This is a genomic window from Parafrankia irregularis (assembly GCF_001536285.1).
GTDB lineage: Bacteria > Actinomycetota > Actinomycetes > Frankiales > Frankiaceae > Parafrankia > Parafrankia irregularis.
This window is the reverse complement of record NZ_FAOZ01000004.1, coordinates 345,539-460,881: the sequence shown is the minus strand read 5'-3', so window position 1 is coordinate 460,881 and position 115,343 is coordinate 345,539. Positions and strand designations below refer to the sequence as shown.

General features: G+C 69.8%; 92 protein-coding genes and 1 pseudogene (2 of these 93 running past the window's edge). 31 read left to right on the top strand and 62 right to left on the bottom strand.

Annotated features, from left to right (window positions below):
* Positions 1-314, top strand: the 3' portion of a protein-coding gene (locus AWX74_RS08990) for a TetR/AcrR family transcriptional regulator (RefSeq protein ID WP_397312041.1). It extends 253 nt beyond the left edge of the window; 314 of the gene's 567 nt are visible here — the last part of the coding sequence; its start codon lies beyond the left edge, outside the window; the stop codon is at positions 312-314.
* A gap of 135 nt (positions 315-449) precedes the next feature.
* Here the strand turns inward: AWX74_RS08990 and AWX74_RS08985 are convergent, their stop codons facing one another.
* The 3 genes from AWX74_RS08985 to AWX74_RS08975 form a co-directional block, all read right to left on the bottom strand.
* Complete coding sequence (locus AWX74_RS08985) at positions 450-1,874, bottom strand: DHA2 family efflux MFS transporter permease subunit (RefSeq protein ID WP_091273579.1); 1,425 nt, start codon at positions 1,872-1,874, stop codon at positions 450-452.
* A gap of 208 nt (positions 1,875-2,082) precedes the next feature.
* Positions 2,083-3,291 carry an ABC transporter substrate-binding protein gene (locus tag AWX74_RS08980; protein WP_091273577.1) on the bottom strand — a complete coding sequence of 403 codons (1,209 nt, stop codon included), beginning with the start codon at positions 3,289-3,291 and terminating at the stop codon, positions 2,083-2,085.
* Between the two features lie 532 nt (positions 3,292-3,823).
* Positions 3,824-4,864: an XdhC family protein gene (locus tag AWX74_RS08975; protein WP_207550290.1), complete on the bottom strand. Its 1,041-nt coding sequence runs from the start codon at positions 4,862-4,864 to the stop codon at positions 3,824-3,826.
* A gap of 311 nt (positions 4,865-5,175) precedes the next feature.
* Between AWX74_RS08975 and AWX74_RS08970 the strand changes: the two genes are divergently transcribed.
* The 4 genes from AWX74_RS08970 to AWX74_RS08955 all read left to right on the top strand — a co-directional run bounded on the left by AWX74_RS08970 (position 5,176) and on the right by AWX74_RS08955 (position 10,844).
* A complete protein-coding gene (locus AWX74_RS08970; protein ID WP_091273574.1) occupies positions 5,176-6,285 on the top strand; it encodes an ABC transporter substrate-binding protein in 1,110 nt (369 codons plus the stop codon).
* A gap of 281 nt (positions 6,286-6,566) precedes the next feature.
* Positions 6,567-8,186: an MFS transporter gene (locus AWX74_RS08965; protein ID WP_091273572.1), complete on the top strand. Its 1,620-nt coding sequence runs from the start codon at positions 6,567-6,569 to the stop codon at positions 8,184-8,186.
* Between the two features lie 325 nt (positions 8,187-8,511).
* Positions 8,512-9,765 (top strand): CoA transferase, encoded by a 1,254-nt coding sequence (locus AWX74_RS08960; RefSeq protein ID WP_054571007.1) that lies wholly within the window; start codon positions 8,512-8,514, stop codon positions 9,763-9,765.
* The gene (locus AWX74_RS08955) at positions 9,762-10,844 is read left to right on the top strand and encodes a MaoC family dehydratase (protein WP_091273570.1); all 1,083 of its coding nucleotides are present in this window, start codon (positions 9,762-9,764) and stop codon (positions 10,842-10,844) included. Before AWX74_RS08960 ends, AWX74_RS08955 begins: the two co-directional genes overlap by 4 nt.
* A 171-nt stretch (positions 10,845-11,015) precedes the next feature.
* Here AWX74_RS08955 and AWX74_RS08950 read toward each other — a convergent pair whose 3' ends face one another.
* Positions 11,016-12,101, bottom strand: a complete 1,086-nt coding sequence (locus AWX74_RS08950) for a hypothetical protein (RefSeq protein WP_091273568.1) — start codon at positions 12,099-12,101, stop codon at positions 11,016-11,018.
* A complete protein-coding gene (locus tag AWX74_RS08945; protein WP_091273566.1) occupies positions 12,098-12,616 on the bottom strand; it encodes a SigE family RNA polymerase sigma factor in 519 nt (172 codons plus the stop codon). The genes AWX74_RS08950 and AWX74_RS08945 overlap by 4 nt, the downstream gene beginning before the upstream one ends.
* A gap of 640 nt (positions 12,617-13,256) precedes the next feature.
* Here AWX74_RS08945 and AWX74_RS08940 point away from each other — a divergent pair.
* Positions 13,257-13,922, top strand: coding sequence for a cutinase family protein (locus AWX74_RS08940; RefSeq protein ID WP_091273565.1), 666 nt, complete (start codon positions 13,257-13,259; stop codon positions 13,920-13,922).
* Positions 13,923-14,073: 151 nt separating this feature from the next.
* Here AWX74_RS08940 and AWX74_RS08935 read toward each other — a convergent pair whose 3' ends face one another.
* The 3 genes from AWX74_RS08935 to AWX74_RS08925 form a co-directional block, all read right to left on the bottom strand.
* A complete protein-coding gene (locus AWX74_RS08935) occupies positions 14,074-14,907 on the bottom strand; it encodes an SDR family NAD(P)-dependent oxidoreductase (RefSeq protein WP_091273563.1) in 834 nt (277 codons plus the stop codon).
* Between the two features lie 138 nt (positions 14,908-15,045).
* Positions 15,046-16,233: a thiolase family protein gene (locus tag AWX74_RS08930; RefSeq protein ID WP_091273561.1), complete on the bottom strand. Its 1,188-nt coding sequence runs from the start codon at positions 16,231-16,233 to the stop codon at positions 15,046-15,048.
* Positions 16,230-16,736 (bottom strand): Zn-ribbon domain-containing OB-fold protein, encoded by a 507-nt coding sequence (locus tag AWX74_RS08925; RefSeq protein ID WP_091273559.1) that lies wholly within the window; start codon positions 16,734-16,736, stop codon positions 16,230-16,232. Before AWX74_RS08925 ends, AWX74_RS08930 begins: the two co-directional genes overlap by 4 nt.
* Positions 16,737-17,096: 360 nt before the next feature.
* On the opposite strand from AWX74_RS08925, the gene AWX74_RS08920 reads away from it, so the two are divergent.
* The 3 genes from AWX74_RS08920 to AWX74_RS08910 are packed head-to-tail and all read left to right on the top strand — an operon-like array spanning position 17,097 to position 21,835.
* A complete protein-coding gene (locus tag AWX74_RS08920; RefSeq protein ID WP_091273781.1) occupies positions 17,097-18,152 on the top strand; it encodes an LLM class flavin-dependent oxidoreductase in 1,056 nt (351 codons plus the stop codon).
* Complete coding sequence (locus AWX74_RS08915; protein ID WP_091273557.1) at positions 18,149-20,578, top strand: CoA transferase; 2,430 nt, start codon at positions 18,149-18,151, stop codon at positions 20,576-20,578. The genes AWX74_RS08920 and AWX74_RS08915 overlap by 4 nt, the downstream gene beginning before the upstream one ends.
* Before the next feature lie 36 nt (positions 20,579-20,614).
* On the top strand, positions 20,615-21,835 hold the full coding sequence (locus AWX74_RS08910) for an amidohydrolase family protein (RefSeq protein ID WP_091273555.1): 1,221 nt from the start codon (positions 20,615-20,617) through the stop codon (positions 21,833-21,835).
* 224 nt (positions 21,836-22,059) lie between these two features.
* On the opposite strand, the gene AWX74_RS08905 is transcribed toward AWX74_RS08910, so the two are convergent.
* The 7 genes from AWX74_RS08905 to AWX74_RS08870 form a co-directional block, all read right to left on the bottom strand.
* Positions 22,060-22,752, bottom strand: a complete 693-nt coding sequence (locus tag AWX74_RS08905) for a hypothetical protein (protein ID WP_207550283.1) — start codon at positions 22,750-22,752, stop codon at positions 22,060-22,062.
* Positions 22,753-23,121: 369 nt separating this feature from the next.
* Positions 23,122-24,132, bottom strand: a complete 1,011-nt coding sequence (locus AWX74_RS08900) for a septum formation family protein (RefSeq protein ID WP_091273551.1) — start codon at positions 24,130-24,132, stop codon at positions 23,122-23,124.
* A gap of 874 nt (positions 24,133-25,006) precedes the next feature.
* On the bottom strand, positions 25,007-26,428 hold the full coding sequence (locus AWX74_RS08890) for a septum formation family protein (protein WP_091273549.1): 1,422 nt from the start codon (positions 26,426-26,428) through the stop codon (positions 25,007-25,009).
* 216 nt (positions 26,429-26,644) lie between these two features.
* Positions 26,645-28,297 (bottom strand): N-acyl-D-amino-acid deacylase family protein, encoded by a 1,653-nt coding sequence (locus tag AWX74_RS08885; RefSeq protein WP_091273547.1) that lies wholly within the window; start codon positions 28,295-28,297, stop codon positions 26,645-26,647.
* A gap of 428 nt (positions 28,298-28,725) precedes the next feature.
* A complete protein-coding gene (locus AWX74_RS08880) occupies positions 28,726-32,571 on the bottom strand; it encodes an indolepyruvate ferredoxin oxidoreductase family protein (RefSeq protein WP_091273546.1) in 3,846 nt (1,281 codons plus the stop codon).
* The gene (locus tag AWX74_RS08875; protein WP_091273544.1) at positions 32,568-33,818 is read right to left on the bottom strand and encodes an amidohydrolase family protein; all 1,251 of its coding nucleotides are present in this window, start codon (positions 33,816-33,818) and stop codon (positions 32,568-32,570) included. Before AWX74_RS08875 ends, AWX74_RS08880 begins: the two co-directional genes overlap by 4 nt.
* Before the next feature lie 139 nt (positions 33,819-33,957).
* A complete protein-coding gene (locus AWX74_RS08870; RefSeq protein WP_091273541.1) occupies positions 33,958-35,034 on the bottom strand; it encodes a zinc-binding dehydrogenase in 1,077 nt (358 codons plus the stop codon).
* A 186-nt stretch (positions 35,035-35,220) separates the two neighbouring features.
* Here AWX74_RS08870 and AWX74_RS08865 point away from each other — a divergent pair, with 186 nt between their 5' ends.
* Positions 35,221-36,036 carry an SDR family NAD(P)-dependent oxidoreductase gene (locus tag AWX74_RS08865; protein WP_091273538.1) on the top strand — a complete coding sequence of 272 codons (816 nt, stop codon included), beginning with the start codon at positions 35,221-35,223 and terminating at the stop codon, positions 36,034-36,036.
* Between the two features lie 269 nt (positions 36,037-36,305).
* On the opposite strand, the gene AWX74_RS08860 is transcribed toward AWX74_RS08865, so the two are convergent.
* From AWX74_RS08860 to AWX74_RS08850, 3 genes are read right to left on the bottom strand one after another with little or no spacing between them, the layout of a single operon-like run.
* The gene (locus AWX74_RS08860; protein ID WP_091273536.1) at positions 36,306-36,833 is read right to left on the bottom strand and encodes a nuclear transport factor 2 family protein; all 528 of its coding nucleotides are present in this window, start codon (positions 36,831-36,833) and stop codon (positions 36,306-36,308) included.
* Positions 36,830-38,008, bottom strand: coding sequence for an aromatic ring-hydroxylating oxygenase subunit alpha (locus tag AWX74_RS08855; protein ID WP_091273534.1), 1,179 nt, complete (start codon positions 38,006-38,008; stop codon positions 36,830-36,832). Before AWX74_RS08855 ends, AWX74_RS08860 begins: the two co-directional genes overlap by 4 nt.
* A 3-nt stretch (positions 38,009-38,011) precedes the next feature.
* Positions 38,012-39,217, bottom strand: a complete 1,206-nt coding sequence (locus AWX74_RS08850; RefSeq protein WP_091273531.1) for an amidohydrolase family protein — start codon at positions 39,215-39,217, stop codon at positions 38,012-38,014.
* A gap of 616 nt (positions 39,218-39,833) precedes the next feature.
* Here AWX74_RS08850 and AWX74_RS08845 point away from each other — a divergent pair.
* Complete coding sequence (locus tag AWX74_RS08845; RefSeq protein ID WP_091273528.1) at positions 39,834-40,832, top strand: hypothetical protein; 999 nt, start codon at positions 39,834-39,836, stop codon at positions 40,830-40,832.
* Between the two features lie 220 nt (positions 40,833-41,052).
* Complete coding sequence (locus AWX74_RS08840) at positions 41,053-41,601, top strand: excalibur calcium-binding domain-containing protein (RefSeq protein WP_207550282.1); 549 nt, start codon at positions 41,053-41,055, stop codon at positions 41,599-41,601.
* A 250-nt stretch (positions 41,602-41,851) separates the two neighbouring features.
* On the opposite strand, the gene AWX74_RS08830 is transcribed toward AWX74_RS08840, so the two are convergent.
* From AWX74_RS08830 to AWX74_RS08815, 4 genes are read right to left on the bottom strand one after another with little or no spacing between them, the layout of a single operon-like run.
* A complete protein-coding gene (locus tag AWX74_RS08830; protein ID WP_091273523.1) occupies positions 41,852-42,997 on the bottom strand; it encodes an acyl-CoA dehydrogenase family protein in 1,146 nt (381 codons plus the stop codon).
* The gene (locus AWX74_RS08825; RefSeq protein WP_091273520.1) at positions 42,994-44,223 is read right to left on the bottom strand and encodes an acyl-CoA dehydrogenase family protein; all 1,230 of its coding nucleotides are present in this window, start codon (positions 44,221-44,223) and stop codon (positions 42,994-42,996) included. Before AWX74_RS08825 ends, AWX74_RS08830 begins: the two co-directional genes overlap by 4 nt.
* A complete protein-coding gene (locus AWX74_RS08820; RefSeq protein WP_242666142.1) occupies positions 44,220-45,302 on the bottom strand; it encodes an acyl-CoA dehydrogenase family protein in 1,083 nt (360 codons plus the stop codon). The genes AWX74_RS08825 and AWX74_RS08820 overlap by 4 nt, the downstream gene beginning before the upstream one ends.
* Positions 45,299-46,441, bottom strand: a complete 1,143-nt coding sequence (locus tag AWX74_RS08815) for an acyl-CoA dehydrogenase family protein (protein ID WP_242666141.1) — start codon at positions 46,439-46,441, stop codon at positions 45,299-45,301. Before AWX74_RS08815 ends, AWX74_RS08820 begins: the two co-directional genes overlap by 4 nt.
* Positions 46,442-46,525: 84 nt before the next feature.
* On the opposite strand from AWX74_RS08815, the gene AWX74_RS08810 reads away from it, so the two are divergent.
* From AWX74_RS08810 to AWX74_RS08800, 3 genes are all read left to right on the top strand, one after another.
* Complete coding sequence (locus tag AWX74_RS08810) at positions 46,526-47,341, top strand: FadR/GntR family transcriptional regulator (RefSeq protein WP_091273514.1); 816 nt, start codon at positions 46,526-46,528, stop codon at positions 47,339-47,341.
* A 322-nt stretch (positions 47,342-47,663) separates the two neighbouring features.
* Positions 47,664-48,851, top strand: a complete 1,188-nt coding sequence (locus AWX74_RS08805) for an LCP family protein (protein ID WP_242666140.1) — start codon at positions 47,664-47,666, stop codon at positions 48,849-48,851.
* Between the two features lie 790 nt (positions 48,852-49,641).
* On the top strand, positions 49,642-51,363 hold the full coding sequence (locus AWX74_RS08800; RefSeq protein WP_091273510.1) for a glutamate--tRNA ligase: 1,722 nt from the start codon (positions 49,642-49,644) through the stop codon (positions 51,361-51,363).
* A gap of 271 nt (positions 51,364-51,634) precedes the next feature.
* Here the strand turns inward: AWX74_RS08800 and AWX74_RS08795 are convergent, their stop codons facing one another.
* Complete coding sequence (locus AWX74_RS08795; protein WP_091273507.1) at positions 51,635-53,350, bottom strand: N-acyl-D-amino-acid deacylase family protein; 1,716 nt, start codon at positions 53,348-53,350, stop codon at positions 51,635-51,637.
* 280 nt (positions 53,351-53,630) lie between these two features.
* On the opposite strand from AWX74_RS08795, the gene AWX74_RS08790 reads away from it, so the two are divergent.
* The 6 genes from AWX74_RS08790 (at position 53,631) to AWX74_RS08765 (ending at position 61,657) form a co-directional block, all read left to right on the top strand.
* Complete coding sequence (locus AWX74_RS08790; protein ID WP_006540864.1) at positions 53,631-54,305, top strand: TetR/AcrR family transcriptional regulator; 675 nt, start codon at positions 53,631-53,633, stop codon at positions 54,303-54,305.
* Between the two features lie 270 nt (positions 54,306-54,575).
* Complete coding sequence (locus tag AWX74_RS08785) at positions 54,576-56,063, top strand: aldehyde dehydrogenase (RefSeq protein ID WP_091273505.1); 1,488 nt, start codon at positions 54,576-54,578, stop codon at positions 56,061-56,063.
* Positions 56,064-56,169: 106 nt separating this feature from the next.
* Positions 56,170-56,502, top strand: coding sequence for a DUF4286 family protein (locus tag AWX74_RS08780; protein ID WP_006540866.1), 333 nt, complete (start codon positions 56,170-56,172; stop codon positions 56,500-56,502).
* Between the two features lie 25 nt (positions 56,503-56,527).
* Entirely contained in the window at positions 56,528-58,027 is a 1,500-nt protein-coding gene (locus AWX74_RS08775; protein ID WP_091273502.1) for an aldehyde dehydrogenase family protein, read from the top strand.
* Between the two features lie 50 nt (positions 58,028-58,077).
* The gene (locus AWX74_RS08770) at positions 58,078-59,322 is read left to right on the top strand and encodes a cytochrome P450 (protein ID WP_091273500.1); all 1,245 of its coding nucleotides are present in this window, start codon (positions 58,078-58,080) and stop codon (positions 59,320-59,322) included.
* A gap of 775 nt (positions 59,323-60,097) precedes the next feature.
* On the top strand, positions 60,098-61,657 hold the full coding sequence (locus AWX74_RS08765; protein WP_242666139.1) for a glycoside hydrolase family 26 protein: 1,560 nt from the start codon (positions 60,098-60,100) through the stop codon (positions 61,655-61,657).
* A 10-nt stretch (positions 61,658-61,667) separates the two neighbouring features.
* On the opposite strand, the gene AWX74_RS08760 is transcribed toward AWX74_RS08765, so the two are convergent.
* The 24 genes from AWX74_RS08760 to nifH all read right to left on the bottom strand — a co-directional run bounded on the left by AWX74_RS08760 (position 61,668) and on the right by nifH (position 86,884).
* Complete coding sequence (locus AWX74_RS08760) at positions 61,668-62,336, bottom strand: hypothetical protein (protein WP_091273495.1); 669 nt, start codon at positions 62,334-62,336, stop codon at positions 61,668-61,670.
* Positions 62,329-63,543, bottom strand: a complete 1,215-nt coding sequence (locus AWX74_RS08755) for a hypothetical protein (RefSeq protein ID WP_091273493.1) — start codon at positions 63,541-63,543, stop codon at positions 62,329-62,331. The genes AWX74_RS08760 and AWX74_RS08755 overlap by 8 nt, the downstream gene beginning before the upstream one ends.
* An 82-nt stretch (positions 63,544-63,625) precedes the next feature.
* Entirely contained in the window at positions 63,626-64,306 is a 681-nt protein-coding gene (locus AWX74_RS08750) for an ABC transporter ATP-binding protein (protein ID WP_207550281.1), read from the bottom strand.
* A 282-nt stretch (positions 64,307-64,588) separates the two neighbouring features.
* Positions 64,589-65,065 (bottom strand): hypothetical protein, encoded by a 477-nt coding sequence (locus AWX74_RS08745; protein WP_091273489.1) that lies wholly within the window; start codon positions 65,063-65,065, stop codon positions 64,589-64,591.
* A gap of 152 nt (positions 65,066-65,217) precedes the next feature.
* Positions 65,218-65,736 (bottom strand): nuclear transport factor 2 family protein, encoded by a 519-nt coding sequence (locus AWX74_RS08740; RefSeq protein ID WP_091273487.1) that lies wholly within the window; start codon positions 65,734-65,736, stop codon positions 65,218-65,220.
* Positions 65,733-67,466 carry a long-chain-fatty-acid--CoA ligase gene (locus AWX74_RS08735; RefSeq protein ID WP_091273485.1) on the bottom strand — a complete coding sequence of 578 codons (1,734 nt, stop codon included), beginning with the start codon at positions 67,464-67,466 and terminating at the stop codon, positions 65,733-65,735. Before AWX74_RS08735 ends, AWX74_RS08740 begins: the two co-directional genes overlap by 4 nt.
* Before the next feature lie 72 nt (positions 67,467-67,538).
* Positions 67,539-68,453, bottom strand: a complete 915-nt coding sequence (locus AWX74_RS08730; RefSeq protein WP_091273483.1) for a phosphopantetheine-binding protein — start codon at positions 68,451-68,453, stop codon at positions 67,539-67,541.
* Positions 68,454-69,249: 796 nt separating this feature from the next.
* Positions 69,250-69,591, bottom strand: coding sequence for a ferredoxin (gene fdxA / locus AWX74_RS08725; protein ID WP_006540872.1), 342 nt, complete (start codon positions 69,589-69,591; stop codon positions 69,250-69,252).
* Positions 69,592-69,789: 198 nt separating this feature from the next.
* Complete coding sequence (locus AWX74_RS08720; RefSeq protein WP_091273481.1) at positions 69,790-70,821, bottom strand: 2-oxoacid:ferredoxin oxidoreductase subunit beta; 1,032 nt, start codon at positions 70,819-70,821, stop codon at positions 69,790-69,792.
* Entirely contained in the window at positions 70,818-72,806 is a 1,989-nt protein-coding gene (locus tag AWX74_RS08715) for a 2-oxoacid:acceptor oxidoreductase subunit alpha (RefSeq protein ID WP_091273479.1), read from the bottom strand. Before AWX74_RS08715 ends, AWX74_RS08720 begins: the two co-directional genes overlap by 4 nt.
* Positions 72,760-74,013, bottom strand: coding sequence for a cysteine desulfurase family protein (locus AWX74_RS08710; protein ID WP_091273773.1), 1,254 nt, complete (start codon positions 74,011-74,013; stop codon positions 72,760-72,762). The genes AWX74_RS08715 and AWX74_RS08710 overlap by 47 nt, the downstream gene beginning before the upstream one ends.
* Positions 74,010-74,978 (bottom strand): HesA/MoeB/ThiF family protein, encoded by a 969-nt coding sequence (locus AWX74_RS08705; RefSeq protein WP_397312061.1) that lies wholly within the window; start codon positions 74,976-74,978, stop codon positions 74,010-74,012. The genes AWX74_RS08710 and AWX74_RS08705 overlap by 4 nt, the downstream gene beginning before the upstream one ends.
* A gap of 55 nt (positions 74,979-75,033) precedes the next feature.
* A complete protein-coding gene (locus tag AWX74_RS08700; RefSeq protein WP_091273478.1) occupies positions 75,034-75,654 on the bottom strand; it encodes an iron-sulfur cluster assembly accessory protein in 621 nt (206 codons plus the stop codon).
* Positions 75,651-77,630: a nitrogenase cofactor biosynthesis protein NifB gene (gene nifB / locus AWX74_RS08695; RefSeq protein ID WP_091273476.1), complete on the bottom strand. Its 1,980-nt coding sequence runs from the start codon at positions 77,628-77,630 to the stop codon at positions 75,651-75,653. The genes AWX74_RS08700 and nifB overlap by 4 nt, the downstream gene beginning before the upstream one ends.
* A complete protein-coding gene (locus tag AWX74_RS08690) occupies positions 77,627-77,995 on the bottom strand; it encodes a nitrogen fixation protein NifZ (RefSeq protein WP_091273474.1) in 369 nt (122 codons plus the stop codon). The genes nifB and AWX74_RS08690 overlap by 4 nt, the downstream gene beginning before the upstream one ends.
* Positions 77,995-78,381: a nitrogenase-stabilizing/protective protein NifW gene (nifW, locus tag AWX74_RS08685; protein WP_091273472.1), complete on the bottom strand. Its 387-nt coding sequence runs from the start codon at positions 78,379-78,381 to the stop codon at positions 77,995-77,997. Before nifW ends, AWX74_RS08690 begins: the two co-directional genes overlap by 1 nt.
* Entirely contained in the window at positions 78,378-78,605 is a 228-nt protein-coding gene (locus tag AWX74_RS08680; protein ID WP_006540882.1) for a CCE_0567 family metalloprotein, read from the bottom strand. Before AWX74_RS08680 ends, nifW begins: the two co-directional genes overlap by 4 nt.
* The gene (locus tag AWX74_RS08675) at positions 78,595-79,062 is read right to left on the bottom strand and encodes a NifX-associated nitrogen fixation protein (protein ID WP_091273470.1); all 468 of its coding nucleotides are present in this window, start codon (positions 79,060-79,062) and stop codon (positions 78,595-78,597) included. The genes AWX74_RS08680 and AWX74_RS08675 overlap by 11 nt, the downstream gene beginning before the upstream one ends.
* Complete coding sequence (gene nifX, locus AWX74_RS08670) at positions 79,059-79,520, bottom strand: nitrogen fixation protein NifX (RefSeq protein ID WP_006540884.1); 462 nt, start codon at positions 79,518-79,520, stop codon at positions 79,059-79,061. Before nifX ends, AWX74_RS08675 begins: the two co-directional genes overlap by 4 nt.
* A complete protein-coding gene (nifN, locus tag AWX74_RS08665; protein ID WP_091273469.1) occupies positions 79,514-81,058 on the bottom strand; it encodes a nitrogenase iron-molybdenum cofactor biosynthesis protein NifN in 1,545 nt (514 codons plus the stop codon). Before nifN ends, nifX begins: the two co-directional genes overlap by 7 nt.
* Positions 81,058-82,443, bottom strand: coding sequence for a nitrogenase iron-molybdenum cofactor biosynthesis protein NifE (nifE, locus tag AWX74_RS08660; protein ID WP_091273468.1), 1,386 nt, complete (start codon positions 82,441-82,443; stop codon positions 81,058-81,060). The genes nifN and nifE overlap by 1 nt, the downstream gene beginning before the upstream one ends.
* 329 nt (positions 82,444-82,772) lie before the next feature.
* Complete coding sequence (gene nifK / locus AWX74_RS08655; protein WP_091273466.1) at positions 82,773-84,332, bottom strand: nitrogenase molybdenum-iron protein subunit beta; 1,560 nt, start codon at positions 84,330-84,332, stop codon at positions 82,773-82,775.
* A gap of 166 nt (positions 84,333-84,498) precedes the next feature.
* Positions 84,499-85,959, bottom strand: coding sequence for a nitrogenase molybdenum-iron protein alpha chain (gene nifD / locus AWX74_RS08650; protein WP_091273464.1), 1,461 nt, complete (start codon positions 85,957-85,959; stop codon positions 84,499-84,501).
* Positions 85,960-86,011: 52 nt separating this feature from the next.
* On the bottom strand, positions 86,012-86,884 hold the full coding sequence (gene nifH, locus AWX74_RS08645) for a nitrogenase iron protein (RefSeq protein ID WP_091273463.1): 873 nt from the start codon (positions 86,882-86,884) through the stop codon (positions 86,012-86,014).
* A gap of 916 nt (positions 86,885-87,800) precedes the next feature.
* Between nifH and AWX74_RS08640 the strand changes: the two genes are divergently transcribed.
* The gene (locus AWX74_RS08640; protein ID WP_054570877.1) at positions 87,801-88,238 is read left to right on the top strand and encodes a hypothetical protein; all 438 of its coding nucleotides are present in this window, start codon (positions 87,801-87,803) and stop codon (positions 88,236-88,238) included.
* On the opposite strand, the gene AWX74_RS08635 is transcribed toward AWX74_RS08640, so the two are convergent.
* The 4 genes from AWX74_RS08635 to AWX74_RS08620 all read right to left on the bottom strand — a co-directional run bounded on the left by AWX74_RS08635 (position 88,198) and on the right by AWX74_RS08620 (position 93,295).
* Complete coding sequence (locus AWX74_RS08635; protein ID WP_242666138.1) at positions 88,198-89,742, bottom strand: adenylosuccinate synthetase; 1,545 nt, start codon at positions 89,740-89,742, stop codon at positions 88,198-88,200. The two genes, AWX74_RS08640 and AWX74_RS08635, sit on opposite strands and share 41 nt — an antisense overlap.
* Positions 89,743-89,759: 17 nt before the next feature.
* Positions 89,760-90,779, bottom strand: coding sequence for a hypothetical protein (locus AWX74_RS08630; protein WP_091273461.1), 1,020 nt, complete (start codon positions 90,777-90,779; stop codon positions 89,760-89,762).
* 120 nt (positions 90,780-90,899) lie between these two features.
* On the bottom strand, positions 90,900-92,291 hold the full coding sequence (locus tag AWX74_RS08625) for a hypothetical protein (RefSeq protein ID WP_091273459.1): 1,392 nt from the start codon (positions 92,289-92,291) through the stop codon (positions 90,900-90,902).
* The gene (locus AWX74_RS08620; protein ID WP_091273457.1) at positions 92,288-93,295 is read right to left on the bottom strand and encodes an NUDIX hydrolase; all 1,008 of its coding nucleotides are present in this window, start codon (positions 93,293-93,295) and stop codon (positions 92,288-92,290) included. Before AWX74_RS08620 ends, AWX74_RS08625 begins: the two co-directional genes overlap by 4 nt.
* 194 nt (positions 93,296-93,489) lie before the next feature.
* Between AWX74_RS08620 and AWX74_RS08615 the strand changes: the two genes are divergently transcribed.
* Positions 93,490-93,837 (top strand): metallopeptidase family protein, encoded by a 348-nt coding sequence (locus tag AWX74_RS08615; protein WP_054570873.1) that lies wholly within the window; start codon positions 93,490-93,492, stop codon positions 93,835-93,837.
* A gap of 233 nt (positions 93,838-94,070) precedes the next feature.
* Positions 94,071-94,655, top strand: coding sequence for a GNAT family N-acetyltransferase (locus tag AWX74_RS08610; RefSeq protein WP_091273455.1), 585 nt, complete (start codon positions 94,071-94,073; stop codon positions 94,653-94,655).
* An 86-nt stretch (positions 94,656-94,741) separates the two neighbouring features.
* Here AWX74_RS08610 and AWX74_RS08605 read toward each other — a convergent pair whose 3' ends face one another.
* Positions 94,742-95,683: a pentapeptide repeat-containing protein gene (locus tag AWX74_RS08605; protein WP_091273453.1), complete on the bottom strand. Its 942-nt coding sequence runs from the start codon at positions 95,681-95,683 to the stop codon at positions 94,742-94,744.
* Positions 95,684-95,896: 213 nt separating this feature from the next.
* Here AWX74_RS08605 and AWX74_RS39900 point away from each other — a divergent pair, with 213 nt between their 5' ends.
* Positions 95,897-96,070: a hypothetical protein gene (locus AWX74_RS39900; RefSeq protein ID WP_165615530.1), complete on the top strand. Its 174-nt coding sequence runs from the start codon at positions 95,897-95,899 to the stop codon at positions 96,068-96,070.
* A gap of 643 nt (positions 96,071-96,713) precedes the next feature.
* Here the strand turns inward: AWX74_RS39900 and AWX74_RS39445 are convergent.
* From AWX74_RS39445 to AWX74_RS08570, 9 genes and pseudogenes are all read right to left on the bottom strand, one after another.
* Entirely contained in the window at positions 96,714-98,018 is a 1,305-nt protein-coding gene (locus AWX74_RS39445; RefSeq protein WP_131799432.1) for an NsdA family TPR-like regulatory protein, read from the bottom strand.
* A gap of 192 nt (positions 98,019-98,210) precedes the next feature.
* Positions 98,211-99,284 (bottom strand): SCO2521 family protein, encoded by a 1,074-nt coding sequence (locus AWX74_RS41190; RefSeq protein ID WP_091273768.1) that lies wholly within the window; start codon positions 99,282-99,284, stop codon positions 98,211-98,213.
* Entirely contained in the window at positions 99,284-100,315 is a 1,032-nt protein-coding gene (locus AWX74_RS08595; RefSeq protein WP_226931135.1) for an SCO2522 family protein, read from the bottom strand. Before AWX74_RS08595 ends, AWX74_RS41190 begins: the two co-directional genes overlap by 1 nt.
* Complete coding sequence (locus AWX74_RS08590) at positions 100,290-101,210, bottom strand: SCO2523 family variant P-loop protein (RefSeq protein WP_091273448.1); 921 nt, start codon at positions 101,208-101,210, stop codon at positions 100,290-100,292. The genes AWX74_RS08595 and AWX74_RS08590 overlap by 26 nt, the downstream gene beginning before the upstream one ends.
* Positions 101,211-101,224: 14 nt before the next feature.
* Positions 101,225-103,225, bottom strand: a complete 2,001-nt coding sequence (locus AWX74_RS08585; RefSeq protein ID WP_242666137.1) for an SCO2524 family protein — start codon at positions 103,223-103,225, stop codon at positions 101,225-101,227.
* A gap of 401 nt (positions 103,226-103,626) precedes the next feature.
* Positions 103,627-104,145: a transposase gene (locus AWX74_RS42460; protein WP_114476370.1), complete on the bottom strand. Its 519-nt coding sequence runs from the start codon at positions 104,143-104,145 to the stop codon at positions 103,627-103,629.
* Positions 104,146-104,380, bottom strand: a pseudogene (locus AWX74_RS42825) (transposase); the annotation flags it as partial.
* 159 nt (positions 104,381-104,539) lie between these two features.
* Complete coding sequence (locus AWX74_RS08575; protein ID WP_193209771.1) at positions 104,540-104,845, bottom strand: GlsB/YeaQ/YmgE family stress response membrane protein; 306 nt, start codon at positions 104,843-104,845, stop codon at positions 104,540-104,542.
* A gap of 164 nt (positions 104,846-105,009) precedes the next feature.
* Positions 105,010-105,528 (bottom strand): hypothetical protein, encoded by a 519-nt coding sequence (locus AWX74_RS08570; protein WP_193209772.1) that lies wholly within the window; start codon positions 105,526-105,528, stop codon positions 105,010-105,012.
* A 409-nt stretch (positions 105,529-105,937) separates the two neighbouring features.
* Between AWX74_RS08570 and AWX74_RS08565 the strand changes: the two genes are divergently transcribed.
* From AWX74_RS08565 to AWX74_RS08550, 4 genes are all read left to right on the top strand, one after another.
* The gene (locus tag AWX74_RS08565; RefSeq protein ID WP_091273441.1) at positions 105,938-107,392 is read left to right on the top strand and encodes an amidase; all 1,455 of its coding nucleotides are present in this window, start codon (positions 105,938-105,940) and stop codon (positions 107,390-107,392) included.
* Positions 107,393-107,517: 125 nt separating this feature from the next.
* The gene (locus tag AWX74_RS08560; protein ID WP_091273438.1) at positions 107,518-108,699 is read left to right on the top strand and encodes a PP2C family protein-serine/threonine phosphatase; all 1,182 of its coding nucleotides are present in this window, start codon (positions 107,518-107,520) and stop codon (positions 108,697-108,699) included.
* A 107-nt stretch (positions 108,700-108,806) separates the two neighbouring features.
* Positions 108,807-110,198 carry a glutamate decarboxylase gene (gene gad, locus AWX74_RS08555; protein ID WP_091273436.1) on the top strand — a complete coding sequence of 464 codons (1,392 nt, stop codon included), beginning with the start codon at positions 108,807-108,809 and terminating at the stop codon, positions 110,196-110,198.
* Between the two features lie 578 nt (positions 110,199-110,776).
* Positions 110,777-111,139, top strand: coding sequence for a hypothetical protein (locus AWX74_RS08550; RefSeq protein ID WP_006541685.1), 363 nt, complete (start codon positions 110,777-110,779; stop codon positions 111,137-111,139).
* 242 nt (positions 111,140-111,381) lie between these two features.
* Here the strand turns inward: AWX74_RS08550 and AWX74_RS08545 are convergent, their stop codons facing one another.
* Complete coding sequence (locus AWX74_RS08545; RefSeq protein ID WP_091273433.1) at positions 111,382-112,839, bottom strand: aldehyde dehydrogenase; 1,458 nt, start codon at positions 112,837-112,839, stop codon at positions 111,382-111,384.
* Between the two features lie 719 nt (positions 112,840-113,558).
* Between AWX74_RS08545 and AWX74_RS08540 the strand changes: the two genes are divergently transcribed.
* Together AWX74_RS08540 and AWX74_RS08535 are read left to right on the top strand one after the other, a co-directional pair.
* Positions 113,559-114,437, top strand: coding sequence for an HpcH/HpaI aldolase/citrate lyase family protein (locus AWX74_RS08540; RefSeq protein ID WP_165615540.1), 879 nt, complete (start codon positions 113,559-113,561; stop codon positions 114,435-114,437).
* A gap of 212 nt (positions 114,438-114,649) precedes the next feature.
* A protein-coding gene (locus AWX74_RS08535; RefSeq protein WP_193209773.1) for an SDR family NAD(P)-dependent oxidoreductase crosses the window boundary here: on the top strand, positions 114,650-115,343 show its 5' portion. The gene runs 77 nt beyond the window's last position; the window shows 694 of its 771 coding nt (coding positions 1-694); it begins with the start codon at positions 114,650-114,652; its stop codon lies off the right edge, out of view.

Here is a 115,343-nt window from a genome sequence, read left to right as displayed (position 1 = left end):
CTGGCGCTTCACCCGCCGACGCGATGCGCTCCTACCTCGACGCGCTGCTGGATTTCGTGGTGGCCAATCGTTCCCTCATCCGGGCGCTCGAGCACCGTGGCCCCAACGCCTACTACGCCAACGCCTCCAGCCGGTACTGGATCGCCGAGCTGACCAGGCGGATCGCCGCCGCCCGTCCCGAGGAGGACGCGGACTACCTGGCCCACGTCCTGTTCACCGCGCTGCGCGCCGACGTCGTCGACTATCTGATGACGGCCCGCGAGATGTCGCTGCAGCGCGTCCGGGCCGGCCTGCACCAGATCGCCGGAGTCTGAGCCACCGCCGCCCGGGCGCTCAGGTGCCCAGCCGCCCAGGTAGTCAGCCGCCCAGGTAGCCGCCCAGGTAGTCAGCCGCCCAGGTAGTCAGGCGCCCAGGTGGTCAGGCGCCCAGGTGGTCAGGCGCCCAGGTGGTCAGGCCGCGGGGCGGCCCATGGTGGCGACGGCGTCGGCGTCGCGGACGCGGGCGGCGACCGCGATCCCGAGCGCGGCGACCGCCGCGGCGACGTAGAACCCCCACTGGAAGATGCCGCCGAGGTCACCCGCGGCCGCGCCGCCACCCGTCTCGCCGGGCCTGGCGAGGCTGAGCGCGGTCGTGACCAACGCGACGCCCACCGCGGCGGCCAACTGGCGCAGTGCGTTGAACAGTGCCGAGGCCTGCGCGTTGTCCGCGCGGGAGATCGTGGCGAAGGCAGCCGCCTGCGCCGGCGTCATCACGAGGCCGGCCCCGAAACCGAACACGAACAGGACCGCGCGGAACGCCCAGAGCGAGGCGTCGACGCCCAGCAGCCCGAGGCCCAGGGTCGACAGGGCGATGACGGCCAGGCCACCCATCATCAGCCGGCGCGGGCCCACCGTCGGATAGAGACGCCCGGAGATCTGGCTCGCGACCAGCACTCCGATGGCCTCGGGGAAGATGACGAGCCCGGACGTCGTCGCGCTGGCGCCCCGCACCGTCTGCATGAGCAGCGGGATCAGGAACAGCACGGCCATGAACGCCATGAACATCGCGCCCAGGGTGAGACTGACGTTGCGGAACAGCGCGTTGCCGAACAGGCGGAGCACCAGCAGCGGATGGGTACGTCGCAGCTCCCACCACACGGTGGCAGCGGTCGCGACGACCCCGACTCCGGCGGTGGTGAGGATCAGCGGCGAGGTCCAGCCCCTGGTGGGCCCGACCGACAGCGCGTAGAGGATCAGCGCGAACCCGCTGGCGGAGAGCACGAAGCCAACCACGTCGAAGCCGCCGGTGGACGGCCGCCGATGATCGGCGAGGAAGAGGGCGCCGAAGACGAACGCGACGATCCCGATCGGAATGTTGACCAGGAACACCCAGTGCCAGGAGGCCTGATCGGTCAGCACCCCGCCCAGGATCGGCCCGACCGCGGGCGCGATGACCGTGGGCACGACGAGAATGCGCGCGGCACGCGCCCGCTCCGCCGGCGGGAACACGCCGAAGAGCATGGCCATGCCGACCGGGGTGAGCAGCCCGCCGCCGACTCCCTGCAGGATGCGGAACCCGACCAGCTCGGGGACGCTCTCGGCCAGGCCGCACAGTGCGGAGGCCGCGGTGAAGATCGCGAGCGCGGCGAGGAACACCGGCCGGGTCCCGAACCTGTCCGCCAGCCAGCCCGAGGCGGGGATCACCACCGCCAGGCTGACCAGGTAGCTGACCACGATCTCGTCGATCGAGTCGGGCGCGACACCGAGATCACGCGCGATCGACGGAAGCGCCACGTTCACGATCGTGGTGTCCATGATCGTGATGAACATCGTTGCGACGAAGAGTGCGGCGACGACCACCCGCTGGTCGGGTCCACGGCGGCGCGTATCGCCCATACGGGCTCCTTCCGGCTCGCCACCCACCACGAGCAGGCTCGGGCGGCAGCGTCGATAGCTGGGCCCAGCGTTGACCGGACCCACATAGTGAGGACTCCTCACTATGTGGGCACCCACCCAGTTCCGTCAACCGTGGACCGCAGCCCGACGCAGCCCGACGCGGCCCGACCCCGACCCCGCCCCCGCCCTGGGGCCCGGGGTCAGCCGGTCAGGTCGTTCCGTCCACGCACAGCCGCGGCTGGACGACCTGGAACGCCGCGCCGGTCGGGTCGATCTGCACGAACGCGTTGCACCGCAGCGGAGTCGTCTGGTTTGTGCTGAGATCGACCGGCTCGATCAGGCCGCTCGCGTCGAAGTCCTTCACCTCGCGCAACGCGCTGATGAAGCCTTCCCGGGTCGGGCACTCGCCGGCAAGCTCCAGCCCGCGCAGGAACATATCGGCATAGATGTATGCGTACACGGCGAACTGCTGTTCGGGTTGTGCGGTTTCGGGCGCGTACTGGCTCATCGCCTGGTGGTATCGGTCGATCGCCTCGCCGCCGCCCTCGAAGGGGTGGAAATAGACCGGGAAGGACACGCCGACGAGCTGCTGCCCCAGCCGGCTGAGCGTGCTGCGGTCATATCCACTCAGGGACACGCTGACCTTCAGCGACACATCGGCTGCCTTCACCGCCGCCGAGATCTGCGCGAAGTCGTCCAGGGTGGTGAAGCCGATCAGTGCGTCCGCGCCGCTCGCGGCGATCCGCTTCGCGATGCGGCTCGGGCTGTCAGTGCTTGCCTCGAACGGAATCACCTCGACCGTGGGAAGCCCGACCTGCTGGAATTCCGCTCCGTACTTGTGGGCGAATCCCATGACGTAGTCCGAGGAGCCGGTCGTCACGATCGCGAGCTTCGTCCCACCGCGGGCCAGCATGTAGCGGGCCACGGTCGCCGGCGAGGGGTCGTAGAGGTCCGTGAACCAGTTCGAGTACTTCCCGTAGTCCGGCTGCGCCAGGCCGACGACCGGCACGCCTTCCTTCTGCAGGGTCTCCGGTGACTGGCCGTTCGACGACGTCACCATCACCAGCCCGAAGACGGACTCCTGGTGGACGAGGTCGGCGGTGGCCTGCTCGTTCACCGCACCGGTGCTCTCGTCATCCCGCCAGACGTAGGTGACCTCGCGCCCGTGGATACCACCGTTCGCGTTGGCTAGCCCGATCCTGGCGTCGAACCCGGAGCGGGCCGAGGCGAGCGCCTCGCTCCCGGTGCCCGTGCTGGAGAAGACGAGGCCGAGTTTGACCTGGTCGGCGCTGATGCCCGGGGTGTCGCAGGCGCCGTTCGCCTCCGCTGCGGACCCGGATGTGGAGCAGCTGGTCGCGGCAGCCGCGATGATTGCGGCCGCCAGGCCTAACCGTCCGACAATTCGGTGCCTGCGCACGAGATCCCCCTTTGGGTACACGGACGACGCCGTCCTGGACGCCGCGGGCTGAATCGAGCCCCGCACCGCACCCGGGACCCCACAGCACGAACCGTAATACTTCAAATACTTCGGTTGTTTCGGGAGATAGTAGTGCGTCCGATCCAGGGCTGCACATGGTGCTCTACCTGCGACGACGCGATGACACGATCCTCGCCTGCGGCCGGGCGGCGCACCCCCCGGAACCTCCTGGGCGGCCCTTAGCCGCGCCGGAACGGATAGTTCCCCGTACTCCCGGCGACGAACGACAACCTTACTCGGCAGTACACGATCTAGGGCAATCGCCAAAATTCAGGCCGAGGGATCTATGGCAATCGCCAAAATTCGGGCCGAGGCCAGCATGCGCACCAATTCGGGCAGTCGTGAACGCCCATGCGGCCGTCCCGGCCGACCATGAATTCGGTATCCGGACCAGCACAGTTCCGGATCACGACAGTTCCGTTTCCCTGCGGAACCGCCACCCCACCCGGCTCCGCGGAACCACGGCTCCGCGTCACCGGTGGATGGGGCCAGCTCCGTCCCGCAGCGGCGTCGGAGTGCGCCGGGTAAGGACCGCAAGTGCCTCGGCGCTGATCGCGAGGGCTATCTCCGTCACGGTGCGGGCGCCGAGGTCGAGCCCGACCGGGCCGTGGATCCGCGCCAGGTCGCCGTCGTCGACGCCAGCCGCGCGCAGCCGCTCCAGACGCAGGGCATGCGTCCGGCGGCTGCCGAGGGCGCCCACATAGCCGACGCCCGCCCGCAGCGCCGCGATCAGCACCGGATCGTCCACCGCGGCGTCGTGCGCGAACGCCACCAGGCCACCGGAGGGGCCCAGCCGCTCCACCGCGCCGACCCCGGTGGCGGCCACCCCGACCGTCGTCGCCCGCCACCCCAGCAGCCGTGCCTGCGCGGCGATGGCCTCGGCCAGCGCGCCGGCGCCGAGCAGCACTAGGTGGGTGGTCGGGACGAACAGCTCGACCACGGTCGCCCCCTCGACGGCCGCCGCCGTCCGGCCGGCGAGGAGAAGGCGGCGCACCGTGTCGGCGAACCCGCCCTCCTCGTCCGGTGGCTGCGCCTGCGCCGGCACAGACGCCGACACGGACGCCGGCACAGAGACGGACACCGACGCAGGCGCCCGAACGGGCTTGCCCGGTTCGACGGCACGCGACCGCCCGCTGGCGAGGTCCGTCACGAGAGCGACCAGACATCCCGCCCGCAGCCGCTCGACCGCGGCGGCGGGAAGGGCCGAGGCGCGTTGCAACAGCACGTCGACGTGCCCGCCGCAGCTGAGCCCCGCCTCGCGTGCGTCGCCGTGGGGAAGGTGCATCGGCACCACTCGAGCGGTGTCCGACGAGGCGATCAGGCTGGCGGCCGCGCCACGGACCGGACCGTCGATCGCGCCGCCCAGCAGCTCCCCGAGAACACTTCCGTCGGCTGTGACGGCCAGCGTCTCGCCCTCGCTGCGGACGCCGATCCCGCGAGCGGCGACGGGGCGGGCAAGGACGACGTCGCTCGCCTCGCAGTCCGCGGCCAGCACCTGGACCAGATCATGCATCAGCACGACAACCCTCCATGTCACAACGAAGGCGCAGATCTGAAGCAAACAGTGAGTCTAGTACCGCATATTCGGTCTATATTCGCGCTGTCGATCCGTATCTGCGGACGCGGCGTCTCGACGGAGCCCTGGTCAGGCCGGGTCGAGGTGCCCAGCGGCAGTGTCGCCGCCGACGGCGGTCGAACCATCCGCAGCGCGGAGGTCCCTAGCCACGGCCTGCGCTCCGGCGGCTCGCGGTGGACGTCCCCGGCCTACCGCGGGCCAGTTGAAGAACCCACTCGAAGAACCAATCCGAGGACTGCGATCACCAGATGTCAGAAATTCGCTTCCAACAACGCCGCCTGACCGCTCTCCTGGCGGCGGTGCTGCTGGCCCTTCTCACCACCCTGACCGCCTGTGGCGACGACACCACCGGCAGCACCAAGGACGCCCCGGCGGCGACCCAGGCCGCGCCGACGACCCGCACCGTCACCGACATGTCGGGCAACAAGGTCGAGGTGCCGTCGCGCCCGATGCGGGTCGTGACGAACTACCCGGCCGTCACGCAGATCATCTTCCTGCTCGGCGCGATCGAGCGGCAGGTCGGCGTGACCCAGACCAACCTGACGACCCTCCCGCTGTTCAAGAAGATCTACCCGCCGCTCGCGCAGAAGACCGCGGTCTTCGGCACGGACACCACCACCGTGAACACCGAGGTCCTGCTCGCGCAGAAGCCGGACCTGGTGCTGCTGACCGCAGGCAACGACACGCTCCGCAAGACGATCACCGACCTGGGCATCCCGGCCGTGGACGTCGCCAGCTTCCCGAACTCCGACAAGCTCTCCGAAGGCGTCACCTTCATCGCCGACGTGCTCGGCGGGGACGCGCCGGCCCGGGCGAAGAAGTTCACCGAGTTCTACGACGGCACGATCTCGCGCGCCGCGGAGGGCACGAAGGGCCTCACCGACGCGGAGCGGCCGAAGATCTACTACACCGCGGACAACCCGCTGAGCACCGACGGCAGCAAGACGATCGCCGAGGTCTGGGCGCGGCAGGGCGGCGGCGTGGCCGTCACCGAGGGCGGTTCGGTCTCCGGCACCGCGAAGCCCGTGACGCTCGAGGCCGTGGTCGCCTGGAACCCGGACTACATCTTCTGCCGAGACCACACGACCTGCGAGGAGATCCTCAAGGACGACCGCTTCGCGGAGGTCGCCGCGGTCAGGAACCACCACGTGATCACCAACCCGCGCGGTGTGTTCGTCTGGTCGGCACGCAGCGCCGAGTCCGCGCTGCAGCCGCTGTGGGTCGCCAAGACCCTGCACCCCGACAAGTTCGCCGACGTGGACATCGAGAAGGAGGTCAAGGAGTTCTACACCACCTTCTACAACTACAAGCTCACGGACGCCGAGGTCGACGGGATCCTCGCCCCGACCGAGCCGTGATCCGAACCCTGATCCCAGGCACCGCCTGAGGGCGATGTGCAAGGCCGGGCGGTGGTTTGACCAGCCGCCGCCCGGCCGACCAGGTGCCAGGCACCAAGCCAGCACCGATCATTTTCGGCCTCGCCGGACCGCGCCGGACCGCGCCGCGCCACACCGCGGCGGCGCCCGTCCGTCCCGTCCAGGCGCCGAAGTGTGACCAAGAACCCCCATGTCGTATACGGACATTCGTTCGATGTGCGTGATACACATAGTTGTACGGTACAGCTATCTGTGGGGTGCATATGGTGTCCAACGAAGTCTCCGGCCGGTCCGGGCCGGTTCCCCCGAAGGGCTCCGGGGTCGCCGAGGACCCATCCCGCGCCAACGCGATCGTCGCCGTCCTCGCCGTCAGCGGCGTGATCGTCGCCCTGATGCAGACGCTCATGGTGCCGCTGCTCCCGGTGATGCCACGCCTGCTGGGCACCAGCGCGGCGGACGCCTCCTGGACCATCACGGCCACCCTGCTGACCGGCGCCATCGCCAACCCCGTGTACGGGCGGCTGGGCGACCTGTTCGGCAAGCGGCGCATGCTGCTCGTCTCCGGCTACTTCCTGGCCGGCGGCTCGCTGATCTGTGCGCTGAGCAGCTCCCTGGTGCCCGTCATCGCCGGGCGTGCCCTGCAGGGCCTGGGCCTGGCGATCATCCCGCTGGGCATCAGCATCATGCGCGACCTGCTGCCCGCGAAGCGGCTCATCCCCGCCATGGCGCTGATGAGCTCGTCCCTGGGCATCGGTGGCGCGCTGGGGCTTCCGATCGCGGCGATCGTCGCGCAGAACTTCGACTGGCACGTGCTGTTCTGGGGCTCGCTGGTGGCGACCGCACTGATCATCACGCTCGTCGCGGTCGTGGTCCCCGAATCCCCGGTGCGGGGTGAGGGCAGCTTCGACGTGCCGGGCGCGGTGGCACTCTCCGCCGGCTTGGCCGCCCTCCTGCTCGCGGTGTCGAAGGGCTCCGCGTGGGGCTGGTCGAGCGCCACCACGCTGGGGCTGTTCGGCGGCGCCGTCATCGTCCTGCTGGCCTGGGGCTGGTGGGAGACCCGCATCCCGGCCCCGCTGGTGGACCTGCGGACGTCCAGCAAGCGGCCGGTGCTGCTCACGAACATCGCCTCCATGGTGCTCGGCTTCGCGATGTACGCCATGTCGCTGATCGTGCCGCAGCTGCTGCAGCTGCCGAAGGAGACCGGGCACGGCCTCGGGCAGTCGCTGATCGCGACCGGGCTGTGGATGGCCCCCGGCGGCCTGGTCATGATGGTCGCCTCGCCCTTCGCGGGGCGGCTGATCGCGGCTCGCGGACCCAAGGTCTCCCTGGTCACCGGCGCGGGCATCATGACCGCCGGGTACGTCATGGCGCAGGGCCTGATGAGCACTCCGTGGGGGCTCCTCATCGTCTCCGCCGTGATCAGCCTGGGCGTCGGGTTCGCCTACGCGGCGATGCCGGCACTCATCATGAGCTCGGTTCCGGCGTCCGAGGGTGCCGCGGCGAACGGCCTCAACACCCTGATGCGGTCGATCGGGACGTCCACCGCGAGCGCGGTGATCGGCGTGGTGCTGGCCAACATGACCGTCGCCTTCGGGTCGAGCGCGGTGCCCTCGCTCACCGGCATGCGAGTCGGCTTCGTCATCGGCGCGGGTGCCGCGCTGGCCGCGTGCCTGCTCGCCCTCACCATCCCCGTCCGCAGGCCCCAGGCCGCCGGGGCCGTCGAGGCCACCGGGCCGGTCGGGGTCACCGGGCCGGTCGGGGTCACCGGGCCGGTCGGGGTCACCGCGGCTGTCGCGACCACCGAGAACGCGGTCCCCAGCCAGCGCCGGGTCGGTGTGTCGGCCACGACCGAGCCGAGCCGCGCCGCCGCCGCCTCCTCCTGACCGCAGACCTACGGCACGAAGCCGCGGCTCCTCCCGGGCCGCGGCTTCGTGCGTTTCGGCTTCGAAGCGGACGATCCAGCCCACGCCAAAGGGATCACTCGAAAAGAATTATTCCGAGAGATGAATTCTGATACAAAGCTCCCGTGCTACAAAGCTGCCGCTCTGTCCCATCCGTCACCGCAGGCAACGTGCCTCGACCGGGCCGGGCCGGCAGTTCCCTCGAACAGGACGGCGGTGCCCGCATGCACGTGGAAGCCAGCCCAGGCACGACCCCGCTCGTGCCCGACAACTCGTGGACACACCTGGTGACCCGCGGGTGGTCCGCATGATCAGGCAGCCACTCGCCGGCCTGCGGGTCGTGGAATGCGCGAGCTTCGTAGCCGGGCCGACCGGCGGGATGACCCTGGCCCAGCTCGGCGCAGACGTGATCAGGATCGACCCGATCGGCGGCGGCAGCGACTTCCAGCGCTGGCCGGTGGCCCCGACCGGCGAGAGCTACTACTGGACGTCCCTCAACAAGGCCAAGCGCTCGGCTGCCATCAACCTGCGCGCTGCCGAGGGCAAGGAGCTGGTCACGGCGCTGATCACGGCGCCCGGGCCGGAGCAGGGCATCCTCGTCGACAACGTGGTCGGGCGCCGCTGGATGGCCAACGACGTCCTCGCCGCCCGCCGGGCGGACCTGATCCACGTTCGGGTCCAGGGCTACCCCGACGGCCGGCCGGCCGTCGACTACACCGTCAACGCCGAGGTCGGCCTGCCCGGCATCACCGGGCGGGAGGAGGGCGGCGCGCCGGTCAACCACGTGTTGCCCGCCTGGGACTACATCACCGGCCTGAGCGTGTCGACTGCCGTCCTCGCCGCGCTGCGCGACCGCGACCGCACCGGCGCCGGGGCGTTCATCGAGCTCGCGCTCTCCGACGTGGCGCTGGCGGGCGTCGCGAACATGGGCTGGCTGTCCGAGGCCGCCGCCCGCGGCGGGGAGCGGCCACGGCACGGCAACCACGTGTACGGCAGTTTCGGCGTCGACTTCACCTGCAGTGACGGCATCCGGGTGATGGTCGTCGCGCTCACCGAGGGCCAGTGGGCGGCGCTGTGCTCGGTCACCAAGACCGGCGAGGTGTTCGGCGCGCTGGAGACCGCGCTGGACGCCGACCTGAACTTCGAGGCCGACCGGTACCGCCTGCGCGAGACCATCGCCGCGGTGCTGCGCCCCTGGTTCGCCGCCCGTGAATACGCGCAGGTCGCAGGCGAGCTCGACGCCGCCCGCGTGCTGTGGAGCCGCTACCAGGGCATGTCCGACGTCGTCGCCGCGCACGCCGCGAACCCGCTCGCCGTGCTGGCGGACGTCGAGCTGCCCGCCAGTGATCCGTCCCGTGGGCCGGTCACGTCGATCACCGCGCGCTCGCCGATGCGGTGGGACGGCGAGTACGGTGCTCCCGGCGACGCGCCGCGGCTCGGCCAGCACACCGCGTCCGTGCTCAGTGACGTGCTCGGGCTCAGCGACGCGGAGATCGGCCGCCTCGTCGACAGCGGTGTGATCGCCGCCGGGGCAACAGGAACGTCAGGAGCGGCGGAATGACGATCGGCGCTGTCGGTGCGGGCGGTGCTGTCGGAACGATCGGGGAGGTCGCCGAGGGGCCGTACTTCGACGAGCTGACCGTCGGCCAGACGTTCCGCTCCGCGCCCGGGGTGACGCTCACGCCGGGCCTGGTCGACGTCCACCGCGCCATCGTCGGCGGCCGGCTCCCCCTCGCGCTCGACCACGCGCTCTACACCGAGGTGACCGGCGGCACCGCGCTCGCCCCGCCGAACGTCGTCTGGGACGTCGCCATCGGGCAGTCGACGGTCGTCACCCACCATGTGAAGGCCAACCTGTTCTACCGCGGGCTCGTCTTCCGCCGCACCCCCGAACTCGGTGACACTCTGCGGACGTCCACCGAGGTCGTCGCGCTGCGGCAGAACAGCGTGCGCCCGGGCCGGCGGCCCACCGGGCTCGCCGTCCTGCGGATCACCACCGTCGACCAGCACGGGCGCCCCGTCCTGGACTTCTGGCGGTGCGCGATGCTGCCGCTGCGTGATCCCGACCGGGCCACCGGGCATCGCGACGACGTCGACGCGGTCGGCACCCAGCCGGACCCGGCGGACCTCGCCGCCGTCGTCGACGGCTGGGACCTCACCCGCTTCGCCGCCGCGACCGAAGGCGTCCGCTTCACCGACCTCAAGGTCGGACAGAGCTGGCAGGTCGGCGGCGGCGACGTCGTGTCGAACGCCCCGGAGCTCGCCCGTCTCACCCTCAACATCGCGCAGGTCCACCACGACGCCGCGGCCGGCGGCGGACGTCGGCTGGTCTACGGCGGCCACACCATCGGCCTGGCGTTCGCGCAGGTCACCCGGGCGCTGCCGACGCTGGTCACGGTCGCCGGCTGGCACGGGTGCGATCATGTGGGCCCCGTCCACGAGGGCGACACGCTGCGCAGCGAGATCACGGTGGAGGACCTGACCCCGCTCGCCACCGGCGGCGGCCTGGTCAGCCTGCGCTCCCGGGTGCGCGCCGACACCACCCCCACCGGTGACGGTGGCGCTGCTGGCGGGGGCGGCGCTGCTGGCGGGGGCGGCCGGGACGTCCTCGACTGGCGGTTCGTGGCCGTCCTCCCCTGACACCTGGCCCGCGATCAGCCCTGGCCAGACGCCGGCGCCGCGGTGACGGCACCGCCAGCAACCGGCCCGGAGAGTGGAGGATTTCGGTCGTTCTCCCGACCAGAATCCTCCACTCTTGTCCGGTAGCAACGCCAGTCCCGGCGGCGGCCCGCAGCTGCCTGGATTTCCGGCTCAGCCGGCCGGGCACACCCCCCGGAGAAGCCCGCAGAAGCTGTCCCGGCTGACCTGCCAGCCTTTCCCGGTTCGGACCAGGGTGACCATGGCGTCGCGGGTCGTCGGCCCCTCAGGACCCCCGAGGGTGTCTGGCATCTGCACAGTCGGGTCGGTGAAGGTGAGTTTGATCGACGCCAGGCCGCGGCTGTCCCCGGTGATCACCGCGTCCACCCCGACCACCTCCACCCGCAGCGTGCGGGCCAGCCCGGGATGCTGCGACCGGTACAGCGCCAGGCCCGATGCGAGATCCGCGCCGTTCTCGACCGCCGCGAGCATCCGGTCCGGCGGAGTCGTCGCACTGAACGCCTGGGTGACGACCGCGCGGACGGCCCGGTCGTCAGCCGGATCGGTCCGCGGCGGAGACCCGACCACGAGCCCGTCCGCGACCCGACGTATGTCGTTCTCGGTGGCCGGGGCACTCGCAGTGACCTCGAGGAAAAGCCCGTCCTGTTCGATCCAGACGAGGCTGAAAATCTCCGCGGCATCCGTGTAGGTAAACAGCGCGGGCCGGCCCCTGACGGTCGCCGGTTCGAACCTGCGCTGCTCGGTACGAGCCCGGGCCGCGGCCTCGTCAAGGGTTAGTTCCGCGTTCCATTCCGTGGTGACGGAGATGAAGCCTCGGTGCCCGTCGACAGCGCTGGAGAACTCGAAACGGGACATTCTCGCCTGCACTTCACCGAACCCCCACCTCGCCCCGCGGCCGGGGATCATTCCGGCGGGCAGCCAGGTGATGTCGACACCACCGACGTCACGGCTGGAGAGCAACCCGAGGGGGTCCGCCGTCGTTACAGGGGACGGGCTGGCGGCAGGTGACGGCCCGGCCGGTCTTATCTCGATGGTGTCAGAACCTGACCGGGCCAGGGTGATGCCGGTTGAGAACACCGTCACCAACACTGCCATCGCCGCACCGAAGATGGCACGCCGGTTGCGGCGGCGTCGGCGGAACCGTTCACGGGCGGCCTGGGCCAGGTCGGGCCCGGCGGTGAGCGGCTCGGTCGCGCCCCGCATGGCCTCGCGTAGTCCCGTTTCGAGGTCGATGCTCACGAATTCCTCCCCGTCATCGGTAGCGAGCGGTCGGCGAGTTCGGTGCTGGCCCGCAGCCGGGCGAGCCCGCGCGAGGCATGGGTCTTGACCGAGCCGATGCTGCATCCCAGAGCAGCCGCGACCTCCGCCTCCGGCAGATCATCGAAATACCGCAGGACGAGCACCGTCCGCTGCCGGGCCGGCAGGGTCATGAGCGCGCGGATCAGTTCGTCGCGGGCCAGGAGATGATCCGCGTGGTCCGGCGGGCCGACCACGTCATGTGGTCCCAGTGGGACCTCTCTGATCCGGTTTCTTCGCCATCGGCTCGCGGCGGCGTTGACCAGCGCCTTACGCACATAGGCCTCCGGCTGGCCGGCCGAAACCCGCGGCCAGTGCCGATAGGTGCGCTCCAACGCCCCCTGGACGAGGTCCTCCGCCGCGGCGCGCTCCCCGACCAGCAGGAAGGCGCAGCGCAGCAGCCGGTCACCCGTACGCGCGACGAACTCCTCGAACGCACGTTCATCCCGTGCCTGCACCCGATATGTCCTCTCCGTGTCCCTGCCCCTTCTGAACACCACAGCGAGGGCACAGGTTGACAGGCACGGCCAGGTTTCCGGTTCCGGTGCAGCGTCCGAACGGATCTTCGCCACCCAGCACCTCGCGCCGGCGACCGCCAGACCGTCGGACCTCCGCGAGCCCGCCAGGCCGGTTTGGCGAGCCGCAAGAACGAACGATTTCGGTCGCTCCAACGACCGAAATCCTCACTTCTTGCGGATCGCCAAGTGAAACTTGGTCCTTTTCGCCCCTCTTGAGGCGAATTTCCGGTGCCGCGCGGCGGCACGGCCGTCCCCGATGGGTGGCCGCGCGGGTCGGGTTCGCTTTCCATCAGCACTGCTCCGCCTACGGCGTCGTCCAACGAGCAAATGGTGATCAACCACTTACCGAAGGAGATCACGCGCGGGCGCGCGGCGGGTGATGGCGGGGTCGGGTAACCGGCGCGGGCACCCGACGAACCCGCTCGGTGATGTCGCTGGCACCTAAGGGTGAACCCCTACGGGGGTGGCTTGATCCACCACCGGGCGAAAGCTAGTTTCGGGAGCGCAAGCCAATTTGTCGTGGGGGCACGACTGGGAATCTCCGGCAGAAGGTCGATGGATTCCCGAGGAAAGAGATGCCATGCAGCTCTCGCGTTCCCGGAAAAAGCGGACCCTGGCGCTGGCCGTGGCCGCGTTCGCGGCCTCGCTGGGCGTCGGAATCGCCGCGGAACCCGCAGGCGCGGCGACCTGTTCCGACGTCGACATCGTCTTCGCCCGCGGCAGCGGCGAGTTGGCCGGCCTGGGGATTACGGGCACCCCGTTCGTCAACTCCCTGAAGACGAACCTGGCCGGCAAGTCGGTCAGCTCCTACGCGGTCAACTACGCCGCCGACCTCGCCCAGACCTCCGCCGGCCCCGGCGCCACCGACATGACCCGCCACGTGAAGTCGGTGGCCGCGTCCTGCCCGAACACGAAGTTCGTGCTCGGCGGGTACTCGCAGGGTGCGAGCGTCACCGACATCTCGATCGGCATCCCGACCCTGCTCGGCTCCGGCGAGACCATCCCGACGAACCTCGCGCCGCGGGTCGCCGCGGTGGTCGTGTTCGGCAACCCGCTGGCGCTGTACGGCCAGCACATTCCGACGGCCAGCGCGCTCTACGGCTCGAAGGCCAAGGAATACTGCAACCTCGGTGACCCGGTCTGCGCGGCCGGGGTGAACACGCTGGCGCATCTCACCTACGGGTATGACGGCAGCACCACCAGCGGTGCCGCGTTCGCCGCGGCCAAGGTCCGCGCACTGGGCTGACCGCCGAGGCTGAGCAAGTGGTGAATGCCGGGGCCGAGCCCAGGCCGGTCCGACGCCAGACCGGGCTTGGAAGCCACCGGCCCCGACATTCACGAAAAACAAACTCCGCACTCGCACTGCGCGGTGTTGCGGTGTTGCGGTGTTGCGGTCTTTATTCCTGCACGCCGCGCAGGTGCGGGGCCATCATCAGCGGGGTGACGCTGAGAACACCGGAATCCACCGGCAGCGTCACCCCGGTCACCCAGCGCGCCTCGTCGGAGGCGAGGTAGCCGACCGCCCAGCCGACGTCCCAGCCGGTGCCGGGCGTGCCCAGCAGGCCCGCCTCGTTGCGCAGCCGGGTGCGGAAGTCGGCGGCCGCGTCCTGGCCCGACACCGAGTTGACCATCGGAGTGGTGATGTGACCGGGCGCGATCGCGTTCACCCGGATTCCGTCCCGGCCGTGGGAGTAGGCCATGTCGACCGTCATCGCGAGGATCGCGCCCTTGGCGGCGGAGTAGGCGATGGTGCCGTCGCCGCGCAGCGCGGAGATCGACGAGATGTTGACGATCGAACCGGCGCCTTTCGCGGCCATCACCGGCACCGCGTACTTCGACGCGAGGAAGACCGTGCGCAGGTTCAGGTTGAGGCTGCGGTCCCACGCCTGTTCGGTGGTGTCGACGACGGTCCCGACCGAGGCCAGGCCGATGTTGTTGACGAGGATGTCCACCGTGCCGAACGTGTCGACGGCGGCGTCGACCATCGCCTCGCAGTCGGCCGCGCTGGTCACGTCGGCGCCGAAGACCTTGGCCTTGCCGCCCTCGTCCTCGATCATCTGTAACGTCTCCTCGGCCCGCTCGGGGTGCAGGTCGACGAGCAGGACACTCGCGCCTTCCCGCGCGAGCACCACCGCGCTGGCCTTGCCGGTCCCCATCCCGGGACCCGGCGTGGAGCCGGCGCCCGTGACGATGGCGACCTTTCCCTCGACCCGTCCAGTTCCACGTGGCATCGCCGTCTCCTTGCTCTCGCCCGGCCTCTTACCCGGTCTGTGTCGGTACAGCTCGTTCGCCAACCGCCTGTTCGCCGGCTACCTGCCCGCCGGTTGTCCCCTCGTCAGCTGCCTCTTCGTCGGCAACCTGCTCGTCGGCTAGCGCCAGCGGGTCAGCAGGGCAGCGCCTGCCTCGAAACCGCCCACGTTGGTCACCGCCGCCACCTCGGCGCCGGCGACCTGCCGGGCTCCGGCCTCACCCCGCAGCTGGCGGACGGCCTCCGCGGTGTGCCCGAAGGACGCGTGCAGCCGACCGCCGGAAAGCTGCCCGCCCCAGGTGTTGAGCGGCAGCTCACCGCCGAGCCCGATCCGCTTCCCGCCCTCGACGAAGTCGCCGGCCTCGCCGGTGCCGCAGAACCCCATGGCCTCCAGCCACCACACCGCCTCGATCATGAAGCCGTCGTAGAGCTGGGCGACGTCGACGTCGGCCGGGCGCAGGCTCGTCCGGTTCCACATCGCCGCCGCGGTGGCGTAGCCGACCCGGCTCATGTCCTCCCACTGCTCCCAGGACGGACGTCCGTCCACCACCCCGGCCATCGCCTCGATGGCGACGGGTGCCCGCAGGTCCGCGGCGGCGTCCGCGGTGGAGATGACGATCGCGGTCGCGCCGTCGACGGGCACGTCGCAGTCGTACAGGCAGATCGGCGTGGAGATCATGCGGGAGGCCAGGTAGTCGTCCACGGTGAGCGGGTCGCGGTAGACGGCGTCCGGGTTGAGGGCCGCGTGCGCCCGCTGGGTCACCGGGATCCAGGCGAGCTGCTCGCGGGTCACTCCGTAGTCGTGCATGTAGCGGGTGGCGTACGGGGCGACCTGGCACACCGGGGAGAGCGCGCCGATCGGCAGCAGCCAGGCGAGCGGGCCCTCGGCCGCCGGATGGATCGAGCCGTAGGCGGGCCGGCCGCCGGCGTTGCGCGCCGCGCTGCCCTCCTTCACCGTCCGCCAGATGACGACATGCCTGGCCTGCCCGGTGGCGACGGCCTGCGCGGGGCCGTAGAACGGCAGACTCATGCCCTCGACCTGGCCCTGCCGCCAGGATGTCGTGATGCGCAGCGCGTCCTGGATCTCGTACAGGTTGCCGTTCGCGTAGCCGGGCAGGTTGGCCTTGCCGCCGCCGGGGAACATGGCGAGCCCGTCGATGTCGTCGACGGTCAGGCCGGCGTCGGCGATCGCGGCGAGCACCGCGTCAAGGGTGAGCTGGAAGCCGGACCGGTCGATGCGCCGCCCGACGGCGGACTGCCCGATCCCGGAGATGACCGCCCGCCGCTCGATGTGGTCGGCGCCGGTCATGACCCCGCACCGCCCGCCGCGCCGGAGAGGTCCGCGTCGCCGGGGGCGTCCGTGTCACCAGGGGCGTCGGTGTCACCAGGGGCTTTCACGGTCTCGGAGACGGCGACGAAGCTCGGGACGGCGTAGCCGCCCGGGCCCGGTTCGAAGCCGACCTCGACCTCGGCGCCGATGGCCACCTCCTCGGGGGCGCAGCCGCGCAGCCGGCCGGCGACCCGCACTCCCGGATGGCCCGGGAAGTCGACGAGGACGATCGCGTAGGGCACCTCCAGGCCGGGCAGCCAGCGCTGGTGGTTCACGGTGAAGCTGTAGACGCGGCCCCGCTCGGTGATCTCCACGAACTCGACCGGCCGGTGGCGGCAGGCCCGGCAGATCCCGTAGGGCGGGAACGACTCGGCGCCGCAGGCGCCGCAGTGCTCGACGAGGAGGCGGCCCTGCGCGGCGGCGGTCCAGAACGGTTCGGTCTCCTCCGTCACCGCCGGCGGGATGCCGACCGGCGCCGTCACGCGGCACGCCCCGCTCTGGCCGGCTCCGAACCGGGTGCCAGACCGGGGGCTGGCGCGGGCGCCAGAACCGTCGACGGGTCCGGTTGAGCTTCCCCTCGAACCACTAAAAAGTGTACGCTCACTCCGCTATTCTGCCACGCAAGCTCGGCCGTGCGTGCCGACATTCCGCGACTGACGCTGGCAAGAGCCGAGGTCACGGCCCGCACCGGTCCGAACGCGGGGCGCCGGCAGCCTGCGGCCCGCGGCCTCGGGCGGGGCCGGTGCTCTCGGCCGGGTCCGGACCCGGCCGACCGGCCAGCCGGCCAACCGGCCGGCCGGCCAGTGCACGCGCTCGACTGGTCGTCCGCGAAGGAGCCCTTGTTGCCAGACAACCACATCGTCTTCGGAGCAGCGGCAATCCCCGAGCCGGACCGGGCGTGGCTCGCCGCCGCCGAGCGCCTCCCGATCGAGTCCGTCTGGCATGGCGGGCACGTCCTGCCGCGGACGGGCACCGGTGAGGTGCTCACCCGGCTCGCGCTGATGACAGCCTGGACCGAGCGGGTCCGCGTCGGCACCGCCGTCCTGCTGGCCCCGCTCTACCAGCCGGTCGTGCTCGCCAAGCAGATCGCCGACCTCGACGTGCACAGCGGCGGGCGGCTCTCGATCGGGGTCGGGGTCGGCGGCGAGTTCCCGCACGAGTTCGACGCCGTCGGCGTGCCGGTCGCCGAGCGCGGGCCGCGCACCGACGAGACCCTGGAGATCCTGCGCGCGCTGTGGAGCGGGGGCCCGGTCAGCCATCACGGCAAGTTCTTCCATTTCGACGATGTCGAGCTGCACCCGGTGGCGTTACGGGACGCTTCCGGTGCCGCGCCCCGGTCGGCCCGGCCCGGTGGGCCACCGCTGCTGGTGTCCGGCCGCAAGGGCGCCGCGATGCGCCGTGCGGCCCGCCTCGGCAACGGCTGGATGCCCTACCTCGTCTCCCCGGACGCCTACGCCCGGACCGTCACCACCGTCCGCGAGCACGCCGAATCCGCTGGTCGTGACCTCGACGCGAGCGGCTTCGAGTGGATGATCTTCCTGTACTGCTCGATCCGCCGGGATCGCGACCGGGCCCGGGACGACGTCGCGAAGTTCCTCGGCAAGGCCTACGGGGACAAGCCGGGCGGCATGCTGGACCGCATCGCCCCCGCGGGCACGCCCGAGGACGTCGCCGCCCGCCTCCAGGAGTACGTCAACGCCGGTGTGCGCCACTTTGTGATCTCACCCGCCGCGCACGAGGACACCCTGGACGTGATCACCCTCGCGGCCGAGGAGGTGCTGCCGAGACTGGTCGCCCCACCGGCACCCGAAGCCGGGGCCGAACCCGGCGGGGCCGCCGGTGAACCGTCCGCCGCCGCGAGCGCGCTGTCCGCGCCGACCGCCGGGAGCGCCTCATGAGCGCGGCCGCCGCCCTCGGGGCGCGGCGCCCTTGCGCGGGGCTGACAGTCGTCGAGGTCGCCGTCGGCACCAGCGACCTCGGGCTGGGGCTCGCCGGCGGCGTACCCGGCATGATCTTCGCCGACCTCGGCGCTCGGGTCGTGCGCGTGGTGGGCACGGCGACACCCGAGCTCGACGAGGAGGTCGCCTGGGGCCAGGTCTGGCACCGCGACAAGCACCTGGTCGTCACCGACGACCCGGCGCACATCCGTGACCTGCTGCTCGGCGCGGACGTGGCCATCGTCTACGGCCCCGAGCAGCTCGTCGAGGAGCGCGGGCTGGGCTGCCTCGAGCTCACCACCGCCCACCCGGACCTGGTCTACCTGCGCTGCCGGCCCAGCCGGACGTCCAAGGGCACCTCGGCGGACTTCGGGCTGCTTGTGGAGGCACGCGCCGGCTTCTGCACCCAGCTGGCCGGGCACCGCCCGGGCCCGATCTTCGTCGACGCGCAGGCGTCCGGCAGCGGCACGGCGTTCCTGCTCACGACCTCGGCGCTCGCGCTGCTGCGCCGCCGGGCCGCGACGGGCCACGGCGGATGGGCCGAGACGTCCCTCTACGACGGTCTGCTGGCCACCCTCGGCTGCATGATCGGGCGCTCCGAGCGGGCCGCCACGGAGATCGAGTCGTACTGGGAGAAGGGCTCGACCTTCCCCAACTTCCTCTACCGCTGCGCGGACGGCGAGCTGCTCCAGGTCTGGTTCGGCGGCAAGGGCATGTACGCGCGCCTCATCGAGGTGCTCGGCGACACCCCCAGCGCGGAGGGCTACTACGCCGACCAGATGACCGGGGCACTGAACGAGCGCGCCCGGCGCTGGCGCTCCCCGTTCGCGCTGCGGCCGCGGGCGGACTGGCTGACCCGGCTGCGGGCCGCCGGGATCGCCTGTGAGCCGGTGCTGCGCCCCGGTGAGGCGCTCGCCGACCCACACCTGGCCGAGATCGGCCTCGCCGTGACCCGCTCCGAGGCCGGCCACGAGGACGTCGTCGTCGGCTCGCCGATCTCCGTCCAGTCAGCGGAGCCGGCCACCGGCTCCGACACCGACACCGGCGCCGGCGCCGGCGCCGCAGTGAGCAGGCGTGGCCCGCAGGCGGGAGGGGCGCCGGGGCTCGCGCTGCACGGCGTGCGGGTCCTGGACTTCTCGGCCTTCGTGGCCGGCCCGCTCGCCGCCCAGGTGCTGGCCGACCTGGGCGCGGACGTCATCAAGGTCGAGCCGCCGGGCGGTGAGGCGATGCGGGCCGCGGCCTACGCGGTCGCCGCCTGCCAGCGCGGCAAGCGCAGCCTCGCCATGGACCTGGGCGCCGCCGAGACCAGGCCGGTCGTCGAGCGGCTGATCCGCTGGGCCGACGTCGTCCTGCACAACTTCCGCGTCGGCGTGGCCGAGCGGCTGCGCATCGACGCCGACACCGTCGCCGCGCTCAACCCGAGCGCCGTCTACTGCCACGCCAGTGCCTTCGGGCCCTCCGGGCTGCGGGCGAAGCACCCTGGCAACGACGCGCTGATGCAGGCGCTGACCGGGCTGGAGCAGGCCGTCGGCGGCGCCGGGAACGACCCGGTGGCCCCGACCTGGATCCCGCTGGACATGACGGGCGGCTGGGTCGCCGCGGCCGGGATCCTCGCCGGGCTGTACGCGCGGGAGGCCACCGGGCGCGGGCAGCGGGTGGATACCAGCCTGCTCGGCGCCGGGATGCTCCTGCAGAGCGGCGTGTTCTTCCGGGACGGCGAACCCGTGGCCACCCCCACCCTGGACGCCGCCCAGACGGGCTACGGCCCGGGCTACCGCATCTACCCGGCCCGGGACGGCCGCTGGTTCGCGCTCGTCGTGCCGGACCGGGACTCCTGGCAGCGCCTGCGCACCCTGCCACCGCCCGCCGGCGTGGGCGTCAGCGACGGCACCGCCACCAGCACCGACTCCAACACCGGCACCGGCACCGGCACGCCGGTAACCGGCGGTGAATCCCTGCCCGAGGGGTACGTCCCGCTGCGCGGCGGCCCGCAGGATGCACTCGCCCGCCAGGCGGAGGCCACGCTGGAGGCCACGTTCGCGACCGCGAGCGCGGCCGAGTGGGTGGCGCACCTGCGTGCGCACGGCCTGTCGGCCGAGCTGGTCGACGAGCCCGACCGGGACGGGTTCCGCCGCGCGGTGCTGGACGATCCGGTGAACCGCCAGCTCGGGCGGGTCGCGTCCTACGACGTGGCGGACTGGGGCTGGTTCGAGCAGATCGGGCCGCTGCTGCGCTACGGCCCACGCACTCCGCAGGCCCCCCGGCCGATGCTCCCCGGTATCGGCGAGCACAGCACGGACATCCTGACCGGGCTCGGCTTCTCCGCGGAGGAGATCAACAGCCTGTTGGCCGGCAAGAGCATCCACCAGGCAGGCCACGCTCTATAATGAGCGGGTGTTCACTATCTTTGTGGAGGTGGATCGGTGGACTACGAGCTGATCGATGCCGACGGCCACTACTACGAGCCGGATGACTGCTTCTCCCGACACATCGAGTCCCGTTGGAAGAACGAGACCGTGCGGGTCGAACGCGGCACGGACGGTCTCGGCCGGGTCTTCATCGGCGACCGCCGCACCTTCATGAGCGTCATGCCCGGTGACTACGCCTCCGCACCCGGAGCGCTGCAGGGGCTGTTCGTCGGTGAGGTCGCCGACGGCTTCACCCACCGGGAGGTCCTCAACGCCAAGGACCACCCCGCTTTCATCGAGCGGCCCGCCCGGCTGCGCCTGATGGACAACCAGGGCGTCGAGGCGAGCATCATGCTGCCGACGCTCGGCGTGGCCGTCGAGCAGGACATGGTGGATGACATCGAGCTCACCTACGCAAGCCTGCGGGCGTTCAACCGCTGGCTGGAGGAGGACTGGGGCTACGCGGCGGAGAACCGGATCTTCGCCGTGCCGATGCTCTCCCTGCTCGACCTCGACCACTGCCTGGTCGAGCTACGCCGGGTGCTCGACGCCGGAGCCCGCCTGGTGCACCTGCGCCCTGGCCCGGTCGGGGGGCGCTCCCCCGCCGACCCGGTGTTCGACCCGTTCTGGGCGACGGTCGCCGAGGCCGGTGTCGGGGTCGTCTTCCACGTCTCCAACAGCGGCTACAACCTGGCCTACGGAAGCCTGTGGTCGGAGGACGCGGGCAACCCGTCCCACCGCCAGTCGCCGCTGCAGTGGGCGCTGTGCAACACCGAGCGGCCGATCGTCGACACCCTGACCGCCCTGACCCTGCACAATCTCTTCGGCCGCCACCCCGGCGTGAAGATCGTCTCGATCGAGAACGGCAGCAACTGGGTCCGGCACCTGCTCAAGACCGTCGACAAGGCCGCGGCCCTGGGCCGGCGCGGCCCGATGATCGGCGGCCCGCTCAGCGCCCGCCCGAGCGAGATGCTCACCGAGCACCTGTGGGTCTGCCCGTTCCCGGAGGACGACGTCCACGACCTGATCGACATCCTCGGCCCGGACCAGGTCCTCTTCGGCTCGGACTACCCGCACCCCGAAGGCCTGCGCCAGCCGGTCGACTACGTGGAGCGCCTGGACACCTGCGAGCCGGCGGTGGCCCGCAAGATCCTGCGCGGCAACACCGCGGAGCTGCTGCGCATCCCCGACACCGGCTCGGACCGGCCCCGCCAGGCGCAGACCGCACAGGCCTGAGCGCACCGCCGCCAGCCGGCTGCCACCGCGGTCACCATTTACCACAAAGCAAGAAGTGAGGATATTGGCTGTTCGAACAACCAATATCCTCACTTCTTGTCGATCGCCAGGCGACCCTGCGCCTCGTTTGCCGCTATTGGGGCGAATTTCTGGGTGTGCGGCGACGCGGATCCCCAGTAAGACGCCGCGCCGCGGGTGGGCACGGACCACCAGACCAGCGGACGTCAGTCGGGATAGACCGGAAGGCCGTCGCAGTGCCAGCCGGCGTGCTCTTCCCCTGAATGGTCCCCCGCGTTGTAGGCCACGTTCCGGCTGGACAGCTCACGCCAGCCGGAATCCGTCCATCCGTACAGCGTGTTGATTTCGTTGTAGGCCTCGGGGCGGGCCGGATCGTCATTTCGCTCCGAAGCACTCGCCAACAGCGTCACGGTCTCGCCCTGCTTTCCGCAGGCGTAGCCGATCCAGCCGCTGTTGGCGCTGTCGACCGGCCACCCGCTCTCCGGCTCCGGCCGTTCGCCCGGCGGATCGGACCGCACGAGTTGGCCGTTTCGGTAGGTCAGCACGGTGAACCACGTGGTATGCGCTCCCCGGTCGGTCAGCAGCACGATCTCCGCACCTGGCACGCCGTCCACCTGCGCGGTTCCGTACCAGGGCTCGTCCGGGCCGATGGCGGGCCCGTCGAACCGGAACTCGGCGACCGAGCCCCCGGCCGGTGCGACACGCAGCAGCCAGCGCTGCGGGGCGGCCCGGACCAGCGCGATGCCGTCGGCGGTCCCGTCCGCGTCGAGGTCGGCCGCACCGACACGGGTGCAGGCGGAAACGCCGTCACACACGTTCCCAGCAGGCTGGGCTGCGCCCTGGCCACCACCGCCGTTCGCGTCGCCGTCGCAGGCGGCAGCCGAGACCGACAGAATCACCAGCATCATCATGATTCGACCGGGAAGAAACAACCAGGAAGGCAGGAAGCGGCTTTTTCGCATGGCCCTGGAGAACCCCTCGAAAATCGGATTTATGCGACCTCGACCAGCATTTCCGTCAGGACGCTACCCTACGAGGTCAGGACGGGTCGGCCCCGGCGACAAATCCGCGCCCTGAAATTGCTGTCGGTGGCGCGACACGCCGGGCCAGAGCGACAGCGGCGCTCCGAAAAGGGGACATCGGCTGTCTTTTGAACGACAGGAAAAGAACCCTCGGGCATGCTTCCACGGCTGGCCCGGTGTTTCCGTGGGGCGGTTCCGCGGAACCGCCCCACGGAAACACCGGCTCGCCCAGGCGATCCGTTCGGGTCAGGCGGCCGGCACGGGCAGGGCCGCGTGGACCGGCACCGGTGCCCCGGTCTCGTCGACGAAGCCGACGTAGCATCTCGCCCGGCGGGTGCCCGCGCGCCAGCTCTCCGGTTCGATGGTGTTCCACCGCGGCGCCAGCAACGCGGACTCGAAGCGGTCCGTCCGCAGGTAGGGCGCGGCGAGATCGGCGCACCGCGAGCCCACCTGCTCGTCGAGCCAGCTGTCGGACGGCACGCCGCCTCCCGGCGGCGCCCCCGGTACCGCGACGGCACCGATGAGCTGCAGACTGTGGGGGGAGGCGCAGGACGTCTCGATCACGGTGTCCGCGCCCTCGCTGAAGCAGGTTCCGACAGCGGGCACCCAGGCCTGGTCAGCGCCACGGACGGCGCCCTCGAACGGCACGAGGCGCGCCGAGGGATCCGCCTCGGACCCGCCCGCCATGATCCCGCAGGTAACCGACCGGTCGCCCCGCTCCCATCCCAGCGGATGCGGATAAACCATGCCGGCGCCGAAGCGCCCGTGCGGGTCGAGGGGATACCCGAGATATTCGTCGATCATCTGCGAGCAGTACCGGGTGGTGATATCGGACCACTCCTCGGGCCTGGGATAGAAAGCCGAGCTCGAATACTCCTTGCCGAGATCCGTGTCGTCGACCGCCTCGAAAAGGTGGCGATCCCCGCAGGGGACGTCCTTCACATTCGACGTGCTGACTTCCTGCTGCCAGGTGTAGCAGTGCCCGGTCGCATAGATGTACTGCTCGAGCTCGACGGGCCGGTCCGCGCCGGCGGTGGTGGGCGACGACGACGGACGCGGCGTCCCGCCCGCCGCCGCGTCGATCTCCGTCACGGCAGCGGAATCATCCTGAGCGGAGTCGTCGGAGCGAACCTCCGCCAGCGCGTAGACGGCCGCGCCGACGACCGCGCCGGCGAGCACGACGTTGATCGCGACGGTCACCGCGTGGCCACGCCAGCCCCGTCGCCACCTGTTGACACGTTCTCGGTTGTCGGGCACGACAGGTTGACTCCCTGGGCACGAGGATCAGTGGGCGCCGCGAAGGTTCGAGTCGCCGACCCGGGTCCTGGTGAATCGGCCGGGTCTCGCCTCGCCCCTGCCACCGACGGCCCCCACCATCGGCAGCGCAGCAGGCCATCCTAGGACAAGCTACAAAAATGCTCGCAGCTAGCCGCAGCCGAGCTGATGGCCCCCGAGCCCACACCAGGGCCCGTCCGCACCCGCACCCGCACCCGCACCGCGAAATGTAACCGCGCCTGGTTACATTTCGCGCGCCACCTGCGTCCCAGGTGATGCCAGATGCTGCAGCAGACTTCAGTCGCCTCAGCCGAGGTCTCGGGGTGTCAAATGTAACCCGCACGCCAAATGTAACCGCGCCGTGGTTACATTTGGCGTGCCACGCGATGTGAGCCAGCTGATCGATCTCCTCGCCGCTCGGGTGGCGACACCATCGAGGTCGAGGTCAAGTCCGCCGCGGGTGGGTTGCCTGCCTCGCTGACCGCGACCCTGAGCGCGTTGGCGAACCAACCCGGCGGTGGGACTGTCGTCCTGGGCCTCGACGAGCAGGCCGGGTTCCGCCCGGTCGGGCTTCCCGATCCGCAGGTCCTCAAGCAGGGTCTGGCAGCCAAGGGCCCGGGCGTTCGCCCCGCCAGTCCGCCTGACCATCGACGACGCGGAGGTCAACGGCGCCGCGGTGGTGGTCGCCCAGGTCCACGAGTGCGACCGGCCGGCCAAACCATGTCGCGTGGCGGCGACCGGCACGGCCTACCTCCGTGGCTACGACGGTGATGAAAGAAATCCCGCCCGAACCCGGCGGATCACGGTAGCGGGCTGACACCCGGGACAGCGACGGCGGTCGGCCGACTGGCGATGCTCAGACGTTGGCCGTTCCCGTTCCGGCGGCGGGGTGCGCAGGGTCGAGCCGGCCGGTGGTCTCCACGGCATGCCCGGAGCCATCCACCAGGCCGACCAGGCAAGTGGTGGAGCGGGTGCCCGCGCGCCAGCTTTCCGGACGGATCACATGCCAGGCACCCTGAGTGATCACGCCGCCGTTGCCGCGGGAGCCGTTGTCGTGCTCCAGGTAGGGCGCGAGCCGCGGCGCGCAGGCGGCCTCGGCGAGTTCGTCGTAAAGCTCGGCCGAGGGGGGTGCGCCGTCGGCCGTGTCGGGCAGGACGGCCGTTCCGACGCTCTCGGAGTGATGGGGCTCCTCGCATGGAACCACGCGGTCATCCTCGTCGGCGGCCTGCCGGAAGCAGGTACCTGCCGGGAAGGTCATCGCCTGGTCCGCTTCCCGGACACCGCCGGAAAACGTGTGGAGGGACCACGGCCGACTCGGATCGGCCTCGCCCTTGATGACCAGCCCACAGACGACCTCGCGACCGCCACTGCGCCATTCCGGCCGCCTGGGATGGATCGTGCTGGCCGCATAACGCCCGAACGGATCCAGTGGATGCCCCAGATAGGCGGTGACCAGCGGGCCGCAGTGATGATCCGCGACATCGGACCACCGGGACGGGTACGGTGCGTCGCCGGAGTAGGCCGGGCCCAGGTCGAGCCGGCTGACCGCCTCGAACAGATGCGGAGCGGTGCACGGGACGTCGTCCACTGAGACGTCGCCGGACATCTGCGGCCACCGGTAGCAATGCCCTGATTCCCAGCTCCACCGCTGCAGTTCGGGAAGGTTCTCGTCCGAGGCATCGGCCGGTTCGTCCCGATCCAGCCCCACGGGACCGGTCGACGGGCTCGGCGCGGCGGCGGGCACCGTCGTGCGCGGTACACCCACGGAATCGAGCTCCGACCGGACGAACGCCACCAGGGTGCTGATCAGGAGGGTCAGGCTGATCACGGCGAGGATGACCCGGCCGCGGGTCCATCCACCGCCGGTCGCGGACGGCGATGACAGCCGCGACCGACCGCGGGGCGGGCGCGGGGTGCGCCCCGCGGAGCCGGCCCAGCGCGCCCGCCTGGCTCGGGCAGACCGCGCCTTCGCCAGCAGCGGCGAGCGTTCGTCCTCGGCCGCTCCGAAGCGGGCGATCGCGTCCCGGGTACGTGCCGGTGCCTCGTATCGGGTCGCGGCGGCGACGAACGCGTCGTCGAGGACCAGCCCGGCGAACGGGTCCGGTTCCGCGGCACCGGTCGGCGGTGTGCGGTCGTCCGCCGGGGCGGATGTGCCGCCGGCGCGTACGGCACCCTCCGCAGGAACAGGAACGGCCCCGTCAGGGGAAACGGCACTGCCGGGCGGAACGGCACTGCCGGGCGGAACGGCACTGTCAGGGGGCATGCCATCGGCGGGCATGTGCGGGCTCCTCGGGTCAGGGAATCATCGGCTGGCCGCGGTCAGGCGGCGGACAGCACCATGAATCAACTGACACCGAATCAACTGACACCCAATGCGCTGATCTGGCTACCGTCGGCTGCGCAGCAGGCCATAGTAGGACAGAACGCAAAGAAGATCGCAATCGCCGTTACCGGGGCACGCGGCTCGTGCGGCGATCAGGCGACGATCAGGCGGCTACGAGGCGGTGCGTGCACGCAGGAGACGGCCGGGGGCGGCGTCGGGGAGGTCCTTGCCGGCGGTGCGGGTCGCGACGCCGTTCACCCAGACGTACTCGATGCCGGTGCTGCGCACCACCAGACGGTCCGCGCCGCCCGGCTGGTCACGGACCCGCTCGACCGGGGTCGTGCCCACCGTCGCCGGGTCGAAGGCGACCAGGTCGGCGTGGAAGCCCTCCTGCACCAGGCCGCGCTCGGCGACGCGGAAGGCCTGCGCCGGCTGGCCGGTGAGCCGCCACACCGCGTCCTCCAGCGACAGCGCGCCGCGCTCGCGGACCCAGTGGCCGAGCAGATGGGTCGAGTAGCACGCGTCGCAGAGCTGGCTGGCGTGGGCACCGGCGTCCGACAGCCCGAGCAGCGTGCGCCGGTCGGCGAGCAGGTCACCGACCTCGGCATCGCCGTCGTTGTCGAGCACCACCCGGAACCGGGTCAGCTCGGTGTCGCCCAGCGCCAGGTCGAGCATCAGGTCGAACGGGGTGGTGCCCCGCTCGGCTGCCAGCCGGTCGAGCGGGATGCCGACGGCGTCGTGGTGCGCGCCGGTCTCCTCGACGTCGATCTTGGGCCAGCGGTGGCTCCACGCGGCCAGCGTCGCCGGGCGGGCCCGCTCGCGCCAGGTCTGGTCCCGGTACAGGTCGGCGCGTTCGGCGCGCGGCCGGGCCAGGACTTCCTTCCACTCGTCGATCTCGGCGAGCGGCACCGGATCGTCCATCGTGATCTGCATGACGATCGGGCGGCAGGCGATCTGCGGGTAGACCTCGCCGGGCAGCGCCGCACCGCGCTCGACGGTGCGCAGCGCCGCGCCCGGCTTGTCCGCCCGGGCGACCAGCGCCGTCCAGGTCACCGGAACGTTGTAGCGGGTCGCGAGCTCGGAGAACTGGTCGACGAACAGGCCGGGGCCGATGGAGACCTGCACGACGCCGCGACCTAGCTCTCCGAGCACCGAGACCAGCTCGTAGACCTCGCTGACCTCGGCGAATCGGCTGGGCACCGGACGCCCGTAGGCACCCTGGTGGGCCGGCTGACGGGAGGTGGAGAACCCCAGGGCACCCGCGTCGAGCGCCTCGCGGACGATCTCCCGCATCCGCCCGATCTCCTCGGGCGTGGCCGCCCGTTCCTCGCCACCGGTGACGAACGCCCGCAGCGGTGAGTGCCCGAGGAAGGCACCGACGTTGAGGCGCTTGGGCCGGGCGTCGAGCGCGGCGAGGTACTCGGGGAAGGTCTCGAAGCACCAGTCGATGCCGGAGTCGAGCGCGTCCAGGGACATCCCCTCGACGTTCTCCAGGATTCGCATGATCGTGTCGCGGTGCTCGGGGCGGGTCGGGGCCACCCCGAAGCCACAGTTCCCCATGATCACGCTGGTGACGCCGTGCCAGCTCGACGGGGTGAGGTCACCGTCCCAGAGGATCTGCGCGTCGTAGTGCGTGTGGACGTCGATGAATCCCGGGGCGAGGGTGAGCCCACCCAGGTCGACGATCTCCGTCTCGGCGGTTGGGGTCAGCTCGCCGGGCGCGGCGACGGCGACCACACGGCCATCGCTGACCGCGACCTCGGCGGGGCGGGCGGGAGCCCCCGTTCCGTCGATCAACGAGGCCTGACGCAGCAGGAGGTCCATCGAGACTCCGATCGGTCACCAGCGAGCAACGATCCTCACGAAGATAGCAAATGCTCACTTAGTTTTCGAGCGACCCAACCTCGTCGACCAGATGATCTTCACCAGGGCACTGGTCCGCAGCGGCCGCTCCGCCACCCCGAACGTTCTCGACTCTTCGAGCTGTGACCTCAGGCCGCCGCCCGGCAGTCGCCCCTGCTTCCGAACAAGCCCTGCCGCCCGACCGCCGCACGGCCGCCCACCGGACATCCCGCGCCGCCGCGCAGCACGCGGCAAATAGCCTCAAGAGGTCCAAAAAGGGCGGAGCGCCGCCCGGCAACCCGCAAGGAGGAAGGATTTCGGTTGTCGCAACGACCGAAATCCTTCGCTCTTCGGACTCGCCCTCCCGGGCCGCCGGGCTCAGCGCCGCGGAGGGGTCCCCTACAGCATCCTCAGCTCTTCGCGATCTGGCCGGAGGACCCGTTGCCGTCGCCGGCAGTGGCCGTGACGGCGCCGCGGGCGGCCTCCAGCTCGCCCCGCAGCCGGCTGACCTCGTCTCGCCATCTCGCCACGGCGGCTTCCTTGATCTCCCCGTAGCCCTTCACCGCCTGCGGGGAGCGGGCGGCCCGCAGCAGCGCCTCGTAAGGCACCGCGGGCCCCGGTTCGAGCAGCTCGGTCATGAGCCGTTCGAACTCCTCGATCACGGCGCGCTCGGTGCGCCGGTCCGCGAGCAGGCCGAACGGGTCGAAGGGCGTCCCGCGCAGCGGCTTCATCGCGCGCAGCAGGTGGAACGCGGCGGCGTAGGGCCGGCCCATCGGGAGCTTCTTCGACACGCCCAGCGCGCGCAGCACCGGCGGGTGGAGATGGTAGGTCACCTGGTACGGGCCGTCGATGCCCAGCTCACTCGCGACCTGGTCATAGTCGACCTTCAGGTGCAGCCGAGCGACCTCGTACTCGTCCTTGTAGGTCAGCAGCTTGAACCAGGCCTCGGCCACGGCGCGGGTGAGCTCCCACCCGTGCTCGGCTCCGTCGCGGGCCGCCGCCTTCTCGACCAGCCCCACGAATCGGCGTGCCAGCCCGGGACCCGAGTAGTCGATCACCTGTGCGGTCCGGCGGACGAGCAGCTCGCGCAGATCAGGCAGCTCACGCAACGCGCTCGGCAGGGCCGAACCGTCGACCAGAGGCGCGGCCCGGTCGAGCGCCACCGGCGATGGATCGTGCAACGCCGGGCCGCTCGCCGAAGCCCTTCCCGCCGCCGCGGAACCACCCGCCGGGGAACCACCCGCCGGGGAACCGCCTGCCGCGGAACCGCCCGCCGACGGGTCCGCGGGGCCCACTGCCAGGCAGGCCTCGACCGCGGCGGGATCGTGCGCGGCCCACCGGCCCCACTCGAACGCCTCGCGGTTCGCGGCGGCGGCCCGGCCCTGGCGCCGCAGCGCGGCCTCGAGGTCGTCCAGGGTCAGCGGCAGCCCGCCGAGCTGGAACGCCGCCCCGAGCAGGACGACGTTGCCGAGGAGCTGGTCGGCGAAGACCCGCTCGGCGATCCGCCGCCCATCCACGAACGCCGTGCGCTCGGTGCCGAGCCGGCCCTCGACCGCTCGGCGCAGGTCGTCGGGATCGGGCGCGGCGGCGTTGCCCTGGAGCATGGCGGTGGTCGGGGTGAGCTCCGCCTCGACCACCGCGATGGTGTGCCCGGGCCTGGTCCGGCCCAGGTTGGAGGCGGTCGCGGCCTGCAGGATGTCTCCGGAGAGATACAGGTCCGCGCCGCCGGACCCGACAGTGGCGGACCCGATCTCGGCCCGGGACGTCGCGAGGTTCAGGTGCGAGACGACCGCACCCGCCTTCTGCGACAGCCCGGTCTGGTCGACGCCACCAACGACGAGGCCGGCCTTTTCGGCCGCCGCGGCGATGATCCGGCTCGCGGTGACGATGCCCGTCCCGCCGATGCCGGTGAGGTAGATGCCGTACTGGCCGTCGACGCGCGGGGCGTCCGGCACCGGCAGGGTGCCCGCCGGGAGCGCGGGCCGGGCGTCCCGGCCACGCCGGCGCCGGCCGCCCGCCGAACCGGGACCGGCCCCCGAACCGACACCACTCCCCGCCGCCGCACCACTCCCCTGCTCCGGGATGTCCGCCTTCGGCGCGCGCCGCGCGGACCGCGCGGCCCGCGCCGGCCGCAGTCGCGACCGGCGCTTCGGACGCACCGTGACGAACGACGGGCAGTCGCCGTCCAGGCAGGTGTAGTCGCGGTTGCAGGACAGGTCGTCGATACGCCGCTTGATCCCGAGCTCGGTCTCGACGGGCAGCACCGACAGGCAGTTGCTCTTGGTGCCGCAGTCGCCGCAGCCCTCGCAGACGGCCTCGTTGATGACGACCCGCCGGGGCGGTTCGGGCAGCTCACCGCGCTTGCGCAGCCGCCGCGCCTCAGCCGCGCAGCGCTGGTCGTAAATGATCACCGTCACGCCGGTGACCTCGCGCAGCTCCTCCTGGACCTGCGGCAGCGCATCACGCCCGCGTACCTGGACCCCCCGCGCCCAGCGGGCCCGGCGCCCGTACCGCTTCGGGTCCTCCGCGCAGACGACGATCCGCCGCACGCCCTCGGCCTCCAGCGCCCGGGTCATCGCCGGGACGTCCATCAGGCCGGTGACGTCCTGGCCGCCGGTCATGGCCACGGCAGCGTTGTAGAGGATCTTGAAGGTGATGTCGGCGCCGGCCGCGACACTCGCCCGGATGGCCAGCGTCCCGGAGTGGCTCAGCGTGCCGTCGCCGAGGTTCTGGATGAGGTGCGGCTCGCCTACGAACGGCGACAGCCCGATCCACGGGACGCCCTCGGACCCCATCGGCGTCGGCGGCATGCTGGTCATGCCCTTGTTGCGGCTCTCGAAGTACATGATCCCGTGGCAGCCGACGCCACCGCCGACGAGCGCGCCGTCCGGGAAGACGGTGGAGCGGTTGTGCGGGCACCCGCTGCAGAACCCGGGCGACCGCGAGGGCAGGTCGATCAGCGGCAGCGGCACCGGCACCCGCCGTGGCTGCGCGGCACCCGCGGACGTGGCGGCGGACCCGGAAGCACCCGCGGACACGGCCAGCTCCGGGCGCACCCGGGTGAGGGCCTTCGCGATCACTGCCGGGTCCAGCTCGCCGACGCTGGAGAGCAGCGTGCCGCCGCCGACGGCCCGCTTGCCGTTGATCGGCGTCAGAACCCCCGCCTCGTGCAGCACCGAGCGCAGGTGCGTCTCGACGAACGGCCGCTTCTCCTCGACGACGACGATCTCGTCGACGGACCGGGCGAACTCGGTGACGGTGCTCTCCACCAGGGGATACATCATCCCGAGCTTGAGCACCCGCACGCCCGCGGCGGCGAGGTCGCCGGGACGCACACCGAGATCGGTGAGCGCCTGGACGACGTCGAAGTACGTCTTGCCACCGCAGACGATGCCCAGCGGCGCGCCCGGGGCGGCGCCGACGACCCGGTCGAGGCCGTTGCGGCGGGCGTAGGCGGCGGCGGCGCGCAGCCGGTGGTCGACGACGAGCGCCTCCTGGCCGGGCACCGCGTGCGGGCCGATCGTCACCTGCGGCCGGTGCCGCCACGCGACGCCGTCGACGAGCACGTCCGAGTCCGGCGGGTCCACCGGGTCGTGCCGGTCCAGGTCGAGGTCGACACTGCCGACCCCGTCCGCCACCGCAGTGACGATCTTCATCCCGACCCAGGAGCCGCAGTAGCGCGACAGCCGGTAGGCGTGCACACCGAGGTCGAGGACCTCCTGCTGGTCACCGGGGTACAGCACCGGCACGCAGGCGTCCTCGAAGGTGAACAGGCTTTCGCAGGGCAGCGTGGACGACTTGGCCGTCGGGTCGTCGCCGCAGAACATCACGACGCCGCCACCGGGGCCGGAGCCCATCGCGTTGGCGTGCTTGAGGACGTCGCCGCAGCGGTCGAGGCCGGGCGTCTTGCCGTACCAGGCCCCGACGACCCCGTCGACCTCGGTGTAGCCGCTGACCGCGCCCATCTGGCTGCCCCACACCACCGCGGCGGCGAGCTCCTCGTTCAGCCCGGGGCGGTGCACGATCCGGTGCTCGCCGAGCTGCTCGGCGCCGAGGCGGTCCAGCGTCAGGTCGAAGGTGCCCAGCGGGGAGCCCGGGTAGCCGGAGACCATCGTCGCGGTCGTCAGTCCGTCCCGGGCGTCGACCTGCTCGCGCACCACCAGCAGGCGGGCCAGGGTCTCGACGCCTGACAGCAGCTTCGCCGCCGCCCGGGCGGGGCGCGCCGCGGCGGTTTCCGTCCCCACCACCGTGGTCATGGGTAGAGCCTCGGGTTCACGTAGGCGAACTCGCCGCCCTTGAGCACCGCGCGGCGGCGGTCCGGGTCCTGCAGGACCGTGATGTCGGTGGTCGGGTCGCCGTCGACGATCAGCAGGTCGGCGAGCGCGCCGGGACGGATCTGGCCCACGTCGAAGCCGACGAGCGGGCCCAGGTCACGGGTGGCGGTGTTGATCGCCTCGACCGGGCTCATACCGACCAGCTCGACGTAGCGCTCCAGCTCGGCGGCGTAGGTGCCGTGCCGGGTCCACTGGTGGCCGAAGTCGCCGCCGGCGACGATGCGGATGCCCTCGTCACGCAGCAGGCGCAGGCCCTCGACCTGGGCATGGAACTCCTTCTCGTACCCGGCGCGCTCGATCTTGTCCGGGGTGACGCCCCACGGCTCGGCGTGGCCGCTGACCATCGCGTAGAGGTAGTGCAGGCCTGGGCACACCCAGACGTCGTCGCGCCGGGCCCGCAGCTCGCGCAGCGCGGCCTCGTCGAGGAAACAGGCGTGGTGGATGAGCCGCACCCCCGTGCGGGCGGCCATCGCGACGCTGGCGGAGCCGCGGGCGTGGACGGAGATGAACGCCCCGTGCCGGTCGGCCTCGTCGACGGCCGCGGCCAGCATCTCGTCGTTCATGTAGACGTCGTCGGAGGGGTACTCGGGGACGATCCCGTCGCCGGAGATGAACAGCTTCAGCACCCGCACGCCGGTGTCACACTGCCGGGCGACGGCCTCGCGCAGGTCACGGGCGTCGGTGACGACGGTGGTCATCCCGGTGTCGGCGCTGATCGCGCCCGCCTCGGTGATCATCGTGCCGCTGGGGAGGATGCGCGGACCCGGTAAGTAGCCGCGGTCGATCGCGTCCCGGGTGCGGATGTCGTCGAAGGGCTGGGAGACCCCGGCGCCGATGACGAGGGTGTAGCCGCTCTCCAGGTAGGTGCGGGCCACCGCGGCGACGTCGAGGGCGTGCGGCGCCGCGGGGGCGTTCGCCACCGAGACATGGTCGAAGACGAAGTCGAGTGGCCAGCTCAGGTGCACATGGGCGTCCCCGAGCCCCGGCAGGACGGCCGCGCCCCGGACGTCGACGACCCGCACCGCGTGCTCGTCCACCGCCAGCCGCCCGGCGCTGACCTCGGCGACGCGGTCACCGTCGAGCAGGATGTCGCCGTCGGCGATCACTCCTGCCGGCGGCTCCGAGCAGGTCACTATCCGGGCGTTTCTGATCAGCGTGCGCTCGGTCATGGTCGCGTTCCCCTCCCGACACGTCGACGACAGGTCTCACCCGCCGCCACCCGCCCAACCCCAGCTCGCCCAACTCCAGCTCGGCCGAGCCCCAGCTCCGCCCGCCGCCAGCTCCGCCAGACGTCAGCTCCACCCGACGTCAGACGATCACGGTTCGGATGCCTTCGGCGCGGTTGAGCAGGGCGATCCCGTCGTTGATCTCGTCAAGGCTGATCTTGTTCGAGACCATCGAGCTGAGGTCCAGCCGCCCGCTCTCGGCCAGCCGGATGAATCGGGGCATGTCTCTGAGAATCTGCGCGCCCCCCACCACGGAGCCAGCGATGCGCTTGCCGGAGAAGATCGCGGAGATCGCCGGCAGGGTCAGCGTCGCGTCCTTCGCGGGCATGCCGACCAGGGTCACCGCGCCCTCGGCCCGGGCCATGTTGAAGGCCTGCACCATCAGTGCGGGCAGCCCGACGACCTCGAAGCTGTAGTCGACGCCGCGGCCCGCGGTCAGGTCGCGGACCTGCGCGACCGGGTCGCCCTCGGCCGGGTCGATCACGTGGGTCGCCCCGGCGAGCAGGCTCGTCTCGCGCCGCCCCGCCGACAGGTCGATGGCGATGATGGTGGCCGCGCCGGCGATCCGCGCGCCCTGGATGACGGACTGCCCGACACCACCGCAGCCGATCACGGCGACGGACGAGCCGGGGGTGACCCCGGCCGTGATGAGGGCGGCACCGAGCCCGGTGGTCACGCCGCAGCCGATCAGCGCGAGGTGCTCGTCCGGCAGGTCGGTCTGGACCGCGATCACCGAGGCCTCGTCGACCACCATCGCCTCGGCGAACGTCCCGCAGCCGCACACCGCGGGCGCCTGGCGGCCGTCGGGCAGCGTGAAACGCAGTTTCGCCTTGACGGGACCACCCAGCTCACAGTGGTTCGACATCCCGTTGATGCACCACCAGCACGAACCGCAGGCCGGCGAGACGGAGGCGAGCACCCGGTCGCCCACCCGGACCCGGCGGACCTCCGCGCCGACCTCCTCGACCACGCCGCAGGCCTCGTGGCCCGGCACGGTCGGAAGCGGCAGCGGCGAGAGACCGTTGATGACCGTCAGGTCGGTGTGGCAGATGCCGCTCGCCCTGATCCGGACCAGCACATCCCGCGGGCCGACCGCAGGCTGCGGGACATCCTCCAGGACCAGCGGCTTCTCGGCTTCGTAGGCGACGGCGACCCGCACGGACGATCCTCCTATCGGCACGGACAGGCGGCGGCACGGGGAGACACGTGCGCTGGGTCCGCGCAACAGCGCCGACAATATTTCAGTAACCGCTCACTCCGCAAGACCTACGACATTTGCCGTAAGTATGTGAGCACTCTGTTATCATTCGGGTCTGACAACGGTGCCGACGATGGTGAGGTCCTCGTGGGGTCCCTGGATGGCCGCGTAGCAATCGTCACCGGCGCCAGCCGCGGCATCGGCGCGAACATCGCCGAGCGCCTCGCCGGCGAGGGGGCGGCCGTTGCCCTGGTCGCGCGCACGGTCGACGCGGGGTCCGCGCCGCTGCCCGGCTCGATCACCGAGACGGTCGAGCGAATCCGGGCCGGCGGCGGCGAGGCCGTCGCGATCCGGGCCGACCTCACCGACCCGGCCGACGTCGAGACGGTCATCGAACGGGCCGAGGCAGCCCTCGGGCCGGTCGACATCCTGGTCAACAACGCGGGGGTCAACTTCTACGGCCCCGCGCTCGACATCAGCCCACGGCGCTACGCGCTGATGTTCCAGATGATGGTCCACGCCCCCTTCCGGCTCTGCCAGCTCGCCGTCCCCGGCATGGTCAGCCGCGGCCGAGGCTGGATCGTGAACATCACCTCGAAGCAGGCGCGGCACCCGGCCGGCCCGCCTTACCCGGACTGGTCGCGCGACGGCTGCGTCCCCTACGGCATGTGCAAGGCGGCGCTCGACCGGCTCTCCACCGGCCTCGCCGCGGAGCTTGAGGGCACCGGGGTCGCCGTCAACGCACTCGGCACGGCGGGCCTGGTCATGACGCCGGGCGTCGCCGTCGTCTCCCCGCACACGCCGGACAACGTCCCGGTCGAGCCGGACAGTGCGATGGCGGACGCGGCCCTGCGGCTGTGCGGCGTGGACCCGGCAACCGCGACCGGAAAGATCGTCTACAGCATGCACTACCTCGACCAGCCCTTCCAGGAAGGCCCCTGGGCGCTCGCCGAGACCTTCTGAGACCCACGGAACACAAAGCGCGAAGCCGAGGCCGGCCGCCCCCTTGATCGGCGGGCGGCCCTTTGGTCGAGACGGTCTCGCTGCGGTCGAGCAAGGCCTGAGGATTCCGGTCGCCAGAACGACCGAGATCCTCCACTCTCCGGTCCACAGCTTCAAGCCGCCGCCACGGCCGACATTGCGGCCAGACAAGAGTGGAGGATTCCGGTCGTCGGAACGACCAGAATCCTCCACTCTTCGGACAGGCCGGGCCCTCGGGCCCTGGGCGAGCGCTAGGCCGGGTCGAGCGTCGCCAGCAGCAGGGCGGTGTCCTGCTGGAAGACCCTGATCTCGCGGATCATGCCCGCCCGCACCCGGATCAGCTCGACGACGTCGACCGTCGCCGAGCGGCCGGTGGACGTCGCCGTCCAGGTCTGGGTCGTGAGCTGGACGACCAGCTCACCTGCGTCTCCGGCGTCCCCCGACTCCCCGGACCCGCCCGCGTCGCCGGACCCGCCCGCGTCGCCGGAAACGCCCGCTGCAGGACCCGCCGCGGCACCGGTACCGGCACCGGCACCGCAGCCGTTGATCCTGGTGTCGCTGATCGTGCGGCGCCAGAAGCGGGCGAACTCGACGCCCATCCGCTCGACGCCGGCGTGCCCGGAGTACCAGCCGCCGTGCGGGAGGGACGCCGGCTGCTGGATGCGGATCTGCGGGTCGAACAGCGCGAACGCGCCGTCCCGGTCACCGGCGAGGAACCGCCGGGCCAGCTCCTCGACCACGGCGGCCGGGCTCTCCCGCGCGAGCGCGTTCCCGCTCACGCCTCCCGGGCTTTCCGCTGCTCGCGGTAGGCCTCCACCGCCGCGGCGAAGTGACGGTGCAGGTGCTGCGGGGCCGGCTCGTTGCGGCCGAACACGACCGTGTCGAATCCGCCCGTGCGGACACCGGGCTCCGTGCGGCCGGCCACCCAGAAGTCCTCACCGTCGACGACCGTCTCGCAGATCCACGGTGCCATGTCGACGGCCTTGGCGCGCTCCGCCTCCGAAAGCCCGGGACGCAGGTAGACGGAGTGCAGGACCTGGGAGGTGGCACTGCCGGTGGGCATGATCTGCCACAGCTCGATGTGCCGGCTGTCGAAGGTCATGCAGGTGTTCGGGAAGAGCGAGTACTGGTAGCTGAAATGCTGCGTGACGTCGCCCCACTCCCCTTCGGGCCGGTCGATCAGCTCGTCGATCGAGCGCAGCGCGGAGCAGTTGCGCAGGTGCGCACCGAACGCGTCGAAGGTCAGCACACCTCCGTACGCGTAGGTCCGCAGCGTCTTCCGGTGCAGGTAGTTGAAGTGGTAGTTCTCCCGGAAGGTGTCGAGCGTGACCTTCCAGTTGGCCCCCACCTCGTGGATGTGCGGCGCGTTGTGCGGCGCCCACCCGGAGAAGTCGAGCATGGCCAGCTCACCGGCGAGCTGCGGGCCGAGGTAGGCGTCGATGTCCAGCGGCTCGCCGCCCGGCCGCAGCCGGCCGACGATCAGCCCGTACCCCTCGGCGACCGGCAGTTCGACGAGCCCCTTGTCCTCCCGGCACATCCCGTCGAAGTACTGCTCGGACGGAACGCTGACCAGGCTGCCCTCCAGGTCGTAGGTCCAGGAGTGGAAGGGGCAGCTGAACCGCCTGGCCTTGCCCGTGCCGTCCGCCAGCCGCACACCACGGTGCCGGCAGGCGTTCGTCAGTGCCCGGAGCTGACCGCCCGCGTCCCGCGTCAGCAGGATCGAGGTGCCGCAGATGTCCACCGTGTGGTACGTCTCCGGGCCGGGCAGGGCACCCGAAAGGCACAGCACGATCGGCTGGTTGCGGAAAAGCGCCTCGAACTCGTCCGAGAAGTACCCGTCCGAGTAGATCTCGGTCGACACCTCGAGCACCGAGTCGACGACGTCGGTGGTGTTGTTCTCGATGTGGTCGAGCAGCCGGCGTACCAGGCTGTGGTCCAGCGACTCCCTGTCCACGCCTCAGACCTCGATCGTCGCCGGGTCAGCCGGGGTGAAGTCGTAGACGCGGCAGGCGTTCCCGACCGCGATCTTGTGCTGGACGTCCTCGGAGAGGTGGGCGAGCCAGCCGCTGGCGAGCTTCGAGGTGTCCGGCCAGGTGGAGTCGGAGTGCGGGTAGTCGCACTCCAGCATCACGTTGTCCTCGCCGATGATGTCCAGCAGCCGGATGCCGGCCGCGTCCTCGATGAACGTGCCGAAGACGTGGTCGCGGAAGAGCTGGCGGATGTCGGTGTCGAGGTTGAAGTTGGCGGCGCCCTTGGCCTCGCCGCGCTCGTGGCTCGCGTTCATGTCGATGTCGAAGCGCGACGCCCAGAACCGCTGCTTGTCGATGACCTGCTCGGCCCGCTCCAGGAAGTACGGAATCCAGCCGATGGAGCCTTCGGAAAGCGCGATCTTCAGGTTCGGGAACTTCTCGAACTTGCCGCTGAACAGCCAGTCGAGCAACGTGCCGGCCTGGTTCGCCGCCGCCGAGTAGGCCATGAACGCCAGCGTCGGCATGTCCGGCGAGGTGCGGATCAGGTTCGACGAGGAGCCGACGTGCATCGAGACCACGAAACCGGTCTCGTTGCAGGCGTCCAGCATCGGGTCCCAGAAGTCGGTGTGGATGGACGGGAGCCCGAGCTTGGTCGGGTTCTCCGAGAAGGCGATCGACTTGGCGCCGCGCGCCGCCGTGCGCCGGATCTCGGCGGCAGCGGCCACCGGGTCCCACAGCGGGATGATCATCATCGGAATGAAGCGCCCCGGGTAGGCGGCGGCGAAGTCCTCCAGGATGAAGTCGTTCCAGGCCTGCACGCCCAGCAGGGCGAGCTCCTTGTCCTTCGCCTCGTGGAACACCTGCCCGCAGTACCGAGGGAACGACGGGAACAGGATCGAGGAGAGCACCAGCCCCTGGTTCATGTCGGCCACCCGGGCCGCCGGCTCGTAGCAGCCGGGCCGCATGTCCTCGTACGAGATCGGCTCCGGCGAGAACTCCTCGCGGGACTTGCCCGCGACGGCGTTGAGACCGGTGGTGACGATCTGCCTGTCCTCGTAGACCCAGAACTCGGACGTACCCTCGCGCACGATCCGCGGGCCCGTGTCGCGCCACTTCTGCGGCAGCCGCTCCTGCCAGAGCCGTGCCGGCTCGATGAGATGGTCGTCGACTGAGATGAACCAGCCCAGTGTCACAAGTCCTCCCTGACGGCCACCCACTCGACGGCCACGCACCTGACGGTCACTGGAGCGATCAACTTCGTAAGAAAGCGAACGCTCACCTATATGTTAGCCACGGCACGCCCCGGGCACCAGCCACACTCGTCGGCCGCCCGCCAGGAGGAATCGATGACGGCGAGCCTGCCGGTGTCAAGCCGAAGGCGGTCGAGGTGGCGGAGGCTCCGGGTGCGCGGGTTGGATCCTCCTGGCTGCCAGGTCCCGATCTCGACTCCTCGCACCGCGCGTGGTCGGCCCCGCGCACCCTCGAGCCCCGCGCACCCTCGAGCCCCGCGATGACGACCCGGCCCGCATCCCTGCCTCATCGCGCCCGACCAGCCCGCGGAACCGATGCCGAACAGTTCATTGACGCACTGTTCCGTTCAGTCAAGATCTCAGTCGGGAGCCAATCGCTCCGGTAGCGCGACGCTCGTGGTGATGCGGTTTTCCTGCGCGCAGATCGACGAGGCCTACGTCTGGAGCGAAAACGGCAGACCAGGACGTCCACCTGGAGCTTCGACGCCCGCATTTGGCCAAGCACATGTACAGGTCGGCCAGAACCGCAGACCGGTCCGAGGCGACTACGATGACTGCTGTGGGAGCCGAGGTCTGGGGAACCTTCGCCGTAAACGATCACTGCCGGAGTGACGCGTTTCTGCGCGAGGTGCTGCTGTTTGACCGGATCGTCGTTCCAGTGCCGGCATCGGCCGCCGAACGGGACCGGTGGCGGCATCCCAATCCGAACGACCCCGATGAATCATGGGACCCGGACCGGCTTGAAAGCATGCTCGCCGTACTGGGCACTCAACGGCAGCCCACCGGGGATGGCGCCGAGCTGGTGTGGGAGTCTCCCTGGGATCCAGGCCGCTGGCAGGCCGGCCGCTCCCGGGTCGACGTGGCCACGACCATTACCAGCATCGATGCTTTCTATGGCACCCGCCTGGTACTCGCACTGGGTGACGACCTGCCTCGCGCGGTAGAAGCCGTCGCCGCCTATCCCTCAGAACGTTCCTGCTATGACGACCTGAGCCCCACGCCATCTCCCGACGAACCGACCGCCGCCGATGCACTGGTAATGCTGGCCCAGCCCCTCCTGGTGCCCGACCTTTCCGATGGCGATTATTTGCGGGCCCTGCACGACGTTGTCACGCTCGCCAACGACCCGGATTTTCGGGCCGCCCGAGGCGCTTACCACGACTGGTTGCGCAGTTTCGTCGCCCGGCTACAGGTACCCGGCGCAGGTCTCGCTGCCGTCCAGCTGGATCAGGAATCTGTCACCGTGGCGCGCAGGCAGCTGACCGCCCTCCTGACAGCGGAGCGCCGGGTGCTGGCGAACAGGCGAAGCCGACGTCGGTGGACCATGATCGAGTGGGCGATGACCGTCGTCGGTGCCGCCGCGTCGGTCGGGCTCGCGTTGACCAGCCCGGAGGCTGCGATCGGAACCGGCAGTGCGATCGCCGGGTTCGGGGGTTGGGTCGCCGGGAGGCGGACGACGCCCCCCGAGTCCCGACCGCTGTGCGGAGCCTCCATGTTTGTGGCTGCCGATGAACGTCTGGACCTCTTCCAAACACCCCCACGGCCACCGACTGGTTAGTGCGTCGGAAGGCCCGGCGGCTCATCCGACCGCTTCCTCCGGTACACGACCAGCGACGCCCGCACCACCCCGGCACCCTGGGTGTGATTGACGATACGTTCGGTCAACCTGGCAGTTACACCGAAGTCCAATGACCACACCGAAGTCCCAGTCGCAAAGCCTGATACCTGGACATAACTGCACCAACCCCAGGAAACTCCGGCAAATGCAAGCACGTGCGATGGCCCGAAGGCCAGCGGAGTGGAGCGCCCAGGCGGTCAGGTGGGCGCGCCTGCACCCGCGGGCAGGCGGCGGCATCGGCGGGGCCTTCCTGGTCCTCCTTCTCGTCGTCGCCGCACTCGTGCCCGCGCAGGGGCCGGGCAACGCCAGCACCGCCGCGACCGGGACGGACCTGCCGCCGACGACGAGCCCTGCCGGCGCCCTGGCACCGACTACCGCTCCCGCACTGCTACCGGTGCCGGAGGTGGTGTCCGTCCAGGAAGCGGCGCCCACGCCGACAGCACCCCCGGTGATCCGACGGCCACAGACCACGGCACCGGCGATGCCGGTCGCCGCTTCGACGCCCGCAAGCCGGCAGAAGACCACCCAGAAGGCCACCCATCCCGCACCGAGCGCCACACGGAGCCCAGCGAAGGCCACCCCTTCACCGGCCGTCTTCTACAGCTCCTGCCTCACCGCGCGTCTCGCCGGGGCGGCTCCGCTCTACGAGGGCCAGCCCGGCTACTCACGCTGGCTCGACTGGGACGGCGACGGGGTCGCGTGCGACTGACCAACGAGCGAGATCGCGCCTGGGCGCCCGCGAACGCTACTGGGGAGGGCGCGCTCGCCGAAGCGCTCGGCTGCGAACTGCTCACTGGCGACACCAAGCTCAGGAACGCGGGCGGGCACCGCGGGGCTGTCATCGTCACCCGATAGCAGCAGCGGTACGCACCGCCCGCGTCCTGACGTCGACGCTCGACCAGCACCTCGTACTGGGACGGGCGCCCAGTCGCATACGCCGGAGACGGTTCTGGCGGAGCTCAGGGGGCGGTGAACCGCGCCGCGAGCCGGGCCCGGTGGGCGGCCGGGGCGCCGAACAGCGTGCGCCCCAGCAGAGCGCGCTTCAGGTAGACGTGGACCCCGCCCTCCCAGGTGTAGCCGATGCCACCGTGCAGCTGCATCGCCGCGCCGGCGATGTCGACCGCCGCGGCGCCGAGGTACGACTTCGCCCGGGAGACGGCCACGCTGATCTCCTGATCGTGCGGACCCGCCGGATCGTCCGCCGCTGCCAGCGCCCGCACCGCCGCGTCGAGCAGCTCCCGCCCCACCGTGATCTTCACGTACATGTCGGCGCAGGCGTGCTTCACCGCCTGGAACGAGCCGATCGGACGTCCGAACTGCCGGCGCGTGCCGGCGTACTCGACGGTGGCTTCGAGCATCGCCTCCGCCAGGCCCAGGCTGTCGCAGGCCAGGGCCAGTGCGGCCCGGTCCAGCAGCCGTCGGGCCGAGGCCACGGACGCGGCCGGGTCGGCTCCGCGGAACCGCCACACGGCGCCCGGGTCGACCTCGGTGCCTTCCACCACGACGGTGCCCAGGTGACGGGTCTCGTCGAGCACCGGACGCTCGGACACGGTGACCCCGGGATCGGTCGGGCGCACCGCGACCACGACCGGCGTCCCGGACTCGTCCGCGGCGAGGAGCAGGATCCGGTCAGCACCGGCCGCGTCGGGGACGAAGTCCGCGTTCCCGCTCACCACCACCCGACCGGCCCCGTCCGCCACCGCCCGGAACACGGGTGAGTCGCCGTCGCCGGTGGGCAGCGCGAGGGCAGGGCGCTGCTCACCCGCGGCGACCGCGCGCAGCAGGTCGTCACGCGCGGCGCCCGCCTCGAGCAGGCACAGGGCGCCGACAGCCAGGACGGCCGTGCCCAGGTACGGCGTGCTCGCCGCGGCCCGGCCCAGCTCGTGCAGGACGACCGCCACCTCGGCGAACGTCGCACCAGCCCCGTCGAACTCCTCAGGGATCTCCAGACCGAGCCAGCCGGTGTCGACCAGCAGCGACCAGTCGACCGTGGGGTACGTCCGGTCGGGCCCGGCCTTCGCCGCGTTGCGGCGCAGCAGGTCCCGCGCGACGGCGCGCAGCTCGCGGTGCAGTTCGTCCCACTCGCTCGCGGGCGTCGCGCTCATGACGCCACCGGTTCCCGGGGCAGGCCGAGGCCGCGCTCACCGATGATCGTGCGCTGGATCTCGCTGGTCCCGCCGGGGATGGTCCACTCCCACGATCCGATGAAGTCCAGCACCCACGCTCCTGACTCCCAGCCGCTGGACGCGGGCTTGCGCAGCTCGGCGTGCGCTGGCAGCCCGGCGACCTCGACGGCGAAGTCCATCGTCCGTTGCAGCAGCTCGCTGTAGAAGAGCTTGACGACCGAGGCGTCCGCCGGGCCGGCGGTGCCCGCCTCGTGTCGTTCGACCAGCCCGCGGCACAGCGCCCGCAGGCCGGTGATCTCGGTTTCCAGCTCGGCGAGCCGGTCGGCCACCCGGGGGTCGTCGACGGGACGTCCACCGCCGGGCCCCGGGGTGCGGCAGGTGTCGACCAGCCAGCGGAAGCCCGCGTTGCCGAGCCGTTCAGCCAGCTCCAGCATGGTCATCCCGCGTTCGGCGGCCAGCGTCGCCTGGGCCACCTGCCAGCCGGCGTTGACCGGGCCGACGAGGTTCTCGGCCGGGATCACCACCCCGTTGAGGAAGATCTCGCAGAAGTGGGAGTCGCCGATCGCGTTGCGCACCGGACGGACGTCGACACCCGGCGAGCGCATGTCCATCAGGAAGTACGAGATGCCCTTGCGCTTGGGTGCGTCGGGGTCGGTGCGGGCGAGCAGCAGGCACCAGTCGGCGTGCGCGGCACCGCTGGCCCACAGCTTCTGCCCGTCGACGACGAACGTGTCGCCGTCGCGGCGCGCGACGGTGCGCAGGCTGGCCAGGTCGGAGCCGGCCTCCGGCTCGGAGAAGCCCTGGACCCAGATCTCGCCGTCGAGGATCGCGGGCAGATGCCGGCGGCGCTGCTCGTCGGTGCCCGCGACGAGCAGCGTCGACGCGGCATGGTGGATCGAGACGAAGCCGAGCACGAGCCGCGGCGCGTCATGCGCGGCGAGCTCCTGGTACAGGACGACCTGCTGGGCGGCGGGCATCCCACCGCCCCATTCGGCGGGCCAGTGCGGGACGGCGTAGCCGGCGGCGCGCAGCTGCTGGAACCAGTCCTGCTGGAACGCGGCGAACTCCTCCGCGGAGGCGCCGGTCTGGGCCCGTCGCCAGTCGGACGGAACGTTCTCCCGGCACCAGCGCTGGACCTCGGCGCGGAACTCGGCGAGGTCCACGGGGCCAGCCGCGCCCACGCCGCTCCCGGTCGAGATCGTCATCGCTGCTGCCCCTCGAACCGCGCGACGGACGAGACGGCCTGCGTGGCGAACGGGCCGGCGAGCCCGATCCGGCCGATCCGGCGGGTCAGGTGGTCGCGGGTCGCCGCCTGGCCCAGCGGGAGGCGGCGCAGCGGCTGGCTGTACCGGGAGATCCACGACAGCGTCGTCTCGTCGCAGAACCCCATCGCGCCATGGAGCTGGTGCGTCACGCGGAACACCAGGTCGGCGGCTTCCAGCGCGGCGAGGCGCAGCGCGAGCGCGTCGTCCACCGCCTCCGGGCGGCCGGTCGCGACCGCCCACAGCGCGTATTTCGCCAGCTCCTCGACGCCGACCCGCTCGACCTCGGCGTCGGTCAGCTGGAACTGCACGCCCTGGAACCGGGCGAGCGGCTGGCCGAACTGCTCCCTGGCCAGGACGTGCGCGCGGGCCAGCTCCATCGCGCGGTCGAGCATGCCCAGCAGCGTCCAGCAGGGCAGCACCAGGCCGAGGGCCAGGTCGGCGAGGCCGTCGACCGGCTCGTCAGCGGCCGGACCGGCCGAGACCTCTGGGGCCGAGGTCGGGTCGGGGATCAGCTCCGTCACGAAGGCGGTGTAGCGGGGCGAGCCGACCGGCTCCGCGGCGGTCGCGAGACCGCGCCGGCCGTCGAGGGTCACCGTCGACCAGCGCGGTCCGAGCCCGGCGACCGGTGCCGCCGGCCCGGGGCCGGTGCGCGGCCCCGGCTCGGATCCGGCGATCACGACCAGACCATCGGTGGAGCCGCCGGAGCCGGGGCCGTCGGTGGGGCGGCACAGCCGCTCGGCCACCGGGTACGGCAGCGCCCACCAGCCGGCGGACTTGCACAGCGCGGCCGCCGCCTCGAGCTCGTCGGCGCCGCCACGGGGGTCGAGCTCCCAGGCTCCGAGTTCGTCCAGCACCGGTTCGACGAGCTCGACCCGCCGGGCCGGTTCCCGCTCGGCGTCCTGGACGAGCTGGTCGCCGCCGGCCGCCTCGAAGGCGCGCAGGGCCGTCCGGCCGAACTCGACGGCCTCCTCGCTCAGCTCGGTGTTCATGACTCCGGTGTTCATGACGTCGGTGCTCACCGGGCCGCCAGCAGGGAGCGTGCCATCAGGATCCGCTGCATCTCGACGCTGCCGGAGGCCACGGTCGCGGACACCGAGTAGCGGCGGTGGTCCTCGACGGCGCGGCGGAACCGCTGGCCTTCCTCGTCCGGCAGGGAAGCTCCGGCGACGATGTCCATGAGAACCTCCGCGCTCTCCTGGTCCAGTCGGGTCACGGCGATCCGGTAGGCCGCCGAGTCCTCCGGGCGGATCCGGCCGCCGGACTGCAGCGACACCACCCGGTAGGCGAGCAGCCGGGCGCGGCGGGCGTGCACGAGCATCCGGGCCCACCGGCTGCGCAGCTCTTCGGGCAGCTGGTCCCATTCGGCGCCCAGCGCCGCCGGCGCGGCCTGCAGCAGGCGCTCGCAGCGCGCGTACCGGGCGATGCCGACCCGTTCGAAGGCCAGCACCTCCTGCACGATGGCCCAGCCCCCGCCGACGGTGCCGAGGACGTCCGCCTCGGTGACCCGCAGTTCGTCGAAGAAGACCTCGTTGAGATGGTGCGGACCGATCATGCTCGGGATCGGCCGAACCTCGATCGCGGGGTCGGACATCGGGACCAGGAAGATCGTGAGCCCCTGCTGCTTACGCTGCTCCCGCGAGGTGCGGGCCAGCAGGAAGCACCACTGCGCCATGGTGGCGTAGGACGTCCACACCTTCTGCCCGCTGACCCGCCAGCCGCCGGTCTCGGGGTCCGGCACGGCGGTGGTGCGCAGTGAGGCGAGGTCGGAGCCGGCCTCGGGCTCGCTGAAGCCCTGGCACCAGATCACTTCACCCCGCGCGATCGGGGGGAGGTGCTGGGCCTGCTGCTCGGGGGTGCCGTGCCGCATGATCGTCGGACCGACCCAGTTGACGCCCATGTACTGCGCGCCGCGGGGCTCGTGGTGCGCCCACATCTCCTCGCGGACGACGGTCTGCTCCCAGGGGGTCGCGTCGCGCCCGCCGTACTCCGCCGGCCAGGCCATGCACAGCAGGCCGAGGTCGGCGAGCGTCCGGCAGAAGCTCTGGGCGACCTCGAGATCGGCGGGGTCGTCGGTGAAGGCGCCCAGAAAGTCGGGCGGCACGTGCTTGTGGACCAGTTGACGCAGGTCGCGCCGGAGTGCCGCCACTCCCTCGCCCATGTCGTACTCCATGAACGGCAGACAGTAGTCGCAAACCGCTCAACCTTCAATACTTATAAAGATAAAGAGGCGTATGATCCTGGTGTGCCTACCAGCCGCCCGGGACGAGTCTCACAGGTCAGGATCGCCGAGACGGTCGCCGCGGCGCTGCGCGAGCGCATCCTCACCGGCGACTACCAGCTCCCGACCCAGGACCAGCTCGTCGGGGAGTTCGGCGTGAGCTACCCGTCCGTCCGGGAGGCCATCCGGATCCTGGAAACCGAGGGCCTGGTCACCGTGCGGCGCGGCAAGGTCGGCGGGGCCGACGTGCACCGGCCGGACGAGACATCCGCCGCCTACCATCTCGGGCTCGCGCTGCAGGCCGGCCGGGTCACCCTCGGCGACCTCGCGGTCGGCCTGCAGACGTTCGAGCCGCAGTGCGCGGCCCAGTGCGCGCTGGCCACCGCCGCGGACCGCAGCGAGCGGATCGTGCCCGCGCTGCGGGCGAACATCGAGGCCACGACCAGCCTCGTCGGCAGCGGCGACGGCAGCGCGTTCACGCATGCGGCCCGGGAGTTCCACGAGCTCGTCGTCGCGCTCACCCCGAACGCGACCATCCGCCACATCGTCGGCAGCCTGGTGGCGCTCTGGTCGGCGCAGGAACGGACCTGGGCGGAGTCGGTCACCAGCCGGGGCGAGTACCCCGACGAGGTCGAGGCCGAGCAGGTCGTCCGGGCCCACCGCCGGCTCCTCACCGAGATCACCGCCGGGCGGGCGGCGGCCGCCGAGCGGATCGCCCGCGCGCACCTCGTCGCCTCCCAGGCCTACCTGCTGGACAGGTTCGACGACAGCGTGGTCACCGTCACGAACGCCCGGCCGCTCCAGGCGCCGGGCGTACCGAGCCCGCTGTGGCGGGTCTGACCGCCGACGACGCCTTGCGGGGCCGGCGCTGCCCGTAGGCAGGAATCTCGAGCGGCAGTGAGCAGGGGTAGAGCTCGACCCGAAGAGCCGAGGATCTTCGTCGTCCTGGCGACCACAAACCTCAGATCCTCGCCCGGCGGACACCAGGTGATCTCTCCGCCCCGGGCTGCTCCTAGAATCTCTCCTCCGAGCACTGTTCCCCATACAGCCCACCAAAAGGGGGCCCTGGATGAGTGGACGGCGATGGACACCACAAGTCCCGAAACGACGTTCCGGGACAGTTCCATTCGACCTCAACGGTCACGGGAGCTCTCAGCGCCGCGTGTCCCGCCTGATTCCTCGGGGGTTCCTCGGATCCCTTTCCCTGCTACTCCTCATCAGTATCATCAGCGGCTGGGCCGACAACCAGACCGACCCGTACGCCCGCGCCAACAAGCTCATCGAACCACTCCATCTAGACCTCAGCCATACCCATTCTTCCGGGCTGCGAGACGGCGCCACCAACTATCTGATCGTCGGCACCGACAACCAGTCAGGCCCCGAAAGGGAGCATTCCGAAACCACGATCCTCGCGCACTTCGGCGAGGACAACACGGTGACCATGCTCTCCTTCCCGGGCGACACCCTGGTCACAATCCCCGAATACACCGACTCCGGCGGCCGGCAGCATCCCAGACACAAGGGAAAGCTCAGCTCCGCGATCTCCGAAGGTGGGCGGGCACTGCTTGTCCGGGTGATCGAGTCACTCACCAAAATGCGCGTCGACCATTACATGTCGACCGACTCGGCGGGTTTCAAGGCCATCACCGACGCGGTCGGCGGCGTCGACGTGTGCGTTCTCCCCTCGGACTACGGCGAGCGATTCAAGGACGATGACGGCGTGTGGCGCACGAGCACCAACACGAACGACCCGATAACCGGCTGGTCCGGTGGCCCGGGAACCGTACATGTCAACGGCGATCAGGCGCTCGCCTTCGTCCACCAACGGCACGGCCTGCCAGGCGGTGACATCGACCGCATCCACCGCCAACAGCAGTTCACGGGCGCGGTCCTGCGCAAGGTCATCGTCGGAGGGATGCTGGCCAACCCCAACCAGCTTGAACGGCTTGTTCACACAACGACGTCCGCGCTCACCCTCGACGAGAAAACCACCATCATGGACCTTCGCGGGCTTGCCACCCGGGTGAGCCGCATCGGCTTCGCCGGGATCGACATGCAGACCCTGCCGACCCACGCCCCCACCAGGGGCGAGGGGGCCGTCAACGACCGCGGCGAAATCCTCGTCGACGGCCAGCCGGTCGCCGTGCGGCTCTACGATCTCGCCGGCCTGGAGAAGATCCTCGCGCCGCTCGGCGGCTCCACCGGAGTCGTCCCCTCCGCCAGCAACGGCGGCGATGCCGATGCGATGCGTCCGGGTCCGGGTCCGGGTCCGGGCCCCACCATCTCCAGCCCAGCCTCCCCTTCGACTTCGCCCGCAACACCACCAGCCACGAATCACTGCACCTACTGAGCTTTTGATTGCGAACCCCACCCGCAGGGGATCCCACGCCGCCGCGCGGCACCGGTAATTCCCCTCAAGGTGGGCAAAAGGGGCGGCCAAGCACCCGACAACCCGCAAGAACGAAGGATTCTGGTCGTAAGAACGACGAAAACCCTTCGCTCTTGCGACTCACCAAACGGTCACCGGGCTGCCGGCTGCCGGGCAGCTCGAAGCCGCCGATCGAAGAGTGGAGGATCTGTGTCGTTCCGACGACCGAAGTCCCACGATCTTGACCGACAGCAATGCCAACCGCAGCGGGGGCCCGAAATCGTGGGTCAAGACGGCCATCGTTGGGCTCCGCGCCCACCTGAGGCGACTGTGTCAGCGGTCACTGCCGGTCGAGGCCTGGTCTCGATCTTCAGCCGGGTGGGTTCCGTTGATCTCGTGCCGCCCTCTCGGCCAAGCGGCCTCCGGCCGGCGGCATCGCCCGTGACCGGCGGTTGACCACGATCCCGCCACCTGCACCAACCCGCCACCGCACAGCGCCACAGCCGACCCGACCCACCCCTGTGAGCTGTCAGCAGGCGGCCACGGCACCCGGACCCCGACGAAGAGCGCGAATTTTGCGCGTACTGTCGGTGAATCCGCCGTTCACCGCTCCGGCGGCATCGGGCGACATCCCGAGACGCCCGACATCCCGCTACATCCGACGGGGCCATATGGCACCCAGCGCACCGATCCCAATACCGATCACTGCCGTGATAGAATCTTCGAGCCACTGCGAAAATTCACACGCAAACCGGGAATGGTTGTTTTGTCGATGGTCCGCCCAGGTGATTCGTCCGCCCAGGTTGTTTCCGTTCTTGACCGTGCGGAGATCGACGCGCTCTTCCCGGGCGATCTGCCCGAGGTCGAGCACTGGGAGCGGCAGTACCCGCCGCGCCAGCTCGCCCCGGGCGCGCAGGTCACCCGGTTCTGCCCGAGCCCGACCGGCTCGCTGCACCTGGGCGGCGTGTTCGTCGCCATGCTCGACCGCGCGGTGGCCCGGCAGTCCGGCGGCACCTACCTGATCCGCATCGAGGACACCGACCAGGAGCGCGAGGTCGCCGGCGCGGTCGACGAGTTCGACCGGGCGTTCGCCCACTTCGACCTGGTCTCGGACGAGCGCGACGGCGCCGCAGACGGGGACGGCGGTGCTGGTGCCAGCGCCGGTGCGTACGGCCCGTACCTGCAGTCGGCACGCTCGCGGATCTACCTGAGCTATGTGCGGGAGCTGATGCGCGCGGGCGCGGCGTATCCCTGCTTCGCCTCCAAGGAGGAGCTGACCGCGTTCGCCGAGGAGCAGCGGGCCGTGAAGGTCCCCACCGGGTACTACGGCCGCTGGGCGCCCTGGCGCGACGCCGACGCAGAGGCCGTGCGCGCCCGGCTGGCCGCCGGCGAGCCGTATGTGGTGCGTTTCCGCTCGCCCGGCGAGGCCGCCGGCCGGGTCAGCTACACCGATGTCATCCGCGGCACGATCTCCGCAGACGACAACCGGAACGACGTCGTCATTCTGAAAAGCTCCGCGAACGAACTGCGGCTGCCGACATACCATTTCGCGCACGCGGTCGACGACCATCTCATGCGGGTGAACCTGGTCATCCGCGGCGACGAATGGATCTCATCCGTCCCGGTGCATCACCAGCTCTTCGACGCGGCCGGTTTCGAGCGGATTCCCTACGCCCATGTGGCGCCGCTCATGAAGCAGGACGGAAAGGCGAAGCGCAAGCTCTCCAAGCGCAAGGACCCGGAGGCCTCGGTCGAGTACTACGTCTCCGGCGGCTATCCGACGGACGCGCTCTGGTTCTACCTGCGCAGCCTTGCGAACGGCCGCCTCGCGGATCTTCCGATCGAGCAGGCGCTGGCCGAGCCGCTGCGGCTGGAGGAATGCGGCGTCGCGGGGCCGCTCGTCGACCTGGTGAAGCTCGCGGACGTCGCCGCCGACCTGGTGGCCACGATGAGCGGCGAGGCGATCCTGGCGGAGGTGCTGGCCTGGGCGCAGGTCTACGACACCGAGCTCGCCGCCGCGGTCGCCGCGAACCGGGATGTGGCGCTGCGGGCGCTCGACATCGAGCGGGTCGGGGTCGCCAACCCGCGTAAGGACCTGCACAAGTGGTCCGACTTCCGCCAGGTCTACGGGTACTTCTTCCCCGGGGTCTTCGAACCGGTCACGAATCCCGCCGACCCGCGGCTCGGCGAGCTGCCCGCCGAGGTCGTCCGCGGGCTCGCCACCGACTTCCTGCGGGACTACCAGCACGTGAACGACAGTGACGCCTGGTTCGAGCAGATCCGCGTCGCCGCACTGGCGAACGGCTTCGCCGGCAGCCCGAAGGAATACAAGGCCGACAAGGCTTCCTTCGTCGGGTCGACGAAGGAAGCCGCCCAGGTGTTCCGGGTCCTGCTCACCGGCTCGAACCGCAGCCCCGCCTTCAATCTGGTGACCCAGGCTCTGGGCGAGACCGAGACCCGCCGCCGGATCGGCGCCGTCCTCGACCAGGGCTGACGCAACATAAACCCGGGTCCGGTCTGCTCCGGCGTGACCGGTCCGGCCTCGGCTCCCGCCGCGCGGTGACCCATCGGGAATCCCGCGCCGCCACACGGCGGCAGTGCCTGCCAGCAATTCCCACCAATAGCCACAAAAGGGACGTGGAATCGCTTGGCAATCAGCAAGGAGTGAGGATTTCGGTTGCTGTCGCAGCCAAAATCCTCACTCCTTGCTCGGCAGCAGCAGCAGCAGCAGCAGCGGCAGCCGCTGAGCGCCGCACCGCGCTGCGCTAGCGAGCGGTGAGGATTCCGCCTGGGCGTTCGTCGGTGAGCTCGTCGCCCTCGATCAGGACCCGGCCGTTGACCAGGGTGTAGTCGTAGCCGCGGGCCCGCTGGACGAACCGGTTCGCGCCGAGCGGGAAGTCCGCGCGCATCTGCGGCACGTCGAGGTCGAGCCGATCGAGGTCGATGACGTTGATGTCGGCGAAGGCGCCGGGTGCCAACACCCCGCGGTCGGCGAGCCCGAACAGCTCGGCGCCCTCGGAGGTCAGCTTGCGCACGGCCGTGCCGATGTCGAGAAGACCCTGGTCGCGGGTCCAGTGCCGGAGCAGGAAGGTCGACTGGCCGGCATCCATGGTCAGGGCGACGTGCGCGCCGGCGTCCCCGACGCCGACGACGACATCCGGGTTGGTCAGCATCGCGGCGACCGCGTCGAGGTCCTGGTTGAGCACCGGGTAGTAGAGCAGCCCGAGGCCATCGGTCTCGACGGTGAACTCCAGGAAGGCCGCCGCCGGGGTGATGCCGCGCCGCGCCGCCTCGGCGGCGAGGCTGTTGCCCGGGTCGACGTCGTACCGCGCCGAGCCGGGTGGCAGCAGGTACAGCTTGGCGGGGTCCTTCGGCGCGAGCGGCCCGGACAGCTCGACCGGGCGCTCGGCCTCCGTGGCCAGCGCCGCGCGCCGGCCGGCGTCCGCGAGTGCCGCCAGCCGCTCCGGCCACGGCCGGGCCATCAGCTCCGCCCAGCCGGGCAGCGCGTCGTAGGGGGTGCGGCCGACCAGCCCGTACAGGATGCCGCTGCCGCGCGCCGCCGTCTGCGGGCGCAGGTCGGCGCCGCGGCCGCGGGCGGCCGCCACCTCCTGCATCACCCAGGACCACAGCCCGGGCCGGCGGTCGCTCTGCATCATCGCGAACGTCAGCGGGCGGCCGGAGTCCCGGCTGACCTGTTCCATCCAGGCCAGCTCCGCGACGGAGTTCGCCTTCTCCGGCCCGTCGCGCTCGCCGATGCGGGGCACGACCTCGATCGTGCCGCGGCCGCGTTCCGCGAGCGCGCCGCCGATCGCGGCCAGCTCCGCCTGGGCGGCGTAGGTGCCGGGAACCGGCCGGCCGTCCGGCACGGTGTGCATGAAGCTGCGGGACGTCGAGAAGCCGAGCGCGCCGGCGTCGATCGCCTCCCCGACGACCTCCGCCATGCGGGCGATGTCGTCGGCGGAGGCCGGGACGTCATCCAGGGCGCGGGAGCCCATCACGTAGGTGCGCAGCGCACAGTGGCCGATCATGCCGCCGACGTTGATGCCGAGGCCGCGGCGCCCCAGCGCGCGCAGGTAGTCGCCGTAGGACTCCCAGTTCCAGTCCATCCCGGACATGATCGTCTCGACCGGGATGTCCTCGACCGCCTCCATCATCTCGGCGAGGTAGCGCTGCTCGCCGGGGCGCACCGGGGCGAAGGTGACACCACAGTTGCCGAGGACGATGCTGGTCACCCCGTGCCAGCAGGACGGGCTGGCCACCGGGTCCCAGAAGAGCTGGGCGTCGAGGTGGGTGTGGATGTCGACGAAGCCGGGTGTGACCAGGCGGCCCCGGGCGTCGATCTGGCGGCGCCCGGAGGCGGAGAGCTCGCCGGGCTCGGCGATCTCGGTGACCCGGTCCCCGTCGATCGCCACGTCGGCGCGTCGCGGCGGGGAGCCGGTCCCGTCGACCACCTCACCGCCGTGGATCACGATGTCGTGCATGGCATCCGTTCCTCCGGTCCGACCGTCCACCCAGCACCGACGAGAACAATAAATGAGTAAGCCCTCATTTAATATCGATGCTAGGGATGTCCCGTAGGCCGCGTCAAGGCACCTGGGATCACGGCGACCCGCACCGGGACGGCGGCCGTCCGGCATCGCCTTCGGGTGACGCAGCCGACACGGAAAATATCGCGGCATGGCGGCTCGCGCGGACGATGGTCGATTCGACGGAGTAGTGTACGTTCATTTACCATCTGTGGTACAAGGCGCGGAGGGGACGATGTCCGAACAGGTAGTCAACCCCCCGGGGGCCGAGGAGCCACCCCGTCCACGCCGGCTGACCGCCGAGGCGCGCAAGCGCTCGATCCTGAAGGCCGCCCGCCAGGCGTTCACCGAGACCGGTGACATGAACGGCACCACCATCAAGGCGATCGCGGAGCGCGGCGGGATCAGCGAAGGCGTCATCTACCGCCATTTCGAGAGCAAGGACCAGCTCTTCTACGAGGCGGTCGTCGAGCCGCTGCGTGACGCCGTCGACGAGCTCGTCGCCGCCACCGAAGTGATCGACCTGGAGGAGCCGCTCACCCCGGAGCGCCAGATCCAGACGATGAACGGCCTCTACCGCCAGCTCATCTCGACCCTGGAGGAAGTGCTCCCGCTGCTGGGCCTGGTGCTGTTCGGCGACCCGAAGGTCGGCCGGAAGTTCTACCGCAAGCACTTCTCGGTGGCGATGGACCGGCTGGCCGACGCCTGGCGGGACGTCGAGGACCGCTACGGCTTCGAGTTCGAGTCGCCGGACCTGTCCGCGCGCGCCGTCATGGGGATCGCGCTGATCCTCGCGATGGAGAGCCGGCACAACGACCTGTTCAACCGCGATCGCGCGGTGACCCTGATCACCGAGAGCACGATCAAGGGGTTCTTCCCCGTGCTGGAGCCCTCCCGCCGCCGCCGCTGAGCCCCCGGCGCTGCCGACCGTCCGGTGCCGCCACTGAGCCCCCGCCGCTGCCGACCGCCCGGTGCCGCCGCTGAGCCTCCGGCACTGCCGCTGGCCCTCGGCGCGGCGGCGAGCCCTCCCGGCTCGTACGCGTTGCTTCTCAAGTAAGTGCTCACATATCGTTGGACCTCGATCTACCAGCGCCTTGTGGGCACTTGAAGATCTTTTGAAGCTAGCGAGCATTCGCTCATGCTGTTACGCTCCACGCCGGGAGCTACCCAGGGAGGCACTGTGCGTGATCGGTTAATGCACAGAGATGCGTTCTACATCAACGGAGCCTGGCCCGAGCCCGCGAGCTCGGAGATCCTCCCGGTCGTCTCCCCGTCCACGGAGGAGGTCGTCGGCGGCGTCCCGCTGGCGACAACCGCCGACATGGACCAGGCCGTCGGGGCCGCCCGCGACGCCTTCGACCACGGCCCCTGGCCCCGGATGGCACCCGCCGAGCGGGCCGACATCCTCGCCCGCGTGGCCGACGCCCTGCGCAAGCACGAGGCCGAGATCGCCCAGGTCACCACCGACGAGATGGGCTGCGCCGCGAGCCAGGCCCGGGCCGCGCAGACCGGCCTGGTGGCGCCCGTCTTCGACTACTACGCGGAGCTCGCGCGCACATACGAGTTCGAGCGCACCGTGATCAACCCCGCCGCGGACCGCGGCGGCCTGGTCACCACCGCGCCGGTGGGCGTGGTCGCCGCGATCGTCCCCTGGAACGCCCCGGTCACCCTCGGCGCCTGGAAGACCGCGCCCGCCCTGGCCGCCGGCTGCACGGTCGTGCTCAAGCCCGCGCCGGAGGCCCCGCTGAGCAACTACCTGCTCGCCGAGGCGGCGGAGGAGGCCGGGGTACCGGCCGGCGTCATCAACGTGATCCCGGGCGGCCGGGAGGTCGGCGAGTACCTGGTGACGCACCCGGGCGTCGACAAGATCGCTTTCACGGGCTCGACGGCCGCCGGCAAGCGGATCATGAGCCTGTGTGGGGAGCGCATCCGCCGGGTCTCCCTCGAGCTGGGGGGCAAGTCCGCGTCGATCCTGCTCGACGACGCCGACCTGGCGACCGTCGTCCCGGCGGTGGTCAAGGGCGGGATGCATCTGTCCGGCCAGGTCTGCGGGGCGCATACCCGCGTCCTGGTGCAGCGTTCCCGGTACGCCGAAGCGCTGGAGATCGCCGCGAAGGCGGCGAACGCGATCACGGTGGGCGACCCGCACGACCCGGCGATCCTGGTCGGGCCGCTCGTCGCGGCCCGGCAGCGCGAGCGGGTCGAGGGCTACATCGCGGGCGCGGTGCGCGATGGCGCCCGGATCGTCGCCGGCGGCGGCCGGCCGGCCCACCTGCCCCGCGGCTGGTACGTGGAGCCGACGATCCTCGGCGACGTCGACAACTCGATGCAGGTGGCCCAGGAGGAGATCTTCGGGCCGGTGCTGTGCTTCATCCCCTACGACGACGTCGACGACGCCGTGCGCATCGCCAACGACTCCGACTACGGGCTGTCCGGCGGGGTGTGGAGCGCGGACCCGCAGCGCGCCGTCGATGTCGCGCGGCGGATCCGCACCGGAAGCGTGGCGGTCAACGGCAGCTACCCGCCGTTCCCGCTGGTGCCGTTCGGGGGCTTCAAGCAGTCCGGGCTCGGCCGGGAGCTGGGGCCCGAGGGTCTCCACGAGTTCCTGGAGACCCGCAGCATCGGGCTTCCCCCGGCGCTGCTGCCCGCCGCCAGCTCGACCTCCTGACCCGGCGGCCCTGACCCGGCGGCCCTGATCCAGCGCTCCTGACTGATCAGCACTCGTGACTGACCAGCGCTCCTGCCCCAGCCGTTGACGAGACCGGGAGGCCGGCGTGGCCAAGGGTGTGTTCGTCGTTCAGTCCCATCCGGTCTCACCGGAGCGGGAGGACGAGTTCAACAAGTGGTACTCCGAGGAGCACATCCCGGACATCCTTGAGATTCCGGGCTTCGTCTCCGCGAAGCGCTACCGGCTGCGCGACGCCGGGCACCTCACAGCGGACCCGGCGGCGCGCGCCTACCTGACGGTCTACGAGATCGAGGCCGACGACCTCGGCGCGCCCCTGCTGGAGATGGCAGCGCGGTCGGCCGAAGGCCGGGTGCGGCGCAGCAGCTCCGTCCAGTTCGATCCGCCGCCGGTCCGGTCCTTCTACGAGCTCATCGACTGACCTCACCGACCGACAAGGAGCACCGGTGTCGACTCTCAGCCCACCCGAAGCGGCGACGATCCCGCTCCTGAAGGCCGGGCCCGGGCGGCTGCTGATCGGCGGCGAATGGGTTCACGCCGCGGACGGCGCGACGTTCCCGAGCATCAACCCGTCCACCGGGGAGACGCTGGTCGAGATCGCTCAGGGCGGCGCCGCGGACGTCGACCAGGCGGTCGCGGCTGCCCGCGCCGCCTTCGAGGGGCCGTGGCGGAACAGCACGCCGGACGAGCGGCAGCGGCTGCTGTGGGCGCTCGCGGACGCCGTCGCCGAGAACTACGAGGAGCTCCGGCTGCTGGAGACCCTCGACATGGGCACGCCGATCGGCCGCCGCCGGCCCGGGCCGAGCTCGGCCTGGGAGGCCAGCGTGCTGCGCCACTTCGCCGGGATGGCGGTCGGCATCCACGGGGAGACGATCCCGAACTCGGTGCCGGGCTCCATGTTCACCTACACCCTGAAGGAGCCGGTCGGGGTCGTCGCGGCGATCGTCCCGTGGAACCGCCCGATCAGCAACGCGATCTGGAAGATCGCCCCGGTGCTGGCCACCGGCTGCACGATGGTGCTCAAGCCGGCGGAGGAGGCCAGCCTCGCCGCGCTGCGCCTCGGTGAGCTGATCAACGAGGTCGGGATCCCGCCGGGCGTGGTGAACATCGTGACCGGCTTCGGCGAGACCGGCGCCGCGCTGGCCGCGCACCGGGGCGTCGACAAGGTGGCCTTCACCGGTTCGACGGTTGTCGGGCAGCACATCGTGCGGGCGGCGGCCGGCAACCTGAAGCGGGTCTCCCTCGAGCTCGGCGGCAAGTCCCCCGATGTGGTCTTCGCCGACGCGGACCTGAACAAGGCCGTGCCGGGCGCCGCGCTGGGCGTCTTCTTCAACTCCGGGCAGATCTGCTGCGCCGGCACCCGGATCTACGTCGAGCGCCCCATCTACGACGAGTTCGTGGAGCGGATCTCGGCGCAGGCGGCGAAGTTGCGGGTCGGCAACAGCCTCGACCCGCAGACCAGGATCGGCCCGCTGGTCTCCGCGGAGCAGCTCGAGCGGGTCGTCGGCTACCTCGACCTCTCCCGGGAGGAGGGCGCGCGCACCACCGTCGGCGGCGCCCGGCTCACCGAAGGCGACCTGGCCCGCGGCTACTTCGTCCCGCCGACGGTGCTCGCCGACGTCTCCGACGACATGCGCGTCGCCCGGGAGGAGATCTTCGGGCCGGTCGCCTGCGTGCTGCCCTTCGACACCGCCGAAGAGGTCGTGGCACGGTCCAACGACACCCAGTTCGGCCTCAGCGGCGGGGTGTGGACGCGCGACGTCGGCAAGGCGCACCGGTTCGCCCGTGATCTGCAGGCCGGCACCGTCTGGGTGAACTCGTACAACGTGATGGACCCGGCCGTTCCGTTCGGCGGCTACAAGACCAGCGGCTGGGGCCGGGAAATGGGCCAGCAGTCCCTCGACGACTACCTCAACGTCAAATCGGTCTGGATCGACACGGCCTGAGCGCGACGAGGAACCACGGACAAAGAGGAACCGAGGAACTGGGGGCCGAGATGGATCCGACAGCACCGAACACAGCCACTGGCGCAGCTGCCGCCCAGGCACCGGCGGGCCGGCTACCCGACGAATGGTGTACCCGGAACTTCGACCATCTCTCCCCGGAGCTGGCGGCGACGCTCCCGGAAACCCTGGACCGGATGCGGACCTTATGTCCGGTCACCCACAGTGACCGACATGAAGGCTTCTGGGTGCTCACGAAGTACGACGACGTCCTGCGCGTCGCCCAGGACTGGCAGTCGTTCACCTCGACCCAGGGCCTCAACATCCCGCCGAGCACGACCCACGTCCGCAACATTCCGGTGGAGGTCGACCCACCGGAGCAGCGGGCCTACAAGAAGCTCATCAACACGCACTTCACCCCGGCCGCGATCGCCAGCTGGGCGGAGCCGACCCGGGAGCTGGTCACCCGGCTCATCGACGGTTTCATCGACCGGGGCGAATGCGAGTTCATGGACGACTTCGCCCGCCCGTTCCCGAGCCTGAGCTTCTTCACCTTCGCCCTCGACGCGCCTGTAGAGGACCTGGAGAAGGTCGCCTACCTCGCGTCGAAATCGTCCATTCCCAACGATCCGCAGGGCAAGGAATGCTGGGCCGGGCTCTCCGAATGGATCACCGGCTTCGTCGAGTCCAGGCGTCGGCGGCCGCCGCGTGGTGACGTCGTCGACGCCCTGTTCACCGCCGAGATCGGTGAGCGCCCGCTGACCGAGCGCGAGATCATCGGCATCGTCCAGCTGCTCATTCTGGGCGGTCTGGAGACAACCGCCGGCGCGCTCGGCCTGATGATGGCGCGGTTCTGCCGGGAGCCGGAGATCCCGGCCTACCTCCGGGCGCATCCGGAGCGGATTCCCGCCGCCGTGGAGGAGCTGCTCCGCCTCGACGCGCCGTTCATCGCCATCGCGCGCACCGCGACGACGGACGTCCAGCTCCGCGACCAGCAGATCAGCGCGGGCGACAAGGTGCTCATGTACTGGGCGTCGGCGAACCACGACGACGACGAGTTCACCAATCCGGACACGTTCGACCTGGAGCGGGCCACGAACCGGCACCTGGCGTTCGGCGCGGGCCCACACCGCTGTCTCGGCTCGAACGTCGCCCGGCTGAACATGCGCATCGCCCTCGAGGAACTGCTCCGCCGGATGGTGGACTTCCGCCTGCGTGACGACGCGGAGATCCACTACCACACGACGTTGACCCGGGCCCCGCTCAACCTGCCGATCACCTTCACCGCGGCGGCCTAACGCGGACGGGCGCGCCGCCTGCTACAGCAGCTGCCGTTGCTGCCGTTGCTGCCGGGCAAGAGTTGAGCATTTTGGTCGCTGGCGAGCGTGTCGCAGAACCCGGCGCAGCGGCGGAGCGGAGCGGCAGAGCCGGGCCACGTTGCCAGCAAACAAGCGTGAAGGATTTTGGTTGTCAGCACGACCAAAATCCTTCACGCTTTCCACCCCTCAACCCCTCCAACACCTCAAAGCTCTCAGGCAACAGCGGGTGGTGACGGCATCCCGTCATCATCCCCACGGTGATGGCCGCCCAAGCGAGGATCGTCGCTCCAACAGAGCGGCTGGATCCGGGATCCCGGCCGAAAGGCGCCAAAGGCCCGAAGGCCCGAAGGTCCGAAGGATGTTGGTCGCTCCCGAGTGGGTAACGCAGCCCTGAGGGGGTGGCGGGCCTCAACTCTTCGAGCCGTACGGATCCGGGCGCGTCGGTGAGCGCGAGCCGAGTGGACGCCGCCGGGTGAGATCGTCGACCGATCGCTGCGCTCACCGGATCCCGCCACGGCCCGACCACGCACCCTCCCCGGACTCCCACCTGCCGTTGTCCTCATTCGTTTCCGCTGGTCAGAGGGCACCCCGGTGGCATTTGCCGGGTGTCCACCCATGTGATCCCGTACCAAGGTTGGGATGATGGGTCGGCGTCCGCCGACATAGGCGTCGCACGGTTGCGCCCCGCCCGAGGCCTGCGGGGCTCAGGCGGCAGGCGGTGAGTGTGCGGCGGGGCGCTCGATGGGGGAAGTGCGTGCGACGGCACGAGGCAGCCAGCAAGGCAGGCGGCACGACGGTGGCGGAGGCGGGGCCGAAGGCGGAAGCCGCCGGCGTGGGCACAGATACGGCCACGGCAGTCACGGCGGCCCCGACGATGAGCCGCACGATCAGTGACACAGTTCCGCTCCCCGCGGTCGACGGCATGCCCGAAGGCACGACCGCGAGCACCGGCGGAGACACACCCGAAGAGACAGCGGAAAGCACACCCGGCGGCGCAGTCGGCACCACGCCCGGCGGCGCGGACAGCGGCGCGGACAGCGGCGCAGACAGCGGCGCGGACAGCGGCGGGGACAGCGAGTCGCCCGCGAAGCCCGGTGGCGCAGACAGCGGCGCGGACAGCGGCGGGGACAGCGAGTCGCCCGCGAAGCCCGGTGGAGGCCGGCGGCGCGGGAGTCATCGCAGCGCGCCGGCGAACGGGCGCGCACGCCGGCGCCGGCGCCGGACCGTGATCGGCGTGGTGGCCGCCGGCCTGGTCCTGATGCTGGGGGCACTCGGTCTGGTGGCGCTCACCACCGGCTCCGGCGATCAGCGGCGGACCTCCGGCACCGCCGCGCCCAGCCCGCGCCCGGCCATCGGCACGGCCGACGCCCCACCGGCCCCGGAACCCACCGAGCCGGAGCCGACCGCGGACGGACCGGCCGCCCCCGGTGTCCGTTGGCCGTCCGGCACGAACGCGAACCCGCCGCTCGACATCTGGGCCTGGGACCGCTGGACCGGGCGGGCGTCCGACATCGCCGTGGTCTTCACCGTCCGGAACAACTGGCAGCACATCGTGTTCTCGGACTGGCCGCTCTCGAACTACCCGAAGAGCGTCTTCCCGGGGCAGGTCTCCATCGCGCAGCCGCTCTTCCCCGAATCCGGGAACGAACGCAGCTGTGCGAACGGCCAGTACGACCAGTACTGGGCGGCCTTCGGGCAGACCCTGATCCGTAACGGGCGGCCGGACGCGATCGTGCGGCTCGGCTGGGAGTACAACGGGAACTGGTTCTGGTGGCACCCGCGCAACACCGAGACCTGGAAGACCTGCTTCCAGCGTGCGGTGACGGCGATCCGGTCCATGGCCCCGGGTGTGCTGATCGACTTCAACGTGAGCGCGCACCGAGACCGGATGACCAACGGTGACGACGTCTGGGCCGCCTATCCGGGCGATGACTACGTGGACATCGTCAGCAGCGACGTCTACGACTCGTACCCGCCGTCGACCACCACGGAGCTTTTCGACGAGCAGTGCAACGTCCCGTCCGGAACGTGCACCGTGATCAACTTCGCGCGGGCGCACGGGAAGAAGTTCGCGGTGCCCGAATGGGGGCTGGCCCGCGCGGACCGCCACGGCGGCGGCGACAACTCGCTGTTCATCGAGAAGATGCACGACCTGTTCGACCAGAACCGGGACATTCTCGCCTACGAGGCCTACTTCAACACCGCCGAGTCGAACAACGTCCGCTCGTCGCTGCTCAACCCGCAGCTCCACCCGAACTCGGCGCAGAAATACCTGGAGCTGTTCGGCGCCCCCGCATCCGGCGGAGGTGTCTGAGGGTTGTGTGTCAGCCGCTGGACTGGATCGAGCCTGCGCCGACGGCCGACGTTCCGGACGGCGTGATCGGGACCCGCGCCCGCCCGGACCGCGGGCGGGCGGGTCGGCGTTGGCGGACCGCGAAGACCAGCAGGCCGACGAGCAACACGACCGCGGCGGCGGCGGAGTTGCTCGGGGTGGCATCCGCCGCGGGAAAAGCCCACGATCGGTAGCCGCCGTACGGCAGGCCGCCAGCCGTCGCGATGGCCAGGAAGTAGACGCACGGCACGACCACCGCCGCCGTCTGACCGAAGGCCGCGTGCACGCCGAGGGCCAGGCCGACGAACAGGGCGGTGTTCCGGGCCAGTTCATCGGTGTGGGTGCCGTCGCCGAGCAGCGGCGCGACGGCCGAGACCAGGAGGACCGGGCCGAGGACGGCGACCAGCGTGACGACGTCGTACACCCATAGGCGGCGACGCGACGCGGCCTCCAGCCGAAGCGTCTCCTCCGGGAAGGCCGCCACGACGACCGGCGCGGCCAGAGTTGTCAGGAGCAGCTGGAACAGGACGGGCTGGGATCCGCCGGAGAGCAGCTGCGGGATGGGCAGCGTGGTCGAGGCGAACGACCAGCCCGCCAGCGCGAGCAGCGCCGCCAGGCCGGCTGTCGATGCCAGGCGATGGGCCCGGAGGTAGTCAGCCACCGGCCTGGCCCTCCTCACATTGCTGGGTCTGCGACCAGATCTGGGAGGCCTGGTCCGCGGTCACCGGAAGGGGGCCACCGGTCGGCAGACCAAGCCGGGCTCTGAGTAGCGATGACAAGATCTCGAATCTTGTAGGATCGTTATCCGTGCCGGTGACGAGGCCATAGTTCCTGTAGAAACAGCCACGCATCGCGGCCGGAAGCCTGATGACCAGGCTGACCTCAGCGTCCTCGACATTGCCGGCCATGTCGGGAACGGCGATTGTGATCGGCAGTGGCATTCCGCTGTTGCGCGGGCCGATGACCACCGGTGGCTCCGGCAGGCCGAGATCGATCCACGCCGCGCGGACCCGTTTCCAGGCCTGGACGTTCGCCTCGAGCGCGAAGGTCTCCTCGGGCCAGAGGCAGACGTTCCCGTCGTAGCACCGCACAGCGTCCGGGTTCCGCGGGGCACTCGAGGAAAGGCCCAGCTGCCGGACGTCCTGGCCGACGAACAGCCCGCCCGCGATCGCCGCCACGACGATGCCGAGCGCCAGCACCGGACGCCCGATGCCCGACCGGGCCGGCGCGAGCCGGATGGCGGCCACGCAGAGGGAGGCGACCGCGATCACAGCGAGGAACGCGAGCCCGGCGGTCAGAGCCCGAGTGTCATAGACCTCGGAGGGATCACAGCAACTGTCAACCAGACCGGTCACGTGGCGGGCCCACAACGGGTCCGACCAGCTTCTCGGGACCGCGAGGACCAGGAACGGCACGATCAGAGCGGCCGGCAGCGACAGGACGGGGCCGAGCACCAGTCCGAGCGCCGCGCCGAACAGCGCCCAGCCGAGCACGTTCGCGACCGACAACGCCGGGATGCTCCACCCCGGCGACGCGAAGGTGGGCAGACCCGCGAGCATCACCGCGTAGATCGCCACCAGGATGACCAGGGCTACCGTGACCGGGAGCGCCATCCTGGCCGCGAGGACCCGCCACCAGGGGCGCCGCACCGCCAGCCGCCCCCATACCCGGCGCAGCGTCCCCATCTCCCACGCGACGATCGCGGCGACGTAGGGCCCGAGCGCGATCACCGCGTCGTTCGCGGATCGGGCCCGGCCGAGGACGTACCAGTCGACCCCCAGGTCGCTCTGGCTGTAGAACCAGGCGGCGAACGCCGCCAGCGGCGCCAGCAGGATCGCCGGCTCCCGCCACCAGGACCGATCCGTCAACGGCCAGGCCCGACTTCGCCCTGGGGCCGATCCTCGCACCGCGTTTCCGGTCGGTGAGGCCGACGATGCGAGTGCCGGGAGGTCAGTGGACACGAAGAGCCTGCGCAAAGGCCGCGACGACCGCGTCGTCGTGCGCGTTGCCGAAGAACTCGCCGAGTGAGCCGTCGAAGCGGACGACACCATGATCGAGCACGATCAGCCGCTCGAACGGTGGACGCACCTCGGTGGCTGTATGGGACGTCACGACCAGCCGGGTCCCCGCTCCCGCGACCTCGGTGAGCACCTCGGACACCGACTCGCGAGCCAGCGGGTCCAGCGACGCCGTCGGCTCGTCGAGCAGCAGCAGGTCGGGGTCCGTCGCCAGCGCGCAGGCGATGCCCAGCCGGGCCCGCTCCCCGCCACTCGTCTGCCGGGCGGGGCGCTGTGCCAACGCCTCCAGGTTCGCCCGCGCCAGCGCGGGGCCGGCGGACCGGGCTGCCTCCCGGCGGGACAGGCCCGACAGCCAGCCCGCGTACCGCACCTGCTGCTCGACCGTGAAGTTCGGCAGCACCGGGGTGAACTGCGGCGCGAACCCGATCTTGCCCGCGTATTCGATCCGCCCCGACCGCGGCCGCAGCTGCCCCGCCATCAGCCGCAGGACCGTCGACTTCCCGGCGCCGTTCGGCCCGATCATCACCAGCGGCCGCTCGTCCAGCGCGAGGTCAAGCCCCTCCACCACCGGAGCCCGCCGGCCATAACGAAAGGCGATATTCCTCAGAAGCATCTCAACACCTGGTTCAGGAAAATTGGGTTTGCCCGCCGTCGGAGCCTTCCCGCCAACCTCGCGCAGGACCGTTGCCGTCGCAGGATATACCAGACAATGGACATCGGCGATCCGGCGGGAGACGGCGGCAGGCCGGGTTCGCCTGGCCTGCCACCGCCGCCCATGCTGACCGGGCGAACGGCCCACCCAGATCATTCAGATGTCAGGGGAGCCGGCGCGACGGACAGCGTGCCGGGTCACGCCTGATTCCGAGCGCACGAGGCCACGCGCCCATCTGGTCCGCTAGGGCTTGGCCGAGCCGTCCCACCACGCCTTCGTGGACTTGGTCGTAAGCGTGGTGTTACTTGCCCCTGGCCACCAGAACTGAAAGAAGAACTGTCCGGTCTGGTGGTCAGTGATATTCCAAGCCCACCCCTGTGTGTAGTCAACGCAGTTGGTGAAGTTGACGACGCCATAGCTTTTGTCCGGGGCGAGCGTGATGTCGCGGCGCAGGTCGCTCTGGATCTGCTGCTGATTGCAGCCGCTCTGCTCGAGGTGTACCGGATCGTAGCCGTCGCCGACACCGAAGCGACTCGTCTGGCCCTCCTGGGGAAAGTTGCTGAGGGAGGTGCTGAACGAACCGGCGTTGGCGGCGATGGGCATCGACGCGACCCCCGCCGCGACCGCGGCGGCGGTCAACGTGGTACTACGTGAGCGCTCCCGGCGAGCGGGCTTCGGCGCCCGGTCGTAGGAGTCGGCGAGTGACCAACGGAAATCCATTCTTCTCCTGACTGATGTGCGAAGGTCGCCAGTCCGGTGCGGACCGCGTGGAGAACTGTGCTATCCGGTTCCGATGTCCGGGCCCATGACGATCCCGAGCATCGGCTACGGCCTTTGTTTCCCTTCGTCCGCGGCGGCACCGCGAGGATGTCTCATCTCGACGGGCCTTCATTGGATCCGCTGGTCGAGCCGTCGGTCGAGCCGTAGGTGTAGGTGATTCGAGGAATCGGCCCGAAAAAACTCGTGACGGCGAGGATCGCCGGTGCCGAGTCGAACTTTAGGATATCGAAACCGCGCAGCCCGACGTTACCGGAGCTGTCCCGCAGTGACCATTCGAAGCGGGCGTGGTCGTGATGGATGTCTATGCCACTCGTCCGAACCGGAAGGTAGCCCGGAAGCCGGTCCCGAACCTGAGCGATGTGGGCGCTGATTCCAGCCGGCCCCTCGACGCGGGTGGCCGGGTTCGTGAAGACGACCGTACCGGCGACGCAACCTTCCAACCGTCGGGTGCGTTCGTCCTGGTCTGGTTCCCGCCAGGCGGCGAGAAGGCCATCGACAATCCTCACGACGGCGTCGGACTTCGCCGTGGGCTCGCCGTCCAGGTTCCAGGCCTGGACCTCGTTGTATCCGACGACCGGTGCCGCCTCCGACGCGTTCTGCCCAACGCTCATGCCATCGCCGCCTCGGTGCCCGGAACAGTGTTTTTGGAAGAAGTCGTTTCAGCGGGGCTGCCGCCCACACCGAGCAGACGGCGCGCCTCGGCGCGTTGCAGCTTGCCGGACGGCGTCTTGGGAAGGCTCCCCGGTGGAAGGATCAGCACCTCATTGGGCGATACCCCGACGGCAGCACGTATCTGCGCGGCGACGTCGGACCGCAGCTGCGCATGCCGCTCGCTGGGCCAGCGGGTTTCCAGCGCGACGGCCAGGCCCTCGGAGCCCAGCGCATTCGGCCGCACGTAGGGAAATGCGGCCACGTTGCCCGGGCGGACGCCCTCGGCGCCGGCCGCGGCCCGCTCGACCTCTTCCGGGTAGATGTTGCGGCCGGCGAGGATGATGACATCCTTCACCCGTCCGGTGACGACGAGCTCGCCGTCGGCCAGGTAGCCGAGGTCGCCTGTGCGCAGCCAGCCGTCGGCGGTTCGTGAGGCGGCCGTCGCCTCCGGATCGTTGTGGTAGCCGGCGGTCAGCGAGGTGCCGTGGACCTGGATCTCACCGACAAGCCGTTCCGTGAGAACAGCCCCGGTCTCGGTGTCCGAGATGCGCAGGCGCAGGCCGTCGACCGGAGCACCGAGCCTGGCGAGCTGACGGATCCTGCCGGTGTGGCCCGGTCCGACCGGGACGGCACGTCCTTCGGTCTGGAGCAGGTCGGCGTCCACGCTGTCGGAAGCCAGGCCACGGCCGAGCGGCGTCATCGTCGTGGCGACAACGGTCTCGGCCATGCCGTAGGCGGACACGACCAGCGCCGGGTTGAAGCCGTGACGCTGCGCGGCGGCGGTGAACGCGGTCATCGCGTCGAGGTCGACGCTCTCCCCGCCGGTCAGGATCCCGCGCAGCTGAGACAGGTCCAGAGCCGGTCCGGTCGCCAGAAGCTTGGCAGCCAGTGCGTAGGCGGAGTTCGGCCCAACCGTCGACGTGGCTCGATACTCCGAGATCTGCGCCATCCAGCTCGCCGGACGGGCCAGGTAGTCCAGTGGCGAGGACAGCAGCAGGTCACAGCCACCGCAGGTCATCGGGATGATCAGGGTGCCGATCAGGCCCATGTCGTGGGACAGCGGCAGCCAGGACAGGATCCGCCCGTGGAAGCGGTCGTGCTCGTCCCTGACCTTGATTGCCTCCACATTGGCCGCGAGATTCCCGTGACTGACCCGCACTGTCTTCGCACTCGCCGTTGTCCCACTGGTCAGTTGCAGGATCGCCGGGTCGTCGTCGGTGAGTGACGGTGGTACGTAGGCAGGGAGCCCGTCACTGCCACGAACCTCGGCGTGGACGTCGTCGAGCATCCGGACGTCCCACCCACCGGTCGCGAGACCGGGCAGGATCTGGTCGAATCGCGGCCCCACCAGCACCAGCGGACTGCCACCGAGCCGGTTGATGCGTCGCACGGTCTCGGCGACGAACGCGGCCTCGTCCATCGTCCGGGTCGGCGTGGGTGCCATCGTCAGGGCACCGCCCGCCAGCCAGGTCGCCATCGCCGCCGTCACCGCCGGCCGTGACGCCAGCGCCAACATCACCACGGATCGGCCCGGGCCGATACCCGCCGTCTGCAGGACTGCCGCCAGGTTCACGGCGTCCGCGTACAGATCACCCCAGCTGACGACCTCGTCGTCTCCCGACGGCGAGAGGAAGGTGACGGCACCGTTCTTCCGTGCGGCTGATTCCATCCGTTCAAGCAGATAAACCATCGAAGATCCTTCCGTGCTCTACGGTCGGGCGGCGGGTAGACCCGCCGCGGCGCCGAGCGAATCGGAATCCGGCTACACGCTCGAAAGGTCGATCCCCTCACCCCGACCGGCCGATCCGGCCGGATACAGGTCCTGCCGGTAGGCCGCGAGGACGACGCGGTCCCAGCGTCGCCCGCGGTAGTAGTCGTGATCCCGGAAGCGTGCCTCGATGTGCAGTGTGCTGCCGATCGCGCTCGCGAACTGACGGCAGTTGAACTCCGGCAGCTCGAAGTAGAGCTTTCGGAAGGGCCACACGTCGAACAGGTAGCGAAGAAACAGGACGACTGGTTCGGCGGCAATCCCGGACCGCTGGTACCGGCTGGTCATAGCGACGCCGACATAGGCGTTCCCCAGGCCGAAGTCAGGGTTGTAGCAAATAGCGTGACCGGCCGCCTCACCAGTTTCACGCGAAACGATCAGGAACTGCGTCAGCATGCCCTGCCAGAGGTCCGCCTCGAATTTTTCATAGGGCGGGAAGGCACCTCGGTAACGCCAGCGGAACCCGACGTCCGGCGCGATCGAAAGCTCGTACAGGAAAGGAGCCATCGACGGGAGGACCGGAGTCAGCTGGAAGTACCGTCCGGCCAGCTCCGGTGGCAGCACCTCGTCGTCCGAGCCGTCCGAGCCGTCCGACGCGCCGGGCCCGGTCAGGGCCTCGGCCCGCGGCGGCGAACGATGCGGCACCCCGGTGAGAGGCCGGCCGGCCTCCGCCGTGCCCGGAAGGCCACCGGCACAGCACCGCGTGTAGAGATCACCGACGGTCCCGGCAGCCAGCCAGTCCTCCTCGCCGACGTCCACGCCGACGTCCGCCAGCGCCGAGCAGAGTTCCAGCAGCCCGTACGAGTCCAGTCCCAGGTCGTCGCTTAACCGGGCCTCGAACCGCACGTCCTGTCGCTGGACACCAGCAACGCGGCTGACCAGCTCCTCGAAGACGTCCGTACTGAGCATTTCACCTCGAATAAGAAGATCCGCCGAGAAACACGGCCGTTCGGACACAAGCCACGGATGGCCGCCTTCTGTATAGCCGGGAAGGCCGATCTGGAACGATGGTCCGCGACGCGTTCATACATGCACCAGATTTGAGCCGCCATATCCCGCAGCCACGGCCAGTCCAGGTCAGGCCTGCGCATATCCAGCACCGGCCTGGGCCGTCAGGCAGCACCAGGAGACCTTTGCAACCGTTTCCGTTCCCGGCCGGGGGCAGGAATTTCGCTGGCCCGGGCCGAGGACACAAGGGCTCACTCTCGCCACGGAAAACCGAGGCGACCCTTCAACCCTTCAATCCATACCGTCCGTCGACGACGGCGGAGCCTTCCCCGTAAAGGCCTCCCAAGACACGACATGAAGAGCGTCGTAGCGGACTCACGAAGGAACCACCTTGTTGGCCCGACCGTAGCATGCCACTTACGGACAGGCAACCAGAATCAGGTGATACCGCCGAACGCGACGGTGCCAACTACCTTGCGTACACCGATGGTGCGCTTCTATCCACCTGGAATCTCCGCGCGGAGACACCCCGTGACCTGTGGTTACGCCCCGCCGCGCGCGATGTGCCACGACATCGGAAATCCGCGTTTCAAGGTCGTTATTAACAGAGGGTGTTCGGTACACGGAGCAGATTCCGCCCAGCGGAGATGCCGCAACGCGAACGGCCCATCCGTCGACGGTGACGGATGGGCCGTTCGCGTTGCGGGTGGACGCCCTCGGGGTGCGATGTGCGCCCGGAGGGACGGGCGGGCGCCGCTTACTCCGCGGCCTGGAACTCGGCGACGAAGGGGGTGTCGACGCCGATCTTGCCGGCGGCCTTGGCACCGCCCGGGTCGCCGAGCGGCTCGTCGCGGCCCGGCAGCGCCTTCGAGAAGAACTCCTTGTCGGTCTTCACGAACGGCCGTTCGGGCTTGGGCACCTCGAGGTCGAGCATGATGGCGCCGATCGGGCAGGCCGAGGCGCAGGCACCGCACTCGGTGCACTCGTTGGGGTTGATGTAGAGCTTCCGGGCGCCCTCGTAGATGGCGTCGACCGGGCACTCGTCGAGGCATGCGCCGTCTTTGACGTCGATGCAGGGGGACGTGACGACGTAGGGCATCGGAGTTCTTCTTTCCGTCGACGGGACCGTGTCGGGCCCGGGAGAATCTCGTTGCCTGCGGTTCGCTCAGAACGCCCTGGCCGGGTTTGACAAAGCCTGGCCTGACCAGCCGCCCCGGCCGGATCAACCGGTCAGGGCGGCCCTGTCAGCTACGGGGAGAGGGTCGGTTCGAGAGGTCCGGACCGGGTCAGGACCGGATCAGGACCGGGCCGGGACCGTCCAGGAGTCGTTGCCGGTGAGCAGGTCCTGCAGGTCACCGCGGCCGCCTGCGCGGGCGTCGGCGAGCCGGTCCTGGTACTGCTTGTCGAAGCTCGCCCGCTCCACCGCGCGGTACACGCCGATCGGCGCGAGCTCGGGCTCGGTGTCGGCGATCCGGGCCAGCGCGTAGGCGTAGGTCGGGCTGGTCGAGCGCGGGTTGTGCACCACGACGCCCTTCTCCGTCGAGCGGCCGAGCTTGAGGTCGCCGGTCTCGGCGTCGCGCAGCACCGCCCACTGGCTGTCGGCGCCGAACAGGATCGGCGAGCCGGCCTCCAGGCGGATCGGGCCGTCGGCCGGTGTCGGCACCGACGTGTCGGCGGTGACGGCCCGCTCCCCGTGGTTGAAGGTCGGGCAGTTCTGCCGGATCTCGACCAGCGCGGAGCCGTCGTGGGCGGCGGCCGCGGCGAGGATCTCCATCATGTGCTTGCGGTCGGTGTCGACGGTGCGGGCGACGAAGGACGCCTCCGCGCCGAGCGCCAGCGCCAGCGGGTTGAAGGAGTGGTCGAGCGAGCCGAACGGGCTGGACGGGGTGATGGTGCCGGGCTTGGTCGCCGGCGAGAACTGGCCCTTGGTCAGACCGTAGATCTGGTTGTTGAACAGCAGGATCTTGAGGTTGACGTTGCGGCGCAGCGCGTGGATCAGGTGGTTGCCACCGATCGACAGCGCGTCACCGTCACCGGTGACGACCCACACCGACAGGTCGGGCCGGTTGATCGAGACGCCGGTCGCGATCGACGGCGCCCGGCCGTGGATGGAGTGCATGCCGTAGGTGTCGAGGTAGTACGGCAGCCGGGAGGAGCATCCGATGCCGGAGATCACCACGAAGTTCTCGCGCGGGATGCCGAGGGTCGGCATCAGGTTGCGCATGTTGTTGAGGATGGCGTGGTCACCGCAGCCAGGGCACCAGCGGGCCTCGCCCGCGGAGAAGTCCTTGGCGGTGAGCTGCTTGCCTACCGCGTCGGGGCTGGTCACTTGTTCTTCTCCGATCCGAGCTCGCTGCGGCCGACCTTGCCGGTGCCGCCGATGGCCTTGATGTCCTCGGTGGACAGTGCCGCGGCGCCGTCCTCGAGGTCGTTGACGAGCCGGGTGAACACCGCGGCCAACTCGACCGCGCGGAAGGGCAGGCCACGGGTCTGGGTGTAGCCGACCGGCTCGATCTGGCAGTGCATGCGCAGCAGGCCGCCGAGCTGACCGAGGTTCATCTCGGGGACGAGCACGGTGTCGTAGGCCGCCAGGATGGAGGCGAGGTTGGCCGGCAGCGGGTTGAGGTAGCGCAGGTGCGCCTGGGCGATGGCGAGACCCTGCTGGCGGACGAGCCGGCAGGCCGCACCGATCGGGCCGTAGGTGGAGCCCCAGCCGATGACGAGCAGCTTGGAGCCGAACCCGGGCGGGCCGGAAGGGTCGTCGACCTCCAGCGGCGGCACCTCGATGCCGTCGACCTTGTTCTGGCGGGTGCGGACCATCAGGTCGTGGTTGTCCGCGTCGTGCGAGATCTCGCCGCTGCCGTCGGCCTTCTCCAGACCACCGATGCGGTGCTCCAGGCCGGGGGTGCCGGGGATGGCCAGCGGACGGGCCAGCGTGCGCGGGTCACGCTTGTACGGGTGGAACGCGGGCTTGCCGTCCTTGCCGATGCCGTTCGGCTCGGTGGCGAACTCGATGCCCAGGTCGGGCAGCTCGCTGACGTCCGGCACCTTCCACGGCTCGCTGCCGTTGGCGATGTAGGAGTCGGACAGCAGGATGACCGGGGTCCGCCGCTCCAGGGCGATCTGCGCCGCCTCGAAGGCCGCGTTGAAGCAGTCGGCCGGGCTCTGCGCGGCGATCACGGGCAGCGGGGCCTCACCGTGCCGGCCGTAGAGGGCCTGCAGCAGGTCGGACTGCTCGGTCTTGGTCGGCAGACCGGTGGACGGGCCACCGCGCTGCACGTTGACGATGACCAGCGGCAGCTCCAGCGAGATCGCCAGGCCGATCGCCTCGGACTTCAGCGCCATGCCCGGCCCGGAGGTCACGGTGACGGCGAGCATGCCGGCGAACGCGCCACCGATCGACGCGCCGATCGCCGCGATCTCGTCCTCCGCCTGGTACGAGCGGACGTCGTGCGAGATGAGCTTGCTCAGCTCGTGCAGGACGTCGGTGGCGGGGGTGATCGGGTACGCGCCGAGGAACAGCGGCATGCCGGCCTGGTGCGCGGCGGCGACGAGGCCGAACGCGATGGCCCGGTTGCCGCGCATGTGCCGGTAGGTGCCCGGGGGCAGCGGCGCGGGCTTGACCTCGTAGGAGACGGCGAACGCCTCGGTGGTGTCGCCGTAGTCCACGCCGGCCCGCAACGACGCGAGGTTGCCGGCGAGGATCTCCGGCGGCTTCTTCGCGAAGCGCTTCTCCAGGTAGGCGACGGTGCTCTCGACCGGCTGGTTGAACATCCAGGACACCAGGCCGAGCGCGAACATGTTCTTCGTGCGGGCGGCGTCCTTGCGCTTGAGGCCGAGGCCTTCGGTCGCGCCGACGGCGAGCCCGGTCAGGTCGACCGCGTGCACGATGTAGTTGCTCAGCGAGCCGTCGGTCAGCGGGTCGGAGTCGTAGCCGGCCTTCTCCAGGGCGCGCACGTTGAACGCGCCGGAGTCGACGACCAGTACGCCGCCGGGGCGGAGGTCCTTGAGGGTGGCCTTCAGCGCCGCCGGGTTCATGGCGACGAGGACGTCGGGCTGGTCACCGGGGGTGGTGATGTCGTGGTCGGCGACGTGCAGCTGGTAGCTGGAGACACCGCCGACGGTGCCGGCTGGCGCCCGGATCTCGGCCGGGAAGTCCGGCAGGGTCGCCACGTCGTTGCCGGCCTCCGCGGCCTGCGCACCGAAGCGGTCACCGGTGAGCTGCATGCCGTCACCGGAGTCACCGGCGAACCGGATGACGACTCCCTTAAGCCGGCGTACCCGCGGGTCGGGCTGTTCGAGCTCGGTTGTCATCGCGAACCTCGTCTTGGATGGGGGTGCTCTGGGTAAGGGAGCGAACGCGCTGGACAGCGCGGGCCACCTGGTCCGCGACGGTGCGGATTTCCTCGGGGGTCGTGGCGCGGCCCAGGCTGAAGCGCAGGCTCTCCCGGGCCTCGGTGGCGGTCCGGCCCATGGCCAGCAGGACGTGCGACGGGGTGTCCCCACCGCCGCTGCAGGCCGATCCAGCCGAGACCGCGACGTGCGGAAGGCAGGCCTGGACCTCGTCGGCGCCCGCGCCGACGAAACGCAGGTTGACCGTGTTCGGCAGCCTGGCCCGCACCGGGCCGTTCAGTTCGACGGCGCCCCGGCCGAGCCGTTTGACGAGCAGCTCGGTCAGCAGCGCCACCAGCGCACGCTGGCGGTTTCCGTCGTCGGTCATCGACGCGGCCGCGAGGCGGGCGGCCGCGCCGAAGCCGGCGATCCCGGCGGTGTTGAGGGTGCCGGGACGCCGGCCACGTTCCTGGCCTCCGCCGTGTGTCTGCGGCGCGATGCGTGCCCAGGCGTCCTTCGACGCGATCAGCGCACCGACGCCCTTGGGGCCGTACAGCTTGTGCGCGGACGCGACGGCCACATCGACGCCGGTCCGGTCGAGGCTGACCGGGATCCGGCCCAGAGCCTGGGTGATGTCACTGAACAGCAGCGCACCGGCCGCGTGCACGGGTTCGACCAGGGGCCGCAGGTCGTTCACGGCCCCGGTCTCGTTGTTCGCCGCCATGACGGCGACGAGGGCGACGTCGGGCCCGAGCCGGCGGCGCAGGTCGTCGACGTCGATGGTGCCGTCCGGGTGGACGGCGATGCGTTCGGCGAGGGTGCCGGAGCCCGCGCCGGGACCGGCCGATGCCGCCGCGGCGGCATCGGCGGCGCCGAGCACCGCGGGGTGTTCGGTCGCCCCGACGAGCACCCGGCGACGGCCGGAACCGGCGGCGGTGAGGGCGGCGAGCGCCCCGCCGATGGCCAGGTTGGCCGCCTCGGTGGCGCCGGAGGTGAAGACCACGTCACGGGCCCGCGCGCCGGCGAGCGTGGCGACCTCGCGGCGGGCCCGCTCGACGATCCGGGTCACCTCCTGGCCCGGCCCGTGCCTGCTCGCCGGGTTGGCGAACTGCTCGGTGAGCAGCGGCAGCATCGCGTCCAGCACGCGCGGGTCCACCGGCGTGGTCGCGTTGTGGTCGAGGTAGATCACCTCGGCTCCTCGGGCTGCCGCCGGGCCCGGGCCCGGGCGCACGATGGGCAGGTCGGGTCGGACCGGACTCGCATCGACCGGAAGTCCATGTCCCACAGGTCGTACTGGAGCAGCCGGCCGCTGGCGGGCTCACCGAAACGAGCGATGATCTTGATGGACTCCATCGCCGCGAGGCAGCCCGCCAGGCCGGACACCGCACCGAGCACGGTGAACCCGAGCGGTTCCCAGGTGGGGTCGCCCTCGCTGAACACGCAGCGCAGGCAGGGTGTCCCCGGCTCGACGACCAGCACGTTGCCCTCGGTGGCGTTCATCGCGGCGATGACCGCCGGGGTTCCGGTCGCCACGCACAGGTCGTTGAGCCGGTACCGGTCGGGAAAGTTGTGCCGGGCGTCGACGACGACATCCGCCGCGGCGACGAGCTGGCCCAGCTCGGGCAGGTCGGCCAGCTCACGGTCGTAGCCGACGATCTCGACTCCCGGGTGGTGCGCGCGCAGGGTCTGCTCCGCGCAGGCCACCCGGGAGCGACCGATCCATTCGGGGCGCATGAGGGTCTGCCGGTTGAGGTCGGGTTCCTCCAGCACGCCCGGATGAACCAGGACCAGCCGACCGACACCGGCGGCGGCGAGATACGTCGCCGCCGCACCACCGAGACCACCGATTCCCGCCACGAGCACCGTCGCCCGGCTCAGTCGCTCCTGAGCCTGCGGTCCGAAGCCCGGGATGCCGAGCTGGCGGTCGAACAGGCCGGGCAGGTCGTGGCGGGCGGTCCGCTGCTGCGGCGGCGCGTTCTCCGCCCGCGCGGCGGCCCCGCCGACATCGGCCGGACGAGCCGGACGAGCCGGACGAGCCGGGGCCACCGGCGCCGTCGGAACCACCGGCGCCGTCGGAACCACTGGGACCGTCGGAACCACTGGGGCGAACGCCTGCTCAGGTTCGCACGAGGTAACGATCATGTCGTTGTCCATGAAGGCTCCCTCTGCTCGGTGGTGTGATCGGTCTGGTGATCTGCCGTCAGGCGGGTCAGGGAACGAGCGCGACGCGCCCGATCTCCGGCAGGCTCTCCTTGATCCGCTTCTCGATGACCGCGGTGACGGTCGCCGAGGCGCTGGAGCAGCCGTTGCAGGCTCCGACGAGGCGGATGTGCACCTCGGCCGTGCCGGGCTGCCCGTTGCCGGCGAGCACGGTGACCACCTGCACGTCGCCGCCGTCGCCCTGCAGGAACGGCCGGATCTCGGCCATGACGTCCTCGACCTGCGCGCGCAGCTTCGCGTCGGCCTCGGCCCGCTCGGGCTCCTCGGGGGTGCCGAAGCTGTTGCCGCAGCCGCAGGAGCTGGTGGCGTTCGGGTTGGTGAAGGTGAAGCCGGAAGAGGTCAGTGACTCCACGTAGTCGACGAGCAGGCCCCGCAGGTGGCCGATCATCGACGTGTGGACGAACACGTCGAAGCCGTCCTCGTGAATGACGATGTCGTCGTTCTCCGCGCCCGGAGCCAGGGCCAGCGTGTAGGTGAAGCCGGAGCAGCCGCCCGGGTTCACCCCGACCCGCAGCCCGAAGCCCGCGGTCTCGGCGCTGCCGCCGATCAGGGTGCGCACCTGCTTCCTGGCGCGCTCGGTCAGTTCGATGGTGCTCGGGGCGAGGGTCATGACCGGGCTACCTCCAGGTCGGCGCCGTCGGAGGCGGCGCTTTCGAGACGGGGACCTTCGGCGCGGGCACCGACCGAGCGGGGGCGGTCGGCGCCGGCGTCAACACTGCGTGAGCCAGCTGTGCGGGAGCTGTCGGTTCGGGCGCTGCCGGTTCGTGCGCTTTCGGCTCGGGCGCTCTCGGTAGGAGAGCCCGTGTCCGGGCGGATCTGACCGGTTCCGTCGCCAGCGGGCTCGGTCAGCCGCCCGGACACGGCCTGGCCCGGGCCGGCCTCGGCGTGACGTGGTCCGCCCGAGCAGCCACCGCCCTTTCCGCCCTTTCCGGCCCCGCCGGAGCAGGAGCCGGGGCGGACGGTGACCGCGAACTCGAACGGGTCCTCGTCCATCAGGTCCGGGTCGAGCAGGTCGACGTCGACCAGCTCGCCCCCCAGCACGTCGAGGTCCAGCTCGGCGACGACGTCGGTCGGGGAAGTACCGGCGTCGTCGGAGCCGGCCGCCTGCTCGGCGGCGGCCCGGGCCGTGATCCGGGCGCCGGTCGTGGCGACAGCCTTCTCGATCAGTTCGTAGACCTCGACCGGTTCGATGCCGGCGTCCTCGAGGGCGTCATACGGACCGGGACCGATCTTGCTGCACAGCACGGCGGCGCAGTCCGAAAGCATCGCGATGGTCTTGTCGAGCACCGAGGCCCCGTCCCCGCACTCGGTCGCGCCTTCGCAGTAGCGCTGCACGTCGCGGGTCTGGACGAGGCGGGCCCAGTTGAGCCCGGCCTCGTAGATCCAGAACTCGGTGGCGTGCCCGAAGTGCTGGTTCACCACACCGCTGCCCTTGGTCGCCACCGCGACCAGGACGGTGTCCTCCGGCTTGCTTCCGGTGCCGGTGATGCTCAGCGTCTCGCGCTCGGCGCGGTTCTCCTCACGCCACCGCTCGATCTGGGCGTGCGCGGCCTGGCGGCCCTCGAGGTCGTAGGCGATCTCGCGGCCCTGGTAGGTCTCCGGGCTGAACTCGTCGCCGCGGTCCTCGCCGAGCAGGCCGACGGCGTCGGCCCGGCACTGCCGGCAGTGCCGCATCATGTTCATGTCGGCGCCGCCCTCGCAGCGGTCCTGCAGCGCCTTGAGTTCCTGCGCCGTGGGGCCGCGCTGGCCGGAGAGTCCGAAGACGGTGCCGTGCTCGGGCGCGGAGACCAGCGGCATCACGTTGTGCAGGAAGGCGCCGAGCTCGTGCACCTTCTGCGAGACCTCGACGAGGTGCTCGTCGTTGACCCCGGGGATCATCACCGAGTTGACCTTGGCGAGGATCTTGCGCTCGGCGAGCATCGCGAGCCCCTCGAGCTGGCGCTCGGAGAGGATCTTCGACGCCTCCCGGCCGGTGTACTTCCTGCCCTTGTAGGCGACCCAGGGGTAGATCCGCTCGCCGACCTCGGGATCGATCATGTTGATCGTGATCGTCACGTGGTCGACGTTCAGGGCGGCGATGCGGTCGACGTGGTCGGGCAGGGTGAGCCCGTTCGTCGACAGGCACAGCTTGATGTCCGGGCAGTCCCGGGCGACCAGCTCCAGGGTGCGGAAGGTGCGCTTCGGGTTGGCCAGCGGGTCACCCGGGCCGGCGATGCCCAGCACGCTCATCTGCTTGATCTCGCTGGCGACCAGCTTGACCTTGGCGAGGGCGTCCTCGGGGGTGAGCAGGTCGCTGGTGACGCCCGGCCGGCTCTCGTTCGCGCAGTCGTACTTGCGGTTGCAGTAGTTGCACTGGATGTTGCAGCCGGGCGCCACCGCCACGTGCATCCGGGCGTAGTACTGGTGCGCCTCGGAGCTGTAGCACGGGTGGTTCGCGATCTTCTCCGCGATCTCCGGGTCGGTCGCCGGAGCGCTGCTGCCACAGCTCTTCTTCGACGCACAGCCACCCGCAGCGGCCGGCGCGGTGGACGTGGGCGCCGCCGGCGCGGTGGACAGCACCGGAAGCGCGACGGGCTCGTTGGTCACGACAGCCCCTCCTCCTCATCGGTGGTCCCGCTGGTCACGGCGACGCTGCTGTCAGCCGCGGAACTCGTGGCGTGGACGGTGTCCCCGTCCTGGGTGTGGTCGGCGTAGCCGGGCGTGGTGGGCCGGAACTCGCGGCCCGCGGCCTCCAGCTCCCGCTCGAGGGCCCCGACGACGCGCCCGTTCTCGAAGGCGACCGCGTAGACGATGTGTTCCTGCAGGTAGAGACCCACGTTGATGACCTCGCCGCGGGTGCCCTCCTCGACCAGGATCTGGCCGGTGGGGATGTCCGGGTCCGGGAAGGTCCCGTCCTGGCGCAGCGCCTTGGTGGTGGCGACGACATCGCCGACGTCGAAGGCCGACCTCATCAGCTCTGCTCCTTCCCCTGCGGGCCCGCGGTCGCGGGACGCTCGATGGTGATCTCGGAAACCGGGACGAAGGCCTCCGGCTCCGGCGCGCGGTCCTTGAGGACCTTGAACAGCCGGTGGTCCAGCGCCGTCGCCGTGGTGAAGGCCTCGTACGAGCGGATCAGGGCCTCGCGGTAGTGGCGCAGCAGCTCCTCGGGCGACTGCGAGCCGGCCTCCGCGTCATGCAGGCCGGCGATCTCCCCCGCGAAGTAGCGCAGGATGTGCAGCCGGTTGACGGCCACCACCCGCGGGTCGAAATCGACGTCGAGCAGCTCGAAGTACTGCTCGGCGGTGGAGCAGCGCCGGAACTCGGCGAGCTGCTCGTCGACCTGGCCGGCGGCGCTCACTTCGCCGCCTCCTTCGCCGCACGCAGCTCGTTCTCCAGCACCGCGACCTCGGCGTAGGCGTCGTAGGTGCGGCGGGCGACGTCGAGGATGCCCTCCCAGCCGAGCGGCAGCTCCTCGGAGAGGTCGTGCAGGTCGAGCTTGAGCTGGGACGCCTTGCTGTTCATCTTGCGCAGCCGGGTCTGGATGGCGGCGACGTCGGTGCCGGCGCTGGTGTCAGGAGTCATCGCGGGCAGCCTCCCGGTACTGGTCGACGTACTTGGCGGCGGCGGTCACGAAGGCCTCGCCGCGGGCGGCGAGGTCCTCCAGGGAGTTGAAGCCGAAGCGCTGGGCGTCCCGCAGGACGTCGGAGAGCACCACGAGCCGTCCCGCGAAGATGACGACCCGGCCGAACCCCTCGTGGTTCAGGTCGAGCACGGTGGTCGTCTCGACCCTGGTCGCCTTCTCCACCGCGGCGGCGACCGCCTGGTAGAAGGAGCGCACCCGGGCCTCGATGACCGCGTCGATGTCGCAGGCCACCGAGATCTGGCGCCGCTGCTCCTTCGTGAGGACGAACGGGGCGAGCATCGCCTCGTCCGAGAACTTGTCGAGCTTGCCGTAGGTGTCGCCGGCGCGGAGCTGGTCTGCGAGGTCCTTCAGGAACCCCTCGACCTTCCCGTTCGCCGCGGATGTCGATGCGGTCATGCCGTACCTCCCATGGTTGTCGGGGTCGACGTGGCCGAATCCGAGGCGGACGAACCGGTCGTGGCCGGCGTCCAGGCGGGAGCTTCCTGGGGGCTGTGCGCCCGCAGGATCTTGCGCAGCCACGGCGGCGGGCTGCCGGCGAGCACGTCGACGAACTTGGTGAGCAGGCCGTCGATCGCGGTGCCCTTGGCGACCTTCATCGGGTAGATCTGGGCCTTGATGACCTTCGCGGCCGCGGTCCCTCCGATGTCGGAGACGTTGAGGATCGCGCAGTCGGTGACGGCGGCGAGCCGAGAGGCGATCTTGTCCTCCTCGTCCTCCTCCGCCGGCCCGAGCTCGCGTGTCTCGAACAGTCGGTAGCCCTGTGGTCCGACCTCGTAGACGTCGAACCGGCGGCACCAGCCGAAGTGCTGGTCGACGGCGCTTCCGTCGCCGGTCGCGAAGGCGATCTTCAACATGAGGGCTCCTCGCACAGAACGTCGAGATCGTCGAACGGGTCGATCGGGTGCGGGCTGAGGTCGACGTCGCTGCGCTCGGCGCGGTGGCCCGGGTGGTCCCGGTGCGGTTCCGCGCGGTGGTCGGCGTGCTGGTGCTCGATGTGCTGGTGCTCTGCCTGCTGGTGCTCCGCGTGCGGGTGCTCCGCGTGCTGGTGGTGGTGGTCGAGCAGCCGGTTCGCCGCGTCCACCAGGAGCCGCAGGCTGCCGCTGTACCCGGCGGTGGTGCGCAGGGCCGCGCCGAGCCGGTCGTAGATCGGGAAGCCGACCGGCAGGTGCGGGATGCCGATGCGGTCGGCGACCGCCCGGGTGTGGCTGGAGCCGATGACCAGCTCCGCACCGCCCTCGACCGCCCGCTCCTCCAGGTCGGCCAGGTCGCCGATGACGATCTCGTCCCACGGGGCGGTCGCCAGCACGGGGGCGTCCGTCGGGGAGACTGCCGCCACGATCTCGACACCGACGTCGCACAGCAGCGAGCCGACGGCGACCAGCGCCTCGGGCTCCATCGCGAGCGCGACCCGGGCGCCGCCCAGGTAGAAGTGGGTGTCGAGCAGACCGTCGGCGAGCCGGGCCCGGGCCCGGCGCACCTCGTAGGACGGACCACGGCCGGACCGGGCCATCAGGTCGCTGACCAGCCCGTCCACCGCCCGCAGGCCACTGAGGTGGTCATAGTGCAGGAGATCGGCGTCGGTGCGGCCGGCGAGGTCGGCACCGGCGGCGGCCGCGGTCGCCCCGACGGTGATCACCAGGTCCGCGCGGTCGAGGCGGCGCAGCCGGGTCAGGTCCGTCCCGCCGGTCGTCGTCGGCTGCCAGGCCGGGGCGAGGTGCCCGTCCAGCGAGCCCGACAGGTCCGGGACGAGGACCGGGCTCAGCCCGAACGAGCGGATCAGCGCGCTCAGCTCGTCGAGGTCCGCGGCGGTCAGGGACGGGCCGACGAGCACCGCGACCGTGTTCCCACGCTCGAGGCCGTCAGGGTCGGATCCGTCAGGGTCGTGGCCATCGGGGTCGGGCCCGTCGAAGGGCACCGTCGTGACGAGCGCCCGCAACGCGGCCGACCAGCCGTCCGACAGGCCGCCGACGAAGTCAGGCGTCGACACCCGCACGATCAGCGGGGCGCCCTCGGGAGTGGTGTGCTCCATCATCGCGATGTACTGGCGCATCTGGCCGGCGACGTCCTCGCCGCTGACCTCGGTGACCCCGGTGGTCAGCAGCCCGATGATCTCTGGGCGCTGCTTGGCGCGGATCGCGTCCAGGTGCACCACGAGCTCCTCACCGCTGCCCATGACCGCGGTGACCTCGGTGATCCCGGTGGTCTGCAGCGGAACGGGCTCGTTGAAGTGCCGGGTGAGCAGCGCCTTGGCGAACGACGCGCAGCCCTTCGAGCCGTGCATCACCGGCATGGAGCTGGCGAGGCCGAGGAAGACCAGGGCGCCGCCGAGGGGCTGGCTGAACTTCAGCGGGTCCAGGCCGGCCCGCCGGCTGCTCGTGACGACCCGCGCCATCACGCCACCCCCGCCGACGTGCTGGCGACGTCCCAGGGTGCGGGGGCACGGACCTGCTCCCACACCGGGTTGGTGAGGGCCAGGTCGAGGCGGCGGGCGAGCTCGACCGCGCCGCGGTAGCCCGCGTAGGGGATGTGCCGCTCCTGGTTGATGTCCAGGAAGGGCAGCCGCCCCTTGAGCGCGGTGTACATGTTGCGCCCGCCGGCGACCAGGATGTCCGCGCGGGTCTCGTCCGCGATGCGCAGCAGCTCGCGCGGGCTGCCCTCGGAGACGATCTTCGCATCCGGGCCGAGCAGCTCGGAGATCTTCTCGACGTCCCCGTCGGAGCTCTTGGTGATGCCGTTGGCGACGACCTCGATCCCGAGGTCCTGCAGCGCTGCGACGATCGACCAGCTCTTGACCCCGCCGGTGTAGAGGACGGCGCGCTTGCCGGCGAGCCGCTCCCGGTAGGGCCCCAGGGCCAGGTCGACGGCGGTCTGCTCGAGCTCGATCAGCTCCTCGGCCCGTTCGGCGAGCGCGCCGCCGCCGAGCAGGCGGGCGAACTGGCGCAGCGTGTCGTTCATCGCCCGGACGCCGTAGAAGCTGCCCTCGAACCAGGGGATGTCGTAGCGCTCCTCCAGCCCGCGGGCCAGCCCCAGCAGGGCCCGGGAGCAGACGACCATCGTCGCGCGGGCCCGGTGCGCGGCGGCGACGTCGGCGTAGCGCGCGTCCCCGCTGATGCAGGCCCGCACCCGCAGGCCCAGCTTGGACAGCGTGGGCAGGACGTCCCACAGCTCGCCGGCGATGTTGTACTCGCCGACCAGGTTGACGTCGTACTCGCTCACGTCGGCCGGTTCGACCGTGCCGATGACGTGCTCGAGCAGCGCGTCACCGGCGATCTTGTTGCCTAGGTTCTTGTTGCCGACGAATCCCGGCGCGTGCACCGGGATGACCGGCACACCGGTGTGCGTGGCGGCGGCGGCGCACACGGCGTCGAGATCGTCGCCGATCATGGCGGTGACGCAGGTCGAGTAGACGAACACCGCTGGCGGGCGGTGGCGCTCGACGGCTTCGAGAATGGTGTCGAACAGGCGCTGTTCGCCGCCGAAGATCACATCCTGCTCGCCGACGTCGCTGGTGAAGCCGCGTCGGTAGAGGTCAGGTCCTGACGACAGGCTTCCCCGCCCGTCCCAGGAGTTGCCGGCGCAGGCGATGGGGCCGTGCACGACATGGGCGCTGTCAACGATCGGAACCAGGGTGATCATCGCACCGTCGAAGGTGCATCCCCCGCTCGTGCCCCCAGGAGCGGGCTTGGGGCAGCCGGCCTTGCGCTCCTTCGCGGACTTCTCGCGGTTGTGGTCACAGGCCGGTTCGGTGAAGAGAGTTGCGCGGTCAGTGGCGGCCATGGCGATCTCTCCGCTTGGGAGGGCGTTGCCCTCGGTGAGCTGGGTGAGCGGGGCCGTTCGATGGACCAGCGGTTCTTCTGAACCGGAGTGGTTGTCGGCGGAGTTGGTATGGCGCGGGTGGGGGTCGGGGGGTGTGGCCGGCCGGCCGGGGGGGCCGGCCCCGGCAGGGGCGGGGCGCCGGCTCTCGTGACGTGGGGGCGCGGTCCCGGCGCCACGGGCGGGGCCCCGGCCGAGCGGGGGGGTGGGGCCGCCAGCCGGCCGACCACTGGGAAGGCCGTGCGTACCGTTCGGGGGATGCCGATGCTCAGGAGGCATCCCCCGAACGGGACCTAGCGCACGGCGTCGAAGCTATGCGGCAGGCTGGAGCGGTCGAGCTCGTCCAGCATGGTGTTGACCAGCTGGGTGAGCAGGTTCAGCCCGCCGGTGTACCCGATCGTCGCCTGGCGGTGCAGGTGGTGACGGTCGAAGATCGGGAATCCGACCCGGACGAGGGGGACGTTCGCCTCGCGGGAGATGTACTTCAGGTAGGTGCTGCCGATGAGCAGGTCGACCGGCTCGGTGAAGACCAGCGACCGCAGGTGCCACAGGTCCTTCTCCGGCCAGACGGTGGCCGCGTCGCCGAACTTGCTCGCGGAGAGCACCTTCTCCATGCGCGCCTTGAAGCTGCTGTCCGCGTTGGTGCTGACCAGGTGCACCGGCACCATGCCGCACTCCAGCACGAACCGGGTCAGCGCGATGACCAGGTCCGGGTCGCCGGCGATCGCGACCCGCTTGCCGTGCAGGTAGGCGTGCGAGTCGGCGAGGGCGTCGACGAGACGGCCGCGCTCGAGGGTGAGCTCGGCCGGCACCGGCTGGCCGGAGAGCCGCGCGATCTCCTTCACGAACTGGTCGGTGCCCCGGATGCCGATCGGGGTCTCCAGGACGACCGTCTCCTGCTTCCACTTGTCCCGGACGAGCTCCGCCGTCCGGCGCATGGTGGATTCCTGCAGGACGACGCTGGCCTTGCTGTGCTTGGCCGTCGCCGCGTCCGCCAGCTTGGTGCCACCGGGGTAGAGGTCGTACTCCCCGTTCGCCGGCGAGTCGAGCGCGTCGGAGTGGTCACCCAGGATCAGCGGGGAGACACCCAGCAGCTCGAGCATCCGGCGGTACTCGCGCAGGTTGCCGAGGTAGGTCTCGAAGCCGGGGAAGACGTTGAGCTGCGGCTTCCCGCCGGTCTCCGGCGCCTTCTTGGCCTCGGGCAGCTCGGTGACCATGTCAAGGATGCCCTTGACCATCACGTCGTAGCCGTTGAGGTGCGAGCCCACGAAGCTCGGGGTGTGGGCGTAGGAGACCGGGTAGTCCTGGGTGATGGCTTCCTGGTCCCGCGCGGTGCGGATGTAGGCGAAGAGGTCCTCGCCGATGACCTCGGCCATGCAGGTGGTGCTGACCGCGATGTGCTTCGGCTTGTACAGCGCCGTCGCGTTCGCGAACGACTCGACCAGGTTGTTGATCCCGCCGAAGACCGCCGCGTCCTCGGTCATGGAGGTGGAGGCCGCCGGGACGGGCTCCTTGAAGTGCCGCGCGAAGTGGCTGCGGAAGTACGCGACGCAGCCCTGCGACCCGTGCACGATGGGCAGCGTGCCCTCGAAGCCGATGGCCGCGAGCACGGCACCGAGCGGCTGGCAGGCCTTGGCCGGGTTGACGGTCAGGGCCTCGCGGGCGAAGTTCTTCTCGCGGTACTCCCAGGTGCGGGTCCACTCCAGGACCCGGTTGACCTCGGCGTCGTCCGCACCGTTCTCGAACTCGCGCTTGGTCTCGAACTGCTTGGTGTAGACCTCGTCCTTGAACAGCTCGGTGTGGTCGAGGACCTTCAGCGGGATGTGACTGTTCGTCTCGGGAGTCGTCGTCACCGGACCTCCTCCTTTCTGCCGTGACTTGAGCCTTTTCCATCGCCAGCTCGGGCTCACGGTTCCTGGCCGTGCCCCGTGAGATGGAGAAGGCCCACTGATGGCCGCCGGCAGCCACCGGTGATCACCGGTGGTCGCCGGTGGTTGCCGGCGGAGCCGGACTACTCGCTCAGAAGACTTCTCCGGACTTCGACCACGGGGTCTCCATCAGGTCCCAGGTCGGGCTGTTGATGGCCATGTCCATGTCCCGGGCGAAGACCGCGAAGCCGTCGACACCGTGGTACGGGCCGGAGTAGTCCCAGGAGTGCATCTGGCGGAAGGGGATGCCCATCTTGTGGAAGACGTACTTCTCCTTGACGCCCGCACCCATGAGGTCCGGCTTCAGGTGCTTGGCGAACTCTTCGATCTCGAACGCGGTCGGGTCGTCGTAGAGGACGACACCTTCCTTGAGCATCCCGTAGGTACGGGTGTAGTCGTCCTTGTGCGCGAACTCGTAACCCGTGCCGATGACCTCCATGCCGAGGTCCTCGTAGGCGCCGATGGTGTGGCGGGGGCGCAGGCCACCGACGGCGAGCATGACCCGCTTGCCCTCGAGCCGCGGCCGGAAGGCCTTGATGATCTCTTCGAACTGCTTCTCGTACCGGGCGATCGCGGCCTCGGTCTTGGCCTGGATCGTCTCGTCGAACTTCTCCGCGATGGCACGCATCGACTTGACGATCTTCGACGGGCCGAAGAAGTTGAACTCCATCCACGGAGTGCCGTAGCGCTCCTCCATGGTGGTGCAGATGTAGTTCATCGACCGGTAGCAGTGGATCAGGTTCAGCTTCGACAGGTGCGTCGAGGCCATCTCGTTGATCGTGCCGTCACCGGACCACTGGGCGATGATCCGCAGGCCCATGTCCTCCAGGATCCGGCGGGAGGCCCAGACGTCACCACCGATGTTGTAGTCGCCGATGAGCGCGACGTCGTACGGGGTGGAGACGTGGTTCGCGCCACCGGTGCCGAGCACGTGGTCACGGACGGCGTCGTTGGCGATGTGGTGGCCCAGCGACTGGGAGACACCGCGGAAGCCCTCGCAACGAACCGGGATGACCGGCTTGCCGAGCTTCTTCGTGGCCGCGCGGGCCGTGGCCTCGATGTCGTCACCGATCAGACCGATCGGGCACTCGGACTGCACCGAGATGCCCTTGGCCAGCGGGAACAGCTCGTTGATCTCGTCACAGACCTGCGCCAGCTTGGGGTCACCGCCGAAGACGATGTCCTTCTCCTGGAAGTCCGTGGTGACCTGCATCGCGGCGAAGTTGGTGACACCCCACGGGCCGCGGGCGTAGTTACGACGGGTGGCCCAGGAGTACTGGCCACAGCCGACGGGGCCGTGGCTGATGGTGACCAGGTCCTTCACCGGCCCCCACACCACGCCCTTGGAACCGGCGTAGGCGCAGCCACGGATCGTCATGACTCCGGGGCGGGACTTGATGTTGGACTTGACCTCGCACTCCTTCGACCCCTCGGGGTCGTTGGCCTTGATGTGCTTGGCGCGGAACTTGGCCGCCTTCGCGGGGTAGTGCGACAGGACTTCGGCGATCATCGCCTCGGTCTCGGCCCGCGGCGGGGTCGGCGTCGTCGTCATGATCGGAACCTCATCCTCGACGGTGACTGAAGCCGGTGGTGGGCGGAGGAGGTCAGGCGGAGGCGGCGGCGGCCTTGGTCTGGCCGACGATGCTGGTGTCTTCCTGCTCCATGATCCCGAACTCGATCAGCAGCTCCTCGAGCTCGTCCATGCTGATCGGGGTGGGGATGTTCTTCATGTCGTTCTCGTCGATCTTGCGGGCCAGCTGGCGGTACTGGTCGGCCTGCGGGTTCTGGGGGTCGTACTCGATGACCGTCATCCGGCGCAGCTCGGCGTGCTGCACGACGTTGTCACGCGGGATGAAGTGGATCATCTGGGTGTTGAGACGGCGGGCGAGCTCCATGATCAGCTCGTCCTCGCGGTCGGTCTTACGGCTGTTGCAGATGAGGCCACCGAGGCGCACGCCACCGGAGTGGGCGTACTTGAGGATGCCTCGGGAGATGTTGTTCGCGGCGTACATCGCCATCATCTCGCCGGAGGTCACGATGTAGATCTCCTGGGCCTTGCCCTGGCGGATCGGCATCGCGAAGCCACCGCACACAACGTCACCGAGGACGTCGTAGGTGACGAAGTCGAGGTTCTCGTAGGCGCCGGCCTCCTCCAGGTAGGTGATGGAGGTGATGACGCCACGGCCGGCGCAGCCGACACCCGGCTCCGGGCCACCGGACTCGACGCACTTGATGCCCCACTGGCCCTCGACGAGAACCTCGTCGAGCTCCAGGTCCTCGACCGAACCCTTCTCGGCGGCGAGCTCGATGACCGAGGTCTGGGCCTTCGAGTGCAGGATGAGGCGGGTGGAGTCGGCCTTGGGGTCACAACCGACGATCATGACCCGGCGACCCATCTCGGCCATGGCAGCCATGGTGTTCTGCTGGGTGGTGGACTTGCCGATACCACCCTTGCCGTAGAACGCGATCTGGCGCATTGCTTCTCCTCCTGGAGCCTGGGTACGCATGCACGGTTTCGCACAGTGCGTCCCGCGGGCCGGAATTCGGTCGCGGTCGTGGCCCCGCAACCGAATGGGCGCTGGTAGCTCGTCCACCCGGCGTGCCGCGATGTCTAGGAACCGTAGGAGGCATTCATTTCGGAAGCATGTACGTCGGTAACTGCCCCGTTAACAAGAAATCGACCGGGACAACAGCGAACTGGCTGTTCAGGAAAGCCAGGAGGAAAGCTCGAAAGAAAATTTCGAGGAAAAAGTTTTCCTGCCGACTGTTACCGACCCCGCGACCTGCACGTGCGCTGGCACGCGCCTTAGCAGAAGCCGCGGCACGGGTCCCGGCGGGGCCCCCCGCTCGGTGCCTGGCCCGGTTTCGACCCGATCAGCGCCTCGTTAATCGGAAGTATCCTCGCTGGTGACCGCACCGGATATACCTGCCCAGGTATGACGTGAAACACAGGATTACCGACCGAAGACTTTCGCCTACCGCCGCATCTGCGCCAACCCGAACAGCTCACATCCGTGCCTGCGGAACTATACCCGAGATTTCTGCCGTGTTCGCGGCTGCCTATCGTCCCCGCTGCGGATACCCTGGGCCACGACCCCCTTCGCGGCACCCTCCACCGGACCAGCCCGGCCGAGGGGCGTGGCGGGATTTACGTCTCGGAAACCGCACCCACCGGGCCGTTCTGGACCAGGTCCGGTGGGCCGGGTAGCGTTGCCTCGCGCACACGCGGAAAAAAGCGCGCGTACGCACCCGCAAACAGCTCGACAGGCAATCTCGGCAGACGCGGCCGACTCGACAGACAGGACGACTCGACAGGTTGAACGGCTCGACAGGTTGAACGGCTCGACAGCTCGTGCCCATCCGCAGCGGTACCGAAAGCCAGGACGGTAGGAAGTGACGGAAGCTCAGGCCGTCGACGCCTGGTCCGGCTCGCCCATCTCATGGGAAGACCTGCGCACCGCGGTCGTCGGCAACAACGGTGTCTATCGCATCGACATGGCAGTCCTGCGTGAGATCGGCGGCTATGGCCGGCTCGGCACCAATGTACGACAGATACTCAGCCGGAAACTCGCCGGAGTCGGCCTCGGCCATCTCCCCGCCGAGCTGCCGTCCTATCAGGACAAGCAGGTGCTGTTGTACCAGTACGGCACCCCGGCGGCGGAGATCGTCGAAGCGCTCAGCGAAGGCGCCACCGACGGCGCGGAGGCCGCGCTGCTGCGGCTGAACTCCTCACAGGACCTCGCCAAGGTGCGGGACGCCTCGATCAAGGCGGTCGAGCTCCTGTCCATCCTCAGCGAGCGGTGCAAGGACTGCATGGGGCCCCTGCACTGAGCCTGTCCGGTGACCTGCCTGTCGGGTGACCTGCCTGTCCGGTGACCTGCTTGTCCGCGGCGCGCGGGCCGCGTGAGAGCAGCGTCACCGGCGCGTCCAACAGCTCGGTCACCAGATCGGGCCAGGCATCGACGTCGGGGCGCGCGCCGAGCACCGGCTCGGCGCGCGCAAGCCTGCGGGTCAGCGCCCCCTGCCGGTCCAGATCGCCGGGAGGCCCCGGCAGCAGCCGGCTGACCGTCGCCCCGTCGATCCGGTAGGCATCGCAGACCCGCAGCCCCAGCCCCGGCGGCAGCCGCTCGACCACGTCCAGGTGCGTGAGCGCGAGCGCGTCCACCCCGCCGGCGGCCTCGACCGCGTACCGGTGCGCGACCGCGTCGAAGTGACCCACCCGGAACGCCCCCTGCCACCGGCCGGTCCCGTTGTGGACGTCCGGCAACGCGACGGTCAGCTCCGCGTCCTCGGTCACCAGCGGCCCCGGCCCATGGCGGGTCGTGTAGGCACGCACGACTCCGAGGCGCCGAGCCGTCCCGCCCCGGCCCACCTCGGCCAGCAGCTCCTCGGCGTTGCGCGCGGTCGTCGTCGACCAGGTCGTGAACGGGTGGAAGCCATGCCACTCGTCGAGCAGGACGCCCTGCGCCCCCTCGAACACGACCGGCCCACGGTCGCACAGCACCCGCAGCCAGGAGCTGTCGACGATCCGCGTCAGCTGGCCGAAGGCGGTGAGCACCGCAACGCAGTCCTCCACCTCCGGTATCTCCTCCACCGCCGGCACCGCCGTGAGCCCAGCGGGCCCTGTCTGCCCGCCGGAGCCGGCCCCGCCCAGCCCGACGGGTGCGGCGAGCTCGGTTGATGCGGCGAGCTCGGTTGGTGCGGCGAGTGCGGCGAGTTCGGCGCGCAGCCAGTCGTGCAGCTCACGCAGCCGGGCGCGCAGGCGCGACGGGCTGCGGCAGTCCGCGACCCGCGGCGCCACGGCCGGCCGGGCCAGCGCGTAGGACACCGTCTCCCCGATGCCCATCCCGCACGAGCCGTGCCGCCCGGCGCCCCGGGCCAGCTCACGGACCCGGTTCGCGATCGCGTGGTACGGGGTGGTGAGCAGGGCCTCGCCGTCCACCGTCAGCCTGGCGAAGGGATCGGGCACGCCGACCGACTCCAGGTGGGTGGCCTCCGCCACCAGGGCGAACGGGTCGACGAGCATCGTGCGGGCCAGGTGGGTGGCGCAGCCCGGGGTGAACGAACCGGCGCCGAACTGGGCGAACGTGTGATGCCGGCCGTCGTCGGTGACGACGTTGTGGGCGGCCTGCGCCCCGCCGTTGAACCGCACCACCGTCGGTGCCCGCCCACCCGCACCGGCCGCACCACCGGCACCACCGGCCGCGCCGGCCCGGGAGGCGCACAGCCAGTCGACCACGGTCCCCTTCCCGGCATCGCCGAAGCCCAGATCGATGACGATGACGTGATCGCGATCACCATCGCGATCACGATCGCGATTCACGAGACGGTTCACGGCTCGTTCCCCGGCCTCTACAGGCGCGCGATGCCGCGGCTGCCGGCACCGGCGATCCGCCGGTCGAGCGCGCCCGAGCCGCGGACGACCACGGACCGCGAACCGCGGACGGCCACCTCACGCGAGTACCGCTCCAGCGCGCGGCCGACACTCGGCACCGCCGCGGCCGAACCGACGTCCCGCAGGTCGTCGAGCCCCTCGTCCAGGTCGATCGCCGCCTCCCCCAGGCCGATCGTCACGGCGATCGTCTCGCAGACCGCGTCGAGGTCGTCGAGCTCCAGCACCCGCTCACCGAGCAGCGACCGCCAGGTTCCGAGCACCTCGCTGTCACCCGCGTGGGACGTCCCGGCGGGAATGATGAAGTAGACGTGGTAGCGGCGCTCCACCTCGGCGAGGATCCGCTCGACCGACAGGCGCTCCGTCAGCCGGTCGCCGATGACCGCGGCGACCTGGCTCTGAACCACCCGGCTGTAGGGCAGCTCGTCGCCGACGATGAACAGGTACCCACGCCGGCCGCGCCGGTCGAAACAGTCCGTCGCGGTGTGCCTGGCCATGAAGTACAGCGCCAGCTCGTACGACTCGTGCAGCTGCCCGCCGCCCCCGCCTTCCAGCAGCATGGCGCCGAGCTGGTCGTCCATCCGGTTGTCCGACTCGAACTGGCCGACCTGCAGCGGGACCCGGTCACAGCTCGCGTCACCGATGCCGCCGAAGAGGATCTGCGGGTGCTGGACGTAGCCCTTGCGCAGCAGCAGCCCGAACAGCTCGGGCAGCCGGGTCTGCAGGGTGCGCGGCACCTGGCCCATCGACCCGGTCACATCGAACAGGACGGAGATCGCCAGGCTCTCGGGGTGCTCGTCGTTGTCCCGGCTCTCCCGCAGCCCGACCCGCCAGGGGTCCAGGTCGGGGTGCGCCTTCCAGGACTGGCGGGGCCTGTTCGCCCGCAGCGAGTCGCTGTACTGGAACGCGCTCGCCCCGCTGCGGGCCCGATAGCCCGCCGCCGCCTCGTACACGTTGGTTGACCAGGATCCGCTGCCCATTTCTCTCCGCCTCCGGATTTCGAACGAGTGGTACTTCTGCTTGTCTGGTGGTCGTGGCCGGCCTACGCGGTCGGCCTGCGCGGTCGTGGTCGTGGTCGTGGTCGTGGTCGGTCCGGGACGTCATCCGTCCGCGGCGGGCAGGTGGAACGGCCGGAAACGCCGCGGGCCGTACAGCCGCTCCAGCACGTCGTCCAGCTCGGTGAGCAGCCGCCAGGCGTCATGCGGACGGCGCGCCGCGGCCGGCAGGGTGCAGCCGCGGGCGAAGGCGCGCAGCTGCGCGGGCAGGCCCGGGCCGATCAGGTATGTCATGCAGCGGGTGGCGAGGTAGATGTCGGTGGCCTCGTCCGGACGGCGGCGCGCGGCAACCTCCGGCGGGTACATCGACGCGAAACGCGGCACGACGGCCGGCACCCGCGCCGCGACATCCGCCGCACCGGCGGCCGGGCCGTTGTCCGGGCCGGCCGCCGGACCAGCCCCCGAACCGGCCGCCGAGCCAGCCGCCGAACCTGCGGCCCGGCCGACTGCCGGATCGGTGTCGGGGTCCCGGGTGACGCTGTAGCACCAGTCGACGAGCACCAGCCCGTGCTTCTCGGGATGGATGAGCACGTGGTCGGGCACGACCGCGCCGTGCAGCACCCCGGCGCGGTGGGCGTAGCCGAGAGCCACCAGCAGCCGACGCCACATCCAGGCCGCGTCCCGCGGGTCGACCCCCTGGGGGTAGGCCGCGTGGACCCGGGTGAGCGGTTGGAACCCGTCGAGTCGCTCCAGGACGTTGACCCGGCGCCGTGGCGCGGAACACCGCCCGCCGCCAGTCGCCGGAGTGTGCAGGAACGACTCGACCAGGCGCGGCGCGTAGGCGGCGAACCGCCGGTCCCCGGCTCGGGTGAGCCGGGTGAGAGCGGCGGCCTCACGTTCCATGAGGTCGTTGTCCGCAGCGGACCGCGGAACCTTGAGGAACCCCGTGCGCGTCGTCCCACTCGCCGTCTCCCGGCATTCGGCCGGGTACAACAGAGCCACATCACCCTCGATGACCCCACCATCCGGCCGCTCGCCGGCGGCCCCGGCGGCCTTGGCCACCGCGGCCCGCCGCGGGACGACCCGAATCGTGTGGAGGTGACGTCTCGTCCGGATGACCGTCTCCTCGATATCCCCCGGCTCGACGTCCCCCGGCTCGACGTCCGCGAAATCGACGTCCGCGGAATCGGTGGTCGGGCCGGCGGATGCGGCGGAGGCGGCACCGTCAGCCGCCCCGCGGTCGGTCACCTGCGACGGCTGCAGGCTCTGGTAGCGAAGCCACAGGTCACCAAGCCGGACGAACGCGGCGGTCGCGACCCCGGACCTCGCCGCCGGCGCCCGGTCCGGGTGCACGAGGCGAGCGAGCCTGCGGTATCCGGCGATGCCCGGTGTAGGCCCGAACACCCTGACGAGATCAGGCCAACCGGGTTCCGGAGGGACGTCGAGCAGCAGACCCAACGCCCCGTCGAGCCCGGACGGACCCGGCTCGGGCGTCACCGCGCACCATCCCGGGCGCCATCCAGGACACCGTCCTCGACGCCGCCCCCTGTAACGGCGTCGAGGACGGGCTCTCCCGGCTCCGCGCCGGACGGCCGCAGCAGCGCCGGATACAGGAGCGTCGCGGGACCGGCCCGGTAAAGCCGAGCCCGGCGGCCACCTCGGTTGCCCCCGCGTTCCGTCGTGGTCCCGGTGTCCTCGAGGAATCCGGGCACCGACAGGAGCTTGCGATGGAAGTTGGCCGCGTGCGGAGCTCGCCCCCACACGATCGTGTAGACCTCACGCAGCTCGGAGATCGTGAACTGCTCCCCCACGAACGCTGTCGCCAACGGCGTGTACTCGATCTTCGAGCGGGCTCGCTCGATCCCGTCGGCCAGGATGCGCCCGTGGTCGAACGCCAGGTCATCCAGGTGGACTGCGTCGAACCCCAGATCGGCACGCCCCGAGGTGTCGAAAGAAAGGCCGCCCGACACTGTCGACAACGGCGCCCAGACCGCGGCGGCCGCGTCACCACCGGCGGTCGGGTCCGGCAGGTCCGGCGCGAAGGCCAGGTAGGCCACGGAGATGACCCGCATACGCGGATCACGCCCAGGAGTGCCATACGTGCCGAGCTGCTCGAGGTGCACCCGCCGCGGGGACTGCGCTGACAGCGGCGACAGCGGGTCGGCGGCGGCCAGCGGGTCGGGAGCGGCCAGCGGGTCGGCGGCGGCCAGCCCGGTCTCCTCGGCCAGCTCACGGGCGGCCGCTTCGGGCAGGTCCTCCTCGCCCGCAGGCCCTTCCACGCCCGGGCGCGGCCGGACGAACCCTCCCGGCAGGGCCCACCGGCCGGCGAAGGGCGCTTCCCCACGGCGCACGAGCAGCACATGAAGCCGACCATCGCGCAGAGTCAGGGCGACTACATCCACCGTGACCGCCACGGGGTCAAAGGCCCGCGGATCGTAGGTCCGGGGGTCGTAGTCGCCACCCCGAGCCGAACGTGCCGGCATGTGGTCGCCCGCAGGCATGGTTCACCACCCTTGCTCCTGACCGGCCAGCCAGGAGGCTCGCCAGTTATTCTCGTATCGAGATTTTCTGAACTTGAGAATAACCAGCGGGATCAGTCAGGGCAACCCCGGCAGTCGCACCCGGCCCTGTCCAGCGGGCGACACCGAGCCGGCAGGGGCGACCAGAATCAGCGGCGGGGCAGCAGGATGGCCCCATGGTCACCATCAGCCCCGAACGGTTCGAGGCCCTGGTCGTCGCCGCGCTCGACAGCCTGCCCCCCGAGCTGGGACGGCAGATGCGCAACGTGGCCGTCCTCGTCGAGGACGAGTCCCCGGAGGGCCCAGGCCTGCTCGGCCGATATGAGGGCGTGCCGTTGACCGAGCGCGGCGACTGGTACAGCGGCGTTCTCCCGGATCGGATCACCATCTATCGGATGCCGATCTGCGCCATGAGCGACTCGGAGGACGAGGTCGTACGCGAGGTCCGGATCACGGTCGTCCACGAGATCGCGCACCATTTCGGCATCGACGACGCCCGCCTGCACGAGCTCGGCTGGGGCTGAGCCCGCACCGGGTCGAACAGCCTCGCATCTGGCCTCGCGCCCGGCCCGGCAGTGTGCGCCGCGCGGTCGGCCACGAGATGGCGAATCTCACCGGAGCGCCAAGGTCCGGCACCCCCGTCAGCACCGAGGCCGGCTTCCCGGTGTGGCCGGGTACACGAGATTCCCCATCCAACAGGCGCCCATGACGCAACACTGAGCCCACGTATCCGGGCGTTGGCAGGCAGGATCGGCATGTGCGGACACGTCGGGCAACGGAGGACGACTGGCCGGCGATCTGGCCGGTCTGGCACTCCGTTGTCGCCGAGGGTGAAACGTGCCCCTGGGATCCCGGCACCGACGAGGCCAGCGCACGCAGGCTGTGGATGTTGCCCGAGCCCGCGCAGGTTCTGGTGATGGAGGTCGACGACGGCCCCGCCTCGACGCGAGTGGTCGCCACCGCACTGCTCGTTCCCGCCCAGCCGGATCTCGGCAGCCACGTGGTGCTGGCTCAGCTACTGATCGATCCGACCCTGGTGAACCTCGGCGGCGGGGCGTTCGGCCCCGGCGGCTACGGCCCGGCAGCCGCGCGGGCAGCTGCCGCGCGGGCGGTCGGACGCGCCGCCGGCGAAGGGATGATCGACTATGCGGTCGACCTCGGCTACCGGGCGATGCAGGTGAACGCCGTCGTCGCGGCCAACACCCAGCTGGTCGCCCTGTGGCGCTCGCTGTCCTTCCGCATGGTCGGCACCCTGCCAGCGGCCTTCGACCATCCCTGGCAGGGCGAGGTCGACCTGTACGTGATGCACCGTTTCCTGCCGCTGCCGCGGCAGACACCGTGACCTACGGGCCCATGGCCCCGTAAATCGCTGCCCGACACGGACCTATCCGCCCCAAGTTCCTTGGTGCACGCGCAGATATTCCACACTCAGCGCTCCCATGAATCAGGCCGTGGCATGCCACTCGGCAAACTTGTCCACCCATTTCCCATCGCCAGCGAAAGCTGTTGATAACTTAACCCTTGAATGTCCGAGAGGTTCGCCCCCTCGAGCCTAGCGCCAGAAAGATTTGCGCCGCCCAGATAGGCACCCGATAGCGTCACATTGGCCAGCCGCGCCTCAGTCAGATTCGCACCAATCAACAGAGCATCGGTTAGATTCGCACTGTCGAGAAAAGCATTGGTCAAGTCCGCCCTGACAAGCATTGTTCCCGTAAAGTCGGCTCCACCTAGTCGTGCACCGGTAAGGTCTGCGCCAGTAAGATCGACCCGAGCAAAATTTGCGCCTGTCGCCTGCAGACCAGCCAGAGCGGCCAGGCCAGTGAGGCGGGATCCAGTTAAATCCGCACGAGGAACACCATCCAGTACCGGCAGTCGACCCAAGACCGTCACCGCAGCATGCACGTCGACTGCAGCCCGCATTGAAATACTATCGGGATCACCTTGCGGTGAATCCTGCCCGGACGACACAAGGTCCACACTTCGGACTCGCACAAAGGCCGAAAGAACCTCGACGATCATACGCTGATCCTCCGGACTATCGGTCGCGATCCGCTCAAGGGCATAAATTCCACCAAGGCGAATTCCGAGATCATTATCATTGAGAAGCTTTACCGCTTCAACATAAAGTTCACGGACGTGCGTGTTAGCATTGGCGTGCCGAATTTCCGCATTCGCCTGCCGAGTTTCACTGAGTGCGATTAGGCCACCCGCAACCGCAATTAAGGTGGTCGCAGCAGTGAGCAGGCCACTCTGAAGGGCCGCTCTAGCATCCCCGACATCAGCATCCGTTCCCGGGTATATGTAGTGCGGCAAAAAAAAGACCGCCGCCGCCATACACCCGGCACCGATGATCGCGCAGATTGCAATCATCCATAGTCCGCTCCTACTAGTTCGGTGTCCTGTTCCCCCGCTACTGGCCACGACTCATTTCTACGTCATCTCTGGACACTGCAACAAGACCTACCGTGTCGACTGGTCCCCAACAGACAGCATAGTAAATGCCATGTGCGAAAACTTCCGGGCTCTATCTCTTTCAGGTTGTTCTCGCTGGTGTAATATTTGATCTTGTTGAGGTAGTCCGCGATGAGGGGTGCGGGCCCCATCGGCAATCTTGGTGTAGGGGAAGAGCCAAAGGCTACTGTTCCAGGTATCGATCCAGATTCTGATATCAGTCTCGAAGCACTGGACGAAGGTATGAACACTGCGGCGGATCAATTATTCAGTGAACAGGAAAACCGAGCGTTCGACCTGAGTTGAGCCAAAACGAAACGGTCAGGGAGAAACCGGCGTCGAATCAAGAGTGACGCTCCAGCCAGATCCTGAGATCGGCAGTTTGGCGCAATTAACTATTCGTCGTAGCCCGGGTGGACGTTGAGATCCACCGGTACGGTCTTGTCGAACAGGAAGAAACGGAAATGGCGGCGCCGGACTGCGCTAATGACGGTTCTATCGCCGGCATCGAACACGGGGAACAGCCTGGCGTCCCTTGCGCCGCAGATATTCGTGGGTACGCCGTTCGGGCACGCCGGACAGAATTTTCTGGTAACGGTCAGGGGCCTGGATCTGACTTTCTCATCGACACCGTCATTTTGCCACCGTATCCGAGTACAACCCAGCCTCGGCCGCAACCGTTAGGTACAGCAATCCCTTCGTGCACCGCTGAACAATCTAGGGTGACTCGGCCATGCCTCGATCCATCCCATTCGAGGCAAAAAGATTTCAGCTCGCCCATCCTCCGAGAGTGCGCTCCGCAGCACGGCAGGGCCAGAAAACCGCACGAAAAAATTAAAAGCAAACTCTAGAAACTATGCGGCGAAGCGCCAGATGTAGCACTCCTTATTCGCGCCGGCGAACCCTGGCCCGTCGAAACATCTTGACATCCAAAAATATTCTCGAAGAATTATATCGGAAAAAGCGGAAGAGAGGTGCGAGTGAAGACCTCAATCTGCTCTTGAATATCGCGAGCCTCAGCCTGATCCGTGAATCGGTTCAGTGAGCGATGGACTAGTCCAATCGTCTTGACCAGGTCATTTATTCTTTGCTCGGGCGCAAGACTAAACACATCCTGCAGTGCCTCCGAAACTCCGTCGATCTCCCCATTCAATGATCTCGCCAACGCGAGACTGATACGAGAGTCGGCTTGGCAGGTGAAGTCCCACTCCGGCTGCTGCGGATCGCTGTAGGCTTCGACCGCCTGTATTGAGTAACGCTCCGCAGCCTCACCCTCGCTTGGAAGACAGGCGAGGGCACGCCCAGCGTAATAAAGCTGGCGCGACTCCCCGAAGGTACAGATACCACCGAATTCGTCCAGGTCGTCCGGTCGAGCACTTTCCCTCACTCGCTCGGCCTGCAAAATCAGCGATTTAGCCTTATCGGCGTCCCCCAATGCAGCCCACGCCCGCGCCTCGCCTGAAAAGAGCCAGACACCCGCACTACTCTTAGCAGCCCGAGCAAACTCCTCGCCGGACTGCGCATAGCGAATAGAATCATGCGGACGGTCGGCCCAGTAACAAACAAATGATTGCAGCCCGCGGATCCACGCTCGCATCCCGTTATGGTCAGAATACTCTGCCCACGTAAAAGCCGATCGCGCATGCGCGAGCGCAATTTGCGGTTTCCCGACATCGTTTCCAGCGTATGCAAGCATGCCCGCGACGAGTGACGCTAGGAAGTAAAGCTGCTGCGCGTTCGCGGGCTTCTGACGGAGCTCCAGGAGGGAGAGAATTGAATCCTGTGCGTCAACCAGCCTTCCTAGAAGCATCGGGAGTGGCGTGACCGGATAAATGCGAGCCAGTTCGCCTACTTCATCTGCGATCTGCTCAATCGTCTCCCCACCTGCCAGCACGTTTTTCCTCGTAATGAACGTGCGAGATCGTTCAGCCGCCATGGTCAATAGCTCCAAATCCGACGAAGAAGGAGAAGTGCTACCCGACAAAGGTGAAATGCTCGGGTTCCATGGAGCCAGCAAGTCTCTTGCCGGCATTCCAAAAAAAGCCTCTAGCACCCTTTTCGTAGCGGGACTAGCCATCTCTCGATCACCCGATGCCAGACGCCGAAGATGCTGGGCACTGATAGTCACCCCTCGCTCGTTCAGGCGAACTGCCAGCTGCTCGAAATCTTTCGCGATCTCCTCATAGGTGCGGTCGTACTGACGAAGAATATTTTCCAGAACCGTGCGCGAGGGACGGTTTTCCCTTCCAGTCATTCTTCACTTCTCCCATCCTGCAGGGGCATGGCATGGTAATTATGACACACTTCTAGAGCAATGTGAACGAGCTTCGCTGGCCTTCGTCGACGCGCGCGGGAGGATCTGGCTCTCTGCAGAGGAGGCTTAGAATGTGCCCCATAAGGCGAGTGGATCACATGCAGGATCCACAGCATGAGCGGCCACCTTGCCCTACGGCTGGTACCGGACGAGCTCTGGAAGCTCGTATGAGCACCTGGCCAAGGCCCTCGACGGGCTTTCGAGTATGGCCAGCAGTAACTGGTTCTGGATCTGTCCTCGTAGGCTCGCCCACTGCTTCGAGAAGCCGGGCCGTCGTTCCAATGCGGCCCATATTCCGGCGAGGCCTTCCGAGACCTTCGCCCCTGGCATCCACAGATGTAGCAGGTGATCGACGGCAGGCCGGATCCGTGCAATAACCTCCGCCGCCGGATCGATGCCGATCCGGCTCTGCTCTACCAGCGAACCCACGGTTGACAGGAGCCAGTCGTGTAGCGCGAGATCCTCGCAGGCGACCACCACCTCGGTCGGATCACGAAGCTGCGGGGGGAGTAGCAGGCGCAGCGTCCGCAGAGATCCATCGTGGACGACAAGTTCGATGTCGGCCGCTGACGATTCTTCCAGGTCAATCGCATCGGGAGACCGCCAGGTGACGGCAAACCGAAGTCTCGTCCGGCGCGCCCGCAACATCGTCACCCGGTCGATATGTGGCAACCGTTGCACCTGGTTGAGCAGGCGGTTCCCCACCGCGCCGAGGTCGAGATGCCCCGGATTCGGGTCGGCAACGGAAGCCCGGTCCGGCTCCTGAAGGAAGCCCCTGGCAAGGTCGTGGCCACTGCCGCGCCCGTGGACCTCGACCACTCCCGGATTGGTCAGATAGTGCGACCAGGGCAACCTGTGTTCCCCGGCGGCACGGACAAGCCGCGCTCGTGCCGAGGCCTGGAGGATGATTCCGCCAGTCACGGAGACCCGAGCCAGGACGGTGCCGATCCCAGTCGCGGCGGTACCTGAGCCACTTGCGAGTGGACAGTGCACACCGGTCAGCTCGTCCCGTGACATCGCGTGGGCTAGCGGTCGAGTTACTGAACGGACCCGGTTCCCCGGGTCCAGATCGAGTAACTTGGTCGTGATTTCAGTGCTGACGCGGTGGGAGTTCTGCAGGAGCGTCGTGTGCACCTCACCGACAAGTACGTCCAGGTCGGTGGACAACCTTGACGTTCCCCCGGCATCCCGATCCCGAGCCGGCATCACAGACCCAGGAACAGATAGGAGACGCGGTCGGCGGGTGCGGCTGGTAACACAACCCCCTCATTTGCCGCGCGCCGTATCGAGGATACCGAGGCAGCCTGGTCAATACCGAGCTGACCGAGGATCACACGCACCGCGTGTTCGACCGGAAGATAGGCCGTGTCCAATATAGAAAACGTACGGTAGGCGCAGAACGGCGGCGCCTGCCGCCTCATCTGGCCGATCGCGGGGAATTCAGACCACCGCTCAGGGAGGTCCACGGGGTCAACTGGCACTGGTTGCACCACGCTCTCCCCGCGTGCCCGCACCAGACCCAGCCTCAACAGCTGCCAAACCGCCGCCAAAAAAGAACATGACCACCTTGTCTCCGCCTGGAGATATTCGCTGCGAAGCTCGACGTCAAGAAAGATCGAATGGCGTCGCGAGGCGTTTTCGGTCGGCGGTCTCCATATCTGCGGTTTTCCCATTGCTGGAGTGCCGACGGTTCCCGAAGATCTCGATCCGTTGCATAGCCAGCCACTTTCGTGCACTGGCGGGCGCGCGCCGTTCGTCCCGTAGGACGGATCAGGAACGAGCATAGTTTCAATCATTTGTGCGAGCGGAGTCACACCGTTCTCCGCACACGCGGACTCCCGCGCGATGTAATCAATTGTAAGGCTGCTGGCTGCCGCCGCTGCGAGCAGTTCAGGTACCACTGTGGCTGGCGGCGGCATAGCCTCTTGCTCCGAGTAGTCGTCCACGAGCAGGCAGGTGGCGATCCTAGGACTGTCCAGTTCGAGGCCCGCCAGACTCGCCAACCGTGAGCGTTCGGCCCAAGGCGCGATCCGACGGAACTGACGGCTCAGCGTCACGCCCTGGTCTCGGAAGTCCTCCGGATAGAAGTGACCGAGCTCCACCGATAGATGGGATAATGGCACATCGACAGTGCGCTCGACGGCGCTCGTTTCTTGGAACACTGCTCGGGCCACAGCGGATGCGGCTTCGACAGATACCCATTCCACTGTCTCAGAGCCCTTCCCATAGATTGTCATCAGTCAGCCGTCTCGCAAGAGCCTCGAACGCCTGCCCGGTCTCCTCGTTAACGATGCGGACAGCCGCGATGTCCTCCTCGACGATTATCTGTTCACGCCACTGCAGGACCGGATCGAGAGGAATTGATCCCAGCATCATGCTCATTCCAAGGTGAAGTTTTCCAGCCAGCTTCTCCAGGTCAGTGTTGTACGACTCCAGCCAGACCGACTGTTCTGGGCGCAGGGCCGCGAACTGGGCCGAGTCGGGTTCGAGCACAGCCGTACGCACGAAGCGGATACGATCCTCCAACTCGCGGCGCTCATGCCCGAAACCCGAGCCGGTATCCAGAATCCCTTGCGGGCCATACACCAAGCCCGCCGCAGCGACTATATGTTGGCGGGTCCAGCGGTGGAACACCAACCAGCGCGCGGTTTTCGTCGCGATTATGGGATCAGCGGTCACCCGCAGCGCGAGCTCGGTCGCGTAGGATCTTCCGGAGCTCAGATCGACGAGAGTCAGCTCGAACTCCTCGTCGAGGCGGAGGAACAGGTCACTACAGCGGCGGACCATACCGTCATCGACGGGGAAATCGCCGCCACCGGCATCACCGGGCAGTAGCGTGAGCCGGCCCGCCCCGAGTGGTTTGGACCACCTGCCACCGAGTCTCGACCGTGCCCAGATGTCGAGCTGCTCCGCGTCCGCCGCTCCGCCCGCAAGGTAGGTGTGCAACCCGGAGCCGCTGGAGGTTCCCTGGCCCGCAGCCTCGACACCGAAAATGGCCCCTGCGGTCGGCGAGCCGAAATCGAAATCGAGATAGCACACATTGCTGCCCTGCATCGCGCGTCGATACGCGATATTGCAACTCGTCACGGAGCGGCCGGTACCGCCCTTGTCTGAGGTCGCGAAGATTATCATAGGTCGACGGCCGGTCAGGCCCACCTTGCCAGGGCCAGCGCGTCGAGTTCCCGTAACGCCTTCTGCAGGATTGCGATCGCGGTGGCGGGTTGGAGCTCACGTATCTCTCGAGCGCGCCGCAGATTCGTTTCGATCCCGCACAACTGGGTGCGCGTGGGCACCGCGAAGGACCATGATTGGCGAAGAAGCTCACACGCGTGCAGGTGGTCGGCCTCGGTGAGCATCTCCAGAGCCAGATCGGCCAGTCTTTTGCTATATGGCGCGATTTCGGAGATGCCGGCGACGGCGACCAACGACTCCATGACCCGTTCGGTAAAATACCACGATGGATTAGTCCCCGCCCACTCGTCGGACGCGAGCGCATCGCCTGGGTTTACGGCGTCACCCGGATTGAAGACGTTGCCAATATTGTCCCAGAGCATCGCATTCGGGCCGGCTGCGACCTGGCGCCGCTGTAGGTGCTGCGACCAGATCTGGTCAGCAAGCGTAACCAGCCTGTCTCGTAGAACGCTGTCGCGGGTGATGTACGCTGTGCGCGCGACACTCTTGAGCAAGGTCGTCGAGAAGTCGGCCACCTGCCACGCGACAGGCGGCCCTAGGGTCTCGGCACCGGTCAGTTCAATGCGTATTCCAGGATCATGCAGGGTGATCGCCAGCTCGCCTTGGCGTGCCCGCCCGGTGACCCGCCCGCGGCGCGCCAGTTGCTCCAAGATTTTCGCAACCCGTTCGATGTCAACATCTCGGATACTCTGCTCGGTGGTCAGTGCCTCAACAGTTATCGAGGTTGCTAGCAGACTCTCGTAGTCCGTCTCGGTACCTTCATTTTCGGGCTGCCGACCCCGCCATGGGATCTCTTCGAGCGCCCAGCGGTTACGACCGAAACGGGCAATGGTCGCCCAGTAACGCTGCGCCAGTTTCAGACGGATCCGCAACGCACGGGCAAGGCCCTGCTGCTCCGGAGTGATGAGATTCAGTCTTTTAGTGCGATCAGAGAATAGGTCGGTAATTCCGTCCAACGCGACGAGGGTGAAGTAGAGCGAGACCTTTGCCTCGGCCACCCCGGGAGCGTGACTTACCCTCGAGGCCGTGCCGACCTCGACTGGCGGCGCGTCCCTGGTGATACCCCAGGTCCATCCGCACTCGAAAAGCTGGGTGTCGTCCTCCATCACCTCCGAGGATGGCGTCTCAACGTCCATTGTCAGTTCGGACAGAGAGGCGCGGACCTGGGCGAGTGCATCGCGAAGTTCATAGAGAACGTTCTCCTGGGACGATCCGCTGACATTGACTAGATCGCACAGCTCCCGACCATCCTCGGATTCTGCCGTGAAGGAGCGCACCGTGAAGCTACGGAGAGTCCCTACCATTGCCGCCGTCAGCCGGCCCGCGGCGGCCGTCTCCAGCGCATTCATCTCCTCCTGCCAGCTGGCACGTCGTACCGTCGGCCGGAGCTCCTTTACGAAGCCGAGGACGGCGAGAGAGAGAGTAATGGACATCGAGAACGAGTCCACCACCTCCAGCTCCAGCTGCTCCACGGTCAATTCTTCACCGTCACGCTCAGGCTGGAAATAGGAGCCTCCAGCGAAACTCGGATTTCCTTTCTCGTCCGAATACCGCTCCATGTAGTCCAGGAGGGTTCGGACCATGACGTGCGGGATCTGGCGGCAGTCACCGAGCTGTGCGAGGGCTTCGGCTACGTCGCGTGCCGTCTCGTCCGGCCTGACGAAGCCCATCCCGGCCATCTGGTAGCCCGGGTACATGATGCAGAGCAACTGCTCGGCATCGCTTATCGAGTTCCGTCCGTTGCGGCCACCGAACATCCATTCCTCGTTGACGAACGAGTACCTGGTGGTCGCCTTCCAGATCTCCAGCAGGAGCTGCCGCGGTCGGATGTCCAACGCTTGTACCCCCTGCCCTGACGTTCGGCGGCCGCGCACGGTCAGTGGTGCGATCTCCAGCCGGGTGATCAGCGGTGAGCTGTCGGGCAGCTCAGCGGGGGCGGCGGGTCCGCCGGCCACCACATGCGCCTGGCATCTCATTGCCCCGGGCCATATATTGCCACTCAAATCCGATACAGTGTCTGCTGGTAAGCAACAAATCGCACATCAAGAGAAATATATCCCGGGGCGGCATCCGCAGGCACGGGCTCTGTTCGGGTCCCGACCAGGGTCGGGTGGGCGGTTCGCGCAGGGAAACGTCTCCGGCCCGCAGGTTGTCCCAGGGGCCGCACCTTGCCCCTGGGCCGGAGCCGCACCTGGACTCGCACTGACCCTGCCGGCGAGTTCCCATCCCTTGCCCAGGCTCGGCGGCGCTTAACGGCGGCTGTGCGGGAGGCCCGGATCGCTGAAGGAACTCCGGATGGCCGGCACGATGGCGCCACGTGATCGAATCGATCGCTTCCGACAGCTGCCGGGCAGCCTCAGGGAGATCCCGCCAGAAGGCAGCAGCCCAGAATGCCACCCATAACGGAGCTGATGACGCCGACGTGCCGAGGATTCCGGTCGGGTCTCGCCTTGGAAGTGCCAGCCTCGCGACCGCGCCGGCGATAAGATCGTCCCGAGACGGAGCAGCACTGTCCGCTTCGGGAAGCTCCCGACGTTGGCGCCTCGGTGCAACCGTTCCAATAGGTTGTCCGACCAGATCTTGCGCCAGTGCGGTTCGGGGAATCCGCGAACGCGGTCAGGTCGGCCTTCGCGTCACGCAGCATGCCCTCGACCGCGGGCAGCTTCCTGGCGAGCAGGTCCGCGACGGTGTCGACTTGGGCTCGCACGAGCTTCGCGGTCGACGGCGCGAAGCTCGTCTTGATTGCGGCCGTGACCATCGACGCAGCATGCTTGGAAACCCGGACGGCGACGTTGCGCTGAAAGTGAAACGGGCAACGCTGCCATCCAGTCCGGTCAGGACCTTGCTGACAGCGGCGGTCAGCCCCGGTGGGCATCGGAAAGGACCGGCCGTACCCCCGACTACGCCAGGCGTCGGCTTCCCGGTCCAACGCCGCGCAGACCCGAGACACCTCCGACTTCGAGATTCCCGTGTCCACCTCCAGGCGCAACGAGGTCGTTCGTCGCCCTTACGCACGTAGCCTCCATCACCACCGCGTGTAGGGCTACGTCGATGCACCGGCGGAGTTCGAGCAGCGACGGGAAGAACGACCCGGTCCGCGTCTTCGGGATACCACCGTCAGATCCCCGACGGTCGTCGCACAGCCGGCCCGCGTTCCCTCACACGCAGACGGGCAGGTCATCGGCCTGGGAGAACCCGGGCCGGTGACCTGCCGAGCTAAAGAGGATCTCTCGCTCACTGAGAGCCGGACGGCGCCGGCTCAAGCGGAACTAGCGGCGGGCGTACCGGCGGCTGTGCGGGGCCCGGGAGATGCCGCGGCCGCTGAAGGAACGCCACAGGGCGAGCACGATGATGGCTCCGACGATCGAGCCGACGACGCCCGACGGCTGCAGGGCGCCCTCACCGAGATCCTTACCGAAGAGAACATAGCCGAGAAAGCCGCCGACGAAGGAACCGACGATTCCGACGCCAATCGTACCGAGAATTCCGATCGGGTCCCGGCCCGGGAGAACCAGGCGGGCAACCGCGCCGGCGACAAGACCGAGCAGGACCATGACGACGAGGAAGGTGACCATCAGCGAGCTCTCCCTTACCAGGATGTTTTTGCCTTCAAAGTTCGGCTGAGATCCTTGTTCCCGAGCGGTTCCGACACAAACATGTTTCTCTCGAAAATTCGCGATCCGGCAGCTTTACCCGGTTTCCGCGGTCGCCGGACAAAACGGCGTGCGATCGGGCGAGGTCAGTCGCCGGAGCGGGCGGACCGTGCCGCCCCCCGGCGGTGCATGGTCCGCCGGAGGATCAGCAGCACCGCCACGCCGAAGGCCGCCCCGCCGGTGGCGCGAGGACGGCGCCGCGCCTGCTCACCCACGGTTCGAGCGGCCTTTCCACTGGTCACAGCGGTCCGCTCGACAGCTGCCGCCGCCTGCGGATGCTGGTCGAGCTGGTCCCTCACAGTACTGAGAGCCTTGTCCTTCGCCTCGACGGTCCGTTCCGTCGCGGTCGCGACGGTCGGGTTCTGGGCAACCTTCTCCCGGACCGCGCCCGCCGCCCGCTCCGCGACGTCCCGCGTCTTCTCTGTGGCCGAAACCACATGCGGGGCGAGGCCGGTGGTCATGTCGTTGAACTTCCGGCGAATGTCGGCGGCGCTCACACCGCTGTCCGTCGCGGCAGCGTCCAGGGGGCGTTCGGCCGCTTCCACGGAAGCGGCACCGCCGGTATCCGGCGCCGTGCTGGCCCCGGTATTGGCGCCCTCTTTCATCTCGCGGTCCTCCTCGATAGATCGCGCATCTCGCGCGCGGTGAGCCGATGGGGACCCGCCGGTTGCCGCACGCATCTTTCCTTCCCGACTACCCGTGGAATTTCGGCATAACCCACTGTTTCGCAGGACAGTGACGGAACCCCACCCCACGGTCCGTGCGCGCCGCCACCGGTCTGACGTCCCTGCCGGACCGGACCCGAGCTGGTGGTCGCTGGCGCGACGAAGATCCTCAACTCTTCGACGACGCCGCGGCCGGCGGCCGGCGAACGGCGAGTGGCAGGTGGCAGGTGGCACCGCGCGCGCCGGCTCGTATGTCTCATGTCCGGCAACGGAGCGCGGCGGCGGGGCGGAGTCGTCTAGCGTTCCCTTCACGGCTCCCGCCGCGCTTGTCGCGCCAAGGAGGTGCCTGATGTCGGATACCGCTGCTGTGTGGGCTGACGATGGCCAACCCGACGGCCTCTACGGCCTGCGGGAACTCGCCGCGCAGCTCGCGGCCGGGACGATGAGCTCGCAGGAGCTCGTAGCGGCCAGTCTGGAACGCATCCAGGCGACGGCTTCCACCCTCAACTCCTTCCGGGTTCTGCGCGCGGACGAGGCGCTGCGAGAGGCCGCCCAGGCCGACCGGCGGCTCGACGCCGGCGAGCGGCTGCCGCTGCTGGGCGTTCCGATCGCCATCAAGGACGACACCGACATCGCCGGGCTTCCGACCGCGTTCGGCGCCGCCGGTGACTTCCCGCCCGCGACCGAGGACTGCGAGATGGTCCACCGGCTGCGCGCCAGTGGAGCGATCATCGTGGGGAAGACGAACACCCCCGAGTTCGGGCAGTGGCCGTTCACCGAGGGGGCCGCGTTCGGCAGCACCCGCAACCCCTGGAACCTGGACTACTCGCCCGGTGGGTCCTCGGGCGGGGCGGCCGCGGCGGTCGCCGCCGGGCTGGTACCCGCCGCGATCGGCTCCGACGGGGCCGGCTCGGTCCGCATCCCCGCCGCCTGGACCCACCTCGTCGGCATCAAGCCCCAGCGCGGACGGATCTCCAGCGCACCGGTGACCGAGCAGTTCAACGGGTTGACCACCTTCGGCCCGCTGACCCGGACCGTCGCCGACGGCGCCCTGCTGCTGGATCTGCTGGCCGGCAGCCTCCCCGTGGACCGGGACCGGACCGCCCCACCGATGGAGTCGTTCGTGCGGTCGGCCGAACGCCCGCCGCCACGGCTGCGGATCGGGCTGTCGTTGCGGATTCCGTACAGCGGGATGCCGGCCACGCTTGATCCCGCTGTCCGCTCCGCGGTGGAACGCCTCGCCGAGGTGCTCGCCCGGCTCGGGCATGAGGTGGTGCCGCTCGATCCGCCGTACGGGCTGCTCGGTCTCCTCTTCCTCCCCCGGTCGATGGACGGCATCCGGGACTGGTCCTGCCGGGTTCCGGATCCCGGCCTGCTCGACCCGAGGACGCTGACGAACGCGCGCAACGGGCGGGCGCTGCGGCCGCTGCTCGGTCTGACCAGAGTGGTCGAGGCTCCGGCCCGGGCGTACATCGGCCGTGTCTTCCGCCAGGTGGACGTCCTGCTGGCACCGACGACCGCGGTGCCGCCACCTCGGGTCGGCGAGCTCAACCGCCCGACGAGCTGGGAGACCGATCAGGCCATCGTCGCCGCGGCTCCGTACACCTGGCCGTGGAACGTCCTCGGCTGGCCGGCGATCAACGTCCCGGCGGGGCTGACCGCGGCCGGCCTGCCGGTCGGTGCGCAGCTGATGGGGCCGGCCGGCGGCGAGGGCCCGCTGATCTCCCTCGCCGCGGAGCTGGAGGACGTCGAACGGTGGTACACCCGCCGGCCGGGCCGGTTGGAGACCTCGGCACCCGCCTGAGACCGGCGAACCCGGTACCGGCCGGACCCGATGGCCGACGAGCCTCCGATGGCCGGCCAGCCCTTGTTGACGGAGAAAATGAAGGTCTCCGGCTGACAGACACCGTCCGCCCGGGACAATGGCGCATGCTCACCAGCGTGGTTCACCGGGTCAGGGCCTACACCGACCCGCTCACCGCCGCTCTGCTGGTCCTCGCCGCCGGGATCGCCGTCGGTGCGGCCACGGATCTGTCCACGACCGGCTATTTCGGTATCGGCGCGCTGGTCGCGGCCGTGACCTGTCCACCGCTGGTGACGCTGGGTCTGGGTCTGTGCTGCGAGGTCGTGGCGGTGGTCTCCGGGGTGTGGGATCACCGTTTCGGCAGCGGCCAGCACATCGCGGCGTGTGTGCTGGTCGCCGCCCAGGTGGCCGTCGCGGTGTACATCTCGGCCCACCGGATCCGCCGGAGCTCCGAGCTGCAGCAGGTCCGGGCGGTCGCGGAGGTCGCTCAACGGGCCCTGCTGCCGGACGTGCCGAAGACGCTTCACGGTGCCGGCTTCGCCGCCCGGTACCTCTCCGCGGCCAAGGAGGCGTCGGTCGGTGGCGACCTCTACGAAGTCGTGGCGACGCCGCACACGATCCGCCTCATCATCGGCGACGTGCGAGGCAAGGGGCTGCCCGCCGTCCGGCTCGCGACAGTGGTGCTCGGCGCCTTCCGCGAGGCCGCGGTCACCTGGCTCGACCAGGGGCAGGTCGCGGCCGCCTGCGCACGGTCGGTGAGCCGCGAGGCGGATCCGGAGGACTTCGTGACCGCACTGCTGGTCGACATCCATCCGGACGGCCAGCTCAGCCTGTGCTCGGCGGGTCATCATCCGCCGCTGCTCGTCGGCACCACGACCACGACCACGCTGACCTGTCCGTCCGGCCCGCCGCTCGGGCTCGGTGAGCAGTTCGCCACGACGGTCACGGACTGGGAGATCGGCGACCGGCTGCTGCTGTTCACCGACGGCCTGATCGAGGCGCGTGACGGCAATCGTGCCTTCTTCCCGCTGGACCGGCACGTCGACCTGCTCCGGGAGGTGTCGCCGAACGCCGCCCTCGATCAGCTCACCGCCGCGCTAACCAGCCATGTCGGTGGCAACCTGCACGACGATCTGGCGCTGCTGCTGGTCGAGCGGCTGGCAACGGCCCCGCCGCAGCCCCGGAGCCGCTCGGCCGCGTCGACCGGTCAGCCCGCCTCGACCAGCCCGACCGCCTCGACCAGCCCGACCGGCCAGACCGGCCAGACCGGTGCCCAAGCGGACATCCCGCTGGCCGACGCCCGCTGAGGGCCCACGACTACCACCCTCCCCGCTCGGTACGTCACCTGGCGTAATCGATTGCTGGGTCGCAGACTCTTGGCGACACCGGTGACGGCGGGAGGGAGGGACGTCCGATGGCCCTGCATGGTCGGGCGAAAGGCGAGCACCGCGACCAGACCGTCGCGATACGCCCACACCTGGCGGTCCCGGACGCCGACACCACGGTTCCCCGGTTCCGGCTGCCCCGCTCGTCGATGCCGGCGGCGACGGCCTACCAGGTCGTGCGCGACGAACTGATGCTCGACGGGAACGCCCGCCTCAATCTCGCGACCTTCGTCACCACCTGGATGGACGAGCACGCCGACCGGCTGATGGCGGAATGCGCGGCGAAGAACATGATCGACAAGGATGAGTACCCGCAGACGGCCGAGCTGGAGGCACGCTGCGTGAACATCCTGGCCAGGCTGTGGCACGCCCCGGACGCCGCCGACACGATCGGCTGCTCGACCACGGGCTCGTCCGAAGCCTGCATGCTGGCCGGGCTCGCCATGCTGCGCCGGTGGCGTGGCGCCCGGAGCCCGCGCGACGCACCGGCCCCGAACATCGTCATGGGCGCGAACGTGCAGGTCTGTTGGGAGAAGTTCGCCCGTTACTGGGATGTCGAGCCCCGGCTGGTCCCGCTCGCGCCTGGGCGCACCCATCTGACACCGGACGAAGCGGTCGCCCGCTGCGACGAGAACACGATCGGGGTGGTGGCCGTCCTCGGCTCGACCTTCGACGGGACCTACGAGCCCGTGGAGCAGATCGCCCGGGCGCTGGACCACCTGGCCGAGACCGGCGGCCCGGACGTCCCGGTGCACGTCGACGCCGCCTCCGGCGGGTTCGTCGCGCCGTTCTGCGACCCGGACCTGCACTGGGACTTCCGGCTGCGGCGCGTCGTGTCCATCAACACCTCAGGCCACAAGTACGGGCTCGTGTATCCGAGCGTCGGCTGGGTTGTGTGGCGCGACACCGAGCACCTTCCGGCCGAACTGGTGTTCGACGTCGACTATCTCGGCGGCACGATGCCGACGTTCGCGCTGAACTTCTCCCGACCAGGGTCACAGGTGGTAGCGCAGTACTACTCTATGTTGCGGCTCGGCCATGCCGGCTATCAGCTCACCGCCCGCACGTGCCGTGACAATGCGCGATGGCTTGCGGACGAGGTCGCCAAGCTGGGGCCGTTCGAGCTTGTCTCGGACGGCTCCGGGATCCCCGCGTTCGCCTTCACGACGAGGGCTGGCACGGATTTCAGCGTCTTCGACGTGTCCGAGGCGTTGCGGACCCGCGGCTGGCTGGTGCCTGCCTACCGGTTCCCCGCCGATCTGACGGACCTGGCCGTGCTGCGGATCGTGATCCGCGCGGACTTCAGCCGCGAGCTGGCGCACCTGCTGGTCGAGGACCTTCAGCGGGCGGTCAGCCGGCTGAGCGGCCAGGCCTCCCGGCCGGCGTGGTCCGCCGCGGACCAGGCTTCGTTCCATCACTAGTGCTCGTTCACGGGCGCCTAGGCCCAGCTCACAGCCATGATCCGGCCCACACCGAAGGAGGAGGGAGACACGATCAGGACAACACCCCAGGCGACCGCCGGACCAGCCGGGCGTCACGGAATGTTTCGCTCCGGTGAGCCCCGGACGATCGGAGGAAGTGTCGTAATCAGGACGGCGACCACGTGTCACAGCAACTGAGAAATTCTTCATAGAATGAACATGAAAACCCAAGAAAAACATGGCTGTTCGGCTGGCCGCCGGCCGGTCCGCCGCCGCGGCGCCGGGCGATTGCGCGGGTCAGGGGCCCACGAGGCCGGTGGCTTGTGCGCCCGTTTGTACCTGCCGATCGGCAGGATTACACCTGCCGATCGGCACGGTGGCACCAACGGACCGGCCGGGCAACGTAGCACGGGTCACCCGACCGGCGGGCACCGAACAGCCCGTCCTGTTACAGCGAACACACCATTCGGCGGGCTGTATTCTGGCAAACACTTAGCGTAACGCGGCGAACCTCACCATGACGACAGCCGCAAAAGTAGGCATTGTTGAAGTTAAGCGAAATCGAGAAAGGTGATGCAATGCATTCTGTGACCTCTCCCACGGCCGCGGTGCAGGCGAAGAGCCGGTTAGCCGGTGACGTCCCGCGCCAGCCTCAGCGCCGGCACCGGGACAAGGTGAGCCGTGCCGACCGAACCCTCATCGCCGTCCGCGACGCCCTGGCCCGGGCCGACCGACCGGTACGCGCGCGCGTCCTCGCCCTCGACCTCGGCCTCCCGGCCGCCGAGGTGACCGCCGGACTGCGCAGGCTGCAGGACAGCGGTGCCGCCCTCTCCCACGCTCGTCGCTGGGTCGCCGTCGACCCGTCGTCCAGCCCCGCCGCGCCCGCCGCGCCGGGCTGTGATCGCTCCGGCCCCAGCCAGCCAGGTCACAACCAGCTGTGACCTCCTACTGCTGAGCTCCCGGCAACGCCGGCCTTCCCGGTAACGCCGAGCTCCCCCATAACCGCGCCGCTCGCCCGCGAGCGGATGCAGGGCACAGGACGCGGTGTCGTCGCGACCGGTCACGCGACACGCTCGCGCCCACCCACGGACTGGGTTCCAGCGCCTGCCCGGGGGCCGCGTCAACGGCCCCGAGGCAGGCGGAACCCGGTCGGTTTCCCGGTGACCGGTCCAGCCGACGACGTTCAGGATGCCGGGGCCACCGAGATCGACTTCACGTCGAGGTAGCCCTCGATGCCCTCACGGCCCAGCTCACGCCCGATCCCGCTGGCCTTGACCCCACCAAACGGGGCGTTCGGGTCCATGCTGTAGGCCTGGTTGACGCCGAAGGTGCCGCTGCGGACCTTTCGTGCCACCGCGAGCCCGCGCTCGATGTCGGACGTCCACACCGAGCCGGACAACCCGTACTCGGTGGCGTCCGCGATGCGTACCGCCTCGGCGTCGTCGCCGTACGGCAGCACCGTCAGGACCGGGCCGAAGATCTCCTCCCTGGCGACCCGCATGCCGCTGTCGACGTCGGCGAAGACGGTCGGACGCACGTACCAGCCGCTCTCGACACCGGCCGGCAGATCGCTGCCGCCGGTGACCAGCCGGGCACCTTCCTTCTGGCCCTCCTCGATGTAGCCGCGCACCCGCTCCTGCTGGCGCTGGGCGACCATCGGGCCGACCTTCGTCGCCGGGTCGGACGGATCACCGACCGGCAGCGACTCGACCATCGAGACCAGCGCGTCGAGGTACTCGCTGTACCGCGACCGGGGGACGAGGATCCGGGTCTGGGCGACGCACGCCTGCCCGCTGTTCATCAGCCCGGCGATCTCCACCCCTGCCGCCACCGCGGCCGGGTCGGCGTCGTCGAGCACCACGGCCGCGGACTTGCCGCCGAGCTCCAGGCTGACCCGCTTGAGGTTCGACCCGCACGAGGCGGCGACCAGGCGGCCGGCCGCCGTCGACCCGGTGAACGACACCTTGTCCACGCCTGGATGTGACACGAGGTACTCGCCCAGGTCCCGGTCGCCGGGCAGCACGCTGACGACACCCGGCGGCAGCCCCGCCTCGGTGAGCAGGTCCGCCAGCACGTAGGCGTCCAGCGGCGTCTCCGGGGACGGCTTCAGCACCACCGAGCACCCGGCGAGCAGCGCCGGCACCAGCTTCCCGACGGTCAGGAACAACGGCATGTTCCACGGGACGATGGCGGCGACGACGCCGATCGGCTCCTTGCGGACGATGATGTCCTGCCCGTAGAAGCCCTTGCGCGGCTCCTCCCACGCCAGGTTCACCGCGATGTCGGCGAACGCGCCCATCATCATCCAGGGCAGCGCCACATGGGACAGCTTCGCGAACGAGATCGGCGCACCCATCTCGGCGCTGATCAGCTCGGCGAGCTCCTTGCGGCGCGGCTTCACCAGCCCGGCCAGCCGCCGGACGACCTCGGCGCGCTCCGCCGGGTCGAGACGCGGCCAGGGGCCTTCGTCGAAGGCGAGGCGCGCCGCGGCCACGGCCCGGTCGACGTCCGCGTTGCCGGCCGCCGCGATGCGGGCGATGACCTGCTCGGTGTGCGGCGAGACGACCTCGATCACGCCCGTGCCCGTGCCCGCCGGCGCGACCCACTCGCCCCCGATGAACAGATGTTCTTGCTCCTGCATGAGTCCCTCCGGACACGGCCCGCAGTAGTGGTCAGTCATTGATGAGCAACATCTCCGGACACGCCGACGATCCCGGCATCCCACCGCGCCCTCGGCACCGCACCGCACCGCATCGCACGGCACCGCATCGCACGGCACCGCATCGCACGGCACCGCGCCGCGGCCCACCCGCCCGCCGCGCAGCCGCGCACGGTTGCAGTTGCCATGCGACAACACTAACGTTGCAGACAAAGTCGAACAACCGAATCCAACTCCCTCCCAGTCCATGGGAAAGTGATCCAGCCAGAGAAAACCGGCCGCGCGGCCGTGGGCGGTACCACGCCGATCGCATGCCTTCCCACCGAGGGTGATCAGTGGGCGGTCCGCCGACACCGCCCCCAGCCGACCCACCCACCAGCGCAGCACGGCTCCGGAAGTCGACGCCCGAACGATCCCCGGGATCGAAATCGGATCAGATCTACAACATCAATGAAGCACCGCGGTGGGATCACAGCCCTTTCGAGAACCCTCCCGCGAGCTGATTCGGACAGGCCTTCCCGGCTCGTTCAGGAGATCACCGAAGCAGCCGCGGAATTTGCCGTCATCTGACCGGGAATCCCGGCCGGAGCAGGAACAGGGAGGCAGTTTTGCCCACACGAGACGTGCCCGAATCCCCGGCCTCGGAGGATCCGGCCACGGTGGCCACCGATGCCGGCCGGCCACGCGCCCGCAGGTCCGAGCTGGCCACTCCGGCCAGCAGCGCAAAAATGTGCGAGAAAGCCGCGGCCTCAAACGCCGACCTGGTTTTTCTCGACCTGGAGGACGCCTGCGCGCCGGCGGCGAAGGAGGCGGCCCGGGGCATCGCCGTAACCGCGCTCACGGGTCTGGAGTGGGGGCGGACCGTTCGCGCCGTCAGGGTCAACGGCCTGGACACGCCCTGGTGCCACGACGACATCATCGAGGTCGTCACCGGCGCACGCGAGGCACTCGATGTGATCATCGTGCCCAAGGCTCGGTCCGCGCGGGATGTCTGGTGGGTCGACGTCCTGCTCACGCAGCTGGAGCACAAGCTCGGGCTGACCCGGCGGATCGCGCTGGAGGTCCTCATCGAGGAGGCCGAGGGCCTGGCGAACGCCGCCGAGATCGCCCGGGCCAGCAGCCGCCTGGAAGCGATCATCTTCGGTGCGGGTGACCTCTCCGCCTCGCTGCGGGCCCGGGTGGACGGAAACTTCGATCCAGTAGGGGACTATCCGGGAGATTTCTGGCATTTCGCGCGGGTTCAGGTGCTTGCCGCGGCGCGCGGAGCGGGCATCGACGCGATCGACGCGCCCTACCCGGCGTACCAGGACATCGAGGGCTACCGGCGCTCGGCCACGCATGCGAGCCTGCTGGGGTTCGACGGAAAGTGGGCGATCCACCCCGCCCAGATCTCCGTTGCCAACGAGGTGTTCGCCCCGACCGCGCAGGAGGTCGCCGAGGCGCACGAGGCGGTGGCCGTCTACCGGGCGTCCGAAGCCGAAGGGGTCGGAGCGATCGGGCGCGACGGCCGCCTCGTCGACGCCGCGCACATGCGCCTCGCCGCGAACACGCTGTACAAGGCCTCCCTCGCCGGCGCCTGACCCGGCCTGACCACCGGCAGTGGTGACGGTCGGCGCCGGCCCCACCGCCAGTGGTGGGGCCGGCGCACCGAAAATGCGCACGACGAAATCCCGCCAGCCGCGGCGATTCAGCCTGCCGGCTTGACGGGGACTTTTTCTGAACGACCTACGAAGCTCTCATGATTACTATCTCCGCATCTTCACTCCGCACGCATTATGTGTAAACTGTCGGCATGGTCGAGCAGATTCCCGATTCTTTGGCAGTGCGCCGTCTCGAAGGGAAGGTCGCGGTGGTGACCGGCGCCGGCTCCGGTATCGGCCGGGCCACTGCCCTGCTTTTCGCACAGGCCGGCGCCAGGGTCGTCTGCGCGGATATCAGCGGCCGTGAGGACGCTACCGCCGCGGCCATTGGTGACGGTGCGGTCGCGGTGCGCGCCGACGTCTCCGTGGCCGCCGACGCAAAGCACATGATCGATACCGCCGAGCGCGAGTTCGGCCGACTTGACGTGCTCTTCAACAACGCCGGCTTCGGTGGTCCACCCAAGCCGCTCGCCGAAATCGAGGAAGAGACCTTCGATATTCTGGTCGCGGTCAACCTCAAGGGTGTCTTCCTGGGCATGAAATACGGGATCGCCGCGATGCTGCGCCATGGCGGCGGCTCGGTCATCAACACGGCGTCAGCCGCCGGGCTCGTCGGGTGGAAGGGTAAGGCCGGATATTCCGCCGCGAAGGGCGGGGTCATCCAGCTCACCAAGTCCGCCGCCCTGGACTACGCCGAGAGCAACATCCGGGTCAACGCCATCTGCCCCGGCATGACCTGGACGGGCCTCGCCAACGCGTCCGACGACTCCGCGCCGCCCGACGGCAGCAAGCTCCCCCAGCCGATGCGGCGCTGGGGCCGGCCACAGGAACTGGCCACGGCCGCGC

Coding starts and splice junctions, on each gene's coding strand:
- AWX74_RS08985 (WP_091273579.1), bottom strand. CDS start 1,874: ATGGGCGATACGCGCCGCCGTGGACCCGACCAGCGGGTGGTCGTCGCC.
- AWX74_RS08975 (WP_207550290.1), bottom strand. CDS start 4,864: ATGCATGATCTGGTCCAGGTGCTGGCCGCGGACTGCGAGGCGAGCGAC.
- AWX74_RS08970 (WP_091273574.1), top strand. CDS start 5,176: ATGTCAGAAATTCGCTTCCAACAACGCCGCCTGACCGCTCTCCTGGCG.
- AWX74_RS08965 (WP_091273572.1), top strand. CDS start 6,567: ATGGTGTCCAACGAAGTCTCCGGCCGGTCCGGGCCGGTTCCCCCGAAG.
- AWX74_RS08960 (WP_054571007.1), top strand. CDS start 8,512: ATGATCAGGCAGCCACTCGCCGGCCTGCGGGTCGTGGAATGCGCGAGC.
- AWX74_RS08955 (WP_091273570.1), top strand. CDS start 9,762: ATGACGATCGGCGCTGTCGGTGCGGGCGGTGCTGTCGGAACGATCGGG.
- AWX74_RS08940 (WP_091273565.1), top strand. CDS start 13,257: ATGCAGCTCTCGCGTTCCCGGAAAAAGCGGACCCTGGCGCTGGCCGTG.
- AWX74_RS08935 (WP_091273563.1), bottom strand. CDS start 14,907: ATGCCACGTGGAACTGGACGGGTCGAGGGAAAGGTCGCCATCGTCACG.
- AWX74_RS08930 (WP_091273561.1), bottom strand. CDS start 16,233: ATGACCGGCGCCGACCACATCGAGCGGCGGGCGGTCATCTCCGGGATC.
- AWX74_RS08915 (WP_091273557.1), top strand. CDS start 18,149: ATGAGCGCGGCCGCCGCCCTCGGGGCGCGGCGCCCTTGCGCGGGGCTG.
- AWX74_RS08890 (WP_091273549.1), bottom strand. CDS start 26,428: ATGCCCGCCGATGGCATGCCCCCTGACAGTGCCGTTCCGCCCGGCAGT.
- AWX74_RS08885 (WP_091273547.1), bottom strand. CDS start 28,297: ATGGACCTCCTGCTGCGTCAGGCCTCGTTGATCGACGGAACGGGGGCT.
- AWX74_RS08880 (WP_091273546.1), bottom strand. CDS start 32,571: ATGACCACGGTGGTGGGGACGGAAACCGCCGCGGCGCGCCCCGCCCGG.
- AWX74_RS08875 (WP_091273544.1), bottom strand. CDS start 33,818: ATGACCGAGCGCACGCTGATCAGAAACGCCCGGATAGTGACCTGCTCG.
- AWX74_RS08840 (WP_207550282.1), top strand. CDS start 41,053: ATGGCCCGAAGGCCAGCGGAGTGGAGCGCCCAGGCGGTCAGGTGGGCG.
- AWX74_RS08830 (WP_091273523.1), bottom strand. CDS start 42,997: ATGAGCGCGACGCCCGCGAGCGAGTGGGACGAACTGCACCGCGAGCTG.
- AWX74_RS08825 (WP_091273520.1), bottom strand. CDS start 44,223: ATGACGATCTCGACCGGGAGCGGCGTGGGCGCGGCTGGCCCCGTGGAC.
- AWX74_RS08815 (WP_242666141.1), bottom strand. CDS start 46,441: ATGGGCGAGGGAGTGGCGGCACTCCGGCGCGACCTGCGTCAACTGGTC.
- AWX74_RS08800 (WP_091273510.1), top strand. CDS start 49,642: ATGGTCCGCCCAGGTGATTCGTCCGCCCAGGTTGTTTCCGTTCTTGAC.
- AWX74_RS08795 (WP_091273507.1), bottom strand. CDS start 53,350: ATGCACGACATCGTGATCCACGGCGGTGAGGTGGTCGACGGGACCGGC.
- AWX74_RS08790 (WP_006540864.1), top strand. CDS start 53,631: ATGTCCGAACAGGTAGTCAACCCCCCGGGGGCCGAGGAGCCACCCCGT.
- AWX74_RS08770 (WP_091273500.1), top strand. CDS start 58,078: ATGGATCCGACAGCACCGAACACAGCCACTGGCGCAGCTGCCGCCCAG.
- AWX74_RS08750 (WP_207550281.1), bottom strand. CDS start 64,306: ATGCTTCTGAGGAATATCGCCTTTCGTTATGGCCGGCGGGCTCCGGTG.
- AWX74_RS08745 (WP_091273489.1), bottom strand. CDS start 65,065: ATGGATTTCCGTTGGTCACTCGCCGACTCCTACGACCGGGCGCCGAAG.
- AWX74_RS08740 (WP_091273487.1), bottom strand. CDS start 65,736: ATGAGCGTTGGGCAGAACGCGTCGGAGGCGGCACCGGTCGTCGGATAC.
- AWX74_RS08735 (WP_091273485.1), bottom strand. CDS start 67,466: ATGGTTTATCTGCTTGAACGGATGGAATCAGCCGCACGGAAGAACGGT.
- AWX74_RS08730 (WP_091273483.1), bottom strand. CDS start 68,453: ATGCTCAGTACGGACGTCTTCGAGGAGCTGGTCAGCCGCGTTGCTGGT.
- fdxA (WP_006540872.1), bottom strand. CDS start 69,591: ATGCCCTACGTCGTCACGTCCCCCTGCATCGACGTCAAAGACGGCGCA.
- AWX74_RS08715 (WP_091273479.1), bottom strand. CDS start 72,806: ATGACAACCGAGCTCGAACAGCCCGACCCGCGGGTACGCCGGCTTAAG.
- AWX74_RS08705 (WP_397312061.1), bottom strand. CDS start 74,978: ATGGACAACGACATGATCGTTACCTCGTGCGAACCTGAGCAGGCGTTC.
- AWX74_RS08700 (WP_091273478.1), bottom strand. CDS start 75,654: ATGACCCTCGCCCCGAGCACCATCGAACTGACCGAGCGCGCCAGGAAG.
- AWX74_RS08690 (WP_091273474.1), bottom strand. CDS start 77,995: ATGAGGTCGGCCTTCGACGTCGGCGATGTCGTCGCCACCACCAAGGCG.
- AWX74_RS08680 (WP_006540882.1), bottom strand. CDS start 78,605: ATGACTCCTGACACCAGCGCCGGCACCGACGTCGCCGCCATCCAGACC.
- AWX74_RS08675 (WP_091273470.1), bottom strand. CDS start 79,062: ATGACCGCATCGACATCCGCGGCGAACGGGAAGGTCGAGGGGTTCCTG.
- nifX (WP_006540884.1), bottom strand. CDS start 79,520: ATGTTGAAGATCGCCTTCGCGACCGGCGACGGAAGCGCCGTCGACCAG.
- nifN (WP_091273469.1), bottom strand. CDS start 81,058: ATGGCGCGGGTCGTCACGAGCAGCCGGCGGGCCGGCCTGGACCCGCTG.
- nifE (WP_091273468.1), bottom strand. CDS start 82,443: ATGGCCGCCACTGACCGCGCAACTCTCTTCACCGAACCGGCCTGTGAC.
- nifD (WP_091273464.1), bottom strand. CDS start 85,959: ATGACGACGACGCCGACCCCGCCGCGGGCCGAGACCGAGGCGATGATC.
- nifH (WP_091273463.1), bottom strand. CDS start 86,884: ATGCGCCAGATCGCGTTCTACGGCAAGGGTGGTATCGGCAAGTCCACC.
- AWX74_RS08630 (WP_091273461.1), bottom strand. CDS start 90,779: ATGGGCAGCGGATCCTGGTCAACCAACGTGTACGAGGCGGCGGCGGGC.
- AWX74_RS08620 (WP_091273457.1), bottom strand. CDS start 93,295: ATGCCTGCGGGCGACCACATGCCGGCACGTTCGGCTCGGGGTGGCGAC.
- AWX74_RS08615 (WP_054570873.1), top strand. CDS start 93,490: ATGGTCACCATCAGCCCCGAACGGTTCGAGGCCCTGGTCGTCGCCGCG.
- AWX74_RS08605 (WP_091273453.1), bottom strand. CDS start 95,683: ATGATTGCAATCTGCGCGATCATCGGTGCCGGGTGTATGGCGGCGGCG.
- AWX74_RS39900 (WP_165615530.1), top strand. CDS start 95,897: ATGAGGGGTGCGGGCCCCATCGGCAATCTTGGTGTAGGGGAAGAGCCA.
- AWX74_RS39445 (WP_131799432.1), bottom strand. CDS start 98,018: ATGACTGGAAGGGAAAACCGTCCCTCGCGCACGGTTCTGGAAAATATT.
- AWX74_RS41190 (WP_091273768.1), bottom strand. CDS start 99,284: ATGCCGGCTCGGGATCGGGATGCCGGGGGAACGTCAAGGTTGTCCACC.
- AWX74_RS08595 (WP_226931135.1), bottom strand. CDS start 100,315: ATGACAATCTATGGGAAGGGCTCTGAGACAGTGGAATGGGTATCTGTC.
- AWX74_RS08590 (WP_091273448.1), bottom strand. CDS start 101,210: ATGATAATCTTCGCGACCTCAGACAAGGGCGGTACCGGCCGCTCCGTG.
- AWX74_RS42460 (WP_114476370.1), bottom strand. CDS start 104,145: ATGCCCACCGGGGCTGACCGCCGCTGTCAGCAAGGTCCTGACCGGACT.
- AWX74_RS08575 (WP_193209771.1), bottom strand. CDS start 104,845: ATGGTCACCTTCCTCGTCGTCATGGTCCTGCTCGGTCTTGTCGCCGGC.
- AWX74_RS08570 (WP_193209772.1), bottom strand. CDS start 105,528: ATGAAAGAGGGCGCCAATACCGGGGCCAGCACGGCGCCGGATACCGGC.
- AWX74_RS08565 (WP_091273441.1), top strand. CDS start 105,938: ATGTCGGATACCGCTGCTGTGTGGGCTGACGATGGCCAACCCGACGGC.
- AWX74_RS08560 (WP_091273438.1), top strand. CDS start 107,518: ATGCTCACCAGCGTGGTTCACCGGGTCAGGGCCTACACCGACCCGCTC.
- gad (WP_091273436.1), top strand. CDS start 108,807: ATGGCCCTGCATGGTCGGGCGAAAGGCGAGCACCGCGACCAGACCGTC.
- AWX74_RS08550 (WP_006541685.1), top strand. CDS start 110,777: ATGCATTCTGTGACCTCTCCCACGGCCGCGGTGCAGGCGAAGAGCCGG.
- AWX74_RS08545 (WP_091273433.1), bottom strand. CDS start 112,839: ATGCAGGAGCAAGAACATCTGTTCATCGGGGGCGAGTGGGTCGCGCCG.